Below are 111,609 nucleotides of genomic sequence, written 5' to 3'. Positions count from 1 at the left end.
CGTCCTGGTAGTAGCCGACTGCTGAGTCGCGGCCCTGCCGATGGCGGTGGGCGCGCGGGTGGTGGAACCCGTCCATGGACAGGTGAATCGCAGGTCGGCCGCGACTGGCGACCGCAGATGCCAGCGCACGAGCCAGGGTCGTCTTGCCTGCGGCGGTGATACCGTCCACCGCGACCCGAAGCGGATGCCCGGGGTCCCGGGTCGTAAGGTGCTCTGCGATCCGGCCGATGACCTGGTGGCGGGTGGGCTGGCCCGAGCGATCGTCAGGCTGGGTCGCACGGGTCCTGATCAGTTCTGGCACCCTGCGGATCCTACAATGTGCAGGCGTCAGCAAGCTGATTGGACGGCACCGCTGCGGTTGAGAGGGATCTCGTCCTGGCCGTGATGACCGTGGTTGTCTTTGCCGGACTGAAGAAGGCGCGGTCGTACCGATCTTGGTGATCGTGGGTTCGAGTGTGGCGGCTCGGTCGGGTGATGTCGGGTCCGGGTGCGCACTACGCCTTCGCCCGGCGTTGGCGCATCTCGGGACTGCTGTCCGAGTTGTACGACCGGTTGCGCGGCCTGGTCCGCGAGCCACGCCAGGCGGGATCCGGACCGGTTGCCCGGCTGCCGAGCTCTGATCAGGTAGACGGTTGGCTGGGTGACACCCCGAGGCCGCCTCGCGGGTTTCAGCCCCGTGCCGCGACTGACGTCGAGGCGCGGCCAACCGCCCCCGCTGCGTCCTAGTGCTCCGGCTCCCAGGCGCGGAGCAGGTCGAGCAGCCCTGCGTCTCCGTCCACGTGCAAGGAATTCACCGGGATGCGGTCGTACAGGTAGAGGACCAACTCGCTGGCCGTGCCATGGACGGAGGCGCCGGCTGCGTCCGAGTCCTCGCCGGTCGCGGCAGTGGGCGCGGGGATGCGGGTGGAGCGTGCGCCGTCGCCGTCGACCGTGAGGCGCCACGAGCGGCCCTCGGCGGCGTGGAAGTCGAAGGCCGTGGGCTTGTGCGGCCAGGCGCTGGGTGACGCGACGCAGGTGAACAGGAACTCCTCGACACCGTCGAGTGCGACCTCGGCCGGCAGCGGCTGCGGGGCGCCCGCGGCGAGCTGGGCGTCGTAGGTGTGCACCGCGCTCTCCTGGACCCGGTGCTGGGCGACTCCGCCGGAGGTCCGCGGCGTCTGCAGGCCACTCCACCACGCCCAACAGCCGGTGTCCGGTCCTGCCTCGCGCAGGGCGCTCAGCAGAAGCTGCGTCGACGCGGCCAGCCAGGCCACCAGCGCCTCACGCTCCCGCGGCAGTTCCAGAGCGGCGCGCGCAGCGGCGGCCTCGGCCGGGGGAGCGTCGGCAGGCCCCGCGCCGACGATGGCCGCCCAGAAACGGTCTCCCCCACCCAGGTGCTTCACCAGGTCGAACAGCGTCCACCCGGGGCAGGTCGGCACCTGTGCGTCGAGACTGGGCGCGGCGGCGACCGCGGTGCGGAAGGCGGTCGACCGTTCATCGATCAGTCGCAGCAGCTCAGGGAACTCAAGATTTATTTCCACGCCGGATGTCTATCACCGTGCTCCGGTGATCGAACAGCGATTTTTACAGCAGTTCGCCCTGGCGGACGCCGACTTGCGGTCCTGCTCCGCACCGCGCGGGCGTCGCGCAGCGCGAGCATGGCGACGATGCGACCGAGGATCACCACAACGGCCCGAGCAGCGTCCTGCTGGCCGCCGCCGCGGCCGTCACTGACCCGATGGCCCCTGGAGGACACCGGCGCCAGCCACGCGCGACGAGCCTCACCGAAGGCGTTCCCGCTAAGGGCTCTTCCTCACGATTGTCGCGTAGGTGGGCAGCATGCCCGATTGCTCAGGCGGTGAGGCCTTACGTGCGGGTAAGTACACACAGTGGAACGGTAGTTGAGCGCGACCGTCGTCGATCTTCCTCAATTCTTGCTCAGAAGAAAGCTCGACTTCCCCGTTTTCCCGCGAACGCGGTTACGGTCGTCGCACAAGGCCACCTCGTTGACCTGAGGCGGCCTCAGGAAAGTTTCGCATCTGGGGGAAATATGCGTTTGACGGTACGTAACACCGCCGGCCCGGTCGTCGCTTTGGCGCTGCTGAGCGGATTGGCGGCCCCCGCTTATGCGGCGGAGCCGGTGGCCCCTGCGGTGGAGCTCGTGGAGGAGGCCGCTCCCGAGGACGACTCGCTGGCGCAGCTGCCGGAGACGTCGACCAACGGGGAGGCCGGCACGACGGCGTGCGACAACCCTCGCCGCACCTGGTACGAGATCCCCTCGAAGACCGCCGTCCACATGCCGGCCAAGTTCGGCGGCACGTCCTTCAAGGACGGTCCGGGAGGCACCATGGTGGTCAGGGTGGAGCGGTCGGGGAAGGTCCTCCGGGAGGTCAGCGCGGGCGGTGAGGTCGAGGTGAGCGGCATCGTCGCCAAGGCCAAGGTCTCCATCTCGGCGAAGATCGGCACCGAGGCCGGGATCACGGTGGGTCACGAGTTCCGCAGGAACGTGACCAGCGGAAAGTACGGCCACCTGCAGTACGGCTCCTGGGGCTACTCCGTGAAGTGGGCCAAGTACGAGACCAGCGCGGATCGGTGCGGCAAGAAGCTCATCAAGAGCGGGACGGCGAAGCTGCCCACCTCCGAGGTCGGGTGGAACTACTGGGAGACGAGCTCGTGACAGCTCGGCGCAGGCCGCTGGCCGTAGCCGTTGCCCTCGCTCTCACGTCCCTCCTGGCCGCGGCGTGCAGCAGCGCGAACGCGACACCGTCGGACACGTCGTCGCCCAGGTCGCCTGTGGGGGAGACGGAGGAAGCCCGGGGAAACCGTGCCAAGGGCGCGCTGGAGTCGATCTCTCCCGACGATCCGAAGTTCGTGGAGTCCGGCCTGGAGCGGGTGTCGGACGGCGCACACAGCAGGCCTTCGCTCGAAAAGGGCAAGGCGTACAAGGTTTCCCTGGCCTGTGTCGGCACGGGAACCGTAAAGGTGGTCATCGGCGAAAAGACGCCGCAGTCCCTTCCGTGTGACGGAATATCCATGAGCCACGACGTGCGGAATTCGGCGGAGGAATCGCCGATGGATGTCACGGCGGCTCCCGGAGCCACAGGAATGGTCGCCTGGCAGATCATCGCCGTTTCCTCTTGACGGTGGCGCTCGATGGGTCCTGCTCCCCGCCGGAATAGGCGGGGAGCAGGACCCATTTCTCGTGAGACACGGGAAACAGGCCGTCGGCCTTCCGTTTGGCCCGTGGCCGTCAGTGGTCCAGCTGCCTGCCGGTGTCGGTCGGGCGGCTGCCTCCGTGGGAGGCGATCAGGGCATCGGCGACGGCACTTGCGTCCGCGTCGGCTACATCAGCCGGGTATTCGGGCAGGAGGTCGTCCCAGACGGGCAGCCACGACCCGTACAGCTGCGTCTGCCCCTCGGGCCGGGCGAAGAACCACACGTGCAGGTGCGCGGCCCCGTCCCCGATCCGGTAGACGTGGGCTCGGGAGATGTGCGGCAGTGCCTGCACGTGGCGGACGATGTGAGTGGTGAGCACGCCCAGCTCGGCGGCCAGGTCGTCCGGCAGATCGGCCATGTCGTAGTGGTCGCGGGGGTACAGCATCAGCACCAGCGGCACGCCGACGCCCGGTATCCGGCTCAGCCGCCAGCGGTCGTTGAGCCAGATGCCCTCGTCGCGGGAGGCGCACTCGTCGCAGTCCGCCGGATCTTCGCCGTGCCGCGGCCGCTCGGGCAGAACGGGCGGGCGGAGCGCGGAGACGCGTAGGCCGTCCGCCTCGAAGGGACTGATGTCCCATCCGGTCATCCTTGCCAGCGGAAGCCGAAGCTCGTCATCCGCGGCTGCACGTGCGTGGTCGTAGAACTCATCGGGTCGCAAGGCCATGATCGCAAGACTAAGTGGTGTTGCAACCGGATTGATCTGACCGGCTGTTGGCCGCGCCTGCGGCCCCCTGCCGCCCTCCGGCCCTGGTCGTCGGACCGAGGCCGGAGGGGGACACCGTGACAGCAGGCGCGGCCGCGTCCTAGCGGCGTGCGTCCACCACCGCGAGGAGCTTGCCGCTGGTCGGGCTGCGGTCCAGCGACGCGCCGTCCACCGCCTCGACCACCAGGTCCAGCAGCTGCTCCGCCACCGCCGAGCGGAGCTCCGGGTAGCCGGACAGGAAGACCTCCCGCAGTCGCTCCGCGTCCGTCGTCGGCGCCTGCTCCACCCGTACGGTCAACCGCTCGCGCGCGTCCGTCCCGTCGAGCCGGATCTGCAACTCGCCCCGGTGGCCGCCCTGTTCCCCGGCCAGGGCCACGAAGCGGCGGTAGTTGAGGAAGTACGTCGCCACCCGCATCACGTCACCGGTGCGCCCCCTCAGCTCGAAGCGGGGCGCGTGCCGGCCGCAGGGGCAGCGGCCGGGGATCTCCCGGCCGAGGTCGCCTATCAGGTAACGGCCCAGGTTCTGGCCGCGCCGGGCGTGCGTCGTGAAGACCAGCCGGCCCGTCTCGCCCGGGGCCACCGGCCGGTCCTCGGCCAGGTCCACGATCTCCATCGTGTGGAGATCGGCGTGCAGGTGGTGGACGCCGCCTACGCTCTCCGTGCACTGGTAGCCCAGCGGCCCCAGGTCGGTGCTGCCGTAGGTGATCGAGCGGACGGCCTCGATTCCGAACTCCTCGCTCAGCGTGCGCAGTTGCTCCTGCGTGAAGTGCTCGCCGCCGTAGAAGACCTTCCGCAGGCCTCCGTACGCACGCAGCGCGTCCGCCTCCGCGTGCAGCAGCTGCCAGAGGTACGAGGGCATGCCGAAGAGGGTGTCGGCCCCATGCTCGATGAGGGCCTCGGCCGTGGCCCGGTGGTCCGGTCCCGCGGACAGCGGGAGCTGCACCCCGCCCAGCCGTTCCAGTACGGAGAAGAAGCTGATGAAGCTGCCGTACATGCCGCCGCAGTAGAAGAGGTTGGCGGTGCGGTCCCCGACCGGGTCGTAGCCGGCGGCGAGCAGGCCGCGGGCGGCGGCGTGCATCTGGGTGTCGTAGTCGTCGTAACTGAAGACCGACAGGGCGGGAGCGCCCGTGCTGCCGCCGCTGCGGAAGTAGAGCTCGGCATCGGCCCGGGCGAGCTCCCGGGCCGGTCCCTGCACGTCCCCCTTGCCCAGCAGCGGGCCTGTGGGCAGGGGGAGTTCGACGGGCCGGACCAGGTCGTCGAGGCAGGCGGTGGTGGCGAAGGCGGCCGGGTCGGCCTGGACCGCGACGCGGCGGCTGTAGCGCTGGAGGGCGTAGACGCCGTCGTGCGGCTCGCCCGCGTAGCTCTCCAGCATGGCGCCGACCGGCGTCACGCGGGTGACGCCCGCGGCCAGGGCGGTACGGGAGAGCTCGGCGATGTCGGACGGGCTGCCCGCGAGCCCCGCCGTCTGCAGGTAGCGGCGCATCGGGCGCAGGGTGGCGATCAGCCGCTTGCGGGGCAGCGGCTTGACCCACACGCTGCGGTGCAGCGGCGAGGCCGTGAGCGGCGACCGGGTGTCGGCCATGACCCGCCACGAGCCGTCGGGCGCGGCGAACACCCGGGTCAGGCCGAGGTGTTCCTCCAGCCGGGCCACCAGCTCGGTGGTGGTCAGCTCGGCGGCCTCGGCGGGGTCCGGTCCGCCCGCCGGAGCGGCGCTCGCGGCAGGCGGGCGGGCCGCGAGGACCGCGGCGAAACGCTCGGCGAAGGCGAACACCTCCCCCTCGTCCTCCGTGTCGAGGTAGACGACCTGGGGGCTGGAACACGCCTGCTGTTCATGGAGGCACACGTCGTCCGCGAGGGCGTCGAGCGTCCCGGCGTCCGACCAGGCGTCGCCCGTCAGGTACGCGAAGGAGATCCGGTGCCCCCACTCCACCAGCCGGCAGCCGGCCGGCACATGCGCCGCCACCCCTTCGACGGCGCCTTCCCCGCCCCATACGGCGACGGCGTCCGCGGGCGCGCACATCAGGCGCAGCCACTCCTGCCGGGAGGACGGGAAGCGCAGGACGACGACCCGCGCGGCCAGCGCGCCGCTGGGATCGAGGGCCGCGAGCTCGGCCATCAGGTGCTGGGTGAGGAGCGTGTCGGCGCTGCTGGTCTTGAGGATGTTGACGTTCCCGGCGAGCAGCCCCTCGACGATGCTCAGCGGCGCGACCGTCGAGGCGTTGCCGGGGGCGATGTGGGCGACCAGGCCGACGGGCGCCCACGCCTCGTAGACCGTCTCCCGAGGATCGGCCCGGTTCAGCCGGCCGGGCGTCGCACCGCCGAGTTCCCGGCGCAGCTTGCGGGTCAGCTCCCGCCGACCCAGCAGGGCACCCAGCTCGGCCAGGACGGCCGGGTCCTCTCCCGTGGGCAGGTGCGCGGCGAGCCGGGCGCGTACCGGGTGGGCCGGGTCGCACAGGGCGATGGCGAGGGCGTCGCAGGCGGCCAGCACGGTCTCGGTCTCCAGCACCGTGGCCAGCGCGGCCTCCACGGCGGCCGGCAGGCCGGCGAGCCGGCGACCGGCCTCCTCGTCGCCGATGAAGGCACCCTGCCAGTAGTGGTGCGCGGCGCCGCCGTCGTGCTGCTCGTCCGCGGCACCGGTCATGGTCTTCGTCACGGTCACGCCATGCCCTTCATCAGTTCCGCTGCGGCCACCGCGCAGCTGCGGTTGCGGCTCACCCCGGCACGGCCGTGGACGGTGAACCAGGGGGTCTCCAGCTCGCACCCGCAGGCGTCGCCCGGCTGGAGGGAGGCGAGGTCGCCCATGACCACGCTCTGCGCCGGCACCGAGGTGATGTACGGCGACACGAGGTGCAGGTAGCCCCGCTCCCCGTAGGGCAGGGGCTCCAGCGTGCGCGTGGAGCGGATCGTCACCCGGGACCACACGGGGGCGTGCAGCCGGTGGTGGTCGCACTCGATGTACGGGATGCAGTGCTCCACCGACCCGAAGGTGTCCCGGATGCGCTCGCCCGGGACGCCGAGCTGCTCGGTGACGCGGGCGTACAGCTCCTCCTTGCCGATGCGCCGGTCCGCATGGCCCTTCCAGCCGCCGCCGAGGACGACGAGGGACCCCTCGGGCAGGCGCAGCGGAGGCAGCCCCATGGCCCGCATCCGCTCCAGGGTGAAGAAGAGGAAGGCCGGGAAGCCGAGGATGCGGACCGGGGCGTCCTCCCGCTCGAAGCGGCGCAGGGCGGCGATGCAGCCGAAGGGGTCGAACTCGTGGTCGCCGCCGGTGTTGCGCAGTGCGTACTCGACGCTGCGCGCCGGGGCGAAATCGCACAGGTAGTTGTCGGTGAAGGCGGTCCCCAGGCTGAGCGAGGGAGCCGGCTCGTAGCTGTAGAGGAGGTAGTTGACCTCCTGGTCGGGGGTGATCCAGCCGTTGCGCTCGAAGATCCGGGCGACCATCCGCTGGGCGGAGCGGATGGTCCACTGGTCGAAGAACATCTGTGACTTCTGACCGGTGGTGCCGGAGGAGGTCAGGTGCAGCTCCACGTCCTCGCGCGGGATGGAGAGCACCTCGTGCCGCTTGAAGAAGTTCGCGTGGACGAGCGGCGTCCGGTACGGCGACGCCGGGGGAGTGGCCCCGTACAGGGAGCGGAAGAACGGGGAGCGCTCGACGTGCCAGGCGTTGGTCTCCGCCATGGCGGCGGCGAACAGCTCGTCCTCCGCGGGCCCGCAGGCGTACGGGTCGGTCAGGTCGCACAGCTGCTGTACGTGCGGCAGGAGGGCCGGGTCGGGAACGGAGACCGGCGCGAGATGGGGGTTCATGGGGCGACCTCTGATGATGTGGGCAGGTGCGTCGACGCCCAGGCCGACACGTAGCAGTCCAGATAGGGCTGGAGGGGCGGTTCGACGGCGACGCCGCGGAAGTCGATGCGCTCGCTGGAACGGGACAGGACGGCGTAGTCGTGGAAGCCGTCGTCGTCCGCGCGCATCGCCGGGTAGACGGCCCCGGCGACGAACCCCTCGGCCAGGAACGCCGAGAGGACCTCCTGGTGCGCGAGCGGCACCAGGGCCTCGACGTAGCCCGCGCCCGCGCGGGCCAGGGCCCGGGTGACGGGCTCGAGGCACGCGGCCGCGGCGGCCGGGTCGGGGTGGACGGTCAGCAGGGAGCCGTACCCGCCGGCGCGGTTGAGGTAGGCGTAGACCTCGAAACGCCCGTCTTCGGGAGTGAGCAGCACGTTCGGCGTGTGCAGCGGGTAGAACCAGCCCTCGGCGCTCGGGAACCGCTCGCGGAAGCGGCGCCGTACGAAGGCCGGCGCCTCGATCATCTCCAGCCGGTCGCCGGCACCTTGGGCCGACGGCGGCGCAGGGTGCGGGACGGTGACGGCCCGCACCCCGGGGTAGCCGATGCCCAGCGCGGCCTCGGCGGTGCGCAGCAGCGGCAGGAGCGGGGCGGGCACTTCGGTGACGGGAATCCGGCGATCCAGCACCCCGACCGAGTGACGCGCGTAGAGTGCGAGGCTTTCACGGCTGCGGAGGTCCACCGCGTTGGGCAGGATGCCCAGCGGGCGGAAGCCGTTGCGGGCGACGACGCGTTGCGGACCGGCGCTGACGGTGCGCACGGTCGCGTACACCGAGTCCAGCCGTCCCGTGTCCAGCATGCCCGCGCACAGGGCCTCGGTCAGGGCGGCGGCCAGGCCCGCCGAGCGGTGCTCGGGGTGCACGGCGATGCCCTCCAGGCGGCCGATGCGGCTGCCCGCCTCACCGTGGATGGCGGCGGACGCGGTCAGGGCCCCGGTCTCGGCGCAGCGGCCGACCAGCCACAGGGAGTACGGGTCCTCGATGAGCCGGGCCATCTCGGCCGGATCGGTGCCCAGAGCCACCGGGTAGTGCGGTCCGTAGACGGCGTAGTAGAGCTGGCGCAGTTCGGCGATGTCCGAGCGGGCGGCGGGCGTGATGAGGGGGTTCACCGCTCGCCTCCAGCGGGTTCCGCCGCGGCCGGCGCGGGGGACCGCAGCAGGGCCAGCGCGCAGGCCGCGGGAACCAGCCCGGCGCCCTGCACCAGGCACAGCGTCCGTGGGGAGAGGAAGTCGCCGGCGAAGCCGAACGCCAAGGACGCCACCGGCAGGGAGGCGCCGAGCACGGCCTGCATCACGGCGAAGAAGCCGGGCTTGTCGGCCGGCGGCACCAGGCGCTGGAAGAGCGCCACGAAGCGGACGCTGACGGCCCCGGCACACCAGCCGGCGACGGCCAGGCAGCCCGCGATGACCACACGGTCCGCGAACAGCCCCGGCAGCGCGAGGGCGAGGGCCATCAGGCCCAGGCAGCAGGCGCCGACGGCCGTGGGGCGTCCCGGCACGCGGGTGCCGGTGAAGGCGCCGACCAGCGCGCCGGTGCCCAGGGAGGCCTCCAGCAGGGCCACGGTGCCACCCCCGCCCGCGAGGACCGAGCGGGTGTAGAGGGGGATGACGACGAACACGGCGGTGGTGAAGAGGTTCGCCGCGGTGAAGCAGATCAGGATCCGCCGCACGTAAGGAAGTTCCGCGAGGATGCGGCGCAGCGTACGCCGCTGGGGCGCCCCCGACGCGCCGGCTCCGAGGCCCGGCACGACGGTACGGAAGCGGGCGCTCGCGACGAGGAGGGCGGCGCCGAGGTAGGCGGCCGCGCAGCCGGTAGCCAGCCCCGCCACGCCGGTCCGGTCGACGGTGAGGGCGCCGAGCAGCGCTCCACCGAGGCCGGCCAGGGACTGGGTGGACAGCTCGAAGCCGGTGGCGGTCTCGATGTCGGCGTCGTCGACGAGTTCGGGCACCGAGGTGGTCAGGCAGGGGTCGAAGAACGCCTGGCAGGTCGCCAGGGCGAGACCGGCGGCGTACACGGTGGCGAGCGGCAGGCCACCGCCGTACGCCCACAGCGCGAGGACACCCGAGGCGCCCCCGGCCAGGGCGGCGGCGGTGCGCAGCACCGAACGGTGCGCGAACCGGGCGACCGCTGCGGCCACCACGGGCGCCAGCGCCACGGCGGGCAGCGTGCAGGCCGCCATGAACAGCCCGGAGGCGAGCCCCCGCGTGTCGTGCACGGCGTAGGCGACGATCCACCAGGACACGCCGACCTGGAACATCCGTGCGGCGGCCTGGGTGAGTATCTGGCCGAGCCACACGGCGCCGAAGGCGCGGTTGCGCAGCACAAGCGGAGCGCGCCGCCGGTTGGCCCCGGCCGCCGTGCCGGTCTCGGCCACGGACGAGGCGCTCATGCGGTCGGCCTCTCGTCGAGGACCCGGACGAGCTTGCCCGAGCGCGGGTTGACGGCGAGGTCGCGGTGGCGCACCCACTCCACGGACAGCGGGTGCACGAATCCGGCGCGCACACTGTCCGGATAGAGCGGCCGGACGTTTTCCAGCTTCGCTACGACTGAGTCGGCCAGTTCCTTCCGGCCGTGCTCGCCGGGGGCCGTCGCCAGCCGCAGGACGAGCCCGTCGCGGCCTTCCCAGCGGCGGACGACGAGCTGCATGCCGACCACGTGCCCCGCGGTGTCCGCCGCGGCCACGGCGTCCTGGGCGTCCTGGGTGTAGAGGGAGACGGGACCCACCCGTACGCCCTCCTCGGCGCGGCCGAGTATCCGGAAGTACCCGGGCCCGCCGCCGGTCCACTCGGCGCGGTCGCCCGCGGGGTAGCGGATGATCGGCATGAGGCGGCGGAAGAGGCTGGTGACGACGACCCGGCCGGGCCGGCCCGGTTCCGTGATCGGCTCATCGGTGGAGTCGTCGAGGATCTCGACGACGGAGTACGGCGTGAAGGCGCGGTGCACCCGGGCGTCGGAGCCGGGCACGGGGCGGCCGAGGAGGCCCGCGTCGACGCTGGCGTACCCGACGGAACGTGCCTCGGCGCGGGGGAACGCGGTGGCCAGCAGGCGCCGCTGGTCGTCGAAGAGGGCCTCGCCGCCGAAGAGGAGCAGCTCCACCGAGTCGAGCCGGACACCGGACGACACGGCCTGCTCGGCGAGCCGGCACAGGGTGGTCGGTGTTCCGGCCAGCACCTGCGCGGCGAGATCGCGCAGCGTGGGGAGCGTCGACTCCAGCGGCGCGCCGCCGCCGATGGGCAGGCGGACGTTGTCCACGGGCGCGTGGGTGAGCGAGTCGAGGACGAAGAGGAAGCTGGCGTACAGCTCCCCGGCGTAGAAGAGGTCCGCGACGCGGTGTCCCGGGCGCAGGCCCGTGTCCACTAGTCCCTGGCCGAAGGCGGTGACGAACGTGCGCCACTCGTCACGTGTGTAGACGGAGAACTTGGGGGACCCGGTGGTGCCGCCGGTCTTGTAGACCGTGGCCTCGCTGAGCGGACCGGTCAGCACGCGGCTGTCGTGAAGGGTGTTGGCTGCCCAGAACGCTCGCTGGTCGACCACCGGCAGGTCGGTGAGGTGGTCGGCGTTGGGCGGCAGGGACGCGTAAAGCTCTTGGTAGAAGGGCGAGTTGTGACGGGCGAAACGTATGAGGTCCGAAAGTTGCTGGGCGGACATGAGCCTTTGCCTGGTGACGGAAATGGAACGGGAGTCACGGGCGGGGCGCGTGGAGAGCGCGAACTCTCCTGCCGGCCCGGCCGGTGTGAACGAGGGCCCCCCGGCACCCCGCCTCCTCGATGCGCGCCAAAACATGACGCGCAGTCACAATGATGAAACATCAGTGCCCATGTCACCAAACTGGGCAAGGATTTTCGGCCAGGGCGGCCAAATCCGCCGGAATTTTCCAGAGGTGGCCGAGAGGGTCCACGTGGTCGGGTGTCCGGAACGGCTCACCCGCGTGCTGCACCAGGACGCTGTCCGTGGGAGGAGGGAGGGCCGGCCCGGCGGTGTGGTGGTGCCCGACACGGCCACCCGCCGGCCCCGTTCCGCCTGGCTCGCGGCTGCCGCGACCGCTGCCGAACGGCGCGGCGCCCCGGCTCTCGGCCGCGGCGCTTTGTCTGATCCCGACCTGGACGGCGGCCCCGATCAGCCGAAAAGGCCGGCGTCCCCCCGACTGCCGTATCCGTCGTTGTTCAGCTCTTGCGGGTCAACGGCTGCCCGGCGAAGTGCACCCCTGCCAGGCCGTGGGCCATGAGGTTGCGGATGTTGCCGTGATCAGTGTCGTTCGGCGTCGCGAGCACGCTGCGATAGTGCTCACCGAATGCCAGCAGCGCTTCCTGGTCGCTCAGCCCTTCCAGCAGGGCCAGTCCGAGCGTCTTGCAGGAACCCTCGTTCTCACCCGCGGCATTCTCCAGCTCCCCATTGCGGAAGGCCTGCGGCTGGTACTCGTAATGCGCGGCGATGAAGGCCAAGGTGTCGGCGAACTCGTGCTCACCTGACGCGAGGCTTGCCCGGAACGAGTGCAGGTCGGTCATGTCGTTTCCCTCGGGTTGACAGACGATCCGATTGCCGTCTGTGACCGGACGACATTACCCCCTGGTGCTCGCGACACGATCTTGCTCGACCGGCCATCCGGCGACGGCGGAGCCGGCCGCCGTGCAGCCGCAGCCGCCTCGCCCTCTGGCCCGTACGCGGCGGGGAAAAGGCCACGCGCTGCGTTGCCGCGCCCCTGGAGCGGCTCGGTTGCCGACCCCACACCTTCGCGAACCCCACCGACCTCGCCTGAAGCATGCGCGCCCGCCGGCCTCACGAGTGGCTAGTCACTTTCGTATCGGACCTGCTCCTCCTCAAGTCGCACCGGCGGCGGCCGGGAATCATCTTGCGGGCGCTGTCGGCGGTTGATCGCCCGCCGGGATGATTCAGGCATGGACTGGGCTCAGGAAATCGATTCGCTCACCTTCGCGACCGCCGAGCGGCTCGCCCGACAGCACGTCGGTGTCGTGGTCGCCGCCGTCGCCGACGGGCACGTGGGGTTCGCAGGTGCGGGATCCGCCGGTGGGACCGGCAGCGGGACCCCGGGCGCGGACACGCTGTTCGAGATCGGCTCGGTGACCAAGACCTTCACCGCGCTGACCCTCGCCCGGATGGCGGACACGGGCGCGGTGGAGCTCGACGAGCCGCTGGCCCGGCTCCTCCCCGACGGCACGGCCGTACCATCGCGGGACGGGCAGGAGATCACCCTGCGGCACCTGGCCACCCACACCTCCGGCCTGCCCCGGCTGCCCAAGGGCATGATGCTCCGGGCCCTGCTGCGCCCCCGCACTCCGGACCCGTACGCCGACTGCACCGCCGACGCGTTGCTGTCCGGGCTGGCCCGCACCCGCCTGCGCTCGGCTCCGGGCCGCCGGATGCACTACTCCAACCTCGGAGCCGGACTCCTCGGGCTGGCCCTCGCCCGCCGCGCCGGCACCACGTACGGGGAACTGGTCGGCTCACAGGTGTGTGCCCCGCTCGGCATGTCCGACACCCTGGTGGCGGCCCACGCCACCCGGCCCGGCCGGCTCGCCCAGGGCCACGACAGGAAGAGGCGCCCCACCCCGCCGTGGAACCTGGCGGACCTCGCGGGGGCGGGCGGGCTGTGGTCGTCCGCGACCGACCTGGTGGCCTACGTACGGGCCCAGCTGGACGGCGGCCCCGCCGAGCTCGCGGAGGCGATCCGCCTCTCCCGGCAGGTCGAGCACCGCAGCACCCGCTTCACCTGGATGCACCTCGGTTGGACCGCCCACCGCCTCCACCCCTGCCAGGGCGCCCACCTCCAGATCTGGCACAACGGAGGGACGGGAGGCTTCTCCTCCTTCACCGGCTTCGACCCCGAGACCGGCACGGCCGTCATCGTCCTGAGCAACACCCAGCGCGGCGTCGACGCCGCCGCCTTCGACCTGCTCCGCACCCTCCAGGGCCGGGTCTGCGCGCGCGGCGCCTCATAGCCGTCGACCTTGTCGCCCGACCTCGCAGAGGGCCGCGCGTCCCTCCACCGGGGTCCAGCGCATCGCCACCCCTCCGGCCGACGGCGATGCGGCCGGCTGCGACCGGCCGCGCCGAGGCCCTGAGGCCCGTCAGCGGTGGCCGAGCACGTTGACCACCAGGCCGTTGGGGTCACGGACGAAGAACCGGCGTACCCCCCACTCCTCGTCCTGCAGGGGGTGAACGATCTCCGCGCCGCTCTCCCGCACGGCCGCGTAGGCCGCGTCCACGTCGTCCACTTCGACGCTCATGTCGGGAGCGACGGGTGCGGTCTTGTCGCCGGCCATGAAGCTGATCTGCGCCGTCGGACTGGACGGGGCCGCGAGCGTCATGATCCAGCCGTGGTTCATCACCTCCTCGAATCCGAGCAGGCCGTAGAACTCCCGGCTTTCCCGCGGGGCTTGCGAGTGGACATTGGGTACGACACGGCGAACGGCCATCGGTGACTCCCGGGGACAACAGACCGGCGTTGACGGTTTCCAGGAGTACTGCATCACACCGACCGTCGCACTCCGCGAGGTGGCCGAGCGGGGTGTCTCACCGCCGTGTCGGGCGTCGCGGCCTTCGGCGCCGCTTCTCGTACGCCTCCCGGATCCCGCCGGCCAGCCCCAGCAGCACCGCCGCTCCGACCGTCACCGCGGCCGCGGTGCGCAGGCCCCAGCCATGGGCGTCCCCGGCAGCCCGCGGGGAGACCTTGCCCTGCGGGTCGCGCAGCACCGCCAGCGACTCGCCCTCCTCCGCGAGCCGCGAGGGGATGTCCAGGTGCTCCGGGCCGCCCGCGGGGCAGTCCAGGTGGTGGTCGTACAAGGTGCGGGTCGTGGAGGTCCAGTGCCCTTGGGCGTCCGTGGAGGACTCCGTCCGGGTGTGCTTGCCGACCTCCAGCACGACGCAGCTGATCTCGACGCCCCGGTCCTCCAGCGCACTGTGCCCCACGGACACGAGCGCGAAGAAGGCGCCGAAGCCGGCCGGGAGGGCGGACAGCGAGATGAGCGAGGCCCCGCGCCGCGCGGCGCGGGCGGCGTGCCAGCCGAGCAGGGCCAGCGGGAGCAGCAGCCCGCCGAGGAAGAACTCCCAGGTGCCCAGCGGCCCGTACGCCGACTCCCAGGCCACCCCGAACGCCAGGGCCGCGGCCAGCGGCGGCGCGGCCACCGCCAGCGCAGTCCGCCACAGCCCGCGCCTCCATCCCCCTTGCCAGCCCGCCATGCCCGCCCCCCCGTGGCTCGTACGCGTGCCTTCAGGTAACCGCGACGGCACGGGCACGTAAAGGGAGCGGGACTCCGTGATCAAGGGCTGCCCTTTCCGAACCTGTCGATCCGGGCCGTTTTCCTGAGGGATGCGCACCGTGAGTCGGCGCTCGATGGATTCCCGTCATGAGTGACGACGAGGACTACCTGGACAAGAGCCCAGCGGCCGCACGCATGGGCAAGGCCGCGGAATACCTGGTCGCGGCCTCGTCCATCCTCGCCACGGGCGGCGAGTTGAACGTTTCCACTTCGCTCGTGGACGACGAGGGCGTGGACCTCGTCTTCCATCGCCGCGGGAGCTCCGCGACCCTGGCGGTACAGGTGAAGGCGAGGATGTCCACCGGGACGCAGGTTCAGCAGGGCAGGCTGACGGCCTTCGTACGGTCGCAGACGTTTCAGCCGCGAACCGACCTGGACATGCTGTTCGTCGCCGTGGACGTCGAGCGGGGGGCCATCATGACGGCCTGGCTGATACCGAGCGGGACGTTCGGAGAGATGGTGACGGAGCCCAACAGCAAAGGCCGCTTCCGGTTCTCGGCGTCGATGAAGCCGGATTCCAAGGACCGGTGGAGCCCGTTCCGGCTCACGGCTGCGGAATTGCCGAGGCGCATCCTTGCCCGGCTCGCCGAGCTGGAGAAGACGGGGGCCGAGTAGCGCCGCAGGCACGCGAAGCGGGCGATGCCCGCCGCCCCGCGCCGCTGGGGCGGCCCGCACGCGCGGCAGCTGATGCCCGTCCTGGACCGCACGGACCGACAGGCGGCAGCACCGGCCCGGTACCAGAGCCTTCAGACCCCGCCCCTGCCGACGGCTCGGCCTTCCACGACGCGACCCACCGGAGCCGGCCCGCCGCCGGCACTGGCGTCCGCTGGGAAGAGGCTGCCGGGCTGGTTCTCATGGGCGGGTCAGGCGGTGCGGCCGGGCCGCGGTGAGCCGCCCCCCGAGCACGGCGCCGTGGGGAAGGCCGCGGCGGCTCCGGCGGCGGCCGAGTCACCCATCCGGCCGAAACCCGCGCTCACCAGGGCAGGCCGGTCATAGCCTCGGGTCATGACCATGACCCAGGACACGACGTACCAGTTCCGTACCGCCCGCCCCGAGGACACCGGGGCCATCGAGTCCCTTGACGGATCCTTCACCACCGACACCGTCTTCGAAGTGGCCTTGACCGACGACGGCTTCGCCCTCCGCGAGGTCCCGGTGGATCCGCCGCTGGTCAAGGTGTTCCCCGAGGACGACGGCAGTGCCGAGGACGACGAGGCGGAGGACGAGGATGCCGACAGCCGTACCTTCGTGGCCGTCGCTGCCGACGGCGGTCTCGCCGGCTTCGCCGCCGTGTCCTACTCATCGTGGAACCGGCGCCTGACCGTCGAGGACATCGAGGTCGCCCCGAAGCACCGGGGCCGGGGTGTCGGCCGTGCGCTGATGGACCTCGCGGTGGACTTCGCCCGCGAACGCGGCGCCGGCCACCTCTGGTTGGAAGTGAGCAACGTCAACGCCCCGGCCGTCCACGCCTACCGCCGGATGGGCTTTGCCTTCTGCGGCCTGGACACCACGCTCTACCACGCCACCGAATCCGAGGGTGAGCAGGCGCTCTACATGAGCATGCCCTGCCGCTGAGCCGCCGGCAGACAGCTGCCGACGAGGCCGGAGCCGTCGCCCGGTGTGACCGTAACGGTCAGCAGCCAGGCGGCGGGGCCGGTGCGGGCCCGCCCCCGCCGCCGGCGCGTACGCGCGCGGACGAGCGCGCCCCTCGTGGGCCCGCGGTCCCGTTCGCCCGCACGGCCTCGTGCTCCTGCTGTGGTTCCTCACACGCCATCGCCTGCCGGTGTCCGGCCGGCCGTTGTCAGTGGCGGGCGCGAGGATGCGGGCCTACCGCTGAACCGGCCACCAACCGAAGGGTTCCCCATGTCCGTTTCCGTTTCCGGGCCCGCAACCACCGTCACGGCCGCCCCTTCCGAGGAGGTCCGTGCCGCGGTGGCCTCCTCGCTGATGCGGTGCGCCGACACCTTCGAGGAGTTCGCGTACCGCTTCGTCATGGAGAACGAACTGTGGATGCATGCGAACTCCGCCGACGCCGAGAGCCCGCTCCCTCCCCACCTCCAGGCATACACCGACCACTACGCCTGCGCCGCCTCCTGACCGGGTGCGCCCACCGGCGGCCACCGCTGCTGCGCCGACCCGGCAACGGGGCGCGGACGTTTACCCGTCAACACCGGCGGGAGGGCCGGTGCCGACGTACGGTCGAGCAACGGACCGGCCCCGGCGGCCGGCACCGCACACCCTGCGTCGGCCGCCGGGGCCGGCCCCTCCACGCGTGACCGGAACAGGAGCGGAGCAGTCGATGCTTCTCTACGCCCAGACCCCAGCACGGCGGAACCGCCAGATCCTCGCGGACCTGATCGCCGTGGTCGTGATCGCCGGCGCGGTGTGGTTCGCGTTGGCCGTCCACGACGCGATCATGCAGTTGGCCGAGCCGGGACGGAAGGTGGAGGGCGCCGGCGAAGGCTTCGCCGGCGCCCTCGGCGACGCCGGTGAAAAGGCCTCGGACGTGCCGCTGGTCGGCGGCCTCCTGGAGAAGCCGTTCCAGTCCGCGGCCGACGCCGGCACCGGGCTCGCCGACGCCGGACGGTCCCTGCAGGACGCCGTCAGCCAGTTGGCCACCCTGACCGCAGTCGTCCTGATCGTCCTCCCCGCAGCCTTCGTACTCCTGGTGTGGCTGCCCCTGCGCCTGCGCTGGATCCGTCGCAGCGCCGCCGTCCGCAGCCTGTCCGACGCACCCGGAGGCGCCGACCTCCTCGCGCTGCGCGCCCTCACCGGCCCGCCGGGCGACATCCGTGCGATCCCCGCCCCGCCGGGCGGTCTCGCGGACGCCTGGCGTCGCGGCGACCGGGAAGTCGTCACGGCCCTGTCCGAGATCACACTCAGACGCGCGGGCCTGCGGCCCTGACGGGCATGTCGCAGATGGGCCTGGTGGGGGTGAAAGCCGCTATGTAATGTCACATCGCATGTTGCTCTTACGCCGTGCGGCCTCGGCCGCCGCCCTCCTCGTCACCGTCCTCCCCGTGACCCTCGCCTCGCCCGCGCACGCCGCCGACGCCACCCCCGCCTGCCACCCCCCGGCCTCCGTACCGCTCGACGCCGAACAGGCACGCCTCGCGGACACCCGCACCACCGCCCTGGTCGAGCGAGCCGGGTTCGCGGACTTCGTACGGCGCTTCCCCGCCGCCCTGTGCGCGACACGCACCCCCGCCGATGCCGAACGGCTCCTCGACTCCTGGGGCCAGGCCCTCTGGCAGGCCTCCGTACGGCGCGCCCAAGGGCAGCGGCCCGGCGGCGACCTCGCCCCCGGCGACGACCGCCCCCTGTACTGGGCACGGCTCTCCATGACGGCCGCACTCGCCCGCTGGCAGCCGGCCTTCACCGTCGACCGGGCGGCGCTCCGCGCCCGCTTCGAAGACGCCTCCCGCGGCCTCACCGACAACGCCTTCCGGGCCGCGCCCGGCGTACGACGCGTCTTCATCAGCGGCTTCGACCCCTTCGGGCTCGACGCGGAGATCCGCCGCGCCAACCCCTCGGGATCCGCCGCCCTCCAGCTCAACGGAATGCGCGTGACCCTCGCCGACGGCAGCCAGGCCGAGATCCGCGCCGTCGTCCTGCCCGTGCGGTACGCCGACTTCGACGCCGGCATCGTGGAGCGGGCGTTCGCCCCCCGCCTGGCCGCCGGACCCGCCCCGGCCGACATCATCACCACCGTCAGCCAGGGCTACCCCGGCATCTTCACCCTGGAGGACTGGGCGGGGCGGGCGCGGTCCGCCGACCCGTACCCCGACAACGCCCGCGCCCTCTCCGGCGGCACCCGCGAGCACCCGGTGACGGCCCCCGCCCTCGGCCCGGGCCCGGAGTTCATCCGCACCACGCTGCCCGCCGACACCGTGACCACCGCCGTCCAGACCCCGTACCCGGTCCTCCTCAACCCCGACGTGACCGAGATCCCGGCAGGCGCCACCACCCCCGTCGACCGGACCGACGGCCCGACACCCGGCTCGCGCGCCGTGGCCGGCGGCGGTGGCGGCTACCTCTCCAACGAGGTCGCCTACCGCTCCAACCGGCTGCGCACCGAACTCGCCCCGCACCTGCCCGGTGGCCACCTCCACACCCCCGTACTCACCGGCCTGCCCGCCGACCCCCGACTGCTGACCGGCCCCGAGTTCGAACGCAACGAGCACGCGATCACCGCCGAGGTCCGCACCGTCCTCCAACACGCCGCCGTACCCCGCTAGTCAGTGCCCGACGGATCGTGTGACGCTCCCGCCGACGTCCGGCAGGTGAACGGATCCGGGTGCCGGACCGCGGAGAGGGGATGCCCACCGGCAGCACCCCCGACGGAGTTGCTAAGTTCCGGACCATGGGGCGGAACACCTGGATGACCAGGTACTTCGGTGGGGGCGCACTGCTGTGCGCGGTGTTGGCCGTGTGGAGGCTGCTGCTCGGTGCGGGCATGTCGGTGTACCGGCCGGACGTCGTCGCACTCGGGGCGGTGGCCTTGGCCCTGACCGCCGGGTGGGCGTGGTCGGGTTCCCGGCCGGTCCGGGCCGCTTCGCGGCGGCAGGTCGAGCCGGTGCCGGCGCCGCCCACGCGGCTGCCTTGGGACCGGTTCAGCCGGTTCGAGATCCTTCAGTGGCTGCTGGGCTTGCTGGTGCTCCTGCCCGCCGTGTCCGTGGTGACCGAGCTGGCCACCCGTCCGGATGGCGATGACCTGAGGCGGATCGCGGCGATACAGAAAGCCGGGGCCGAGGTAGCCGAGGGCAGCGTCGTCGCGACTCACCGGCTGGTCAAGGACGATCCCAAGTACCCGATGTACAGCGGTGACGTAACGGTTGAAGTCCCCCTCCGTACCCGGGACGGCGCCGGCAAGCGGCGGGTGGAGGTGGTGAACGGACACTTCGGGCGTCAGGCCTATGGGGTTTCCGGCCAGTCCCACCAGGTGTTGTACGCCCCGACCGCGCCCGAACTCGGTGGCGTGGTGGACTACTCGGGCAACCTCGGCCGTTACGCGAGGACGGACTCTCTGCTCGCGTTCTCCCTGCCGGCCTACGGCACCGTGTTCGCCATCATTCCCGGGGGACTCCTGCTGTTCGTCCTGGCCATGAAGCTGATCCCGCTCCGGCCGGTCGACGCAGCCGCCCGAACCCTTCGTGACGACGCGGCCGGCGGGGCGCCACTGCCCGCCGTCCGCGCACGGATCACCGCGGCCCGGCGAGCCGACCACATCTCGCTCGGCTCCGTGGACGGCACGGTCCGCGTGACGTCGGACCACCAGCTGCGCATCGAGCTGGAGGATGGTTCCGAGGTGCTGGTCGGCAACCAGGACGTCGAGCCCTCCGCCCTTGCCCTCATCGCGGCGCGCATGGGAGCACGGCCGGGCTGGCTGTGCGGTGCCCGGAACTGGCGTCTGATCAGGAGCGATCAGCCCGTCGTCTTCGTCACCGACGAGGGTGAGGTGGCGTGGCTGAAGATGGCCCGCGAGGACTTCCAGCAGGTCCTCGTCCCGGCCGCCCCGGTGCAGCCCGACGCGGAGCGCCGCACGGTACTCTCCCCCGCGCCCAGCGCCGTTGTGGCGGGCGCTCACTGGCCCTGGTTCATCGGCATGCTGCTTTCCTACGGTCTCGTCGTCCTCGTGCTGACGGTGCCGATGTCCTGGGGCGCCGCGTGGGGCGCGGCCGTACTCGCCGCGGTCGTGGCCGTGGCGTCCTGCGTGTTCCTGACACGGCGTCGGGCGGCACTCTCCGACCGGGCGGACGGCTGGGAGATCCACGAAACCCGCGATCCGGAACTGGACCCGGCCTGAGACCGACCGCTCCTCGGGAAGGGTTACGGAACCTTTGACCGATCACCCTGAATGCCGAGCGGGTCCGCGGCCGGTCAGGGGCCCTGAGGTCGGATGAGGGCCGTAGCGAAGGAGGTGCGCCGTTCACCGCCACCTGGCCGGGCCCGCTCGTCCCGTTCGCGGACGAGCTCCCACCACCGCCAACCGCCCCGAGATGAGTTGCCGACCACAGCGGGCGAGGAGTGCGTGCCGCCCATGCGATGGCGGCGGTCTGGTCCCGGCTGACGGGGGCTGCCCCGAGTCGCGCTCTTGGCGTCAGTCGAAGATCTCACTGGACCAGTACTGCCGCACGCACCGCTCCGGGTCGCCCTGCTCGAAGCCCAGACCATAGGCCGTGGTCCGCTCGTACTTGCTCCCGTGCGGGTGCTGGGCGCCACCGACCACGCTGTCTGCGGCCGACACCAGGGCATTGACGGCAGCGTTCAGATCGGCCTTGTCGACATACCCCTGCTGCTCGGCGTGCCTGCTCCAGGCACCGCTGAAGCAGTCCGCGATCAGCTCGGACTCCTTCACCGGGAAGGCATGGCCCTGCTGGTCGAGGACCGGCCGATCGTTGTTCATCAGCACGATGTCCCGCCACCCTCGCTGCTCCATGTAGGCGTGCTGGACTTCGTGGCCGTACTCATGGGCCAGGACGGCGGCCACCGCGAAGTCGCCGTTCTCGGCGCGCAGCTTCGCCGCGGCGCCGAACGGGAAGAAGACCCCGCCGGTGAACACGACCCCTTCCTTGTTGGTGTAGCGGTCCGCCGGGCAGTAGAAGATGTCCTGCGTGTTGGAGGTGACCGGTTCCGCGGAGCAGGCACTGCGGTAGCTCTCGCCGGCCATCGGGACGGTGTAGAAGGCGGAGGGTGCCTTCAGGCCGATCTCCTTGAAGTGCTCCGCCCAGTAGAGGGCGACGTTGCCGAAGGAGAAGTCCAGGTACTCGGCCATCCCCTCGGGCGTACCGGTGGGAATGTCCTGCGCGTGCTCCGCCGGGGCGGTGGGTGTGGGCGGCGGCACCGGCGCAACGCCCGTGACGAGCAGTGCGGTGAGAAGCCCCGAGCACAAGCCGACAAGCCGGATGCGGTGCCGCATGACGATCTCCCGACATTTGACCTCGTCTCCACCGTGCGCCCGGCCCGGGCCGAGGGCAACCCAGGACAGGAGTTGTGCCGTCTCACCAGGCGGTCGCACGCCCGGGACGGTCGGGGGCTTCGTGAGGGGCCGGGCGTTCAGCGCCTCGTCTCGTACCTGGTCAGGATCACGCCGCAGGGAAGCGTCCGGGTCTCCACCAGCTTCAGGTTCACCCAGCTGTCCAGCGCGGTGAAGAACGGCGTGCCGCCGCCCACCAGGACCGGCGCGGTGGCCAGTACGTACTCGTCAATCAGCCCGGCCCGCATGGCCGCTCCGGCGAGCGTCGCGCCGCCGATGTCCATCGGGCCGCCCTCCTCGGCCTTGAGACGGGTGATCTCGGCGACCGCGTCGCCGGTGACCAGGCGGGTGTTCCAGTCGACCTCGTCGATCGTCGAGGAGAACACCACCTTCGACATGTCCCGCCAGCGGCGCGCGAACTCGATCTCCGCCGAGGTGGCGTCGGGCTGCTGGTCGCCGGTCGGCCAGTAGGAGCTCATCGTCTGCCACAGCTTGCGCCCGTACAGCGTCAGGTCGGTCGCCTGCAACTGGTCCGACCAGAACTGGAAGAGCTCGTCGCTCGGCACGCTCCAGCCGATGTCGTCGCCGGGCGCGGCGATGTAGCCGTCCAGGCTCAGGTTCATGCCGTAGATCAGTTTCCGCATGACGCCATCCTTCCGTGAGTCGGTCCCACGCGTACAGCCGACGGACTGCGCCCAGCTCCGCCGTCGGTGACGCGCGCCAGAACACCTTGGCTCTGCTGTGTCTCCCGGCCCCGCAGACACGCTGCTCCATGCCGCCCATGCCGGCCGCCCGTGCCCGGGACTGCACTGCTGTGAGCACCGCTGGTCCGGCTGGGCCGCTGCACGCGGGGCGTGCCCCGGGCAGGGGTGCGATCGCAACGATCGCAGAGGGATGGCGGGTTGCGTAGGGTTGGTGCATGGACGACGTGCTGCCGCTCCTGGCGATCTTCGGTGGGCTGGGCGCCATAGTGCTCGGCCTGACAGCGCTGGCGCGGCGTGTGCGGGCCCGCGGGAGTTCCGGCGCGGCTATCGGCGCGGCGTTGGCCTCGTGGGAGGAGGCGTACCGGGTGACCTCGTACGAGGCCCACCACGAGATCCGGGCACAAGCGGAACGTCAGGCGCCCGCGCTGTCGCCCGACGGCCCGTGGCACCGCCGACAAAGAGAGGACGGGCGCACCCCGGTCGCGCCCCGTTCGCCGAGGAGCCGGCGCCACGCGCGCCTGACCCTCCTGGCCCGGCGCCTGCGCCTGCGTCGAAGCTAGGGGCGTCCCGAAAGGGGAATCCGACGGGGCACGTCTGCGGTACCGGGCGGCACGGCGGGCGCGGGAGCACGCGTCGGCGCTCGGAGCACGGGCCGCCGGCTGTGGGAGCGGCCCCGTCGGCTCCAGGCCGGCGGGGCCGTGTCTCAGACGGGCGCGGTGGCCCGCCGCTTCAGGGTGCTGATGACGACCAGTCGCCGGGCTACTTGTTGTTGAGGCTGGTGTGGTTCCACCAGCCCTGGCGCCCGGCGGTGAAGGTGACCTCGCGGGTCCCGATCAGGCCTTCGTAGGGCTTGCCCGTGACCAGGGGGCTCGTCTTGACGACTCCCTTCGGGTCCTTGACTGCGGGAATGGTGACGGCGGTGGCGTGTTCGAGGTCGCTCTGCTCGAAGCCGGTGGGCTGGGTGGTGGTGATGACCTCGTCCCAGTTCGGGGAGGCGGCGAGCTGGTGGGCGAGGTGGACCTCGGACCCCTCGCCGAAGGCGAGGCAGGTGAGGTGGTCGGGGTAGTCGGTGGCGTCGAGGGGCTTGTAGTGGACGACGTCCTGCTTGCGGCAGGTGGCGGTCGTCTCGTCGAGGATCTTGGTGAAGGTGCGAGCGCCGGTGCTGTCGACGGTCACGCGCTCGAGTACCACGGGCAGCGAGTCACGGCTGCCGTCGACGATCTCCTTGAGGGGCCAGTGGCCCTCGGAGAACAGGGAGTAGTACACGCGCCGGTCCTCGTGGTTCCCGAGGTCGTTGAGGTACTTCTTCCGCAGGCTCCCGTCCAGGCCGAACTTGGTGATCATCTGGAAGGCGTGGACGGCGACGTGGTAGAGCGGGAGGTGGTAGGCGAAGATCGTGCCGGTGCCGATGAGCAGGAACCGGTGGCCGTGGGCGGCGGCGTCGGACGAGGTGGTGGCGTCGGTGGTGGTCATGCGGGCACTCCTCGGGGTGGGATGGGGCGGGGTCGGGTGTTCTGTCGGCCGTCGGCGGGATCCGTCGGGCCGGCGGTGTGGCGGCGGCGCCAGAAGGCGTGCCGGGGCCATCGGTGTTCGAGGCCGTAGTAGGTGCGCCGGTTGCGCAGGTGGGTGGCGGTGATCGTGTCGAGTTCGGCGGCGTAGCGGCTGAGGGCGGTGCGGTCGCCGCCGAGGTGACCGTGGACCGCCTGGCCGGCCCGCATGCCGGTGTACAGGGCGGTGAGGATGCCCTGCGACGACAGCGGGTCGAAGGCGGCGGCGGCGTCGCCGGCGGCGACCCACCCGTCACCGTGAACGGCGTCCAGGCGGACGGTGTGGGCGGGCGCGCGCCGTACGGCGGCGGCCGACCACGGGTGCGCGGCCACCCGGGCGCCGGTGTGGCGGGTACGGGCCACGTCGGCGCGCAGGCCGGCGCCGCCCGTCCGGGGGGCCGGCAGGTCCGCGTCGGTGTACCGGGCGAGCAGCCGGTGGCCGGCGGGCAGCAGCGCCGTGTACCACCAGCCGTCCGGGGCGGCCTCCACGAGGGTGGAGGCGTCCGGCGCCGGTGTGGTGGACGGGGGCAGCGTCAGGCAGAGCGCGACGAGCCGGTCGTGGACCACCCGGCGGGCGCCGGCCGCGGTGGCCAGGGCCGCTCGGCGGCCGGTGGCGTCGACCAGCCAGCGGCAGCGCACGGTGCGGCGCTCGCGGGGGCCGCGCAGCTCCACCGTCCAGGTGCCCTCGCCGGAGCGGCCGGCGGGACGGGCCGTGGTGCGTTCGGCCACGTCGGTGCCGAGGAGGCGGGCGCGCTCGCGCAGCTCCCGGTCGAAGCGGCCGCGGTCCAGGTGCCAGCCGTGACCGTGCGGGTCGAGGACGCTGTCCTGGGCGGCGAGGTCGTCCGAGCCCCAGGCCGACAGGTTCGCGTAGCAGGGCAGGTGGTGGCGCACGTCGAGGACGTCCTGCGTGCCGAGGTCGCGGAGGAGGGCCCGGGCGGCGGCCGGGAGCGCCTCCCCGAGGGGCGGCGGTCCCGTGGCGGCGTCGGCGAGCAGGACGGTGCGGCCGGCGCGGCGCAGGGCCAGGGCGGTGGCGGCGCCGGCCGGGCCGCCGCCGGCGACCACCACGTCGTACGCGGGCGCCGCCGCCCCCCGGTGACCGGTGGGGCCCGCCGTCACGAGGAGCCCTGAGGGCTGCCGGTGCCGTTGGCGGCGTCCTCCCCGAAGGGGTCGAGCTTGTCGACGTAGCCGACGGCGATGTTCTCGGGGGCGATGCCGAGGTCCTCGGCGAGGTCGGTCCGCGCCGTGTCCCGGGTGGTGTCGCTGGCGGTCTGGGCTACGTGAAGGGTGACCAGGTTCCGCTCGTCCGGCACCCCCTCGAGGTTGAAGCCGGGCACGGACTCGACCTGGAAGCGCGGCGGATACCGGTTGTCGCCGACGGTGTAGCGGCGGGTCTCCACGACGCCGAAGCGGTGCCACTCCGCGGCGGCCTGCTTCAACTGCTCCTTGTAGGTGCCGCGCAGGCCCCGCAGCCAGGAGGCCCGGTTGGCGAACGCCGCCGCGCGCTCGTCCTCCGAGGGTGTGAGGCCGCCCTCCTTGTTGACGATCCGGAAGTCGCGCTCGGTCAGCACGTGGTTGGGCACCCGGGCGGGCCAGAAGGTCGGCAGGTGGGGGTCGTACCGGGCGCCCAGGCCGGCGGTGGACTCGTAGCCCGAGCGGCAGCTGGCGGTGTCCGTCTGCCAGGGGATGGCCATCCACCGGGTCAGGCCGCCCGGGCCCTGGGCGCGCAGGGGGCCGTCGGCGGCCAGCGCCTTCTCGGGAGTGAGCTCCTCGCCGTAGTCGGGCTCCGCCTGCCCCTCGGGGCGGTGCAGGATGCGGAACGGTTCGGCGAACATCGTCGCGTGCCGGATCGGCCAGGTCACCTCGCAACCGGGGTGGAAGGCGTCGGCGAGGCAGAAGTCGAGGGCGGCGCGGTCCAGGAGCCCGGGCTGCTCTGCCAGGGGCGCCTCCTCCAAGCGGCGCGGGACGCCGGGCCCGGGGGTGTCGACGAAGTCGCCCCTGGACCACCTGAGCAGCATGTCCATCTGGAGGGACGACAGGGTCATGTACTGCCGTGGTGACTTGGGGCGGCTCGCCATGCCGTCGCCGTAGAACCACGGCCAGGTCATCGGCGCCAGCCCGTCCCGCTCGTAGTCGCGCATGGCGGTGTACACCTGGCGGCGCAGCTCGCGGTAGGTGGTGCCTGGCTCGGAGAGGCGGCGCTGCAGTTCGGTGGTGGTGAAGTCCTGCGGGCCGTCGCAGCCGAAGTGGGTGGCGAAGCCCTTGTTGACCCACTGCAGGTGGCTGAAACGCTCCAGAAGGGGCGCGATGTCACGCTCGAAGGAAACCTCGGCGGGCCGGGGCAGTTGGCCCGTGCCGACGAAGACGTCGAGGAGCAGGTCGTAGACGGTGCGTACGGTCTTGATGTCCGGTGCGTAGTTGGGCGGACCCACCACGACCCAGGCGGGCTTGACCTCGATGGGGCGGCCGCCCAGGGTGACGGTGGCGGTGACCGGGCCGTCCGAGATGTCGTCGTACCAGCCGTCGTTGTTGCCGAACGAGTGCAGTGGCTCGTTGTTCTTCGCGGCGGACCGGCCGGAGCCGCCGAGCACCACGAGCCTGCCGCTCTCGTCGGTGTGCATCCGGCCCAGCGGGACGGCGATGCCCTGGAAGGCGCCGCCGGTGAACTCCACGCTCTGGCCGGTGCCGGCGCGCAGGGTCTTGCGGCCGGGGTCGATGACGAGGCTCCTGCGGTCGATGCCCTTGTTGCGCCTCGGCGTGCTGCGGCCCTGCATGTCGGGGATGTCGAGGGCGAGGCTGAACTCGTACCAGGCGGCCTTCTGGTTCGCGACGTGGACGCCCCACTCGATGGAGGTGTTGTCGTTCGTGAGTTCGCGTACGACCTTGCCGGTGCTGTCGTAGCCGTAGAGGCGGAAGCGGGCGGCCTGGCGCTTGAAGGCGCCGGTTTCGTCCTTGAGGGAGCCGGCCGGCATCGGGTCCGGGTCCGGTGTCTCGGGGCCGTAGTACCAGCCGTCGTCGCGGGTGCTGTTGCCCACCCGGGCCACTCCGATCGCGGGGTGGATCTTCGCGTAGGCGATGTCGTCACTCATGGTGGTTGCGGGTTCCTTCCGAGAGAGCGCAGGCCGCAGGGGCGTGCTGCCGCTCCTGCGGGTCGGCGGATGGTCAGGAAGACGGAGCCGGTCTCCCTCTTCGCGAGGAGCTCGGCAACGAGCTCGTCCGGGCGGTGGTGGGACGGTCGGCCACGAAGCCGGTGCCCGGCGCTCGTGGCGTTGTCCTGGGCGGCGCCCAGGCGGTCTCGATCGGTGACGGGGTCGGTGGGCATGCCCTTTGCGGGGCCTGCTCGTTGACCATGTAGTAGCGGCCCCCCGCCCGCCCCGGTACCGCCACGGGCCCTCCTCTGACCCAGTCGGGTGACCCGTTCACCGGGGAAACGATCAAGCCGCACGGCCATCTGGCCAAGCGCACGATCGGGACGCACGAGAGCGCAACGCACCCGCCCCGCCACTGACCGGTGGACGCCGGTTTGTCGGCAGCGCGTCAGTGCCGTGCCGTGGTCCTGCTCGGGTGAGACCGGCAGCGGCGCACCAGTCCCCGGGGGGGGGCTCGCGTAACCCCGCGCGTCCTTGGGAGGCGAACGGGTGGATTACCCGGCGTCGTCACATGGCGGATCCGGCAGCCGGGCAGGGCTGCGGGTGCCGCCGGCGCCGGCCCAGACCGGCTGCCGGTTGGCGGCCGCCCCGCAGATCCCGCGGGACTCCTTCGCGCCGTCCGTCACCGACCAGGCAGGAGCCACCGCATGAGCGAGGAACCCACCGGGGCCCGCCCGGCACCAGGAGTGCCTGAGGAGGACGGCCTGCTCGCAGAGGCCCGGATCCTGCTGCCCGACGTCATCGGCCTGCGCAGGGCCCTGCACCGCGAACCGGAACGGGGCCGGCACCTGCCGCGCACCCAGGAACGGGTACTCGAGGCACTCCAGGGCCTACCCCTGCACGTCACCACGGGCACACGCCTCAGCTCGGTGACAGCCGTCCTCAAGGGCACACGTCCGGGCCGCACGGTGCTGCTGCGCGCCGACATGGACGCGCTGCCCCTGCACGAGGACACCGGCCTGGACTTCGCCTCCCGCATCCCCGGCGCCATGCATGCGTGCGGTCACGATCTGCACACCGCGATGCTCGTCGGCGCCGCCCACCTCCTCTCGGCGCGACGGGAGGAACTCGCGGGACGGGTGGTGTTCATGTTCCAGCCCGCCGAGGAGAGCGACGGCGGCGCCGCCGACATGATCGAGGAGGGCGTCCTGACCACCCCCGACGGGCAGGGCGTGGACGCAGCCTTCGCCCTGCACGTCACCACCCGCTTCAGAGCCGGCACCCTTCACCTGCGGCCGGGCCCCATGTTCGCGGCGTCCGACCAGATCCACCTCACCGTGCGCGGCCGAGGCGGCCACGCCTCGGCGCCCCATCTGGCACTGGACCCCATCCCGGTGGCCTGCGAGATCGTCCAAGCGCTGCAAAGTTTCGTCACCCGGACGGTGAACGTCTTCGACCCGGCCGTGGTCACCATCGCCCGCATCGAAGCGGGCACCACCACCAACATCATCCCGGCGACCGCCGAACTGCACGGCACCTTCCGGACCTTGACCCCCGACACCCGCCGCCGGGTACGCGCGGGCATCGAACGGGTGGCCCGCCATGTCTGCGCCGCGCACGGCGCCGAGGCCGCCGTCGAGCTGTACGAGGGCTATCCGCCGCTGCACAATGATCCGGTGTTCACCGCCGCCGTGGGTCAGGCCGTTGCCGCACGGCTGGGGCAGGGCGTCGTCCACGCCCTCGCCGAGCCGGTGATGGGGGCCGAGGACTTCGCCTACGTCCTCGAACGCGTCCCCGGCGCCATGGCCTTCCTCGGCGCCGGCCCGCCCTCACCGCCGAGCCGGGACCTCCCGGACATGCACTCCGACCGGGTCGTCTTCGACGAGGACGCCATGATCACCGGCATCGCCGCTCACGCAGCCGTCGCCCTCCACCACACCAGCACACCGGGCGGGTGAAGCCACCAGACGCCCGGCGGAACCATGCCGCCGGAGGAGCTCCCCCGCACCCGCACGACCACCGGAGGACGCCTTGATCACCGCGCACCACTGGATCGACGCCCTCGGCCTGGAAGCCCACGTGGAAGGCGGCTACTTCCGTCGGACCTTCCAGGCAGACCACCGCCCGCGCACCAAGACTCCAGCCGGTGAACGCTACACGCTGACCTCCATCCACTACCTGCTCACCCACTGGTCGCCCGTCGGGCACTGGCACCTGAACCGGTCCGACATCCTGCACTTCCACCACCACGGCGAACCGATCACCTATCACCTGCTCCACCCCGACGGCCGCTACACCAGCGCCGTTCTCGGACAGGACACCGGCCAAGGACAGGCGCTCACCTTGGCCGTGCTCGGAGGGGTCTGGAAGGCCTCCCACCTCACCTCCGGAGACCACGCCCTGATCAGTGAAGCCGTCGCGCCCGGATTCGACCACGCCGACATGACCCTCGGCCGACCCGACGAGCTCGTGACGCGCTTCCCCGCGCACGCCGACCTCATCCACCGCTACTGCCGGCCGACCCACGGGTAGCTTCGGTTTTCCTGTGCGTCTTCCAGCGGGAACGGCGGCTGGGAGCCGGTGTCGTGATGCCTCACCAGGCGGAGCCCCGTTCGCGGGCCGGACTCCGACCGGCGGGGCCATGAGTACACCGGTCGGGTGACCGTCGGTGCGCCGGGGTGTCCACCCCGGGGCGACCGCGCTGCCCGCTCCGGCAGTTCGTCTCCCGCGTAGCGCCACAGCCCCTCCAGCCGGCTTGCGGACGCCGGCCGCGTGCGGGTGGGCTCGCCCCACAGATCAGTGATCGGCGTGTCCGCGCTCGGACTCCCGCCCGGGGTTCGTCACGAACCGGCTCAGCCGGTACGTGGTCGGCAGCCCCAGGCGCCCGCACAGCATGTCGATCCGGATCAACGACCCGTCGACTCCTGCCTCCCGAAGGCGGCGCAACTGCGCACGCACCTCTACCTGGTCCCGCGTCTCGACGACCACTTCCCAGTGTCCCGCGCCCGGCGCGGTGCGAGCGGCAAGCCGCTGACTCTCGGCCTTTTGTCGCCGCCTTCCTTTCCCTTGTCCCGGCACCAACCCAGACTCACTGGCCGACGTCGGGACGGCAAGGCAATTGGACCGACTACGCACGTCCCCCCGCAGTGACCATTTGTCAGACACCATCGTGAGCGTTGAGACGAGGCTGCGCGCTGCGGCGCCATGTCGGCAGCGTGCCTGTTCCGCCTCGGTGCGGGGAGGGTGGCGGACAGTGCCCGATGTGTGCCACGCTGCGTGGACAACCAGCCTGGTCTGGTAGGAGGCCCCGCGCCGCCCTTGAGGGTCATGTCGTGACCGGGGCGCGGTACGGGTTGTCTTGCTCGACTGCACGCGGCCCCATGCCGCCTGCTCGACGCCCCCTTCAGCGGGGGCCTGATGGGCTCGACCCCGATCAAGGGGTGGACCATGAACGACTTCACCGTGGTAACCCGGCAACACCGCTACCACACCTACACCCTGATCACCGTTATTGGCGACATGGATGTCCAGACCCGTCCCGAACTCGAGAAGGCCACCCGCGCGGCAGCCGCGATTCCGCTGGACGGCCAGACGCTGGAGCTGAACCTGTCGGGCGTCTCCTTCATGGATTCCAGCGGCCTCAAACTCCTGCTTGTGCTCCGTCGACGCCTTGAGGCAACCGGCGGACACCTCACCGTCACCGGCCTGCAGCACCAACCCACGGCCCTCCTCTTGCTGACGGGCACCCACGCCCTCCTCACCGACCCCCTCATCAGCGGCGCGTGCAGTACACCCGCCTCAGCCCGTGCGCTCGATCAGCCCTGACACCCCTGCGACGGCTCTGCCCCATTCGCTCAGCCATCCCTCCGAGTGGTACGTCCCCATCGGAACGGGCCCGGACAACGTGCTCGACCCGATCGAGGCGCGGCCGACGTACGGCTGGCACACCGGAACGGCGGGCGGGATTCCGGCAGGGCGTGGGGGAGCGCGGTGTCGATGCCTCCGGGCCGCACCCGGCGTACGACGGGTCTCCACCAGCGGCTTCGACCCCTTCGGGCTCGGTCGCCCGCCACACGATCCACGCGTGAGGCGGTTCACCACCTACCGGTAGCCGGCGGCGCGCCACCACCGCCGGCTCGCACGGCTTACGGCTGCCGGTGCTCCGGCGCTGCGGTCATCCGGTAGCGAGCCAGCTCGCCGCCGTCCTCGGCGTGCGTGGTCTCGAACCTTTCGAAGCCGGCCTTCTCCAGGACGCGGACGGAGGCCGGGTTCGACAGTTCGACGCCGGCGACCACGCTCTTCACACCGGGCGCCGAGAGGGCGAACGCGGCGAGCGCCGTGGCAGCCTCGGTGGCATAGCCGCGGCCTTGGCGGGAGGCGACGACGCCGTACCCCAGCTCGAGCAGTCCCTCGGAGGGCGGCCAGAACAGACCGATCGAACCCACGACGAGGCCGGTGCACCGTTCGATGATCAGCCGGTGCCCGTACGCGCCGAGCCAGTCCGGATTGCCGCCGAGGAGCTGCGCGATGACGCAGTCGCCGTCGGCGGGAAAGTCGGCGGCCCAGTCGGCCGGCCGGTGCTCGGCCTTGCCGCCGGCGTGGGCGTCTGCCGCGGCAAGGACAGCAGTGACGGCCTCGGCCGTCCACGCGGCCAGTACCAGGCGCTCGGTGGTGAGCTCGGTGAGGTCGTTCGAGAGTGCGAAACGCACGGTTGTCTCCAGATCGTTCGGAACGACCGGACCGCGTCGCGTCAGCGCGCGGACCGGAAAAGGGCATGCTGAGGAAGGCCGGTGACGGCCATATTCATCAACCTCCCTGATCCGGACCCGTGTTCGCGTGCAGCAAGCACGCCATCGCGACCGTAGCAGTAGCGCTCGGACGCGACACCGACCGGGGAAGCTGCGCGACCGGCGACCGTCTGAGCATGCGGCGACGTCGCCGTCAGCGATCTCGGCGATCTCGGCCTGCGGGCCGTGCGGAACAGTCGTGTCCGTCGCCGGGCAGGCTCATGACGTTCAGCACGGGTTCCTCGCCCTGGGGGATCTCGAAGGTGAAGTTCGCCCTTGACGGGATCGCCACGAGCGAGCACTGGTCGCCGAAAGTCAACGGTGGATAGGGCTCCCAGGAGCAACCGGCCTTGTCCAAGGCAGAAACGACGTCGGCGTGCCTGAGCCCTGCCGGGAAGGTACCCGTCCGCCCGACGACCGATGGGGGGAGTTCGACGACGTCACGCCAGGTCTGGACGCAGACGAGGGAAACCTTCCGGCAGCGACAGACACTCAGCTCAAGGTCTCCGTAGGCGAAGAGCCGCGGCCACTTTCTGTTCCGGCTCGTTGTTCCGATGTCCCACGGCTCGCCGAGTGCTGCGGTCACATCGTTCCAGTCGGCTCCGCTGAACACCGGGCCCAGCCGACCTGTCTTCGCCATGCTGGTCAGGACATCGAGTATCTCCACGAGGCGGAGCCTGACAGGGGCACTGACCAGCAGTCCAGCGATTTCCGAGGGCAGGTGGCCGCGGCCGCCCACGCCTGTCGAGGTGCGGATGCGGAGCACGGCGGCGGACGCTGTTCTCCGGTGTACTCACCGGGCAGCGGTGACTCCCGTACGCTCGGCACGGCGCTGCCGAGGACCCGACGACCTTCCGCACGATGGTGGGCACCCCAACCGCGAACCTCCGAATGCTGGACCAGCTCGGCGACCTGCCGCTCGCATCGGTCGTGGTGTCCTGCCGGAGCGGCGCCGTGGCGTATCTGGAGGGCTGTCTCGACCTGTACCCGACGCCGCGGGCTGACTGCGCGGGCCGGCCCCCGCGCAGTATCCCTGCGCGTGTTTCCGGTCCGCTTCCAGCGAATCCGCTTGGACGTGACGGTGGACGACGGCGTCATGCGTCCGGGGTCGGCCTGCCCGGTTTCACGGCGCCCTCACCCCGGTTTCACCCCGAGCTCAGCAGGGCGCGCAGGCGGCCCGGAGGGCGGCCGGTCGTGCGGCGCAGGACCCGGGTGAAATGGGACTGGTCGCTGAAGCCCAGCTCGTGCGCGAGCCCGGCGAGGTCACGCTCCCCCTCAGCGAGCCGATCGAGGGTGCGGGCGAGCCGGAGCCGGTCCCGGTAGCCGCTGAGGGACGTGCCGGTCTCCGTACGGAACACCCGGCTGAGGTGGTGCGGTGAGCAGCCGACCGCGGTGGCGAGCGCGTCCAGGCCCTGGTTGACGTCGGCTCCCAGGGCGGCGCGGGCGTCGTCGGCCAAGCGGCGGCGGGCCTGGGCGGTGCGCGGCCGGCCGCTGGCCACCCGGCCCGGCGCCAGGTGGCCGAGCACCCGGGCGGCGACCGAGGCGGTCCGCTCGGCGAGCTCGAAGGCGTCGGCGCCCGCGCGGGCGCGGGTGAGCAACAGGCGGTGGGTCAGGGCGAGTTCTGGCGTGGTGAACACGAGGCCCTCCGGGACCTCCGGGTCACCGCCGAGGAGCGCCGCGACCCCCGGCTCGGACAGGACGATCTCGGTGTAGACGTCGTCACCGCGCGGGTGGGCGAACTGCTGCTCGGCGCCGAGCCGTTCCACGTACACGGTGGCGGGGTCGAGGAGCTGCTCCCGCCCGCGGACCCGCCCTCTGACCAGCCCGCGCCGCACCATGACCAGGCCGAAGACCGTCGCCTCCCGCGCGGGCGTCCAGCCGCGCGGCGGGCAGCCGCACAGTACGTCGGCGAGGAGGACGTCGTCGGTGCGGAGGAGGACGCGGCGCTCCACGGGCATGTCCGGCATCCTCCTGGCTGGTTCTCCGCCTTGCGGCGGAGGCGCGAAGTGAGCATGAACGTACAAGCGGCGCGACGCCACCGCCCGGCAGTCTCTCGTGCGTGCCGGCCTACGGGAAGGCCGGCCGGGAAGGGGACAGCGGATGAGCGGGCTGAGCGGGATGAGCAGGCGGGAGCTGGCGAGGGGCGCCGTGGGGGCCGTCGCCCTGACGGCATGGGGCCCCGCCCTGGCGGGCCGGGCGTACGCCGCGGGGGACGGAACTTCGGGCGACGGCACGGCCGGCGGTACGGCGGACGGGGCTGGACAGCGGCGGGTGGTCGCGCGGCAGGCCGGGCCGTTCGAGGTGCTGGCGCTGCTCGACGCGCACGGCCCGTTCCCCGGGCGGACCCGCGACCACTTCACCGGCGCCGCCGAGCGCGACTGGGAGCGGGCGGAACGGCTCGACCCTGCGGCGTTCGGCCCGGACGGCACGTGGGAGCTGGACTTCCGCTGCTACGCCGTCCGGCGGCCGGGCGGGCGTGTCACGCTGGTCGACACGGGGATCGGGCCCGTCGGCAGCCCCGCCTCGGGATGGGCGCCCGTGCCCGGTCGGCTGCCGAGGGTGCTGACGGAGGCGGGCATCGGCGTCGCGGACGTGGACTCGGTCGTGCTGACGCATCTGCACAGCGACCATTACGGGTGGGTGGTGGGGCCGGACGGGACGCCGATGTTCCCGGGGGCCCGCCACGTCGTCCAGCACGCCGAGGTGGCGTCCCTCGATCCGGGCGACACGTCCCTGTCGTACGTGGTGGAGCCGCTGCGGGCTGCGGGCCTCCTCCAGGAGGTCGACGGACGCACCCAGCTCGTGGGTGACGGGCGCGGGCGGGGCCACGCGGTCACCCTCGTCCCGACGCCGGGCCACACGGCGGGGCACCAGTCGGTCCTCGTCGAGGGCGGCAGCCGGCGGGTCATGGTCACCCGGGACGTCCTCGTGCACGCCGTGCAGTGGGCGAACCCGGCGGTGGCCTACCGCTTCGAGCACGATCCGGCGGCCGCCCGGGACACCCGCGAGCGGCTGCTGGCCGAGGCGCGGCGCCACCGTTCGCTCCTGGCCACCGCCCACCTCAACCGCCCCTTCGTACCGGCCGGTTAGTCCCCTCCCGGGCCCGGGAGGGGGCGGAGCGGGGCCAGCTCGGCCGTCCAGTCGCCCGCCCGCTGCCATGGGCGCAGCCGCCCGAGTAGATAGAGCACGGTTGTGCCACGCACTCGGCATCGGCAAGGTGCTTTTCGGCATACGACCCCGTGCGCGTGCTCCTGGCGCGATCAACGCGGCCGACCGACCGACCCCCTACCGGGGCGCCGCCCGGGCGCCTCGCCGGGCGGGCGGTCGGAGTACGGCCCCGGCGCAGTCGCCGATGGCCGGACCGCGGGCCCGGGCCGCCTGCCCCGGGCCGGACCCGACCGGATAGTCGACATCCATTGAATGTTTGGTTTTTGCGATGCGGAGGCAACCCTTCGGGGCCCGGCGGCAACCCCACATCGATCACTCCCCTCTTCACGGAACGGAACCGCCCATGAGTTCGATCCGCCGCACGGCCCGTCACCGCAGACAGCGAAAGGTCCTGGCCATCGGGGTGCCGCTGACCCTGGCCGTATCCGGAGTGGTGGCCTACGGGTCCGCGTTCGGGCTGGGTGACAAGGCCGCGGCCGCGGAGCCCTCCGCCTGGGCAAGCGCCGCCGCCGACGGGTTCGCCTCGGTCGATGCGCTCGGGCAGAACGGCACGTACGGCGGCCGGGAGGGCAGGACCGTCACCGTAAGGTCGCTAGCCGACCTGGAGAAGTACGCCACGGCCCCCGAGCCCTACGTCATCGTCGTGGCCGGCACGATCGACATCGCGCCCGTCGGCAAGGAGATCAGGGTCGCCTCGCACAAGACGATCATCGGCTCCGGCACCCTGGGGCACATCGTCGGCGGCGGCTTCTTCCTCGGCCAGGGCGTCCACAACGTGATCATCCGGAACCTGACGATCAGGGACTCCTACCAGGGCGTGTGGAACGACAAGGAGCACGACTTCGACGCCATCCAGATGGACGGCGCCCACCACGTGTGGATCGACCACAACGACCTGCGGCACACCGCCGACGGACTGATCGACGTCCGCAAGGACAGCACGTACGTGACGGTGTCCTGGAACAGGCTGAGCAACGCCAACAAGGCCTTCGGCATCGGATGGACCGACAACGTCGTCACCGACATCACGATCCATCACAACTGGATCCGCGAGACGGAGCAGCGCAACCCGTCGACCGACAACGCCGCCCACGCACACCTCTACAACAACTTCATGGAAGACACCCCGGGCACCGCCGTCAAGTCCGCCTACGGCAACTTCGCGCGCGGCAGGACGCGGATGCTGCTGGAGAACTCCTACTTCCAGGGCATGACCAACCCGGTGATCAGGGACTCCACCGCCGCCCTCGTCCAGCGCGGCAACGTCTTCTCCGGCACGAGCGGCCGCAACGAGAGCGGCGGCGGCACGGCCTTCGACGCCAAGGCGTACTACCGCTACACCTTGGACGCCGCCGACAAGGTTCCCGCGCTGGTGAAGTCCGGGTCCGGGCCGAAGAGTTCCCTGGGGACGGCGCCCGCCACCACCGCCGCGCCCGCCGCCGCGGCCGCTACGACGCTCACCGTCGCCCAGGACGGCAGCGGCCGGTACAAGACGGTCCAGGCCGCGGTGGACGCCGTACCCGCCGGCAACGCCTCCCGCGTGGTCATCTCGGTCAAGCCGGGCACGTACCGCGAGACGGTGAACGTGCCGGCGGACAAGCCGCACGTCACCATCCAGGGGTCGGGCCCGAGCCGCAAGGACACGGTGATCGTGTACGGCAACGCGGCCGGCCTGCGCAAGCCCGACGGTTCGGGTACGTACGGCACTCCGGGCAGCGCCACGGTCGCCATCCGGTCCGACGACTCCCAGCTCCGCAACCTCACCGTCTCCAACGACTTCGACGAGGCCGCGAACCAGGCCGTGGACGGCCACCAGGCGGTCGCCCTGCTCACAGCCGCGGACCGGATCGTGCTGGACGGAGTCATCGTCACCGGCGACCAGGACACCCTGGAGCTGGAGACCGCGGCCAAGGACAAGCCCGGCCGCGTCTACGTCACCAACTCATACGTCGTCGGCAACGTCGACTTCATCTTCGGCCGCGCCACCGCGGTGATCGACCAGTCGGTCATCACCCTCAAGAAGCGCTGGAACGGCACCTCGGCCGGGTACATCACCGCCCCGAGCACCCCGGCGGGCCACAAGGGCATCCTCGTGAACCGCTCCACCGTCAACGGTGACGTGGCCGCGTCCTCCTTCCATCTCGGCCGGAACTGGCACCCGGGCGGCGACGCTACCGTCGACCCGCAGGCCACCTTCCGCAACTCCACCCTCAGCGCCGCGATCAAGCGCGCCCCCTGGGCCGACATGGGCGGCTTCTCCTGGAAGGACGACCGCTTCGCCGAGTACATGAACGTCGGCCCGGGTGCCGGACCCAAGAGCGCCGACCGGCCGCACCTGAGCGATGCCCAGGCCGCGTCCCAGGAGGTCTCGGACTGGCTGGGCGGCTGGACCCCGTAGCAGGGGGAGGGGAGGGGGCCCGGAAACGACGCCATCGCGTGGCTCCCGGGCCCCGGGACCCCGTCAGCCCGTCGCGCCCGCCGCCGGGCGGAAGGTGCCGGTGACGGTGTGCCGCTGTCCCGTAGCCGAGGCGGCCGTCGCCGTGTAGGCATCGCCGGCCAGGGGCCGCGCACCCGGGGCGTGGTTGTACTGGACGGCGAAGACGTGCTGCCCCGCGGGGACGGTCCGGCCCGGCTTGAGGGTCCACCGGTAGAGGAGGGCGCCGCCCTCGTCGGTGGTGGTCAGCGCGAAGTCGCCCTCAGGCAGGGTCCGCCAGGCGCCGGTGGACCCCACGCCTCCCGTCTGGGCGACGCGGACCTCCAGCGTCAGTGCCGCCAGGGACGCACCGGTGTGGAGGGTGACGGTGCTCTGGGACCAGTAGGGATTGGGCTGCGGGTCGACGGCACCGTCGGAGCGCAGCGGCCCGTCCTGGGTACCCGGCGATGCGGACGGCGCGGCAGGGGCGGATGGGGCGGGAGGGGGCGCCGGCGCCGGTGCCGTAGGGGTCGTGGCGGCTGCCCGGCCCGTGCCCTCCGTGGGGAAGGCGGGGGCGAGCACGTATCCGCCCACCACGAGCGCCGCCGTCGAGGCAAGGGTGGCGAGGGTGATGCGCGGCCAGGACAGGGGCCGGTCCGCACGCCGGTCGGGCACCGTGCGGGACGTGCCGAGCCGGACCCGCTCCAGCATCCCGTCCCGGTCGGGCGCGTGGTCCGCCGCCGCGTCCCGGAGCCGGCGCTTCAGGTCCTCCATCAGTTCCTCGTTCCGGTCAGTTCCTCGGCGGCCTGCGCACCGAGGAGGCGCTGCAGCTCGGCCATCGCCTTGGAGGTCTGGCTCTTCACCGTACCGACGGACGTCCCGAGCGCGAGGGCGGTGTCCTTCTCCGACAGGTCCAGCGCGTGGCGCAGCACGACGCACGCGCGCTTGCGGAACGGCAGGCGCGCCAGCGCCCGGCGCACGTCCATCACCGCGTCCACATCGGGATGCTGCGCGCGGCCCGGAAGGGCCGACCAGAACAGGTGGACGCGGCGCCGCTCGCGGGTGAGGGCACGGATGCGGGCCCGGGCCATGTTGGTGACCACACCGCGGGCGTACGCCACCGGATGGTCGGCGTGCTGCACCCGGTCCCAGCGGTGCCAGAGCGCGACGAAGGCGTCGGCGGCCAGGTCGTCGGCGGTGTCCGCCTCACCGGTGAGCAGGTAGGCGAGGCGGGCCAGCTCGGCATGGTGCCGCTCGAAGAAGTCGTGGAACTCCGCGTACGCGTCGTCGAAGGCCATTGCGGAGTCTCCGTCAGGTCTGACCGTGCTCCCGCCCGAGTCAGTGCCGGTGTTCGTGCCCGCCGGTCGGAGGGACGGTGAGCATACCAACCGGCCGGTCAGCACGGTCCCGGTGGGGCGGAGCGGTCGCTGCGCCGTCTGCGGATCACCGGGGTGCCCGGGCGGGGCGAGCGCGCCCGCCCGGGCATCTGCGTGCTGGATCACTTCAGGACGCCCGCGCCGGCACTGCGGGCGAGGGACGCGGGCAGTCCCGCGGCGGACGGTTCCAGCCCCTTGGAGAGGGCGGGCTTCCAGCTCGCCGTGGACTTGATCTTCTTCTTGTTCGCGGCGTTGTAGGCGGCGACGAGGTCGGTGACCGAGCCGTTGACCATGTTCCCGCTGCCCGCGAACGCGCCCGTACCGTCACCCGACAGGAGCTGCGAGGCCTTGCGGTCCGAGGACAGCGTCCAGTGGTTGTTCTGCGCCACGATCTGGGCGCCGGCCCGCGCGTTCACGCTGTAACTGTGGGTGTAGCCGTTGCGCGGGGTGGTGTCGAAGTGGTTGTTGTAGAGGTGGATCTGTCCGACCCGGGCGAGCGGTGCGCGCTGCACGATGCCCTGGAAGACGTTGTGGTGGAGCGTGACCCGGAGCTTCGTGTCCTTGTCACTGCTGCCGATGAGCATGGTCTTGTCGTGGTCGGCGAACCGGTTGTACGAGACGGTGACCAGGTCCGATGCGTTGGTGATGTCGAGGGCCCCGTCGTGGACCTGGTACTCGCGGCCGAAGTATCGGGGGTTCGAGGCGTCGTAGCGGGGGCCGTCGGTGAACGAGTTGTGGTCGGCCCACACATGGGTCGCACCCCGAAGGGTGACGGCGTCGTACGCGGAGTTCCAGTTGCCCTCGGAGCCGTCCGTGGGGTCCCACTGGGGGAAGCAGTCGCGGGTGTCGGCGAAGGTCAGGTTGCGGATGATGACGTTGTCCGCCTTCTGCACCAGGAGACTGCCCCCGTTGATGCCCGCGTCGGTGCCGGGCACGCCGATGACGGTGGTGTTCGACGGCACGGCGAGACCCACCCGCTCGGCCTGCTTCGCCTGCGCCGCCGCCCGTGCGGACTCCTGCGCACCGGACGGCACCTTGGACCGCCCCCATACCGCGGGGTCGTAGGCCTTGAGGTAGGCGGCGAGGGTGTACCCGGTTCCCTTCGCGTAGTCGGCGCAGGTCAGCGGACGCCCCTGGTCGTCGGTGTTGGCGTCGATCCGGCCCTTCACCCGGATGATCCTCGGGGCGCCGGACGGGCCCGTGCGGAGCGCCTTGACCAGTTCGGCCCGTGTGGTGACGGTGACGTCGTGCTCGGCGTCGGCGGCCTGCCCGCCGGTGGTGCCGGAGCCGCTCGACGCCCAGCCGTCCTGGGAGGCCAGGCGGTCGTGCGCGAGATCGACGGCGCCGGCGTCGGCGCGCGCGGCGAACGGCAGGACGCCGAGTCCCGCCGCGGTGACGAGTCCCGTGGTGACCAGGACGAGACGGCGGCGGGCGGGGAGACGACGGTGGGAGGAAGTCGGCATCGGTAGGCGGTCCTTGTACGGAGAGGGAGCGAAGTTCTGCTCTTGCACCGCTCAGTTGCCGCCGCCCCCACCGGGGTTGCCGGGAATGGCGAGGAAGTCGTGCGACGTACGTCACAAGTCCGTGGCCGCACAAGGGACCGACGGCCGGGATCCGCAAAAACGATCGGGCCGGGCCGCGCGCTGCGTGGAGGTACGTGGGTCCCGAGGTCTCCGTGACCGACACGGCGCGCCTGGCGGAGCCGTGGGACGCGGGGGCGTCGGCGTGGACGGCGGCGCGACCAGGGCCAGCCGGCGGTGACGGCCCGCTCGAACAGGGCCAAGGCGGACCGTGGTCCGGCGGAGTGGCTGCCGCCGTCGCCGGAGGCACTGTGCCGGTACGGCACGGAGTCGACCGCGACGAAGCTGCGCTGGGGCTGGCTGGGCGGGTCTACCGAAGGGGCCTCGGCGGCCTAGGTGCCGTCGAGCAGGCCCGGGTCGGTGAGCTGCCCTACCCGGGCCGGAGCCCCGTCCTCGCGGGCCGGGGGATCGGCAACGTCACCGATCCGGGCGCCGCCCCCAGCCGGGGCCGCTGCTACGCCTGGTCGGCGGCGCTCGGCCCGCGCCGCTTCCACGCGACCGAAGCCGACGCCATCACCCGCGTGACCGCTGCCTGACCCATCGGACAGCGCCTAGTACCAACGCTGGTTTTCGCTCCAGTGGCAGTCCCACTGGGTGGCCGGCGCACCGTTGTCGGTGCGCCAGCCACCGATCTCCAGGCACTTGCCGCTGTTCACGTTGACCAGGGCCACCGTGTAGTCGCTCGTGGCGCGCAGCTGCCACAGCTGGTTGGCGCCGCCGTGGCAGTCCCACTGGTCGATGGCCGCGCCGTTGGCGGTGGACCAGCCCTTGACTTCGAGGCACTTGCCGCTTTGCGCGTTGTAGATGAGCCTGGCGTTTCCGTGAGGGGCCCCGTACCACTGCTGGTTGGCGCCGCCATGGCAGTCCCACTGGTTGACCCCGGCGCCGTTGGCGGTGGACCAGCCGCTCACTTCCAGGCACAGCCTGCTGTTGAGATTGAGCAACAGGTCCCACTTGGACAGGTCCACGGCGGCGGCCGGGGAGGCAGGCAGGGCGACGGAGATGAGCACGGCGCCGACGGCTGCGCCCAGGGCACGGCGGACGGACTTGATGATGTTCAGGCGCACGAAGAAATCCCCCCATAGGGCCGGTCACGGCCGCACGAAATCGACGCTGACCATACTTGATCTTGACCCTGTCACCAAGGCGTCTCATGCCTCGGTCGTTGCTGACTACGCCGACTCCGAGCGGGAGACGGTGCTGTCGACGAGCACCCCCGGCCTGGCCCCGCTCGCGACCCGCACGGCCGCCGCCGCCCGCGGCCCGGAAGCCGAAGCGGGGCGCGCGGCAGCCGGGCCCGCCCGGAGAACTCGTGCGCTGCATGGTCGGCCAGATCCTGCGCGCCCTGACCACCCAGGTCGGCAGCCCGTTCCCCGACACCCCGCTCTATCTTCTGGCACCCGTGAAGTGGTGCGGGCAGAGTGGGCGGCATGACAGACAGTTCCGGCCCTGTTCCTGCGGACGTAGAAGATCGCCCGGCGGTAGAGCACATCCTCGGCCGTCCCTTGAGCCGGGCATGGCCGACGGGTGCACTGGCGCCAGGCAGCCGGGTCACGGTCCTTCGCGACCAGGACTGGGACGGGCCTTGGCAGGTCGAGTTCGCTGGAACGATCGATGCCATGGGCGCACCCGAACCCAACGAACACGCCCAGTCGCTCAGCGGCGAGCTGCGGTACTGGGTGATCTTCGATGCGCCGCAGTACGACTGCGACGGGGCCGGCCCCTATCGCAAGGCCCAGATCTGGGGTCGGTACCTCCGGGCCGAACCAGAGCCCGAAGAGTAAGAGCCGCGCGGAGGGGGCGGTGAAGGCCCCGTTGGACTTGACGCTGGTGCCCGAGCATCGGCGTGGGCACGGAGCGATGTACGACGGCCTGAACCACGGCGGGATCGACGTCGGCCGCTTGTGGACCGTACTGGCTGGGCTGTCGCTGCCGCGGTTCTACGGCGGGCGCCTGGTGCCGGCGGCCGGTGTGCCGCCGTGGCTCCGCTCGCACGCGCCATGCTCGGCGGACCGTCTGTTCTGCCACGCCTACGGCCGCGCGAACTCCTTCGTGGCGATGAGCACCTCTCAGGTACGGCGGTTCCGTGAGTCCGCCTGGGGGTGATAGATCCCGCGCGCAGCTGCAAATGTGAAGCCCCGGCAGGTACGTTCTGGCGGGGCTTCAGCGCGGTTGATCGAGCCTGACAGGTGCTGCCCCTGATGCTCGTTCCCGGCGTCCGACGCGTTGAGCCGGCCCGACGGCTGCCCGGGCGGCGGCGCGGCCTCTCGGACCTCCCAGGCGCGCTGAAGACGCGGTGCGCTTCTGCTCCATGGCTGGTCAGCAGCCGTGCGGCGCGCGGGGATTCCAAGGCGCCGTCCAACGCCGAGAGCCAACGCGGGTGCTGAACAGCTCGGTGGGCCAGGCGGCTTACGTTCTCACCGTCAACGCCGTTGGACAGCTCTGCCCTGTCCAGAAGAGGAACCGATATCTCGCAGACACCTGCGCGCCGTGAGGTCGCCGCACCCGCCGCCGGCACTCTCGCCGTCCCGCTCGCCCCGCGTTCGCCGACGCGGCCACGATGACGTTCTCCCAGCCCTACGTGCCGACGATCGTGGCGTCCGAAGGGTCAGCGCGGCGAGCAGGGTGAGACGGGCCCGGACGGTGCCCAGGGCGAGCCCGGCGTGGCCGGACCCAAGGCGACCCCGGCCAGAACGGGGCGCCGGGCGGGACCGGCCTCAAGGGAGACACGGCTCCGCCGGTCAGCGAGGCGAACGAGGCGAATGCGGCGAGCCCGGCACGGCCGCCCAGGCCGGACCGCAGGGTCCCAAGGGCGACCGGGGCGAGCCCGGCCCGCGCGGCGAGAAGGGCGACCCGGGCACCTCGTGCGGGAAGTGCGGCCACGGCCACCACCACAAGTCCAAGGCCAAGGTCGTCTCCCACGGCCCGCTGCCCCTCCACAGGGGCCCGCACCGCAACAACAAGACCGTCGGGCACATCAAGCCCGGCAGGTCGTCCCCATCACCTGCAAGGTGAAGGGCGAGCTCGTCGGCGACAACCAGCTCTGGTACCGCCTCGCAGACAGGCGCGGCTGGATCGCCGCCCGCTACGCCAAGAACCTGGGCGACATCCCGTTCTGCGGCTCACCCCCAGAAGCCGCGGCGCGCCCCGGGTCCCGAGCCGGGCGCGGGCCGCTCCATGCCCGGGGTGGCCTTCCCTGCCGGTGCCCCGCCCAGGTGCTCAACACCGCCCCGCCCCCAGCCGTGCGACGTGCGGTAGCCGGTGGCCAGACGGGCAATCAATCCGGACGAGCCCACAGCGGAGCAAGTTCGGAACCGGCGGCGAGGGTGACGTGAGCGGTCCATGTCCAGGGTTCTTGCGGATGCTCCCAGCTCACCTCGACGTCGGTGTCGTGAAAGTCGCGCGCGAGTTCCGTCACCATCCGGGCCGCCGCGGTTCGTGCGTCCTGTGGGTCGGTGTTGATCGGCACGTCCAGACGCCCGCAGAGCATGCCGCCTTCCATGGTGAGGACGCTGTGGCGCCAGCCCTCCGGCGTCGCCAACAGCACGATCCCCTTCGGGATGCCCCAGTCGGGCCGCTTTTTCCTGCGTCTCACCATGGGGCAATCCAACATCGTCGGGGTCGTGGTGACGAGGTCGGGTGGCAGCCCTCCGCCGCGAAGCAAGGCCGGGAGGGTATCCAGGCCGCTCAGGTCCGCCCTGATTAACTTCGCGCCCCGGTCACCGTCGGCTCCGCCGCCCGCGCCCGACCGGAGAGCCTCCAGGCCATCGACGTCGTCGGCATGCAGGGGACGCTCAGCCGCAGCTGGGAGGACAACACCGGTCCGGTCGCCCTGTGGTGCGCCCGGCGTTGGCTCACCGGGCAGGTGCGGGAGGAGGAGCGCATCGGCGTGTTCCTGTGCCTGTGGATGGGCATAGCGCAGTCGTACGGGGGCTGCCGCCCTCGTACGCGCGCGATCTGGCCGCCGCGCTCGCCACCATCGAACTGGACGTCTCCTGCGAGCACCCGCGACACCCTTGGTCGACCGCCGACTCCACCGTCCAGTCCCGGTACCGTGCCGTGGTCCACCTGTACGCGCCGGAAGACCATCCCGACACCCCCGTGCCGGCCGAGTTGTCGGCCCGCGAGCTGTGGGAGTGCCCGGTGCACTACGCCCGGTTGGCGCGGGAGGTGCTGAAGGACCTCGAGGGCTGGCGCACCATGCGCGGCGGCGACGACGAGGACTGGGCGGACTGACCGGCCCCGCGGAACCCCGGCCGACGGCACGACCGCAGGAGCGGCTCACTGCGGGCAGCGCCCGGCTGCGGCCGGGCGTAGGCGCGGGCTCCGGCCGGGGTTGGTCGTAGCCGTGATCACGCAGTGGAGTCCCGTGGCGGGGCCGCTGTGACGTCCGGCGGAACCGCTGTGACGTCCACCTGCCCCGCCGGGCCCGTCCCGGGGACAGCTGCCCCGGCCTCCGACTCGTCGCCCCCGGTCTCGGTCTCGGTGCCGCGATGGCCGATGACCGTATTGGCGACGGCGATCAACGGTACGGCCACCACGGCCCCTCCGATGCCGGCGACCAGCCCACCGGCGGCGACACCCAGAACGACCGCCAAGGGGTGGACCCGGACGGCGCGTCCGAGGATGAACGGCTGAAGGACATGTCCCTCGATCTGCTGCACGAGGAGAACGACGAGGAGGGTCATGAACGCCGTGAAGACGCCTTGGGTGACCAGGCCGACGACCACCGCGAGAGCTCCCGAGACGACGGCCCCGACCAGTGGCACGAACGACGCCAGGAAGATCACCACACCGATGGGCACGGCGAGCGGCACGCCCAGCAGGTAGATGCCGACGCCGATGAAGAGCGCGTCGATCAGGGCCACGACGATCGTTCCCCGCACGTAGGCCGTGAGCGTCCGCCAGGCCCGGGGTCCGGCTTCGGCGACCCCGGGACGGACATCGGCCGGTGCGAGCCTGAGCGTCCATTGCCAGATGCGCCGGCCGTCGTACAGCAGGAACAGGGTGGAGAACATCGCCAGCAGCATTCCGGTGAGCACCTCGGCCAGCACGGTCACCCCCTGCAGACCGGTCGAGGTGATCTGGCTCGTGTTCGTGCCGATCGTGTCACTGAGGTTCTTCGCGACCTCGTTGATCTGATGCTCGGTCACATGCAGCGGACTTTCCAGGAGCCACCGCTTGAGTTCCTCGATGCCTTCTTGAAGGCGCCCTGACAAGGTGTCGAGGTTGTCCAAGACCTGCCACACGACGAACCAACCGACCAAGCCCAGAACGGCGAAGCCGCACAGCGCCGTGACCGCGGTGGCGAGCCCTTGCGCCAGCCCCAGGCGGCGGAGCCGGGAGACAGTGGGCTGGAGCAGCGCCGTGATCAGCAAGGCGACGACGAAGGCGAGAACGACCAGACGCAGCGAGCTGATGACCCGCATGAGCACCCACACGGCGGCGGCGAAGACGAGGAACCGCCAGCCGGCCTCCGCCGCCACCCGCATCCCCCACGGAACGGCCCTGGCCGGATCAAGGGCCCGCCGGTGCGCTGCTCGCGCCAGCCGGGCCCGCTCGAGCTCCGCCTCCATCTCGGCGTCATGCCGCGCCTGGGCCTGCGCCCGGCGCTCGCCGAACGCGATGGCTTCGGCCTTCATACGACGGACCACCCTGTGGATTCCGGGCATCCGGAACCTCCCTCTCTCTCGCCGCCCTTCTGCCCCCTTTCCCAGCGATCAGCCAAGACCAGGCAGCCACCGGCCGCCGCAGGGCGACAACAGGCGGGCCACCACGGTCATCTTCCGGCCGTGGTCGTGCCAGGGAATCCCTTCGCGCAGCGGTGCCTGCACGGACCGCTTGATCAGGTCGCGGTGTTCCAGGCTGTAGGCCCCTACCCACCGTTCCGGGTCTCGGCCTACGCGCGCGGCCGCTTCCAGGCCTGCCGGCCAGGACGCAGTCCACCCTGCACCGGCGTCCGACGGCCGACCGCCGGGCTGAACAGCGTGATGTGGGGCCCCCGGGCCGCGACGACCCAAGACGTGATCCCAAAGTACTGGTCCAGCCGCAGTCGGCGCGGTGAGCGTCGGCCTGCTACCTGCATCAACACCCCGGGGACCCATGCCTGCCCACGCATCCAGACCGACCACCGCCCTGACGGCCAGCGTCCTCGGCATCTGCCCCGTCTCGGAAAGTAGCGCGCCGACGGGACACACCTCCGGCTCGGCCGCCCCCCGGCACCGGCGGGCAGGACGCCGGCGGCGCCCCTGATGGTGGCCCAGCTCAAGGACGAAAAAACGGCCCCTGGTGGACGCCGACGTCCCCCAGGTGAAGACCGGCATGGACATGCAGGGGGCGAGCCAGGAGCCCGGCAAGTACCCTCCGACCACCCGGCCCGCACCGAACGGCGTCGGGTGACTCCGGCCGAGCTGCACGAGACGGCCGGGCCCGCACCGCACACCCAGGAAGACACATCTGCATGAGAGCCGAACACCTGCGCCGCGTACTGGTACCGGTCGCCCTGCTGGGGCTGACCGTGACGGCGTGCGGGGACCAGACGAACGCCGCGCAGCGGGAACGCCGCCACCCGTACGCCGCCGTCGACGAGCTGCCGGAGGCCCTGGCGCCGGACGGGACCACGATCGTCGTGGGGGACCCGCGACGGATGCCGGTGCACCTCTACGAGGACATGCGGTGCACCGTCTGCAAGGAGGTCGAGGTGACAGGTGCAGGCGCCTCGCTCCTGGACATGACGCTGGGCAGGGAGGTGCGGACCGAGTACACCCTGTCCTCCGCACTGGACGGCCCCCTGGGCGGCACCGGCTCGAAGAAGGCCGCCAACGCCCTGCGCGCCGCGCTGGAGCAAGGCAAGTTCGCCGAGTACCGGGCCGTTGTCCTGCGCAACCAACCGCAGGAGAACGGCGACGGCTACACCGACGCGCTCCTGCTGGAGACGGCGTCACGAGTGGAGGGCCTGCGCGGGCCGGCGTTCGACTCCGCGGTCAAGGAGATGAAGTACGCGGACTTCGTGGACGCGTCCCAGCATGCGTACGAGGCCGCCGGTTCACCCGTGCTGCCCGCGGCCGACATCAACGGCAAACGCTTGCCGGACACGCAGTCGGACGTCCTCCTCACCAAGGACTTTCTCCCGGTCTGGATATCCGGCTACCGCTGACCTCCCCCCGCACGGCCGGAGGCAGAACCGCCACGGACGGGGTGATCGGTAGAGCTGGTGGGCGGTCACGGCTGCGGGTGTTCCGAGGGCGTCAAGGTGCGGGCTTCCGGGGGTGTATTCGAGCAGGCCGCCGTCTTCGGGCCTGCCGGGTGCCTCGAGGAAGAGGACGAGGGCGTAGGGGTAGGAGTCGGTGTGGCCGCCGTGGGTGTCGCCCTCCTGGTGCCAGATCGTTGAGGACGTGGCGTTCCACCGGGTCCGGTACGGGAGCCACGGCCTGGCCGGTGAGCCGGCCCAACAGTGAGACGAGTTCCCCGTCGGCGTACAGGCGGGGCAGCAGTTGCGACTCCTCGGCGATCACCTGGCCGCCCAGGGTGGTCATGTGGCGCGGAGAGTCGTCCATGCAGGCCATGGAGAAGTCCCGGCGCAGCGCGACGCTCTCGAGCCGTGCCGCCTCCTGGCGCAGGAGCGCCAGCCCCTCGGCGGTGAGGAGGCCGGCGAGCGGCACATAACCGGTCTGCTCCAACCGAGCAGGCGCCCGGTCCGGCGCGCGGTCCCGAGGAGTGCCAGGGCGTACCGGCCTACGACGGGCCGGCTGCGGGGCCGTGCCGCTGGGCTGGCTGCGTTCGGACGGGTGGCCCTGCTCCCCGTCCGAAGCGGACGGGGAGCAGGGCCACCGGGGATCCTGTGGACCTCCCGCGGAGGGTCGGCTACTTGGGCATGAGGACGCTGTCGATGATGTACACGTTGGCGTTGGCGGTCTTGACGTCGCCGCAGACCACCTTCGCGGTGTCGTTGACCTTGTAGAACTCGCCGGAGCCGCTGGTGGTGATCATGCCCTTCTGCAGGGTCTCGAAGCTGCCGTTCTGCAGCTGCGCGGGGGTGATCTTCTGGCCGACGACGTGGTAGGTGAGGATCTTCGTCAGGGTTGCCTTGTCGGCGAGGACCTTGTCGAGGTCGGCCTTCGGGATCTTCGCGAAGGCCTCGTTGGTCGGGGCGAAGACCGTGATGTCCTTCGCGTTGTTGAGGGTGTCGACGAGGCCGGCCTTCTTGACGGCCGTCACGAGGGTCGACAGGGCGGGGTTGTTGGACGCGGCGGTCGCGACGGGGTCCTTGGCCATGCCGTCGAAGGAGCCGGCGCCCTCCCTGGGCACGCCCGCGCAGGCCGGGCCGAAGGGCTGGTCGCCGGTCACGGAGTCGCCCGCGGGGGTGCTCTCGCCGGTCTTGGCGGCGTCCTCGGGAGCCGCGGCGGAGGCTCCCTCGGTGTCGCTGCCGGAGTCGGAGCACGCGGCCAGGGAGAAGGGCAGCAGGGCTGCGGCGGCGACGGCGATCGCGGTGCGGCGGATCTTCATGCTGTTCATGACGGGTTGCTCCTTGAGGGGCTGTCGGTCTGTTCGTACGGGTGTTGGCGTGGCTTGTCGTGCGGCCCGAGACGTGGCCTGGCGGCCGTTCGGGAGGTTCGGGAGGTCTAGGGGACGGTGACGAAGACGCTGTGCCGGCCGCTCGCTCCGTCGGGGATGGTGCGGGTGCGCTGTTCGGTCTGCACCGCGCCGGTGCCGTCGGTGGCGCGGACGGCGATCGTGTGGCCGCCGGGGGTGGCGCTCCAGCGGTAGGACCACTGGCGCCAGGTGTCGATGCCGGCCTCGGCGGCGAGGTCGGCGTCCTGCCAGGGCCCGTCGTCGACCTGGATCTCGACGCGGGTGATGCCGCGGCGCTGGGCCCAGGCCACTCCGGCGACGGTGACGGGTCCGGCGGTGGGGCGGGCGAAGGGCCGGGGGGTGTCGATGCGGGCCTGCGTCTTGATCGGCGCCAGACGGGCCCACTTCCGCTTCACCCAGTAGGGGTCGTAGGCGTCGAAGGTGGTGAGCTCGATGTCTTCGATCCACTTGCAGGCGGACACGTAGCCGTAGAGGCCGGGGACGAGCATCCGGACCGGGAAGCCGTGCTCGAAGGGCAGGGGCCGGCCGTTCATGCCGACGGCGAGCATCGCGTCGCGGCCGTCCATCAGGTCCTCGACCGGGGAACCGAGCGTCATTCCGTCCACCGAGCGGGCCACGAGCTGGTCCGCCTCGCCCCGCTGGGAGGGCGGCCTGACCCCGGCTTCCCTGAGGAGTTCGGCGAGGGGGACGCCGAGCCAGCGGGCGTTGCCGATGTAGGGGCCGCCGACCTCGTTGGAGACACAGGTGAGAGTGATGTCGCGTTCGATCAGGGGGCGGGCCAGGAGCTGGTCGAGGGTGTAGGCGCGCGGCCGGGTGACCCCACGGCCGTGGATGAGCAGCCGCCAGGCGCCGGCGTCCACCTTGGGAACGGTCAGGGCGGTGTCGACGCGGTAGAAGTCGGGTTGGGGGGTGGTGAAGGCCGTGATGCCGGGCGCTTTGAGCTGGACGCCGGCCGGGACGGCGGGAGCCGGGGAGGCGGGCTCGGGCAGGACCAGGTTGTCGCGGGAGGCAAGCGCGCCCTGGCCTTGCCGGCCGGTGAAGAACCGGCCCAGTGCGCCGGCCGAGGCCGCAGCTACGGCGGTCACACCGGCGGCCGTCAGAAATCCGCGTCGGCTCCACCCGCCGGTGGCTTCCTCGCTGCCCGCGCCGGCCGGGCCGGCCGGCCGAGGAGCGGCCCTGGATGCCAGGACGTACAGGGAGAGGGCTCCCGCGACCGCCCCGGCGATCGAGGGCAGTACGTCGCCGATGCCGGTGGAGTCGGGCCGGCTCAGGGACGCTGCGGCGCCGACGATCCCGAACAGCAACACCCCTGCGGCGCCGGCCCGCCGGTGAGACACCGCGAGGATCCCCAGGGCGGCGGCGACGAGGGCGAGAATCGCCAGGATCCCCAGCTGGAGGACGGTCTTGTCGTCTTCTCCGAAGGTGCGGATCGCGAAGTCCTTCACCGCGGCGGGCGTCCGGTCGATCACCGCGCCGCCGACCACGGTCACGGGCCCGGCCGCGGGCCGCACCAGTCCGGCGACCAGCTCGGCGGCACCCAGGGCCGCGAAGGCGGCCAGGAGCCCGGCCGGGGCGCCCTGTGCGGCGCGGACGGGTTTGCTGCGGAAGCTGCTCACACCCGGCATTCGGCGGCGCCCGTCCGGCGGATTGGTATGAGCCCCGAAAGAGTGAAACCGAATGTCCGTGCGGGTGTCAGGGTGCTGGCGTGCGGGGCGGCGGAGCCAGACGGCGGGCGACTGCCATGGCCCGTGCGGCCTTCGGTTGTCCGGTGAGTTTTCTCGCGGTATCGGGCCGCCGGCAGGAGGGCGTGGCCGGTGCTCGCACCGATGACCAGGACGAACACGGATGCCCTGGCGCTGGCCGTCGAGCGGCAGCCGACCCGAGCGGGTCGGCGCGTACCGGACGGCGCACGCTGCTGCCAGGCCCAGGACGGAGCTCGCGATGGCCAGCAGCGGCATCGGCAGGCTGCCGTAGCCCAGCAGGATCATCAGACGCGGCCCAGGGCGGCGGCGGGCAGCCGCGGGGCCCGCAAGGCTGCCATGCGGGGCGGTGACCTGGCGGCCCGCCCGGGCGGACTCCGTCCCGTCCGGCAGCCGCGCCTCATGGGGTGATTCGGCGCCCGCATCCAGCCGGGACGGGGGCTGCGGCCGTATGTCACCCGGCCGGAGTAATGTGCCGGTTATACCCCTGACGCAACCCATGAGGTGATTCGTCCCGAAACCTTCACGTGAGGCTCCCGACGGGGCCGCACAGCACACCGAATCCACGATCGACCGGATCGAAGGAGGTGAGCGCGATGACCGCATCCATGCGCGCGCGGAGGCTGCTGGCCGCGGCGGCGTCGGCCGGGGTGCTGGCCGGCGGGTCCGTGCTGGGCGCCTCCGCCACGGCGAGCGCGACGCCGACACCGTCAGCGGTTGCCTCGGTGGTAACCGACGACCGGGACCACCGGCGCGACCGCTGGGACCGTCATGAGCGGTGCAACTGGGTGGACGGCCACTGGGCCAAGAAGTGGGTCAAGGGCCACTCGGAATGGAAGTGGCACCAGGGCACCTGGCACAAGGGCTACTGGGACCACCACGGGCAGTGGCACGACGGATGGTGGGAGAAGGGCCACTGGAAGCAGCACTGGGTGCCCGGCCACTACGTCGGCCACTGGGTTCCCGGCCACTGGAACTGCCACCACAAGTGGTGACCGCCGGCAGGTCGCCACGGGGTTCCGGAATCGCCGGAAGAGGACCTCGTGCTCATCGTCCGTGAACTGGTCACCGATGCGGTATGCGGTCTGCACGCGAGGGGACCCCACACCCAGACGGTCGGCACGGCCAGGGACGGCTCCACCGGGATGCTGCGGGTGGCTGTGCCGACAGCCACCCGCAGCCGGCCTGCCCGGTACGGCTTGGGACACAGCGCGTCCCCAGACCGGGGCGTGCGCCCCGTGCCGGGGCAGGTCACCGGTTCGCGCCTCCCCGTTGTGACGGCGTCGGACCGGGGCTCTTTCCTCGTGCGGGTCAGGCGTTGATGCAGGTGTTGCCGAAGGACGGGCTCAGCAGCCCGATGATGCTCAGGGTGTTGCCGCAGGCGTTGATCGGGATGTGGATGGGCACCTGGATGAGGTTGCCCGAGCCGACACCCGGCGAGTACGCGGCCACCCCCTGGGCGCCCGCGTCGGCGGAAGCCACCGAGGCGCCTCCCGCGACCAGCGCGCCGGCCGCCAGAGCCACGGCGAGACCTCGTCGTACACGAACCATGTCTTGAACCTCCACTGCGGATGTCCGGCCACGCGTAAGTCCCGCGTGGCCGATGGGAAAGCCTCGCGAATGTCTTTGGCTCCCTCACACCCCGTCTTCGCCGCCGTCCAACCCCCGGCTTGCCCCTAGCCCCCGACTTTCCTCCAATGGGTCAACCGAAGGTGATGCGGGTGACGAAGCCCCATCTCGTCCGCCGGCCGTCCGCTACGAAGACCAGGCGACACCCGCACACACCGCCAAGGCGGACCGCCCCTCGGAAACGGTCCGGCCCCGCCCGAGCGACGACACGAGGACCGGCAGTCGTACGCGACCGGGCGCAGCCGACGCTCCGGAGGGGAGGCCAGGAGCGCCAAGCCGGCCCCTCCACACCGGCTCGACGACCGCGCGGAGCATCAGAAGCGGGGGTGCCGCTTCGACCCGGAGCACGTCTCGTTCCTGAGGGGTGGTCGAGGGAGGCGAAGGCGGCCGCCGCCACACCACCGACCGCTCTCGCCACCCGGCCTGCACCGCGCCCCGCCCCGTCGGTGTCCCGCCCCGCCCTCAGACGGTGATCGCGATCTTCCCCCGCGCCCCGCCCTCCGTCAGCAGGGCCAAGGCCTGCGGGACCTGGTCCAGGGGGAACACCGATCCCACACTCGGCGAGACGCGCCCGGCGTCGACGAGGGAGGCGAGTTCGTCCAGGTCGGCCCGGTTCTGGCGGCTCGCGAGCATGGTCAGCCGCTGCCGTGTGAAGGGTGACAGCGCGAGCGACCGGAACTGCCGGCCCATGCCGGTCCAGGCCCCGCAGCCCTCGCCGCCCGCGATGACCAGAGTGCCGCGCGGGGTCAGGATGCGGCGCAGCCGTGCCACCGGATTGGCGCCCGCGAGGTCCACCACCAGGTCGTAGCGGTGATCGTCGGCGGTGACGTCCTCGCGGGTGTAATCGCGTACGTGGTCCGCGCCCAGCGAGCGCACCAGGTCCGCCTTGGCCGGTCCGCACACCGCGGTGACCTCGGCCCCGAACGCCTTGGCCAGCTGCACCGCGTACGTTCCCACGCCGCCCGAGGCCCCGGTGACCAGCACCCGCTGCCCGGCCCGGACCCGCCCCGCGTCGCGCAGCGCCTGGAGCGCGGTCAACCCCGACACCGCGAGCACGGCCGCCTCCTCGAACCCCAGCCGGGCCGGCTTGGGCGCGATCCGGTCGGCGCGGGCCACCGCGTACTCGGCGAAGGACCCGTGCGCCGTGCCGAACACCGGGTCGCCGACGGCCCACCCCGTCACCCCGGGTCCGAGCGCGGCCACGGTGCCCGCCACGTCCAGGCCCGCTGCCGGATCCCGCGGCCGCCGCAGGCCCAGAGCCGCCCGCACCGCGTACGGGTAGCCCGCCGTCAGGTGCCAGGTACCCCGGTCGACCCCAGCCGCCCGCACCCGCAACAGCACCCGGCCGGCCCCTGGCACCGGCCGGAGCACCCGCTCGGTCCTCAGCATCTCGGGGCCTCCGTACCCCCGCTGAAGGACCGCCTCCATCGCCGCCGCACCATCCACCGCCGCCCACCGCCTTCCTCGCCGACGAGTGCCGTACAAAGTACGACTTACTTAGTACGGTACAGTGGCCCCTGCGGCCAAGGACGTCAAGGCGGGAGGCGCAGGTGCCCCAGCAGGTTCCCCTCAGCCGGGCCCGGGTTCTGGCGGAAGCGGTCGCTCTCGCCGACGAGGAGGGCGTGGCCGGGCTGACGATCAGGGCGCTCGCCCAGCGGCTCGGCGTGAAGCCGATGTCGCTCTACCACCACGTCCGGCACAAGGAGGCGATCCTCGACGGCATCGTCGACGCCGTCTTCGCCGAGATCGAGCTGCCCGCCGACGGCCCGGACTGGCGCTCGGTCCTGAGCCGGCGCGCGCACAGCGCCCGCGAGGTCCTGGGCCGCCACCCGTGGGCCACCGCGGTGATGGAGTCACGTGCCCACCCCGGTCCGGCGACACTGCGTCACCACGACGCCGTCCTGGGCGTCCTGCGGCGGGCCGGCTTCCCGTACGCGCTCGCCGCGCACGCGTACTCGCTGCTGGACAGCTACGTCTACGGCTTCGCCCTGACCGAGGCGGCGCTGCCGTTCGCCCCGCAGGACGTGGAGATCGCCGTCGGTGACTTCCTCGCAGCCTTTCCGGCCGGCGAGTACCCGAACCTCGCCGATTTCGCCCAGCACCACGTCCTCCAGCCCGGGTACGAGTACGGCGCCGAGTTCGGCTACGGCCTGGACCTCATTCTGGACGGCCTCGCGGCCCGCCTTGCTGCTGCCACGGAAGCGCAGGCGTAGACGGCGGCCGGCCGAGCGGGTGACCCGCTCGCGCGCGCTCCTCCAGGGCCGGCGCCAGGCGGCGGTTGTCGGTCTTGGAGCACAGGACCACGCCGAGCGGGGGAGGCACGCGTTCCTGCGGGGGAGTGGCGGTCCCAAGGGGGCGGCGGGCGCGACTCCACAGCCTCGCCGGAGCGGTTGGAAGCAGGCATCGTACAGCGCGCGGAGGAGCCCGGCCCGGCCGCCGAAGGCACGGAAGAGGGTGCCCGTGCCGCCGCGGCCGCCGCGATGTCGGTCGTCGTCAGCTCCTCACGGCTCTCGGAACGGGCGAAGAGGGCGTCGGCCGCCTCCAGTACGGCCTGCCCGTCGGGGGCCGCGTCCCTGCGGGGACAATCCGACGGCGCGCAAACGGCGGGGACAACCCCACTTTCCGGCTGACGAAGTGTTCCACAAGGCGGTGTTGCTTCCCGCGCAACGTGCTGCCACGACTGCGCACCACCCGCTCGGTCCGGCCGCTCGCGACCCCCATAGGGTGCACTCGACCGACAGGGCGTGTGGGGCGAGAGCTCCCGAAGAAAGGGTGAGGCCGTGGGCGGCGTGGCATCGAACGGTGGGTCCTGGCAGCTCGGCGACCGGGAGGGCGGCATACTGGCCGCCCGTTGGTGGCAATGGGCCCTCTCCGCCCCCGACGACCGGAGTCCGGTCGCCGACACGACCGGCGAGTACGCCGGCTGGCAGCAGCCCGACGACCTGTGGTTCCTCGCCGGCACCTACGGCGGCCAGGTGGTCCGCCGCTGCGAGGTGCCCGCCGGCCGACCGCTGTTCTTCCCGGTGATCAACATCCACCACACGAAGCAGCACTCCCGCAAGCCACTGAAGCTCGACGTGGCCCATGCGAAGGCCTTCCTCAACGGCGTCCCCCTCGACCTGCGCGAATTCACCGCGCCGCCCTTCCCCGTGGGGCTGCGCATGCACCTCGCGTGGGGCATCTGGGCCGGTCTGGCACCACTGCTGCCCGGCCAGTACGTCCTGGAGATCAAGGGCAGCACGACGGGCGGCTTCTGGGTCGACACGACGTACCACCTCACGGCCGTCCGCGCGTGACCACCCGGACGCCGGCACTCGGTCGACGGCTCGGCAGGCCGGACGACGGCACCGTATGAGGGTCCAGAGGATCCCCCCGGGGCGCACCGAATAGCAAGGACCCCACCTGTCGATTTCTCGCGAACCACACGGATCCGACTCCGGTGCGACTACCGGACCCGATCACCAGGCGTTCGTCGCCCTCGGCGATCTGCTGCGGCAATTCCGGACCCCTCCGGCGGCACCGCTACCCGATGAGGACGACTCGTGCGCAGGCCGACGGGACGTCGGGGGTGGAGTCCGGTTCGTCGGCGTCGCGGGCGACGATCGCCTCAGGCGTCTCGCCGGCCTCGTACTCGTCGACCGCTCCCTCACCCCGGCGCGGCCCACAGGGTGGGCGTTGGCGACCTGGTGGGTGTAGCCGTCCTTGTTGAGCCGTAGGGCTCGGTCGGTGTTCTGGACGATCTCGACCCGGGAGCCGCGCATGGTCGCGTCGGGTGGCGGCCGGGTTCCATTGCTGCGCTGTATGGACGGCTCAGGGGGACAGGGCGTCGTCGCTGGTCGGCCTGCCCCCTCCCGCCTGGTGTGGGTGTGGTGCCCGTGGGCGCGGCGCACGCGTTGCCCTGGGGTGGCTGCCGCATCGGCTACCTGCTCCGCCGCCGGGCATCGTCGTATCTGATGAAGCGTCAAGTAAGGGGCCTGGGGGACGAAGTCAGCGGCGTTCGAGCAGGGACTGGCCCAATGCGGTGATCGTGTAGTGGACCTCGCGGCCGTAGCGGTGGCCGACGACCAGTCCCGCGTCCCGCAGGACGGACAGGTGCTGGGAGACCGCCCCCGGAGTCAGCCCGGTACGGGCCGCCAGCCCGGTGGTGGTCGAGGGGGTGCAGGTCTGGGCGAGCAGCCCGGCCCGGCTGCGGCCGAGGAGCCGGGACAGGCCCGTCCCCGGGTCCGTGCGGACCTCCCACAGGGTGCCGGTTCCCCGGGCCGGGTAGACCAGCGCGGTGGGTACGCCGGGGCGGCCGGGCAGCAGGCGGCACCGGGTGGCGAAGGCGCTGGGGGTGAGAGTGAGCCCGTCCGCCTTTGGCTCGCACGGGCCGTCGGCGAGGATCCACGAGACCAGCCGGTCCCCTTCCCAGGTGAGGTCGGGGTGGAGACGGGCGAGCACCTCGTGGATGCCGTCCTCGGTGAGTTGCCGGCCGCGGTAGGCGAGATCGGCCTCCAGCAGGGCCCGGACGCGCGGCCAGTACGGCTGGACGGCGGCCTCCCACCAGGCCAGGGCAGCCGCGGCCACGTCGGACGGCAGGGCGTCCGCCTCCTCCTGGAACTCGGCCAGCGGGCAGCGCGGCGCGGGGACGGCGAGCACGGGCGAACCGGCCCGGGCCGCCGGCCCGAAGGCGGCGAGGGCCGCCGTCCGGCGGCGCAGGCCGGGTTCCCGTTCGAGCGCCGACGCTCGCTTGATCCACGGGAGATGGACCACATGGCCACCCGGGTCCGCCAGCGCGGCCCGGCTCGCCACGGTCTCCCACAGCGGCGAGAGGGCGAACCGCAGGTTTGCCAGGTCCGCCATCCCGAACCGCAGTGCACCCATGCCCGCCCCCCTCAGCTTTTAGCCCAGGCTAAAACAATCGCCGGGCCCGCGATCCGCTGGTGAGCTCGCGCCCATGACGCTTTCTCCCACCGGGCAGGCGCCCGGCCCCTCACCCTCACCCGCACCCGCGCCAGCGTCGGCGTCGGCGTCGGGACCCGCACCTTCGCCCACCCCCGCGCCGCCCCCCGGCGGGCTGCTCCGTGACGCGGACTTCCGCCGCTTCTGGGCCGCCGACGCGGTGAGCCAGGCGGGCACCGCAGTGACCCTGCTTGCGCTGCCGCTGACGGCCATCGGCACGCTCGGCGCCACCCCGTTCGAGGCCGGCCTGCTCGTCGCCTGCGAATACCTCGGCTTCCTGCTGGTCGGCCTGCCCGCCGGCGCGTGGGTGGACCGGATGCGGCACCGGCCCGTCCTGATCTCCGGAGACCTGCTGCGGGCGGCCCTGCTGGCCTCGGTACCCGCGGCGGCCCTGCTCGACCGGCTCAGCCTGCCGCAGCTGTACGCGGTGGCGCTCGGGATGTCGGTGTGCACCGTCTTCTTCGACGTCGCCCACCAGAGCCACCTGCCCCAACTGGTTCCTCCGGACCGGCTGGTGGGGGCCAACGTCACTCTGGAGGCGACCCGCAACACGGTGCAGGCGGGCGGTCCCGGGGTCGGCGGGGCGGTGGTCGCCGCGCTCACCGCGCCGGTCGCGCTGGCCGTCGACGCCCTGAGCTACTTGTTCTCGGCCCTTTTCCTGGCCCGCATCCGCCGGCCCGAGGCGCGGCGGCCGGAGCCTGCCGGATCCGGGTCCGGGTCCGCCACGGGCATGCGGCGCGAGATCGGCGAAGGGCTCCGCTTCGTCCTGGGCGACCGGGACCTGCGTGCGATCACCCTCACCGCCGCCCTCTCCAACCTGTGGGGCACCGTCGGCGCCGCCCTGCTGCTGGTGCTACTGGCCGGCGAGCTGCATCTGTCCCCGCTGGTCTGCTCCCTGGTCTTCGTCGCCGAGGCGGTCGGCGGCCTCCTCGGTGCGCTGCTGGTGCCCCGGGTCGCGGCACTGCTCGGCGAGGGCCGGGCCATGGCCGCTTCGGTGGTCGTCAGCGGCGTGCTGTGGCTGGCGGCGGTGGGCTGCTTCCGGCCCGACGCGCGCCTCGTCGTGGCCGTCCTCCTGCAGGGTGCCGGCTGGACCGCGTACATGACGTTCAAGGTCACCGCGGTCGCCGTGCGCCAACGGCGGTGCCCCCGGGCGCTGCTGGGCCGGGTCAACGCCACCCACCGCTTCGTGGTGTGGGGCGTGATGCCGCTCGGCGCGCTGCTCGGGGGCGCACTGGGGCAGTGGTGGGGAGCGCGCCCGGCGCTGTGGACCGGCGCGCTGGGCGAACTGACCGCCGTCCTGCCGCTGCTGTTCGCCCTCCGGCTGCGGGAGCGGCCGTGACGGGCGGGCTGCGACTGCACCACGTGGACGTCTTCGCCGCCGCACCGTACGGTGGGAACGGCCTCACCGTGTTCCATGACGCCGGGGGTCTCGATGGAGCCCTCATGCAGCGGATCACCCGCGAGTTCCGGCAGTTCGAATCCGCCTTCCTCAGCCGGGAGCCCGTGGCAGGTGGCGCTGCGGGCCACCGGTGGCGGGCCCGGGTCTTCGACCTCGCCGAGGAGCTGGACTTCGCCGGCCATCCGCTGCTCGGCGCGGCGGGCGTCCTGCACCACCTGTTCGGGGCCGGCCGCTCGGAACGCTGGGAGCTGCGGGTGGGCTCCCGTACGGTCCCCGTCGACACCGAGCGCACAGCGGCCGGCCGGTACTCGGCCGTACTCGATCAGGGTGCTCCGATGTTCCTCGGACGGTCGCCCGTGCTGGGGCTCGCGGGACTGGCGGGGCTCGCGGGGCTGTTCGGGCTGGACGTGGGGGACCTCGACCCCGACCTCCCCCCGGAGGTCGTCGACACCGGGCTGCGCTACCTGGTAGTGCCGGTGCGGAACGGGGCGCTGGCGCGGGCCCGTCCGTCCGGCCCCCTCGCCGGGCCGCTGGCGGAGCTCGGCGCCCGGTACGCGTACCTCCTCGACGCCGCGGTGCCCGAGGGACGGCACTGGCACGACGACGGCCTCCTGGAGGACGTGGCCACCGGCAGCGGCGCCGGCTGCGCGGCCGGCTACCTCCGCCGGCACAGCCGGATCGCCGACGGCGTCCCGACCACCCTCCACCAGGGCCGATTCACCGGCCGCCCCAGCCGCCTCACGGTCACCGCGCACGGCACACCGGCCGCGGTCCGCTCGGTACGGGTCGGCGGCCCGGTCACCCTGGTCGCCGAGGGACGGCTGTACGGGACACCACTCCAACGGCGCGAAGGCCCTCACGGCTGAGGTGTGGGCCGTCGGACTCATACTCACGCTCGTCAGCGGGCTGGTGCGTCGCTGCATACGTGCAGTGGAAGCAACCGTCGAAGGAGCCGGGCGCGTCGAGTGGGCGGAGGAGGTACGAGCGCTGTGCTTTTCGGTGGGAGGGCGTCCATGGCGGTGGCGGCGTGGGCGATGCTCGCCCGTACGCTCGCCGGGAGCGGGTGAGGAGGAGGGAGCGGAACACCTGGAGCCGCCCCCAGGACATCGCGTAGTCCCAGGTCTTGCTCGTACGATCCGGCCGTGTCGAAGATGTGCCGGCCGCGCTCGTCGAGGGTCAGGGCGGTGGTCCGGGCGCCGCGTACAGCGGCGGCGTGGGGCTTGCCGTGGACGGCGTTCAGCAGCCCGAGCGAGGGCCGGTCGGTGCAGAGGGCCAGTGCCTGGTCCGCGAGGACGTCCGCGACGCCGAGGGAGGCACCCTCGTATCCGCGTGCGATGACGGCCCGTCCCCGCACCCACACGCGCGCCGCAGGATCGGCGGACTGGTCGCCGGCGGTCGCGGCCATCCGGTACCGGAACCTCTGCTGCGCGTCGTGGAACGCGCTCGAGAGACCGTAGACCGGTACGCGCTGGTGATGGTCACGCTGCGGCAGGTGAAGGACCGCCTCGCCGCCGAGGGCGTGCTGCCTCGCGGGTGCCGCCGCTGAGGTACACACTGTCGATGCCCGCCCGTCCCGGGTGCGGACAGCCGCCTCGGGCGGTGCACGCCTCCTGCCGCCAGCCATTCCCGCGGACCGAACCCACGCCCTAGACTGCGACCGCTCCAAGACCTGGCGATCATCGGGAGGGCACGCGAGATGAACCGAGCACTGATCAGCGCATTCGGGGCCGTGGCGTTAGTCGTGGCCGGGGGGACTGTCGCCACCGCTTCCGACGGAGCTCCCCCGCGCACCACACACGGCCCTTGCCACTACACCCAGACCCCGGACGAGCCGCCGGCGCGCTCTGTCCCGCTGCCGCCTGACCCGCGGCGCACCCCCAGCCGCGGCACGGTCGATATGACGGTTCCGACCAGCCAGGGCCCGCTCCCGCTGCACTTGGACCGGGCCAAGGCGCCGTGCACGGTCCAGAGTTTCCTGCACCTGGCCCGGCACGGGTTCTACGACCGCACGGTGTGCCACCGTCTGACGGCGTATCCGACACTGAAGGTTCTGCAGTGCGGCGACCCGACCGGTACCGGCGAGGGTGGGCCCGGGTACAAGTACAAGGACGAGCTGCCGGTGGACCTGCCTCCGGCACCGACCGATCCGTCCGGCGCGCGCCGTCTCTACGGGCGCGGCCTGCTGGCGATGGCCAATGCCGGCCCGGACACGAACGGTTCTCAGTTCTTCGTCGTGTACGGCGACTCCGCGCTGCGACCGAACTACACGGTGTTCGGCACGGTCGGCGCCGACGGCCTGACGACACTCGACAAGGTCGCCGCCGGAGGCATCGAGCCGACCGCGGAGACCCCGGCACCGGTCGACGGCACACCCGTGTTGCGGACCGAGCTGTTCCGCGTCCGGCCGTCCTGACGGCATTGACGCACCGCGGAGTGGCCACGCCTTCGAGGAGCATGCCGTGCGCCTGTGGCCACCCCAGGCGGACTACGCCGCCCGGATGAAGCGTCTGGGTGCGGAAGCGCAGGACTCCGGACCTTGTGCCCGGACTGCGCCGAAGCACCCCAGGCCCAACCAGTGGACTCGCTACGGCCCCACCCATGGGCATGCGACCGGTACGGGGTGGGGTGCGAGCATGCCGCATGAGCAGCTTCCTCCCCACCCTCACCGAACGCCGATCGCCGTGGGTCACCTTCATCTCCGCTGCGGACCGCTGGGTGGCCGGTGCGAGGCCGAGCTGCGGGCCCAGGGCGGGATCGTTCGGCGGCTGGATGGTGCGGCGGCCCCGTCTGGCCGTCGGCTGGATACGGCTCCCGGACGCCCCGAGCGGATGCAGTGAAGTGCGCTGGCCAAGACCGGCGCGAGGGCCGGCACCGGGTGTCTTGTGCGCCGTCCACGCAGCCCCACCTCCCGCTGACGGTGCGGCTCGCGGACACCGGACGGATCGCCGACACCCGCGCATGCGAACGCCAGGTGATCGACGTCTCTCAGACAAACGGCACTCCTGGGGGTTGCGCAGCTGGGCGTCGAAGGGCAGCTGGTCGAGGTAAAACCTCACAGCCGACAGCCGACAGCCGACAGCCGTCGGACGGCACGCACGGCACGATCTGCGGCATCGCCGTCGGGAAGGCCGCCGAGCGACGGGAGAAGGCCGGCCGTCCGCCTCGGTCACGGACAGCGAGACCGGCGAGTTGCAGGCTCCTGAGCGGGGACGGGAACGGTGAGGAGCGACCCCACTGAGCGGCGCGGGCGTAGCCGCAGACGGCTGGCACACCGCGGTGAGGTCGGCCTGTGTGGCCCCGACGCCGCGTTCGGCCGCCGGAGGCCGTCAGCCGGCCGAGGGCGGGGTGGTGACGCGGCGCGGTCACATATTTTGCGGACGATGCGCAACCGATCCGCCATCCTGCATGTCACATCATGCAGGAGCGACCAACTCCAATGAGCCGCAGCCGCAGGGGGAAACACATGCGATTCACCCGTTCCGTCCTCACGACCTCCGCATGCGCCGCCCTGGCCCTGGGGGCCAGCACCGCCCTGGCGGCGCCCGCCACCGCCGCGCCCAACACCACGCCGCAGAAGGTATGCGGAAGCGCCTACAAGACAGTGAACTCGGCCGCCATCGGCTCGCTGGGCACCGTCTACCTGACCTACAACGCCTCGAACGGCAAGAACTGCGTCGCGACGATCCGCAACAACCCGGGCGCGGCCGTGGACATGGCCCTGTGGATCGAAGTCCCCGAGACCTGGGAGCGGGGCGAGGACTACGGTCGGTACACGTCGTACGCGGGCCCGGCCTACGTGTACGGCAAGGGCCACTGCGTCGACTGGGGCGGAGGCATCAGCAACGTGCACGTGCAGGTGTACAACTCCAACTGCGGCGCGCGCAAGGAGCACCGGGTCACCGAGGTCCGCTGACCCGACCCCCTGCTGACCGCCACGCTCCGTGTCATTGCGCGGTCGTCGGGGGGCAGGACCTACGACGCGACCACCACACGGAACCGCCGTGGTCCGGCTCGCCCTGGCAGACTTGCCCAGTTCTGCCGGGGCGAGGGCGGCCGGCCCCCGGTGGCCGGCCGCCCCGGGAGCCGAGCTTGCGGCGGTCGCGCCCGCTGGCCCTGCTGGTCCTCCCGGGCCAGTGGGGCAATGCACCACAGTCCACCGAAGCCCTCGCCCGGATCCGCGCCGCCGGCCCGGCGGACGCCCCGCACCAGGCCGGACCACGTCAGCGGCGACACCGCACAGGCTGGCCGCCTTGCCCTTGCCGGTCCGGCACGGGGAGCCCGCAGGGGCGGCGCAGGTGGATAGGGGGCATTCGTGCAGCCCTCCTTAGGATCGGGGCATGGCGATTGAAGAGCGCATACGGTGGGACGGCGTCACCAGCCGCGACGTGTACCCCGAGGACGTCCTGACCCGGCGGGACCTACTGGCCGACGCAGCCCGTGACGGCGACTGGCCGCAGGTGTTCGAGCAGTTGGCGCAGAATCCCGACTGGGTCAACGCGACCAGGGTGGGCGGCCCCAGCTGGTTCACCCCGCTGCACCAGGCGGCCTGGCACGGGGCAGAGGCCGCTGCCGCCGTGCTCGTCGGCTGCGGGGCCTGGCGTACTCTGCCGACCGCGGCGGGGGAGCGAGCCCTGGACATCGCCCTGGCCCGCGGCCACAAGAAGGTGGCGGGCCTGCTCCAGCCCGTGGTGCACCACCCCGTGCCGTCCGCGACGCTGAGCGTGCTGGAAGGCCGGCTGCACGCGCTCATCCGCGCGGACAGTCACGGCCTCGCGGACCAGTACCGCCTGAGGTTGCCGACGCTGGCCGTCCTGACCGAACTCGCCGAGCCGCAGATGTACTTCCCCGTTCCCGGCATGTACGGCGGCTTCCGCTACCGGCTGGACGGCGACAGCCTCGTCACCGAGAGTTCCAGCCGCGTCGCCGGCGGCTCGGGCCGACATCACCGCATCACCGTCCGGTCGACCGAGCTGGTCGCCGAGGGGGTCGACTGACCCGACCGGTCCGTGCCCGCCCGTACCCACACGCCGGCGAGTCGGTGGCCCGACTCGGGGGCGCCACTCTATGAGCTCCGCCTGGTGGACATCACGTCCGCTGCACGTGCCCGACGGGTGAAAGTGAGACGTATCGGGCGCACGCGAAACTCACATCGTCGCCGGCACCCGGCCCGCACAAGCCCTCCGGACTCCGCATGCCTCGGCCGCTCAGCTCATTCGACCGGCCCCGGACCCTCACCGCGATGGCCCGCTCGGACGGCCGGCTGTGGGCACCTCCTACAACCGTGGACGGAGCGGCGGTCGCGGGTCCGTGGCCGGTTTGTGCTGCTGCCGTGGTTGTACGGACCGGCGGGGCGGCCTCATGCCTCGGTTGCACGGTCCGGCGGACCGGGGCGAAAGGTGGAGGCGGGGGATCAACCCGTCGGGCGACGAGCGGACGCCGGAACGACACGTAGCGTTCCTGCCTGTCGCCCCCGGCGCCCGGGACGGGAGCGGCACCTTCCTGCAAGGGAGGGACCCGCTCTGTCGTTGAGCGGGTCCCGGTCGATGTGCGTTGAAGGGGAGAATCATGATCAACACCAGGAAGTCCGCTGTGCTGCTGTCCGGTGGTGCTCTGGCCGCCGCCGTCCTGATGGGTACGGCCGGTGTCGCCTCGGCGGCCCCGGCGGGAGCCGGGGCGCCCGTGACGGCGGCCGCGACGGACTCCGGCTGGTACTGCGGCTGGGAGGAGGGCACGCCGTACACCGACCGGGGCGACCGCGGTGACAAGGTGCGCGAGGTGCAGTGCCTCCTGAGGGACGTCTGGCACTTCGACATCGGCAAGTACGGGGTCGACGGCGACTTCGGCAAGGCCACCGAGGACGCGGTAAAGGCGTTCCAGCGCAGCCGGGGGCTCGCCGCCGACGGCAAGGTCGGCCCCAACACCTGGCGCAAGCTCCGAGGTCAGTGACAGCGGCCTGTCGGTCGGTGAGCTGATACGACGGGGGATCACCGATCGGTGCCGGCCCGCCCAGGCGGGCCGGCACCACCGACGGCGGTGCCCGCCGGGCGGACGTCGCGCAGCGCGGCGGACGTCCCGGCCACGGCGCTAGGACGAGGACCGTTCCGTCTGCTCCCGGCCGGGGGACAGCAGGCCGCTCTCGTAGGCGACGACCACGGCCTGTGCGCGGCTCTGCAGGCCGACCGGGCTCGCGCCGCACACGCCGGAGTTTCGGGGCAGGTGGGCCTGCCTCCGAGGCCCGGACTGTCGACCCCAGGGGGGTGGCGGCGGTGCCGCCGGGCCCGATGAGCGCGGTGCCCCGCGCGGTGCAGGCGGCGCCGAGGACGCGACCGCCGCGATGACCGACCCGGTGCCGAACCGGCATCACCGCCGCGCGGGACATCACCTCTGACGCCGTCCGCCCCCGGCCTGCGGGCCCGGCCGTGATCCGCCGGGTACCCCTAGAGCCAGCCGCGCTTCGTGGCGTTCACGCCGGCCTGGAATCTGCTGGCGGCGTCCAGTCTCTCCATCAGGCTCGACATCATGCGGCTGACGGTGCGGGCCGAGATGCCGAGGTTGCGGGCCGCGGCCTCGTCGGTGTCGCCTGCGGCGACCATGGCCAGCAGGGCCTGTTCGATCGGGGTGCAGCCGTTGTCGTTGGCGGGGGGCTGTTCGCCGAAGGAGGTGCCCGCCGACCAGCACAGCTCGAACAGGGCGCACAGGGCGGTGATGACGCCGGTGCTGCGTACCTCGATGGCGCCCTTGCGGGGGTCCTGCGGGTCCAGGGGCAGGATCGCGGCCCGCCGGTCGACGATGATCATCTGGATGGGCACGGTGGGTACGGTGCGCATCTGGCCGCCGTGCTCGATGAGCCAGCGGGCGTAGGCGAGGGTGTCTGGGTCGTTGCGGAAGCTGTCGCGGCATACGGCCCGGATGCTCACGCCGCGTTGCAGGGCCGCTTCGTTGAGGGGGGTGGCGGCGTTGCGGGCGTCGGGGCGGTGGGCTCCGCCGGGGTTGAGGGACAGGCATTCGGTCTCGGTGGTCCGCTGGAGTTCCTCCAGCCGGATGCGGACGGCGTCGAGGCCTTCGAGTCGTGTGGCGCTGTCGGACGTGCGCGTGTCGAGGTGTTCGGCGGTGATCGCCGCGATCTCGGCGCGGGCGGTCTCCACTTGGGCCAGGCGGGTGGCGATGTCGGCTTCGGCGGAGGCCAGCAGGGTGGTGAGCCCGACTTCCGGGCTGACGGGGCGCAGTCTTCCTCCGCGCTGGTCGGAGGGCTTGAGCAGGGCGAGGGCGGCCAGTTCGTCGAAGGCGGCGCGGATCACCTTCTCCTGGAGTCCGGTGTCCGCCATCAGGTCGGTGATGCCGTGGTCGGGGTGGAGCAGGGTGGCCCTGTAGACGGTCTCGGCGTGGGGTGAGAGTCCGAGTAATTGCAGCATGCGGTCTGCCTTCGGTCAGTTCCTGGTCTGGGTGGGGGCGGAATCGGTCATGAGTGCAACCTCCCCCATGACCGGTCGGTGTTCAAGGCCGCGGGGGTGGAGGTGGCGTCTCCCCGCCTGGCGTATTGGCGCCCGTCTGCGGCTAGTGACACCGCCACGGTTGTGGGACAGGCTTATGCCATCGAACGCAACACCCCACAGAACGGGGTGATCGCGACAAGCAAGGCAGAGAAGCTGATTCTGAAGGGTGGAGCCTCCATGTCCCGGGTCGCCGCAGTCCTGCTCGCATCCGCCGCTCTCGTCGTGGCCGTCGGAACCTCCGCAGCCGTCTCCCAGGAGGCCCCGGCCGCCGGGCGGACCTCCGCCAGTGACGGGTTCGGCTGGGGCAAGGGGCGGCAGGTCGTGGCCGACGACGGGTTCGGCTGGGGCGGTCCGCGCAGCAGCGCCGGCCTGCCGGTCATCTGACACGGACCCCTACCGGAGGCCGACGGTGCCGGTTCACACGAGGGCTCCATGTACATGATCACCATGCGGCTGGTCGCTTCCCACGGGACGTGTGCGGCGCCCGGCGACCTCAGGGAGCTCCTCACCGCCCACTTCGATCCCGCGGACCGGATCGAGCACCTGTGGACACGCGCCGACGGGGACCGGATCGACCTGGTCCTGTTCGTCCTGGCCGCGTGCGAAGCCGAGGCCCTGCTCACCGCCCGCGCCGCGTGCCTGCGGGCCGTCGCCCACACGCCGCGGCTGGTGGCCTGGCGGCTGTCGGACACCGCGGACGCCGGTGACGCCGGTGGCGGCCGCGAGTACCGCTGACGGCACCGGACACCCGCCCGTCCGACGACCCGTCAGTGCGAGGGCCCGTCCGTGAGCGGCCCGCCCGCCGCTCTCCTCACACCCCGGCCCGCGCGTCGGCCACCACCACGAAGGCAAGAGAGAGGAATCCACCATGCTCGAAACCGCTGACGCAGGGCCGCGTACGGCGCTCGACCGCACCACCGAACGCCGCCACATCGGTACCTTCCAGGTGCCCGACGACGTCACCTCGATGGAGTTCTGCCTGCCGGGAGCGCGGCTGGAGACCACGAACGTGACCGAGAGCGACGGCACGAACGGTGTCGTGCGGGTGACCCGCATCTCCAACGGGCCGGGCATCACCGACTACGTCACCCACGAGAAGGACTTCGCCTACTCCGCCTACGGCATACACGTCGGCCAGGACGACCGGCTCACCTTCTTCGGCGAGGGCCAGCGCATCACCGTGCACCTGATCGACTGCCGTGAGGACTCGCCCCAACTCGGCGACGAGATCACCATCGAGATGGCCGTCTCGCCCTACCGGGTCCTGATCATCCCCAAGGGCGTCGCCCACACCCTCGACGGCCTGGGCGGAGTGGTGACCCGCGACGAGCCGGTCTGGTACGCAGACCAGAACCCCGACTGGGAACCGGACAACGACCTGGTCTCCTTCCTGCGCTCCTCGCAACAGGCTCCCGTGGTGCGCACCAACCGCCACGAACTGCCGGTCGCCGCGCACCTGCTGCTCTCCCGGATGTCGCAGCAGACCAACGCCCAGGACCACGGCGCCTACGCCGCCCGGTACCGCGTCTCCATCGGCGGCAGCACCACCTACGCGACGCTCAGGCCGGCGTGGCGGGCCACGGAGACCGGCGCGGACGCCCACCCGTGGTCCTCCCGCAACAACTTCGTGCTGACGGGCCCGGAGTCCTTCACCGTCGTGCCCTCCACCGACAGCTGCACCTCCGACGTCCTCGAAGTGGACCTCGACGGCAGCCGCGCGGAAGAACCCGACGGGGCCGACAGCGGCACCGGCCGGTTCGTCCGCCACGAATACTCCCGCCGCCGCCTGACGTGGCTGGCGGGCAGCACGGACGCGCAGATCGAGGTGGTGACCGCGGACGGCGAGCACTGCGTGATCCGCCTCGGTGACCCCACGATCGGGGTCCGCGTCCCCCCTGGTACCTGGTACCGGCTCACCGGAAGCGGCCGTGTCTGGCTCCGCTCCGAGATGGAACTCCTGGACCTCGAACCCTGGGCCCTGGACCACCCTCTCGGCCGCGACGTCACCACCTCCGCCCTCTCCGGGGCCGTCACCAGCAGGCCCGAGCAGGACGGCGACCGCTACCTGCCCGGACCGGCTCTCCACGCGCTGGCGCGCATGGAGGCCAAGGCAATATCGCTCACCCGCTGAATCCGACCGCAGAACCCACCGAAGGGAACTCATCATGTCGATCACCAGTGCCGAGACCGCCGCCTGGAAGACCGAGCTCGCCGCCATGTCCGGCGACGTCACCGACCCCGCCGCCCGCGCCGCCCTGGAGAGCCTGAGCTCCGCGCTGGAGCCGTACTTCGAGACCCCGGAGTACTTCCGCAGCATCCTCGGCAAGATCGCCTCGCGGATGATCGACGCCGACACCGAGGAGCAGATCACCTCGCGTTCCTTCGGTGACCTGGCGGAGTTCAAGGCGGCCCTGCCCGAGGGCGTCGTGGTCACCACCGTCTGATCGGCCGGCAGTCGTTGGGGGCGGGTGCACCGGTCCGGTGCACCCGCCCCAGGCACGTGCGACTGCTTCCCAACCCCGCTCCGCAGAGAGGAACGCCGTCCATGTCCGCCCTCCCCAAGCCGCACCTGATCATGACCAAGACCCGTACGACGGGTGAGGAATCCGGTCTCCCGGGAGCGCGGCACATCCGGTCCTCCCGCAACGACCGGCCGTACCACTACATGGTGCACAGCCCGCACTTCGCGTACGAGGAGTACGCGGTGCACCTCGGGCAGTACGACCGGCTGTCCTTCTACGGGCCGGCGGGCACCGGGCCCGTCACCGTCCACATGTACGACTGCCGGGAGGACTCGCCGGAGTACGACCGCAAACTGGTGATCGACGTCCCGGCGGACGGGTCGTGCGTGCTGGCCGTCCCGCCCGGCTACGCGCACTGGTTCGAACGGCTGGAGAACGTGACCACCCGCAACGACTACTCCCTGCACGCCCCGCAGGACCCCGCCTCGCAGTGGTCCCCGTTCGACGACAACGCCACGTACTCCGTCGCCGACATGGACCGTGCCCGGCCGCGGGCCGTCGCCAACACCGTCGAGCTGCCGACGGCCGCCCAGTTCCTGATCTCCAAGGTGGTCTCCCGCAGCTGGCTCGGCGGCGCGACCGAGCAGGGCGTCGTGGCCTCCGCGGAGATCGGCGGCGAGCTGCACCGCTACTTCATCGACCGGGACCTCGCCGGGCAGCAGCCCGCCCTGCCCGTGTCCGAACTCGCCACCGTCACCGCCGGGGTCGGCTCCTACCAGTCCATCCGCGACGACTCGTACGGCATCGGCTCCAACGTCGAGAACGGGCTCGCCGACACCATGGTCCACGACCTTTCGGACTCCTGGCCGGGGTATTTCAGCGCACATCCGCACCTGACGCTGAAGCTGTCCCCGCTGCTGTACGACAATCCCGACATGGAACTGCAACTCATCGACCGCCGCACGGACTCACCCACCTTCGGGGCCTGCCAGGTCCTCCCCTTCCCGCGGGACCCGCGGGTCGTCCTGACGATCGAGCCGGGTGTGCTCATGCGGGCCCGGGGCAGCGGGACCCTCCACTACCGGGTGGAGTACGAGGTCCACGACTCGCGCGGCGCGGACCTGCCCGAGCTGTTCGTGCCCGTGCCCGCCGACGGGTTACCGCCGGCCTTCGACGCACCCGGTTCCGCTCTCGCGGGCGATGTCGTGCGAGAGCTGGCATACCGGTGAGCGCGACCGAGGAGAAGCCGAGGACGGGCCGCGCCGTGCTGAACTCCGCGCCGCGGTGGCTGACGCTGCTCCTGGTGGTCTTCGCTGCGCTGGTGCTGTCGCGTTCCCTGAGCGAGGGCATCTACGACATCGCGTTCGCCAACCTTGCCCTGGACCTCTCCGGGCTGGTCAGCACGGTCGGCCTGGTCTACTGCGTGGGATACGGGGTGGAGGTTGTCGCCTCGATCGCGGCCGGACCGCTGCTGGACCGGGGCAACCCGAGGGCCGTCCTGGTCGCGGCGTACCTGGTCAAGATCGGTGTGTTCGTCCTCATCGGCATCGGCTCCTCGTTCCTGTCGTCGCACCTGTGGGCGATCGTCGTCGCGGCGGCCACGGTGGACCTCGTCCACCACATCGGGGAGATGGCGCTGTTCGTGCTCCTGCCGCGGATCCTCGACGCCCAGACCCTCGTACGGGTCCAGGGCATCGGCGGGACCATCCGCTCGGCCTGCGAGCTGCTCTCGCCCGTCGTCGCGGGCCTGGTCATCGCACTGATGCCCGGGTCCCGGGCCCTTCTGGTCGCCGCGGGGCTGCAGGTGATCGCCCTCGCCGTGTTCGCCGCGTTCGTCGCCGTCGTGGCCCGTCGGCCACGGTCCGCGGACCCGGCGTCCGCCCCGGACCGGGGCCCGGGTGAGGAGGCTTCCCGGGCCGCGGCGCCGGAGGAGCCGGCCGTCCTGCCGTCGCGTCGCGTGGTGGCCAGGACGCTGGCCACCAGTCCGGCCTGGCGCCGCTTCCTGATCTTCCACGCCCTGACCGTGCTCGCCCTCTCCACCGTCATCCTCTCCCTGCTGTCCCTGATGAGGGAGACCTTCGAGATGTCGCCGGCCCGCGCCGGCTCCTTCCTGGCCTTCTCCACCATCGGAGCCGTCATCGGCGGCCTGGTCGTAGCCAAAGCCGGCCCGGAGGGCATCTACTCCAGCCTGCGCTGGGCCACCGCCCTCGCGGGCGCCGGCACGCTGGCGGCGGCGCTGCTCGGCGGGACGCAGTGGATCCTCGCGGCCGCGCTGATCCTCTTCGGCCTGGGCTTCACCGTGTACCTCAGGTCCGCGGGCCTCCTGGTCCAGCTCCGGGCCCCCGCCGCGCTGCTCGGCACCTGGCACGGGCTCCTCGACGCCGTCATCCGCATCGTCAGCGCCGGGGCCATCCTCGCCACCGGGTTCCTCTTCGACCGCTTCGGGGGGAGGCCGGTCTACCTCTTCTTCGGTGCGCTCCTGCTGCTGACGGCGGCCCTGTGGTCCACCTTCGGCGCCCAGGACCGCCAGGCCCTCGGCAACACTGCCCTGCACCCCGCACCGGCCACCACGGCCCCCTGACAACCGCCGGGCCCGGCCCCGGGACGGGGCGCGGGCCCGGCGGTCCTCACGCGTCCGGTGCCGGGGCTTTCCCGCGCGCGGCGGCCAGGGCGAGGTCTCCCGGCTGATCGCGCCCGCTACCGCGGCATCCCTCTGCCGTGCCAATGCCCCGTGCGAGCCGCTCGCAGCGCAGGCGGCCGCCGCCGAGGCGGGGGTGAAGATCCCCTCCGGGCGGGTCGTGGTCGACCTGCCGCCCACCGAACTGCGCTCGGCGAGCAGGTCCTGGTATCCGAGAGGGATCTCACTCCTCGGCTACCCGGCCGGGTCTCACGAGCCCGGCGGGACCGCCACGTGCGCCGCGGTGACCGCAGCTTCGACGGCGGGGTTCCCGGCGGCTCCCTGGCGGTAAGCGACGATGGTGCGCCGCTCGGTGGGAAGCCGCGTCAGCGCCACGTTCGGCGGTGGGTCGACGATCCCCGGATGCGGCACGATCGCCACGCCCTGGCCGGCTGCCGCCAGGAGCAGCACGGTGGCGAACTCGTCGACGTGGTGGCGGATGCGGGGAGTGAATGCGGCGGCCTGGCACGCCCGGATGGTCATCGCGTAGCAAAGCGTCTCGGAGGTCGCGGTGATCCAGGAGGCGTGCCTCCAGCAGCTGATCGCGGGAGGGGCGTCCGGCGCCTCCCCCGGGTGACGGGGGAGGCCGGGTACATGGGCTCGGTGAGCAGGGGCTCGGAGCTCAGACCGGGCACTCGTGGAGCAGCGCGACATCCAGATCTCCTGCCCGCATGGCGTGGGCGACTCCGGCCGGGTCGATCTCGGAGATCAAGGGCTCCAGACCCGGGTGGTTGTCCGCGAGAGCGGTCAGGGCGGGGGGCAGCAGGGCTCTGACCGCGGTGGGGGCTCTGAGGATGTGGGGCCGGGAGCCGCGGACGCGGGAACCGGTGCGGCTCTCGGACGGCGGGCGAGGCTGTTCCCCCAGGGGGAGTGGTGCCCGCCCGCCCGGTGTAGCCGGCTGCTGTCAGCTGCTGGCCATGACGAAGTCGGCGAGCCGGCGGGTTTTTCCTCGGGACGTGAAACGCGGCCTTGAAAGTGGCGGTTCCCAGGGTCAGCCTGTGGCGCGGCGCAGGAGTGCTTCGGAGGCGTCCAGATAGCGGTCGCTGTAGGCCGTGTCGAGTCCGGCGCTTGGCCGGATGACCTGGGCTCTGTTGTTGAACATCAGGGCAGTGCGACCATTGAGGCCGTCGGTGAACAGCAGGGGGACGATCCTTGCCGCGTAGGTCTCCGGGGAGGGACCGGCCAGCCCGACCACGGCTTCGGCCAGACGGTGCAGGAGGCTGCCCTCCCCCAGGTAGTTGGAGCGGATGTCGGTCTTGATCAATCCAGGGTTCAGGCCGAAGTACGCCGGCCCGGGGAGTCTGCGGTCGCCCGCGAGTACGAGGACCTCGTTGCCGGCGACGGTGTTCATGTGCGCGGCCATCGGTTTGTAGCCGTGCTCGGAGTTCAGGTCCTCGAGCCGGCCGGTGTTGCCGGCCCCCGGTGCTCCCATGATGAACACGCGGGGCTGGGGCGCGCTGTCCGGGCGGCCGGTTCCCAGCCTGGGGCTGAGGCCCTGCAGGATCGCGAGGCGGCTGAGGTAGCTGACGGCCAGGTCCCGCTCGATGCCTTCGGCGGTTGCCTCGCGCGTCTTGGCGGCCATGATGCCCAGCGAGAAGAAGGCGACATCGTAGGTTTCAGCGGGAAGCTCCCTTCCCAGCCGGACCGCTTCGCGCATCGAGGACAGGTCCGCCTGGACGAAGGTGAGCCGGTCCGTGGCGTGGTCGCGGAAGGTCCGTCCCACCACGGTCACCTCGGCGCCGAGGGCCAGGGCCTGCTGGGCCACGGCCCGGCCCAGGCCGCCTGTCCCGCCGACGACGAGCACCCGCTTGGACGTGAGATCCAGCTGCTCGAGGGAGGGGGCGCCGATGGTGGTCGTGCGGTCGACGGTGCCGTTCAGCCGCGCTTTGGGCTTCTTCGGGGCTGCCGAACTGTTGGGGCCAGCGTTCATTGCGGGTGCCTTCGTTCGTTGTGCCGGTTGAGTGTGTCGGGTCAGGGCAGGGCGGGGTAGTCGGTGTAGCCGCGCTCGTCGCCGCCGTAGGTGGTAGCCCGGTCGGGGGTGTTGAAGGGGCCGCCGCGTTCGAGGCGCTCGGGCAGGTCGGGGTTGGCCAGGAACAGGGATCCGTACGCGATCAGGTCGGCGGTGCCGTCCTCGATCAGGTCCAGCTCCTGGGGGCCGGTGGGCTCGGCGCCGGTGAACGGGTTCAGGATGAAGGTGCCCGGCCACTGCCGACGCAGCCGGACCGTCAGCTCGCGGGCCCCGGCGGACTCCATCTGGTGCAGGTAGGCCAGGTTCAACGGGACCAGGGCCTCCACCAGGGCGGAGTAGGTGGCCTCCAGATCGTCCTGGTCGGTCTCGGCGATGTCGTTGAAGGGGTTGCCGGGCGACATGCGGAAGCCGACCTTCTCCGGACCGATCGCCTCGACGACTGCCTTCGCCGTTTCCACCGCGAACCGGATGCGGCGTTCCGGGGAGCCGCCCCACGCATCGGTGCGTGTATTGGAGTTCGGGGCGAGGAACTGGTGGATCAGGTAACCGTTGGCGCCGTGCAGCTCCACGCCGTCGAAGCCGGCCGCGACCGCGTTGCGCGCGGCGGCGGCGTAGTCGGCGATGGTCCGGGCGATCTCCGCCTCGGTCAGCTCGCGAGGAGTGACGAAGTCCTGCGGGCCCTGGTGGGTGTAGACCTGGCCGGCGGCCTTGACCGCAGAGGGTCCGACCGGTGTCAGGCCCATCAGGCTCGGGTGGCCGACCCGCCCGGTGTGCATCAGCTGCAGGAAGATCACCCCGCCGCGCTCGTGGACCGCGCCGGTGACCTTCTTCCACGCCTCGATCTGCTCGTCGGAGTGGATGCCGGGGGTGTCCGGGTAGCCCTGACCGACCGCCGACGGCTGGGTGCCCTCGGTGACGATCAGGCCCGCACCGGCGCGCTGACCGTAGTAGGCGGCCATGAGCTCCGTGGCGGACAGGCCGGGTCCGTAGGCCCGGCTGCGGGTCATCGGCGCCATCACGACGCGGTTGGCCAGGCGTGTGCCGGACAGGTCGTAGGAGGCGAAAGCCTTGTTCATGTGGTCGTTCCTCGTTCGTACGGGGCCCCTCGCAGGACCGCTGCAATTCTCACATTACCTGCTCGAACAAGTAAAGTCGCCTGGACATTCCGCCTCGCGTCACTCGAGGCAAGAATGGGTGGGTTTCGTCCTGAAACTCGCTCGATCTTGGCCGGTCTGGAGCGATAGACTCGGGATATAGGTGTTCGAGCAGTTACATGAAGGAGCGCAGCATCACATGATCGGCCCAGACCCCGAGGCTTCCACGCCTGACGCTGCCGAGGCGGCCGGCATGCCGATGCCACCCTCGGTCCAGGCCGGGCCGATGGCCCATGCGATCTTCCGGGTGGCCCGGCTGCATCGCATGCTCGCCGGGCAGCTCCTTCGCCGGGTCGGCCTTCACCCTGGCCAGGAACTGGTGATGATGCAGTTGTGGGACCTCGGGCCGCAGCGCCAGATCGACCTGGTCCGGCTGCTCGGTTCCGACGCGGCCACCATGACCCGCACCGTCAAGCGGCTCGAACACGCGGGCTTCGTTCGCCGCCGGCCCAGCCCCACCGACAAGCGGGCGACCATCATCGAGCCCACCGAGGCCAGCCTCGCCCTGCGCCACCAGGTCGACGAGGTCTGGGCGGAGCTGGAGGAATGTACCGCCGGGCAACTGTCCGAGGAGCGGCAGGCCGAGGCTGTCCAGATCCTGGAGCAGATCGAGTCGAGCCTGGCCGTCGCCGCGACCCGGCATGCGCAACAGGAGACCGGCGGCCAGGCGGCCTCACCGACGGGGGAGGCCGGTCAGGTGTAGCCGACGCTCGGGTGCAGGGGCGAGCGGTGCCTCGGCCCGCGTTCCGACAGCCCGTGCCCCTGTCGCGTCGCCGACGTCGTACCGGGGCCGGCCGCACGCGGCCGGGCCTACGGTCTCGCTGAGCCCGCAGACGGCCCGGCGGCGACACCTGGCGGCCGTCGGCCTCGGGGCTTCCCGGCCGGGAGTGCGGCTCGCTCCGGCGTAGGGGAGCGGTGACGTCTTGGACGTGGTGACCGGCGTCTCAGGTGGCGGGGTGGGTGAGGCGGCGGTCGATGTGTCGCCAGTGGTGGTCGAGGTGGTGGAGGGCTCGTGTGCGGTCGCCGGTGGCGCAGGCGGTCAGGAACGGGCCCCAGTCGGCGTCCCCGACATCTGATGGGGACAGGTGGACGCGGTGGGCTCGTTGCCATACGGGCTTGAGGTGGCTGACGGCGTCATGCAGGGGCGGGTTGGCGCAGGTATGGAGGACGGTGTCCCACAGCGCCAGTGCGCAGGCGAGGGCTTCGGCGCCATCGCCTGCGGAAGCGGCGCGGGTGTGCGCTGCGGCGCAGTTGCGCACGGCTTGGACGCGGTCGCCGGTGAGGGGCCAGGGGGCCGTGAGGAGGGCGGTGCGATAGAGGCCGTGCAGGACGGTCGCGGTGTGCCGGGCCTCGGCGGTGCTGGTGTGGGTGACGTGTGCACGGTCGGGGCCGCTGTACTCGATCAACCTCTGTGAGGCCAGAGTCAGCAGGGCTTCCCGCACGCGAACCTGGGGGACGTCCAGCCGCCGGGCGGTGTCCCCTTCGCCGAGCGGTGTGCCCGGCGGCAGCTCACCGCTGGTGATCTCCAGGAGCAGGGTCTCGTGAATGCGTTCGCGCAGTGCGTGGGGATCGTCGGTGCCGTAGTGGGCGTCGAGCGGTGTGCGGGCGTCTCGGGGCACGGCGTCCTCGCTGGTGGTGTCGGTCCGTTCGTTTCGGCAGCAGCCGCGGTTCCTCGGGGCGGCTGCCCTGGGCAGGGCGGGCGACGCCCCGCCCCCACCGGTGTCATGCGCTGCTCCTCTCCGTATGCATGGCGTCGTCGCGGTGGGCGGCGAGGCGCTCACCGAGCGGGATGTGCGCGCTGACGCGGTAGCCGCCGGTGCCATCGGGCCCGGCGGTGAGGTGGCCGCCGAGCATGGTGCTGCGCTCGCGCATGCCCAGGAGTCCGTGTCCGGAGCCGGGGGAGGGCGGAGCGGGTGTGGTGGGGGCGGTGTTGGTGATGGCGAGTTCGAGGGCGTCGTCGGTGTGGGCGAGGCGCAGGTGGACGTGGGCGCCCGGGGCGTGGCGCAGACAGTTGCTGAGGGCCTCTTGCGTGATGCGGTAGAGGGCCAGCTGCGCGCCGGGGTCGAGGAGTCGGACAGGACGGCCCGTGATCTCGGTGGTCACGTTCAAGCCGGCGCCGCGCACGTTGGCCACCAGCGCATCGAGGTCCTCGAGGGTGGGCTGAGGGCCGTGGGGGCTTTCGGCGTCGTCGGAGCGCAGGACTCCGAGCATGCGACGCAGTTCGGTCAGGGCGTCCAGTGCGTTCTGCCGGATGCCCGCCAGGTTCTCGGCCAGCTCGGTCGGATTTTCGGTGAGGTGGGGTGCGACCTGGGCCTGGATGGAGATCACCGACATGTGGTGGGCGACGACATCGTGCAGCTCGCGGGCGATTCGCCCGCGTTCCTCCAGCAGCGTGCGCTGTGCCCGTTCCACGGTGGCCAGCGCCGCCTGCTCGGCCAGCTGCGCCCGGGCTGCGCGCCGGCCGCGCAGGGTGGCACCGAGAGCGACAGCGAGCGAGAACAGCACCATCGTTAGGAAGGTGGTGCGCTGGTACCGGCCGGCGTCCGCAGCGAGTTCGATCAGGAAGGGCAGGAGGACGGAGGCGGCCAGGGTCGCGCACGCGGCGGGGGCGCGGACACGCAAGGACAGCAGCAGCAGGACCGCGGCATGTGCGCACAAGCCCGGGATGGTCCACGGCCAGGGCGTGTTTTCCAGGAGATGAGGGGTGCTGGCCGCGGCGGCGATGCCGGCCCCCGTCAGGGACAGCCACCAGGCGGGGGCGGGATGGGCGAGAGCGAGCAGGAGCGCGCCGCCCTGGAGCAGCGCGAGGAGGATGCCGTGGCCCAGGCCGAGCTGGTTGCGGTGGCCGAGCTGATCGCTGGTGGCGATCACCACGACGACAGCGGCCGCGGCAACGCATGCGTGGGGCAGCCGGCCGAGCCGACGGGGCCGACGCAGGGGCGGCAGCGGGTCGGACCTGAGCGTCAGCAGATCCTGCACCATGGAGCGCGCACCCGTTCGGAGGGCGTTCACTTCTCGGAGCCGGTCTGCGGGTGGCTCGTCGTTCACGTTCACCTCTATCGAGTGAGGCCGGCCGTCACCGGGGACGGCGGTGCCAGGCCGGGAGTGGCGTCCATGGTCTGAGTGGTCGGGAGGGAGACTCAACCGACGTTAGGGATGAGGGGCCGTGGTCGGCGTCACCCTGCAGAGCTGCTCTGCTGCGTAGCTCTGAAGTATGACGAGAACAGGGCCGCCCCCGCGCGTGCGCCGGGGCGGCTCTTCAGCCTCCCCGCGCGGATGCCGCCGGCGGGTACGACGGCTGGTCTCACGGGTCGGGCGTTGCCGTGGGACCGGCGGTGGGGGGCAGAGCGCCGGGGTTGAGATGGGTGACCAGACGGTGGAGGAGGTGATGCACCGAGGCCTGCTCCTGGGGCTCCAGAACCGCCAGTGCCTCTTCATTGACCCGGCGGACCACATCTCGTGCCTGCTCCAGGAGGCGGGAGCCGTCGGGAGTGCTGTGCAGGCACAGGATGCGGCGGTTGGTGGGGTGGGGTGAGCGCGTGAGCAGGCCGCGGTCGGTGAGGCTGGCCACGGCAGAGCCCATGGACTGGGCGGTGATGCCGGCGTGACGGGCGGCGTCGGCGCTGGAGATCCCCGGCTGGCGCTCGGCCCGCTGGAGGGCGTTGTACTGCGCGAGGTTCAGGTCGAGAGCGCGCAGTTCTCTCTCCAGGCGGGTGGCCATGGCCTGGGCGAAGTGCCAGGCCAGATAGCCGGTGTGGACGGGCTGCTCGCTCACAGGGACCCCACTTGTAAGGCAACTTATGTTTTACTGCTTCGGTTATCAGGCACCTTACAACTCGTGGACGGTTCTCTTCATGCCAGCCCCCACCTCCCTCCATCTCGCCGACGTCCTGCCGGCCACGCACGGGGACATACCCGACCCCGCCCCCGAACCGCATCCCCGCTCCGGCCTCAAGGGCGTCCTGCTGCCCGTCGCCGTGGTGCTCGCCATCGGGACGATCTTCGTGAGCGTCTACCTCGCCGCCTTCCACGCTCCCCGCCCGCATGACCTCCCCGTCGCAGCCGTCGGCACCGCCGCCGAGGTGCACCGCCTGGAAGCCGACCTGGAGCGGGCCCTGCCCGGCGGCTTCGACGTCCGGACCTACGGCGACGAAGCCGCGGCCCGCGAGGCGGTCGAGCACCGCGAGGTCTACGCCGCCCACCTCCCCGCCCACGGCCAGGGCAGCGGCAAGCTGCTCTACGCCGGCGCCAACGGCCCCTCCGTGACCGGCACCCTGACCGCCGCCTTCGCCCAAGCCGCAGCGCAGCACGGCCCGCCCCCGGCCGGCGAGGACATCCTGCCGGTGTCCGCCGGCGACACCCGAGGCCTGTCGGTCTTCTACGCCGCCTTCGGCCTGGTCCTGGCCGGCTACCTCTTCGGGATGATGACCTACCAGGCCGCGCCCGCTCTGCGCTTTCGCCAGCGCATCGCCAGCCTGACCCTCTTCGGCGCTCTCGGCGGCATCATCGTCGCCCTCCTCGCCGGCGACACCGGTTTCGGCGCCCTCCCCGGCTCCTTCGCCGGCACGGCCGCGGTCACCGCCCTGATGGCCATGGCAGCGGGAGGCGCGACCATGGCCATCGTGAAATGGACCGGATCCGCGGGCGCCGCCATCGCCTCGGTGATCCTGCTGATCTTCGGCAACGCCACCAGCGGCGGCGTCATGCCCCCCTTCTACCTGCCCGACTGGCTGCATCCGCTGTCCGGCGTGCTGCCCGTCGGCGCGGGGGTGCGCGCCCTCCAGGGGATGTCCTACTTCCACGATGACGGCCTGTGGTCCGGCCTCGCCGTGCTGACCGCGTGGATCACCGCCTGCGTGGCCCTGCTCTACCTGCGCGACACCCGCAGCACCCGCAAGGCCCGGCTGCGCACCGCCTGAGGGACGCCTGCCGTCTGACCTCGCCGGCCCCGCGATCTGCCGAAGCTCGCGGGGCTTGCGGGATCGTCCTCTAGACCGCAGGCAGAGCGAACTGCCTGCCCGGCAAGAAGAACACAACGCCTCCCACCGCAAGGTCCGTGCCGGCTCGACTGCGTGAGCCAGCCCTGTCCCGACCGCGCAGGCCGGGACAGGGCCCGCACAACCGGGCGACCGCAGTGCCGCCAAAGGGCGGCCGCCGGCTCCCGCGCACGGTCGGGCCGGCGGGTGACGCGGGCCCGGCGTGACCCCAGCGATCGGCATGAACGGTTCGAGACGCCGAACAGCGGGGCGAGCTGGCGCAGTGTCAGGTCGGTACGCCAGCACGCCACCAGGAGCAGCCGGGGCACCGCCGGGAGCAGTGGGACACCGCCGGGCCACTCCGCGCGTTCGCCATCCGGATGAGCGCCGACGGGGGGGGCTCGCGGACACGAGCGACTTGCGGTTCGCAGGAGAAGGTGGGTTCCCCCCGACAGTGCAGGGTCGCGCCGGGAATCGGGCGGGGTCCGTCTCCACGAGGCCGTCCTCAGCTCGCCTTCTCCACCGATCCAATCCAACCGATCTCCCTAGCAAGCAGTTCGCGCCGAGCCGCACGTCAGAGGACCTTTGCTTCCTCTCGGGGCACTGGTCTCCATCTGCTAGGGCGTGTATCGAAAGTGGATCTGGAGCGTGAGATGATCTTGGTTCGTGGCACGTGGAGATCTGACAGACGCGCAATGGGCGGTGCTGGAGCCGCTGTTGCCGAAGGGCAAGAAGCCCGGACGGCCGTCAACGTGGGCCAGGCGGCAGCTGATCAACGGCATACGGTTCCGGGTCCGCACCGGGACTCCGTGGCGGGACCTGCCCGCCGAGTACGGGCCGTGGGGCCGAGCGTACGACCTGTTCCGCCGCTGGCAGCGGGACGGCACCTGGCATCGGATTTTCACCGAACTCCAGGCCCGGGCTGACGCGAGAAAGCTGATCACCTGGGACATCAACGTCGACTCCACGGTGTGCCGGGCCCACCAGCACGCCGCCGGGGCGAGGAAAAAGGGGAGCTGCAGAAGGAGCCGCCCGGCGGCGTCTGCGTCGAGCCGGACGACCACTGGCTCGGGCGCTCGCGTGGCGGTCTGACCACCAAGTTGCACCTGGCCGTCGAACAGGGCCAGAAGCCCATGTCCATCGTGATCACGGCCGGGCAGCGGGGCGATTCCCCGCAGTTCGAGCCGGTCCTGAACAAGGTCCATGTCCCGCGTCTTGGGCCGGGCAGGCCGCGCACCCGACCCGATCGCGTACGTGCCGATAGGGCATACGCCTCCCGCAAGAACCGCGCTTACCTGCGGCGTCGCGGGATCCACTGCACCATCCCGGACAAGGCCGACCAGGCCCGCAACCGCAAGAAACGCGGCTCGCGCGGCGGCAGGCCGCCGAAGTTCGACCCGCAGGACTACAAGGCTCGGCACGCGGTCGAGTGCGGCATCAATCGCCTCAAGAGGCACCGGGCCGTGGCCACGCGATACGACAAACTTGCCGTCCGCTACGAAGCCACTGTCCTCATCACCGCAATCAACGAATGGCTGTGAACGCCCGTGTTGTGGAGGCGCATGGGCTACGTCGACGCGAAGCGTTCTGCTGTCAGCCAAGACTGTCGCGCCTCCGAAAGCATGGGCGACAGGATCGTCACATGCAGCCGATCTTCGTTCTCGTGCACAGTCCGTCCGTAGGCCCCTCGACCTGGCACCCTGTGGCCGAACACCTGACGGCGGCGGGATACCAGGTGCGGGTGCCGTCCCTGCTGCACATAGGCGCCGGTGCTCCGCCCTTCTGGCCCCACATCGTCGACGCCGTCCGCGACGATCTGCGGCAGGTCCCGGCCGGAAGCCCCGTCACATTGGTGGCACACAGCAACGCAGGATTGTTTCTCCCGACGATCCGCTCGGGCCTCGACCATCCGGTGGCCAGCTCGATCTTCGTCGATGCCGCGCTGCCGGCCCGGCCCGGACCGACCCCCGTCGCCACACCCGAACTGCTCGGGTTCCTACGCCCCATGGCTGTGAACGGCAGGCTGCCGCGCTGGACCGACTGGTGGGACGAGGCAGACGTCGCACCCATGTTCTCCGATCCGCTGGTGCGGCAGACAGTCGTTGAGGAGCAGCCCACCCTGCCGCTGTCCTACTACGAGCAGCACATCCCGGTCCCCGACGGCTGGGACGACCATCCCTGCTCCTACTTGCTGTTCGGTCCTCCGTATGACGACCTTGCCGCCGAGGCGCGCCAACGCAGCTGGGCCGTGGCACACCTGCCCGGCGCACACCTCCATCAGATCATCGATCCTGCTGGCACCGCCCAGCTCCTCGTCGAACTCGCCACTACGACTTGATCCACTTCCGATACACGCCCTAGAGATGCGTCGGAATCCAACCGGTGGGATTCTGCTTAGGCAAGTAGCTCCACTCAGTGGCACTGCAGCCTCTCCAGTGCGCATCGAGCTCTACCCTGATTCCGAAGAGGTGCGCGATGAAGCTTGGGCGTTGCTTGGTGGCTGCCACTCTCCTGGCTCCCTTTGCCCTTATGGGAACGACGGAGTCGGCCGAGGCGGCAACGATCCACCGCGTCACAGTCAAGGGATTTCTGCGCGTGCACGACGACTCTGCCGTCCTGGCGGCAGGCGAAACCAAGATCCGCAACTTCAGTAAAACATTCGAGCTCAAGCATTCCGCCCCTGCGACCTCATGGTTGATCCCTGTGTGCGCCGATGGAGAGACCCTGGGCGAACTGCGCATCCGGCTCCGACTCGAAGACGAACTGGTGACGTCCACCGTGAAGCTCTCCCTGTACGAGTGGGAGGAATGTGATCACACCGATCTCGAAGATGTAGCCACTCCCAACATCCGACAGCTCGGTAACGGGGGAGAAGTGCGATACGTTCTGACGGCGAAAAACAGGGAACCCAGTGACGACAACGCCCATGCGAATTTCTCCGTGACTCACACCTTCGGAGCGCCTACGGAGCCCACGAACGTGACTGTTACCAGGCAGGTGGACCGACTGAGCGGCCTGCGTAAGGTTCACATAACGTGGGGTGATACGAGTGCAGACGAAAAGGGGTACGAGATTCAGAACATCGCCACTCCCGAGCAGACCCGTCGTGTGGGACCGAACAGGGAATTCTACGACTGGGCCCTGCCGCCCCGCGAACTCCAATGCTTCCGAGTCCGTGCGCTCGCCGACCCGACGCCGTCGGACTGGTCGGCGCTGGTGTGCGCGTGAGCTGGTGATGACTCACCCCTGAGGGAACGTTCGCGAATGGGCTGGGCGCCGAGGTCCAAGATGCCCACCCCTCAACCGCCACCGGCAGAAGCCGGGCGGACTCTGAGCAGGCCCGGGAGGCGTGCGCGGGTGGGGACCTACTCGTGCGGAGCGACTGCCTTCAGCCGAGGGAAAGGACATCTCATGCGAAGGAAGACCCTCTCCACCGTGGTCGTGGCCGCTGTGGCGTTCAGCGGGTGGACCGGCGTCACCGCGATGACGGCCGACGCAGCGGTACACGCCGCACCCAGCGCCACCTGCTCCCTCTCGGAAGGCCCCAACAGCACGTTCGGCGTGTCGGGCGAAGGGTTCAGATCCGGCGAACGTGTCACCGTGAAGAACTCGCAGGGCACCACGGTGCGCACGACCACAGCCATCACAGGAGGCTTCTTCGAAGTCACCGGGCTGCCGAACGACACCTACAGCGCCGTGGGACGCCGGGCCAAGGCGATCTGCCCGAAGTGGGTGTCGGACGAGGAGGCCGCGATCAAGTGCACCGTGACCAAGGGCCCTGGAACGACCTACGGCGTGTCCGGCAGGGGATTCCCGGAGGCGGAGACGGTCACGTTGAAGAACTCCTCCGGCGCCGTCGTGAACACCACCCAAACCATCCAGGACGGATTCTTCGAGTTCACCGGCGTCCCCAATGACACATACACCGTCACATCGAAGTTCGCGAAGGTGACCTGTGTCAAGGCCGCCGAGTAGCGGCACCCGCCCGCTCGCGGTCGGCCGACCAGGGCTTGAGAGGGGCACCCCCGCCGAGACGGTCCTCGACGGGTGCCCCCGCGGACTCCTCCGTCGCCATCCCCGGCGACCCTCGTCGGGCAGGGTCGCCTCCTGCCAGGTGCCGCCTTTCCCTTCCGGCCCCGGCTTCTGCTGGGGCGGATCGGGCGGCGTGCGCGTTCATCGTGGTGCCGGATGGCGACGTGAGGTTCGTGTGGCGATGACGGTGGCGGCGGTCGGCGTGGCGCTGGCCGGGATGGTGTCGGCGGGTCCGGCGCAGGCAGCGGACGTGCCGGTCTACCGGGGGCAGGGCGCGAGTGCCTGCACGCCGGGCTACCTGTGCCTGTACGGGAACCGGGACTTCAACGCCCCCGGCCCGGCGCCGATCCTGCGCCTGGACGAGCTGCTGCGGGCGGCCGCGGACGGCTCCCAGGACCTTACAGGCCAGCCGCGGCCTTCTCCCGCAGTGACGCCCAGGCCCGCGCGCTCACCTCGGGGCGCAGCAGTACGTCCGCCGCTGTGCAGGCGAGCGCTTCCGCTGCCGCGAGCAGGACGTGGCGCCCGCGCGGCGACGCGGCCGCGGCGGCGAAGAGAGGCGTGTGGTCGGAGCCGTCGGTGGCGTCCATGATGGCGATGAACGGGTGGATGGCCGGTACGCGCGTGCTCACGTTGCCGATGTCGGACGACCCCAGGTACACGCCGGGCTCCGGTTCGGTCAGCTGGATCCCGACCCGCGCCAGGTGCCCGGCGAACCGGCCGGAGAGCTCGGGGTTGTCGCGGAAGTGCTCGTAGCGACCGCCCACCCGCTCCACGGTGACCTTGGCCCCGGTGGCCGTGGCCGTCCCCGCGGCGCACCGCTCCAGCTCGCCCGCGAGCTCCTCCAGTGCGGCCGTGGTCGCGCCGCGGAGCCCGAATAGCCCCTCGGCGTAGTCGGGCACGATGTTGGTGGCCCGTCCGCCGTCGGTGATGATGCCCTGGATGTGTGACCCGGACGGGAGCCGGCGGTGCAGCACACCGAGGGTGTTGAACAGCTGGATCAGGGCGCCCAGCGCGTCGATGCCCTCGGTCGGGTTGCCCGTGGGGTGCGCGGCGCGACCGTGGAAGCCCGCGCGCACCTGCGCGCTGGCCGTCAGCGGCGCCGAGGACCAGCTGTATACGCCGGGATGCACCATCAAGGCCGCGTCCACGCCGTCGAACACCCCGGCTTCCACCAGCGTGACCTTGCCGCCGCCCCGCTCCTCCGCCGGGGTGCCGACGGCCAGCAGGGAGCCCTGCGGCTCGCCGACAGCGGCCCGCAGGGCGAGGGCCGCCCCCAGGCCGGCGGCGGCGATCAGGTTGTGCCCGCAGGCGTGCCCGAGCCCCGGCAGCGCGTCGTACTCCATGAGCAGCGCCACCCGGGGTCCCGAGCCGCTGCCGGCGGACGCGGTGAAGGCGGTGGGCAGGCCGGCCGTCCCGCGGTCGACGCGGAAGCCCTCCCGTGCCAGCTCCGACGTGAGCAGCCCGGCCGCCCGGTGTTCCTCGTACGCCGGCTCGGGGTCGCGGTGGAGGGCCAGGGCGGTGTCCCACAGGCGGTCGGCACGGGCCGCGACCTCCTGGTGGATCCGGTCGTACACCGCGCCCAGGCCGTCGTCCTCCTGGTGGGCGACGGAGGACACCGGGCCGGGGTGGCCGGGGACGGAACGGTCGAGGTGGTCGGGCACGGAATGCCTCCCTGGGGGGTGCCGGTCGTTCTCCGTACGTGTTCCACGGCGGCGGCCCCCGATGCGCCGTTCCCCGGCTTCGTATCACTGCCGGTCGGCGCGGGGACTCAAAGCGCCCGGACAGAGTCCGTGTCGGCAAGACGTGCGGCTCCCCGAAGAACCGCGCCCTCAATCGCCTCAAGCACCACCGAGCCGTGGCCACGAGATACGACAAGCTCGCCGTCCGCTATGGAGCAACAGCGCTGGTCGCGGCCACCAACGAGTGGCTGTGGTCTAGCTACCCGGACCGTGAGCGTGTCAGCTTCGAGAAGACATCGCTGCGCGGTCGGCCTCGCTGCGGAGAACACAGAATTCATTGCCTTCAGGGTCCGCAAGGACGGCCCAGCCGGCACCATCGGGTTCCCGGCGATCGGCGACGAGGGTGGCCCCGAGGTCCAGCAGCCGCTCGACCTCCTCCTCGCGCGAGGTCTCGGGGCGCAGGCACAGGTGGATCCGGTTCTTGACCGTCTTCGGTTCTGGCACCTGATTGAAGTACAGCAGCGGGCCCTCCGGCAGCATCACCTCAGTCTCCAGGTCACCCGGTTTGCTCTCCGGATGCAGCGGACAGCCGAGCGCCTCGCTCCAGAACCGAGCCAGCTCATAGGCATCCACACAGTCAACCGCCACGTTCTGCACTACCGAAACCATGCACGAGATCCTGCCTGGAGCTCCGCCCGGTCAGCAAACTGCGGCCAGACCACACCAGCACTTTCGCAACAGGCCCTCAACTTGCCGTTTAACGTCTGAATGCGGGGCCGACATGTCAGGGGCTCGCGTTACCTTGCTCGGCTTGAGCCCTGTGGACGTCGTCGAGGTGCCTTGCTTGCCGCCTCACAAGCAACTCGTCGATAGGTTCGAGAACTCGATCCCATGCGGGCTCAGCGTTCCGTGACTGGTTGGGAGTCCGGGCATAGCCCTGAGCTGCGGTGATCGCCTTGTCGTAGAGGTCGTGATCCGTTGGGAGGGCGGTCGCCCGCTCACGTCGCAACCGCGCGATCAGCCACGGCATGTCACGGGACCAGCTCGGGTTCGCCAAGGAGCGCACGCGCAGATATCCCAGTTGATCCCACCATCGGCGGCTGTGCCACTTGCGTGAGTCTGCGGGCGGCAGACCGGGGGGTAGGTCCTTCATTGAACCCATGTTGCCTCGTGGCGGCACTTGTGACTACGGGGTTGCCGTTCAAGCAGTTCGTCTGGGTTTGGTGCCGGTCTTGTGGTGTGCGGGTCGGGTGTATGCCTCGCCGGTGGCGAGGACGCGTCCGACCTCGTAGCGGGCGGTGGGCAGCCGGTTCTTCGAGCCGAGCGGGCGGCCGGGGCCGGGGCGGGTGGGTTTCGGTGCACCGACTGGCGTGCCGGTCTTCGCCCGCAGGTTCCTGAACCCGCGACGGACCCGGGCAGGGGTGAGCCTGTTCGGTTCCGCTGGCCTCTCCCACGGCCTGCGGAGATCGCGCGCTAGGGGGCGGGCGAGTCGGAGCTGAGCGTGCGCGGCCAGGACAAGCCATGTCCAGCGGTCGGCGGCCTGCGAGTCCCGCAGCTTGGGCCGCTGGTGTTTGCCCAGGCACCGGCCGAAGGTATAGCAAAAGGAGCGGTTCGAGGAGGTGTCGGCGTCCGGCCGCAACCACGGCGAGACGTCCACCGCCAGCACCAGCCGACCATCGCCGGCTCGGGGGAGAGGGACACTGGTCAGTGCCCGCCTCAGCCTGGCGACGTCAATTCGACCGCGGTTGATCCCGGAGTACAAGGCCCCGTGCCCGCGCCGATGCTCGGGAGCGAGCGCCAGCGCCAGGTCCACGAGGGTGCGGACCGGACCGTCAGTGCACAGCAACGCGTCGCACAGCTCGAACAGGGCATCGCTCCGCGCGGTCAGGCACGCGTACAACTCCGACCGGAACTCCGCCACCACCGTCAACGCGTCTCGTTGAACCTCATGCTCGACCAGTCCCACGATCCCGGCCTCCGTACTGCGCTGTCGCTCAGCACAGAATCGGCCCGCGGAATCTCACACCGCTGGTGAACTGGGAAAACACAGAACAAGTTCGACCCTCGTTCGACACCGGACCATAAACGTCAAGCTCAAGGGTGTTGCAGAAGGCTCATCTCCGGGCATTTTTCCGATGGCGACGGTGCCCGGCCCGGGCTGGCTGCCAGGCTGGCTCCGTCTGACCTGTGGGTTGAAAAAGCCGCCCACCACACCGGCCGCTTCACCAAGGTGCCCTGGCTCGCGAAGCACCTGCGCGTGCCGACTCCGGCCGACCGGGGGCCGCGGGACAGCCGTCGCGGCCGGAACGCCGGCGCCCGTGCCCAGCGACCGGAGGCTGTCGAGCAGGCGCCCGCCGGCTTTGCCGCCCTCCAGAGCGCCAGGAGCATGCCGGGCCAGAGGGCGCAGATCATCAGTACATGATCTACGCAGCCCACAAAGCGGCGTCCGGCAGCACGAAGGCCCCGACCGCTCGGGGAGATCGGGACCTTCGCATGCCTCGGAGGAAGCTGACGCGGCCCCGACGCCAGAGCGCGGAATCGGGGGCCGCGGACTGCACCGGCCCGGCGTGGGGGTCCAAACCAGTGCACGCGTCGCAGGGCACAACGCACCGCCCACCCGCAAGGAAACGTTCCGCGTCAACGCAAAGCGCTTCCCGCCTCCTGGGAGGTGCTCCCACCGCCGTAGCAGTAGGCCGCGGGGTCCGAGGAGTTGAGGAATACCGCGGCCGGGTCGACGTCGATGCCCTGGTACGGCGCGCCGGAGAAGGCCTGCGCTCCGACGTTCAGGCTGTCGTAGGGGCAGCCGGCCGGGGTGCTGTAGCACGGTGCATCGGTGCCGTGGGGTTCGCCCCAGCGTGTGCCGTGTTGTACGCCACCGTCCAGATGACCCTCTCGGGCAGGGTGGTGCCGACCGGGAAGTCGAACTTCAGCCGGAACGCGAAACCGTTGTGGCAGGTGCCGGTGGCGGTGTTGAACCACCTGCCGCCCGTGCAGTTGGTGTTGTCAGCCGACGGGCGGAACGGGATGACGCTGTTCTCGGTCCTGGAGGCCAGCAGGGCACCCGGCACCGGAGTGGTGCCGGATTCGTCCACCGCATAGATGTTCGTCGTGACGGGGTGGGTGAACGTGGCACCCGGCGTGGTCGTGCAGGTGGTCATGCTGCCGCTCTCGCACGCCCAGCTCGACATCACGACCGCCCGGTCTGCACTGACCTCCGCCCCCCGTGGACCTCTGGAGCCATGAAACAGCGGCTCCCTGGTCCGTGCTGGCAAGAGGGATGAGGCCGTCACAGGAACCGAAGGTGATCTGCGGACGGTTGCAGATCACTCGGGGATCGGCATCGGTTCCAGGTTGTCGGACTCCCATGCCTGCCACTCACTGTTCTCGTCGAGCGCTCTCGTCCGGCCGACGAGTACAGCCGCGACGGGTGTCCTCTCCGCGGGCGGGCTCGGTGTTCGGCTCATGGGCCGCGGACTACACAGCCGGACGCCGGCCCGGCCCGCCCCGCCCGGGGGGATTCCCTGGTTCCGGGGTAGGGCTGGCCGCACCCCCGGCCGGGGGGCCGTCGGATGCCCCTGTGATCAACAGCTACGTAGCGTCGTCGTCATGACCCACACCACGACCCGCGCCCCCTTCCGACAGGCCGTGCATCGCAGGCGAGTGCGCCGGTCCCTGGCCGCCGCGACCGCCGTCGTCCTCACCGCCCTGGCAGCCACCCCGGCGGTCGCGGCGTCCGAACCCCGCCCAGCCCAGCAGAGCACCGGGCGCGGGGCCCTTCTCCGAGTCACTCCCGTCGCCGACCTGAGCCGGGCCGAGGTGGCCGCGTTCCTCAAGGGCGCCGACATCGACCCGGCGACTGTCCGCCACGGTGTGCGCGGATACCGGCTCAGCTACCGGACCCTGACACCTGGGGGCGAACCGACCACCGCCACCGGCCTGTTGGTGCTCCCCAAGGGCGGCGAGCACCGGCTCGACCTGGTGGCCGACACGCACGGCACCATGGTCCACCGCGACTACGCGCCGTCCGTCGCCGAGGACTTCGGTCTCTACGCGCCCTATCTGCACGCCGCCGCGGGACGCGCCGTCGCCGCCCCGGACTACCTCGGGCTCGGCAAGGGCCCCGGCCTGCACCCGTACATGGACACCGCCTCCTCCGTCTCCGCCTCGCTCGACATGCTGCGGGCCTCCCGCACCGCCACGCGTGCGCTCGGCAGGCCGCTCACCGGAGACGTGTACGGCACCGGGTTCTCACAGGGAGGCCAGGTCGCCATGGCGCTGGGCCGCGAGCTGGCGCGGGGAGCGGACGGGCACTTCCGGCTGCGGGCACTGGCGCCGGTCGCCGGACCGTACGACCTGCAGGGCACCGAGATCCCCGCCCTGCTCGACGGCCGTGTCAACGACATCAGCGGCGTCTTCTACATGTCGTACTTCCTCACCGCGCAGAACCGGCTACACCCCGTCTACGGCAACCCGGCCGACGTCTTCCGGCAGCCGTACGCGGGATACGTGGAGGAACTCTTCGACACCCGGCACACCGAGGAGGACATCGTGACGAAGCTGCCCGGGTCGGTGAAGGAACTGCTGACGGACGGCTTCCACGAGCGGCTGCGGCGCCCGGACGGCGGCCTGCTGACCGCGCTCAAGATGCAGGACGGGACCTGTGACTGGAAGCCCGACGTTCCCGTACGGCTGCACAGCGCGGCCGGTGACACGGACGTGCCGATCGCCAACTCCCTCTCCTGCGCGGCCGATCTGGCACGCAACGGTGTGACAGCCCCCGTGGTCGACCACGGGAAGGCCGACCACAACGGGTCCTTCAAGCTGGCAGGGCCGCAGATCGTGCACTGGTTCGACACGCTCGCGCGCGGCTAGGCTCGTCCGGTCGATCACGTCCAAAGCCGGATGATGAGGGTTGCGGCGGTGGCCGGCGCCGAGGTAGACGTAGCTGCGCCTCTTCGCCGGCTCCCGGCTAAGAACTCCTAACGAAATGGTCCTTGAGGTGGTTAGATCGCTCGGGGACTAATTGTTCTGGGGGTGCGGGGTGGCGCGGCCGAAGCCGTGGGAAGTGGATGACGAGTTGTGGGCGGTGGTCGAGCCGCTGGTCCCAAGGGTCGAGCGTCGGTACCGACATCCGGGACGCAAACGGCATCCGGACCGACTGGTGTTCCAGGGCATCCTGTTCGTGCTGCACACCGGGATCGCCTGGGAGTACCTGCCATAGGAACTCGGCTTCGGGTCGGGCATGACCTGCTGGCGTCGTCTGGCGGAGTGGACCGAGGCCGGGGTATGGCACCGTCTGCATGAATTACTGCTCGCCAGGCTGCGCAGCGCGAACGCCTTGGACTTCTCCCGAGCGGTCGTCGACGGCTCCCACGTCAGGGCGTTGCAGGGGGAGCCAAGACAGGACGAAGCCCTGTTGACCGGGGCAGAACCGGCAGCAAACACCACCTGATCACCGATGCCACCGGCATCCCGCTCGCCGCTACCCTCACCGGTGGTAACCGCAACGACGTCACCCAGTTGATCCCACTGCTCCAAGCGGTGCCTCCCGTGCGCGGGAAGCACGGCCGGCCCCGGCGCCGTCCGGACGCAGTGCTAGGCGACCGCGGTTACGGCCACGACAAGTACCGTCGGCTGGTCTGGGGCCTCGGAGTGAAGCCACTGATCGCCCGCCGCGGCACTGAGCACGGCTCCGGCCTGGGCACCCAGCGCTGGGTCGTAGAGCGCGCGTTCGCCCACCTGCACTGGTTCCGCCGCCTGCGGATCCGTTGGGAGATCCGCGACGACATCCACGAAGCCTTCCTCGCCCTCGGGTGCGCACTCATCTGCTGGCGGCGGCTGAACTCGTCCCGTTAGGAGTCCTTACTACGTCACGACCGGGGGCAGCGGTTCACAGGCCGCGTGCCATGCGGGAGGGAGGGCGGCAACGCCGGTGCGGGCGGCGATGACCCCGCCCGCGATGGCGCAGGTGGTATCGATGTCGCCGCGCCCGGCGACCGTGACCCACAGGCCCTCGTGAAGGTCGTCGAGATGCCCCGCCGCACACCACAGGGCGTACGGGACGGTGTCGGGCCCTGACATCCGGTAGCCGGAGCCCAGGACCTCCGCGGCATGCCGAACAGAGGTGTGTTCCGGCATCCGGGCCGCGATCCGCACTCCCGACCGGACATCGCTGTCGGTAAGTCGTTCGGCGACTGCCTGAAGGAAGTCCGATCTGGCCGGGGCAGCCCCACCCCGGCTTCGGGTCGCCAGCGCCGTGGCCAGGGCAACTGCCACCGCTCCGGCGACCGCCTCCGGGTGGTGGTGCGAGACCGAACTCTGACGGGCGGCCTGCTCAGCGGCCACATCGAGATCGGCGCTGTGCCAGGCGCCGAGCGGGGCGGCTCGCATGGCCGCGCCGTTGCCCCAGGAGCCCTGGCCGCCGAACTGTCCGGCGACCACTTCCCGCCAGGGCTCGCCCGCGTCGATCCGGCGCAGCACGTCATGCATCGAGGCTCCATAGCCGCGGTGCGTGTCCTCGGTGTAGGCCGCCGCGAGGCGCAGGGCCAAGCGGTCCTGGTCGACGATGCCCCCGCCCTCGACGAGCTCCCGGACGAGAACCAGCGCTTGAGCGGTGTCGTCACTCCACTGCCACAGCGGTTCCGGGGGCAGCGTCCGCGCCTCCAGGGCTGCCGGACCATGCCTGCGCAGGATGCCGAACCAGCGGTCGCCGAAGGCGTCGCCGAACGCGAGGCCCTGCAACGAGTCCAGTACAGCGGTAGGCATGTTGATCATCAGCGCAGTATCGCAGCGCAGTGGCTCTCCCGCACTCCGATTCCGGAGCCGCCAGGCTTCTGCCTGCGGATCTGTTGGAGATCCACGAATCCTACCTCGCCCTCCGCTGCGCACTCGTCTGCTGGCCTTTCCGTTAGGAGCTCTAAGAGGCGCAGCGGGCACGGGGGTGCTGGGCCTTCTCCGCTGACGGCTGCCTGCCCTGTCCGTGACCACGCCCCCGCCGCGGCTGCGGTCGCGGCTCGAGGGCCTCCCAGGGTCGGGGCTCCAGCGCGCGGTGGGATTCCGGGCTCGGCACGCTGTCCTTGCACTGGCGCTGCATGAGCGTTGAAGGAGCGCTGAAAGGTAGCGGTCGGACGCCCGGGGCGTCCACGCCCTTCGCGATCCCATCTCGCCGGCCAGGCGGGGCTTGGTGGCGAAGGCCACCTCGTCGGGTATTCCGGCGCCCGGCGACGCTCGAGGTCGGTGCACCAGGAGTGCTCGGGCAGGTAGAGCCGACGGTCGATCAACGCCCTCCCCGCCGGGTGGCATAGGCGAGGCGTATTTCCGCTGCGCGCCCGCCGAGGCAGAACCCCAGGTACCTCCGGAGACGGGGTAGCGGGCGGCCAGGCGCGCCGAGGACATGGCATTGCAGCAGGCCACCACCGCTGCCGATGCCAGGCCGAGCAGCAGCCCCGACCCGGCCGCACCGGCCGCTGGAGGCAGGGCGGCGAAGATCCCCGCTCCGATCATCGACCCCAGGCCGATCACCACGGCATCGAACACACCCAGGTGCCGCTGCAACTCACTCGTGCTCGAAGGCCCCGACGCCGCGCCCATCACTCGCTCCCCAACCACACTCCGGCAGATGTACCGGCGCACCGTATGCGAACAAAGTGACGGAACAGGGACCACACCCGGATGAGCCAGAGACGGCAACGTGCTACCCAACCCTGCAGGAATAGCGCGGCCCACGAATCGATCAGCGGTTCGGCCTACCGGGCTGGGGCTGCCCGGCGGGTGGGGACGCTCGCACGGGCGAGGACGGACAACTCGAACGGGCGGAGCGCGTCGGTACGTTCCCACTCCGCAGGGGTGATCGTCTCGCGCTGCCGGGCGTACTCGATCGGCTGGAGCCGGTGCTCAAGCAGGAGGGCGTTCATCTGCTCGATGCTGAGGAACGTTTGCCAGGGCTCGCCCTGCTCGGCCGCCGCTGCCATGACCAGCTCTGCATAGGACTGGCCTGCCTCGTCGCGGAGTTCGGCCGGGAGGAGGTGCTCCACGATGAGCTCTGTGCCGGGTGCGAAGCCGCTGATGACGGCCAGGGTCTGCCTGATCGCCTCCGAGGTCAGGTACATCGTGACCCCCAGCCAGCTGACCAGCGCGGGTCGGCCCCGGTCAAAGCCGGCCCGCACGAGGTGATCGGTGAGTGACCGGGCCGACTCCTTCTCGAAGTCGACCGGGACGAGGAAGGCGGACGGTGGCACCGGTGTCCCCGTCTCAACCAGCAGCGCCCGCTTCCAGTGCTGGGTCGCCGGCTTGTCCACTTCGAACACCCGTACGCCGTCGGCAAGTTCCGACCGGTAAGCGAAGGAGTCCAGCCCCGCACCGAGGATCACGTACTGGTCGACGCCCCGGCCGGCCAGCTCGGCCAGTCGGTCCTCGGTGAAGCGGCTGCGGGTAACGGCCGTCGTCCGCGCGCCGGACAGGACCGGGTGCCCAGGATAGGACCGGTGGTAGCCGAGGAGTTCTTCAGCACGCTCACCCAGGAAGGTCTGTGCCAGGGTGTCGGCGAAGATCGAGGGAGTCTCGTCGACGAGGAGGTGTGCCGCGCGTGCTGCGGCCGACATGAGAGCTGTCTGGCTGGGCTGTCCCTTGTTCATCATGATGCCGGACACTAGTCCAGAAATCCCGTAGGATATCAAAAAAATAAAACTTTTGGAAGCGCTTCCGGGTTCTGTTTTGGTAACGAACGCGCTCCTTGTGATCCCCGGAACAACCTGCGGGTCAGCTCCGAGAAGTGACGACACCCTGCGTGTTTCATCCCTCGCGAGAACGGCCGACGGCCAATCGGTGCCGGCGTGGCCGCCGCACGGTCAACGGCAAGCCCAGATTCTGATCAAGAAGCTTGTAGGGCCGAACGGACCACGGCTAGCTTCTGGACATCGCTCCGCCACTGAGGGTGGTCGGGGTAGAGCTCTCGCAGACGGGGCGGTAGCAGCCAGGGCACGGCAGGCAGTCATCGACTTCGTCCGCCGGCGGCGCGTCCGGGCCGAGCAGCGGCACGATGCGCAGGAGAGCCGAAGCGGGAGAAGCGAAAAGGGCTGCACTGGTCGGCCGTCTTGCCCGGTGCCATGGTGGGAGGAGCCGCTGTGACCCGGCGCCGCCTCCAGCCCCGAGGGGGGCACCCTGGTGCGGTGTGTGCCGATCCAGGGGCGCATGTCGCAGGCCGTGATGAGAACCCCTTCCGAGCGGGCACTGACTACCGCGCCGTGTCGACCTCGGTAGCGCACAGGGAGGTGTCAGGTATGGCGCTCGACAACGGTGGCGCCCAGGCCAAGACCCTGGGACAGCGCGTGGCCGACAGCCATGCCATGGAGGTCGCATCCAGGGTCGGGCTCTGCGCCCGGGGAGTGATCTACGTCTTGGTAGGGCTCCTCGCCGTACGGATCGGATTCGGCGGTGACAGTGGGGGCAAGGAAGCTGACCGGTCCGGGGCCGTGCGGACCATCGGTGAGCAGTCGTACGGTCAGGTGCTGCTGTGGGCGCTGGTGGTGGGGCTGGCGGCGATGGCGTTGTGGCGCCTTTCCGAGGCCGCATTCGGGCAGGCGACGGAAGGCGGTGACAAGTGGACCCGGCGCCTGGGCTCCCTGGGGCTGGCCGTCTTCTACCTGGTGATCTGTATCGGCGTGGTGCAGACCGCGCTGGTCGGCGGGTCCGGCGGGCCCCGCGGCGGTGACGAGTCGTCGAAGGACTACACCGCCCGAGTGCTGGAACTGCCCTATGGCCGGGTCCTCGTCGGCGTGTTCGGTGCCGTGCTGGCCATCGTGGGCGTGGTGATCCTGGTGCGCAGCCTGCTGCGGAAGTTCGAGAAGAACCTCCGCACGGAGCGGATGAGCCAGCCGACGCGGCGTATCGTCGCGGCCCTGGGCATCATCGGCGGCGTGGCGTGCGGGGTGGTCGCGGTGGCGACCGGCCTGTTCAGCCTCCTGGCCGCGGTGCGCTTCGACGCCGGCCAGGCAAAGGGCCTGGACGAGACGCTGCGCTCGTTCGCTGACACGCCGGCCGGGCCCGTGCTGCTGATCGCCGCCGCGGTGGGCCTTCTGTTGTTCGGCCTCTACTCCTTCTGCGAAGCCCGCTGGCGCATAGCCCCGGAACACGACGCCCCGGCGGAGCAGCAGGTCAGGAGCCGCGGTGCAGGCTGACAGACCGGTGCGTGGCCATGGCGACGCTACGCGCATCGCCCTCGACGGAAGTGGCGCTCAGCTCGTGAACGCCGCCTCCCCCTGGCTGCGCCGGATGCGCAACGGCGCGGTCACCGCAGCCACCCCCAACCGCCGGTTCCGTCCGTGTGAGGCTGCCGGGGGGTGGGGGCTGGTGTCCGTGACACAGATTTCGAGGTGATGCCCGTGCAGTTCCAGGTGCAGGGTGCAGGGTCCGTCGGTATGCCGCATCGCGTTGGTGACGAGTTGGCCCCGACCAGGAGGACGCCGTCGGCTCGGGCTGAGTAGGAGGCCTCCTGGGTGGCGTGGTGGAGGAAGTCGCGGGTGGCGTCGCGTACTGCTGTTGCGGAGTGGCCGGTGCGGGGCACAGGCTGGTTGAGGACGGTTGTGACCATTGCGCCTCCTTGCGCCGGTGGACCCGCAAGGCTCCTGCCCTTTCATGGCCTGCTTGCCTTCTCTACGGCTGAAAGCCGCGTTCTGCCCCCAACCAGGGTTTTTGTATGCGAGCGTGCTGGGCCGACGATGACGGCGGCCGTTCGGCGCAGCCGGGATGGCGGAGCGTCCCGAGGAGGGCCAGGGTGGCTGCTGTGCCGGCACTGGCGCCTGCGCATTTCCTCGTTCTCCTCAGGAGCCCCCATGCCCGAGCGCAACACCGTCCTCCGCAGCATGCACGATGTGGGCCTGGCCGCGTGGTTCGGCGGGTCGCTGATGGGCGCGGTCGGCCTCAACGGCGCGGCCAAAGGCCACAGTGACAGCTGGCGTGACAACGCCCGGATCGCCAGCGTCGGCTGGGCGAAGTGGACGCCCGTCAACGCCGCGGCGATCGGCGCCCATCTCGTCGGCACCAGCGGACTGCTCGCCGCGAACGCTTCCCGGGTGGCGACCCAGCAGGGGGTGGCCGCCTCCACTCTGGCCAAGACCGTCCTGACCGGCGCCGCCCTGGCCGCCACGGCCTATGCCCGGATGCTGGGCAAGAAGATCGAGCTCGCCTCGTCGATGGACCCGCAGGACGCCGAGGAGGCGGCCGGCTCCTTCGACACCGGCAAGGCGGAACGGCGCCTGTCCTACGCGCAGTGGCTGGTACCGGCGGTGACCGGCGGCCTGCTGATCCTGGGCGCCCTGCACGGAGAGCAGCAGCGCCCGGCCGAACAGGCGCGGGGCATGTGGCAGCGTGCGCGCGACCTGTCGCCGCACATGCCGTCCGGCGACCACTGGTACTGGTACCACCCAGGCGCCTGAGGGCAGCTCCGCTGCGTCGCCGGCCTCCACGCTGTAGTTCAATCGTCCGGGAGCAGGCGGTGTTGTCCTTGACGGCTGTGAGGCGTCGGTGAGATCGGCGCCGTGGGCGGCGTCGCGCTCGGAGTTGGCGACGCCGTGCCAGTCCAGGCACATGACGGTCGCGTCGTCGTCGAGGTGGCCGTGGCCGGCGTCGACGGTCGCTTTGATGAGGGTGCGGGCGGCTTCGCGGGGGTGCAGTGCGCGGGTGCGGATGATCAAGTCCGAGAGGGCGAGGTTCTCGGCGTTGCGCTCGGGCATGCCGTCGGTCAGCATGACCAGCCGGTCACCCGGGCGGAGGTCCAGCGTCTGCACCCGGTAGGTGTTGGCCTGCGATGTCTGGGCACTGAGGCCGAAGGGGAGATCGGCTTTCGGGAGGATCTCCTGGACTGCCCCGTCGCGCATCCGCAGCGGCCAGGGATGCCCCGCGTCGACGAACTCCGTCTCGCCGTCGATCAGGCTGATGCGCAGCAGCTGGCCGGTGACGTAGCCACTGCGGCCGTGATCGCGTACGGCCAGGTCGGCCTGGCGGGCCTGTTCCGCGAGGTCGGCACCCGCCCGCCGCGCCCGCCGTAGGGCGCCCACCGCTGGCGTGGCCAGCAGCGCGGCGTCGACGTCGTGACCCATGGCGTCGGTCACGGAGAGCTGGACCGTATCCCGGTCGATCACGTAGTCGAAGGTGTCGCCCCCCACGTGGTCGGCGGGTTCCAGGGCCCCGGCGACCGCGAACTGTGCCGCCTCGCACGCCAGCGACGCCGGGAGCAGCCGGTGCTGGATCTCCGCGGCCAGACTCACCGGCTTGGTACGCCGGCCCCACTGGTACACATCGGTGTGGGACCGGTTCGCGATGACGATGTACGCCGACGCGTGCTCGGTCTCGCCGATCTCCCGCATGACCTGCGCGCTCGGTGCCGCGGGCAGGAACAGTTCGAGGAGCCCGACGGCATCCCCACGGTTGGTCACCGGGGCGACGACACGCACCAGCCCACTGCCGTCCACCCTCGGCCGCTGGCTGCGGATCACGTCGTCGTACAAGGTGCCCCGCAGCCGAATGCGCCGAGCCGGCTCGCCAGTCTCGACGCTGCCCGAAGCCCCCAGCCGCACGACCGAACTGTCGGAGAAGTCAGTGATCAGAAACGACACCGACGCGGCCCCGAGGTGCTCCTTGAGCAGGCGCGCGACCACGTCGGGTGACTCCACAGGTGCCGCGGCCTCGGCCGCTTCCAACGTCCCCGCCAAAGTCATTGCCCTGCCCCGCTGACTTCCCCCACGGGAGGGCGAGAGGCTTGCCCGTCGTCAGGCTCTCCTGCGGTCACAGCGACCCCTGGCTGCTTGCTGCCGGCCGGGACTCCGTCCCGGATAACGCGAAAATCCGCGCCGAGGCGGCACCGGACAGGTCGTATCGCACCACGAGCCCCCGGAGACCCAGCCTGCACAGCATCAGCCCAGGACAGGAGCCCGGTCAGGGGCGCGCGGGTTCGACGTGTACCGCGGGCGCGGCTCCGCACCACGACGGCGGGGGACTGCCGGCGCCGCATCAAGAGCCCGGGCCCGGCCAGGACCCCGTCAGCGCTGCGCGATCGGCACGCACTGGCCGGCGCCGGCGGACTGCTCGGCGCAACGCTGCCGGTGTCATCACCCAGCAAGGTGGCGCCGCCTCCACCCGGTCAAGACCGTCCTCACCGCAGCCGCTCTCGCCGTCACCGCGCCGGCCCGCTGGGCAAGAAGCTCGAGCTGGCCTCCGTCGGCCTTCCCCGAGCGCAGAAGAAGCCGAACGCCAGCTTTCCCACGCTCAGGGTGCGGCCCCGCTCCCAGGGCAGTCTGCTGGTCCTCATGGCAGAGGACGGTGGCGTCGTCTTTGGGCGGTCGGCTGTCGTAGGCGCGGTGACCGCGCCGACCAGGGTGCGTACGACCTCGCGCGGATGCTCGGCTGCGGTCTTGCGGAGCGGAGCGGGCAGGTCGACTATTTCAGCGTCGCGTCTTGCATGCCGTCGGTGCGGAGCAGGAGACGGTCACCGGGGCGCAAGTCGAGTTGTTGCATCCGGTACCCACCCTGCATGGCGACGCCGAAGGGCAGGTCCACGGCCAAGCGCAGAACGTCGACCCCCACGCCGTCGCGCAGCCGCAGCGGCCAGGGGTGGCCTGCGTTGACGAGCTGGGCGCCGGTCCCGTCCAAGGCGATGCGCAACAGCTGGCCGGTGGCGAAGGTCGGTCGACCTTGGGCGACGAGGGCCTGGTGGATCCGGCGGGCCTGTTCGACAAGGTCTGCCCCGGCGCGGCGGGTGCCGCGCGGGGCGTTGACCAGCAGGGTGGCCATGAGCCGGGCATCGACGTCGTGGCCCATGGCGTCGGTGACGGACAGGTGCAGGGTGCCGTTGTCGAGGCTGTGGTCGTAGGTGTCACCGGCGATCGCAGGCCGGGACCAGAGCGCCGGCGAGGGTCAGCCGGGCCGATCAAGTCTGCCGAACCGGGTCGGTCCTACGGGCGCGGGCGCTCAGACCGCCGGCGTAGGCGTCTACGGCTTCATACGGGTGGGAGTGGGGGTGAGACCGACTTGGGCGACCGCTGCAGCCTGCTCGCAGTGGCTTCGCCTCAGCGGCAACGCCGTGTCGGCCATGCCGCCGCCCGGTCGCCGGGGGAAACGGAACGGAAAGGGCGGACCGAGGCGTACGTCGATCCCGTTATCCCGGGTATGCGGTATGGGGAGCGCCACGCAGGTGTCAGGTGGAGCCTCGCGGATGGGACGGGCTCCGCCCGTGCCCTGGGCTGCTCCCCCTCAGACGGAACGGATAGTGACTTCTGATCATGAATTCCTCCCAGTCGGTGCGGCCTCCCATACGGGCGGATTCGGGGAGCGACTTCGCCCGGCTCTCCCGGAAGATCCAGGAGGCCGGACTCATGGCCAGGCGCCCCGGATACTACGCACTGCGCATTGCGGCCGTGACGGCCCTGTACGCCGCCGGGTGGACGGCGTTCGTCTTGATCGGCGACAGCTGGTGGACGCTGTGGGTGGCCGGTTTTCTGGCCTTTGTGTTCGGGCAGGTGGCGCTGCTCGCGCACGACGTCGCCCACCGGCAGGTCTTCCGGCTGCGCAAGGGCAGCGAGGTGTCCGGGCGCGTCGCCGGCAACCTCGGTATCGGCATGGGGTACGGCTGGTGGCAGGACAAGCACACCCGCCACCACGCCAATCCCAACCACGAGGACCTCGATCCCGACCTTGACCCGGACATCCTCGTCTGGACGCAGGACCAGGCCCGCGCGGCCAGGGGACTGCCGCGGCTGCTCGGCCGCTCGCAGGCGTTCCTCTTCTTCCCGCTGCTCACGCTGGAGGGGTTCAACCTGCACGTGGCCGGGATGCGGTCGCTGTTCGACCGCTCGCTCAAGCACCGCATGTGGGAAGGGGCCCTGCTCACTGCGCACCTCGCCGCCTACCTCGGCACGCTGTTCCTGGTGCTACCGCCCGGCATGGCAGTCGTCTTCCTCCTTGTCCACCAGTGCCTCTTCGGCATCTACCTCGGCTCGATCTTCGCCCCGAACCACAAGGGCATGCCGATCCTGCGAGGCGCCGACCGTCCCGACTTCCTGAGGCGCCAGGTCCTCACCTCCCGCAACGTGCGCGGAGGCCGGTTGACCGACATCGTCCTCGGCGGTCTCAACTACCAGATCGAGCACCACCTCTTCCCGAGCATGCCCAGCCCGCACCTGCGCAGGGCCCGCACCATCGTCCGCGGGTATTGCCAGGAGCTCGGGGTCAGCTACGCGGAGACCAGCCTGATCGACTCCTACCGGCAGACCCTCGCCAGCCTCCACGCGGCTGGAGCCCCGCTGAGAAGGCCGCGGACCACCTGACGCCGGCGCATCCAGCCGGCACGCGGGAGGCCAGCCGGTACGCGGGACACCGCCGGAGTCAGGGGTGCGGCCGAATCGCCCATGCCGACGCTGGAGCGCGCAAGAGGGCCGCGCATGGGCGGCAGCGTCATTGCCCACCTGTGTCCGCTGCGCCCGGTCCGACCGCTGAGTACCGCAGCGGGCCGGCCTGGCCTGGTTTGCTCTCTGGGCACCAGCATGGCGTGGGCAACGGGCCGATCCGAGTCCTCTTCGGCCGACTGGGCGTTCACTGTTCTTTCGGTCCTGGAGACCGACGCGAAGCCGCGGCCCGCCATCCGCTACGACGTCGGCCGAGTCCTGTCTGGCGGCGAGTCATCAACGGGGTTTGTGATGAGGCCCGTCACCGCGTTCGCGCGTTCTGGTGCGGTGCACGGTGGTGCGCATCGTGGTGCGGTTGCGATGCCGGCGGTGGTGCCCATCCGACGGGCGCGGTGCGCACCACCGCCGTCCACGATGCGCACTACACGATGAGAGGCGCACCGGGTGCGCACCGGACGGTGCGGGGTGGGCAGCGAGGGCCTGGCCCACTGCGACGGCCTCCAGCTGGCGCAGGCTTCGCGAGGGTGGCCGGGTCGGGCTGCTCGGCCGGCAGGTCGACTTCGTCTCGGAGGGGTGACGTGGAGGCTGGCGGATCGTTTCAGCGAATGTGAATGACAGATTCCGTTTGGTGGAGGGCTCCCGTGGTCCGGCCCGCGTCGGCCTGCTCGGCCCTGGCCTGCCGCCCCCGGCCCTCGCCTGGGTCCCGAGTCGGCGTGAGTGGGTGCTGTGATGGGCCGGTCCTTCTACTGGTGTCGCTCCTGCCTCCAGCCGCTCTACGCCACCAGTTCTCTCGCGATTCCGGCCGGGTGGGACTGGGAGATCGACCATCAGCAGCCGGGCGATTGCGCCAACGGGCACCTGATGCCCCTGGCCGGCACTGCCGCTGTCCCTGAAGACCTGCCCGACGCTCCGCGGGTGCTGCGCGTCTTCGGATCCTGAGCACTGGCCGATGCCGCCCGGGGGAGGCGCAGTCGCCGCTGGTTACGGCCCGCCACCGCGTCCGGTGTGGGGTCGTACCAGAGAAACGTTCCGGCGCTGAGAGGTTTCGCCGATACGGGGGCGGGCGCCGGTTGGGTTTCGGATTCGCCGATCTACGACGCCCTTGAGCGGCAGTGGCTACAGCAGGGCCGGGCGGTGGCAGGCATCGGGCGGGGGGTGGAGACCTGTTCCGTCGCGGCTGACCAAACGAGCGTCGAGATTCACCGCCGGCTTCGGAACGAACTCCCCCGCAGGACTGCCGGCAGAGGGCCTGCATCGTCCGGCCGCGCGTCCGGTCTCCAGCGCATGACGTCGAAAGCGCCGGAGCTCTGCGCACCCCAGGCGTGCCCTTACAGGTCGTCCGATCCGGACACAGGCGTCTTCCGCGCGTGACGGTGGCTTCCTGTCGTGGGGTCGCCGTTTTGCATGACCCATCAACGCGAGCTTGGGGCCCGCCCCAGGACCCGGCATCGTCGGTGGCAGCCGGCCCGGCCGGCCGCCTGTATCAGAGCGGGCGCCCCCGACGTCGGCCTAGAGCCATACGGCGTTCCGCTTCTGTAACTCCTTGTCGGCGCGGGGGCAGTCCCAGCGTGCGTACGACTCCAGGTCCCGCAGGACGTTCTCGGAGCGGTTCGGGTGGGCCACCGCGGTCACGTCGATACCTCTCTCACCCGTACCACTTCGCTGCGGCTGCTCTCCCTGGTGCGGTCGGCGCCGTCGACATCCGGAGGGGAAGCGGCCCGGGCGGTGGGGGCGGGCAAGGCGCCCACCGCCGGGGATCCGCCTCCGCCCCGGGGCCGCGCCCACCGGCGCCCCAGCGCGACCTTCGCCTCCGCGCTGGCCGCGGGCGGGCACCTGCACGGAGGCCCCGCCGGCGAGAACCTCACGCCCCGCGGAGTGGCGGAACTCCAGGCGGCCCTGAGGCCACCGCCGGCACCCGGGGACGGGCGTCGGCGCAGCAGTCCTGCGGGTTCACGACGTGTACGTCCTGCTGGACGGCCTGCTGAGCCTGGAGGGCAAGCTCGCCAAGGGCTCGCACACGAAGGTCGGGAACACCGCGCGGTCCAGGTCACCGCCGGCGGGGGCAGGGCGGCAAGCTCGCCGTTTCCCTGGAGGGCACCCCGTACCCGCTGCTCCTGGAGCGCGCCGGGGGCGCCGGCCGGGTCGAGCTGGCGGAGTGGGGCCAGGCCTTCGCGCTCGATCCGCGCGCCCAGGACCAGACCGTGGACTGCGGCTCCCAGCTGCCGGCGACGAGAGACAGCGAGACCAAGGGCGTCGGGCAGGGCTCGAACCCCGCCAAGCCGTAGCCCGGCCCGCCCGTCGCGCCTCGTCGGCGGCGACGCTCGCGCCTGGTCTGCTGGAGACCCCGGTCCGGCGAGCCGGCTTCCGCATACCGGCGGTGGGCAGGGGCAGGCGTTGACCGATTGGTGAACAGCACGACGAGGCGATGGGCTGCTGCATGCGAAGCGTGGGTGTGGAGGAAGAACTGCTGCTGGTGGACGCGGAGACGGGGGAGCCGCGAGCCGTGGCTGGAGCCGTTCTCGCCGCGGCCGACCGGGCCGGAGTCGGCCCGGACCGGGCCGCCGAGGAGGAGGAGCCGAGCCACACCTTCGAGGCGGAGCTCCAGGAAGAGCAGGTGGAGTTCGCCACGAAGCCGGTGGCGGAGATGGGCGAGCTCCACGAGGAGATCGTCCGGTGGCGCGCGGAGGCCGCCAGGCACGCGGCGACGGCCGGCGCGGTCGTGGCGGCGCTCGGCACCTCCCCGCTGGCCGTCCGGCCGTCGCTCTCCCCGGGCCACCGCTACGAATGGGTGTCGCGGCAGTTCGGCATGACCGCCCAGGAGCAGCTGACCTGCGGCTGCCACGTCCACGTGTCGGTGGAGTCGGACGAGGAGGGCGTCGCCGTACTGGACCGCATCCGCCCCTGGCTCGCCGTACTGACGGCGATGAGCGCGAATTCTCCCTTCTGGCAGGGCGAGGACACCCGCTACGGGAGCTACCGCAGCCGCGTGTGGAACAGGCTCCCCGCCGCCGGCCCCGTGGACGTCTTCGGTTCTGCGGACCGCTACCACGCGGAGGTGCAGGCCATGGTGGACTCCGGTGTCCTGCGCGACAAGGGCATGATCTGGTTCGACGCACGGCTCTCCGCCTCCTACCCCACGGTGGAGGTCAGGGTGGCGGACGTCTGCCTCGACGCGTCCACGCCGGTCCTGCTGGCGGCCCTCGTACGGGGCCTGGTGGAGACCGCGGCGAGGTCCTGGAAGGCAGGCGAGCCCGCGCCGCGGGTGAGTACGGGAATGCTTCGGCTCGCCTCCTGGCAGGCCGGCCGCTCGGGCCTCGACGGCCCGCTGCTGCACCCCGAGACCATGCGGGAGACCGCGCCCGCGACGGCCGTCGAGGCGCTGTACCGGCACGTCGCCGACGCGCTGGCCGACGCCGGCGACGAGGAGTTCGTACGGGCCGGCATCGCGGGCCTCCTGGAGCGCGGCAACGGAGCGCGCGTCCAGCGGGCCCTGCTCGCCTCGGAGGGGGACCTGGCCTCGGTCGTCCGGCACTGCGCAGGGCGGACCACGGAGGGGTGACCTGGGTCGGGCAGGATCGGAAGAAGACGCCCTGGCTGTGTTGTCCGGAGAGGCTGGTGCCGCGGCCGGCGGGTGTCTGGCCGCCGATGCCGGTGTGTGGTCGGTGGTAGTCGTACCAGTGGAGCCAGTCGGCAAACGCTTCACGACGCCACACACCCGCCCACCGCCGCTGCGCCTCGACCGCCCCCGGGCTGTCGCGCAGGTCGAGGTCCTCCATCCCGTGGTCGGCGCCCGCGTCCAGTTGCCACTGGTGGTGCCGTTCGCACACCCGCTTCCAAGGTTCGGCGTAGCGAACCGCACCCCCGGCTTGTCCGGCACGCCGTGCCGCGCACAGCCGGCAGCCGGACGCCACCGGGCCGACGAACGTGCTCGCGACGCGCCAGAGCACCGAGGGGGTCTCTGGCAGCTGCTCGCTGGCGAGCTGCTCAGGCCTGGAGATCCACATGCCTGCATCAGGCGAGATGCTCATAGGTGACACCCCAGCCCAGACCCTCCGTTTGGACGGGAACGGGGCGCGTCTTAGGCACCGCGATCGGTAACGCCACGACCATGGTCATCCCCCTCGGCCCCAAACACCCGCTGACTCTCGGGCGCGAAGAGGGCAGAGACGTTGTGAACAGGCTGCAGATCCTGGCCGCCACACGGGCATGTGTACTACCGCCTTCGTAGCGGGCCAGAACGCACTGTCCTCAATGCATTGGTCGACAGGGAAGTCATAAGGCGGAAGTGATCAGGAGGAACGGTCGGCTGTCGGGGCCGTCCAGCCCGAACCACGGCAAGCATATAACTGCGTAAGTCGGTTGAGATTGCTGCGCAGTTCCACTGATCTACGATCCGCGCCTCATTTCGAACCACCGACGTCACGAGGCGCGCGCGCCTGGTTGTTGTCGGCCGCACCAGCCGGGGGAGTGGAGTGGCTGGCCTGCGCGTCCGGGATGCCTGGTACGAGTTCATTATGAAGAATTGGGGGCAGTCGGATGACACTGGAGTATCCCCCTATGTGAGGAGTTGCCGTGACCAGCTTCGTCATCACGGTCCCCGGTACGTTCGTGTCAGACGTTGCCCATTCCGTTCCCCTTGCCGTCGAACGGAAGTTGGCCCCGCGGCACACGGAGGTCAGTGAGAACGAGGGACTGCGCCTCCTCACGCTGAACGAGGACGCCACCTTCTCCATCCGACTCGAGGTCGAGGCCCCGGACAAGTACGAGGCGGAGCTCGCCGCCATGCGGATCGTCACGGCGGCCCTGAAGGAGGCAGGCATCTCAGAGTCTGATGCCCCGCTCGGCCCGCCGGCAGTGACTGGTATCGACAGCGGCTTGTGATCTCTCTGTGGAGCGAAGCGAACTCCCGCCGAACCGTCCGGAGCGGGGCGCAGGACGTGGGCCGAAGGGCCGGAGAAGAGTGGATGGCTTGTAGCGTCGGGCGGGACGTAAGCGGTTGCCGTCCTTGAGGGGCTGACGGCGGTGGAGAGTGTGTGGCCGGAGCTGGTACGTGCCGCCGATGGTGCCGCGGGCGCCTTCCCAGACGCGGTGTCCGGCGTAGCGCTCGTAGTCCCAGACCTCCTTGGCGAGGCGGGCCTGGGGCGTGGTGCCGTTGTCGAGTTCGAAGAGGCGGACCTCGCTGGTGTTGGTGGGCACGGCGAGGACGGCGTCGGTGTTGGAGGACAGGCCGGTCTCCTTGATGGCGTGGTTGACTTGCACCTGCCAGTCGGTCAGGTACTCCCGGCGCCCACCGAGGACGGTGTCGGTGTAGGCGAGGATCGTGTCGGTGACCGCGACGGCGTGCGGGCCGAACCCGGCGTGTACGGCCTTCGCTCCGGTGTCGGCCTTCGGTCGTGGATACCGCATCATCGACGGTGACCCCTTCTACGTGAAGATCACCCCCTGACTTCCAACGGAGACTGCTGATGTCTCTCCATGCCGACTACAGCACCACCGCCAGGCCAGACCGCGGAATCGTTGAGGTGTACGACTCCGACGCCTACATCGGCGACGAGGAAGCCCTGAAGGAGTCGAGGACCCAGGTAGTCGCCGGAAACGGCTACCACCTGTACCTCCACAGTCTCCAGCCCGACATCCCGGTAGAGATCGTCATCAGGATCTGGGACACCCCACAGGAGCCATCCGCAGACGCCGAAGGCACGACCGCCGTCACCCTGGAAGCCGAGACAGGCCTGCTCGTCGTCAACCAGCTCACCTACGGGCCGGCCGGTGAACTGAGCCTGCCCCGCCCTGGGGTCTACGAGGGCCATGCCACATGGAACGGCCGGCACGAAACCGCCGCCTACCACGCATCAACGATCCGGCGTGGCGCCGAAGAACGATGGAGCCCAGAGCGGATCGGCCTGTCCTGGGAAGAATGTCCGGCTGCTGAGCGGTACACCCTCGACCTCTGGTTCGTCAGGGAATCCGAACCCGACGACGAGGATGACGAATAGCAGCTCCGGACTCTGCGCAGCATGAACTGCCCAGAAGGCCGAACCTGATAGCCGCCGTACGGTCCACGGCTGAGCGGGGCGTCCACGACAGCTTGGACGCCCCACCTCGCGACTCATGCTGTTGCCCCAGTGACGGAACGCGGGACGGCCAGCCGTGCGTCAGGGCAGCTGGTCGTCGAGGCATGTAGCGGCAGAAGCGATGCGTGTGGCGGACGCGGTGTTATGAGACCAACAGAGCCAGCGCTTCCTTCGCGTTGTGACCGGCGATTTCCTGCATCACTGTGCGGTGTGGGAAGTCGCCATCGAGCAGGCGAAGGGGGCCGGCCACCAGTGAGAGACGCATCGCAAGCATGTAGAGGTCGAGCCGTGCCGGATCGAGTCCGGGGCGGGACAAGGCTGCGTACTGGTCACCGAAACGAAGCTGCAGGAACACGTGCTCCCACTCGACATCGAAGAACATAAGGCCCTCGATGTCGATGAGGACGGGGTGTCCGGCGGCATCGACCAGGACATGGTCGGGCCCTAGTTCTCCGTGGATCAGTCCGTGTTGCGTGCGTGGAGCCACTCGTGTGGCCAGCTCCTGCAAGCGATCGTGCAAAGACGCTGCGGCTGATCCGATGCTGGGGTCGCGTTCGGCCGCCTCAGCGAGGTCCTCGATGGCACGTTCGAGCACCAGTTGCTCGCATGAATCGCCACTCGCTTTGTCGCCCCGTTCGAGCACATCCACTCTGCCGTAGTGCTGACTGTGCTGCTGGTGCATCACGTCGAGCATGGCGGCCAGCTCGCTCAAGGCATGTGATGCGCGTGCGGGATCTGTCTTCAGGAGCGCTTCCAGAGTGCCGCCGGCAACGTCCTCGACGACTGCCACGTCCGCCGGGTAGCCGCGTCGGCTGTCATCAGTGAGAAGCACCCCTGGAACCCGGACTCCAAGGCCGTCCAGTCTCCGCTGGGCCGCTAGGAAGGGGACCAGCCCGGAGGCAGGAGCGAAGGGGTGGGCTGGGTCGATGGCTATCGCAGCCGGCCAGAAGTTCTCGGCCTCCGCCCAGCTATAGACGATCACACTTGCTGCACGTGATCCGCTCGTGTGAACCCGGTAGACCCCCTTCTTGCTCCCGCCGCGCAACCGGTCAACTCCGACCACGCGGGCCTCCGCCCCCAGTGCCTCATGCACGATCTCTGACAAGGCTTCGCTATCCGTGAACCGACCCATCCGCCGACCCTATCCCCGGGCCGTTGGCCGAGTCGGCTTCCGGTGAATCAGCCGGCCTTGGCCGGTTCTTCGGCTCGGGCTCGGGAGAATGCACACACGCGTGGCCTACCGTCTCTGGCTGCCGGGACGGCCCGCCTGGCGGGCGCTGCGACAAAAACCTGCTGATGGCCTCCCGCCCGGCGGGAAAGGCCCCGGTTCACGCTTCTGCGCAGGTCATGGGCGGTTTCCATGACTTGGTGATCAGCAAAGAGGACTTCCGTCCGGGAGACGGGTGGCGCTATCTCTTCCGTGGCGTGATGGTCGGCGACGCCCGGCGCCCTGCGGGCAAGCCGCTGCGCGCCGCCCAGGAGGAGGCCGGTGTTCCGCCCGGTGTGTGGAAGGGCCGGGGACTGGCCGCGGTCGGCCTGGCGGCCGGGGACGTGGTGACCGAGCGGCAGGCCGAACTCCTTCTCGGCGAGGGCCGGCACCCGGACGCAGACCGGATCGAGCGGGCCCTCCTGGCGGAGGGCAAGAGCCCGGCGCAGGCCCGGCGGGCGACCGTGCTGGGCAGACCCATCAAGCACAACCAGTCGCCCGAGACTGAGCAGGCCAAGGAGCACACGCCCTGGCTGGGGAGGGGCCTGGCGGCCCGGGCTCAGTCGACGGCGCACATCGCGTGGGCGCTCATGGATGACGAGACCCGGCTGGCGCTGGAGCTGTGCCAGGACATCGCCCGGGACAAGACGCTGGCCTGGCTCGAGGACGCGTTCGCGGAGGTCCGCTGGAAGAGCGGCGGCAAGAACCGCGCCCGGAACCGCGACGGGTCTGATTGCCGCGGTGTTCCGGCACTACGAGTCCCGCGCCGTCGATTCGAGGCCGCTGCTCCACGATCACGCCTCGGGATGCCGATGGCCATGCCGACGGCCTCACTGGGCATAGTCGGCGCCGGGGGCAGTACGTCCCGGTTCAGGCTCGACGGTCCGTGGTTGGATCTGCCGACGATGCCGACGGGCAGGACGAGTTGTCGGGCTGGTCCACCGATGCGGACGCCGACGAGCTGGCCGCCCTGACGGCGGGGCGTTCGGGGCGTCGGTGGGCCGGCTGACGGCACCGGGAACGGTGCCGTTGGCGGTGCCGGGGGAGGTGCGGGTGGTCGAGCGGTTCCGGTCGGGATCGGGTGGCCTGCGGGTGACCCTGGGGTGGCCGACTGTCCTGCGCGGTTCTGCCGCGGAGGGGGAGGTGGGCGAGGTGGTCCGGCACAGGGTGCCGACGGCCGGCTCGGGGGAGGGGTGCGCGTGCCGCCGGTACGACTGCGGGGGGCTGGTCCCGGCGTCGTGGTGCGCCGAACAGGGGACGCAGCCGACCCGGTGATGGAGTGGCAACCCGGCGGCGGGATCCGGCTTGCTGACCGTTCCAGCGGCGGAGGCCTGGCCCGGCTCCCGCCTCGGATACCGTGTTGCTCTACGGGGCGCCATAACGGATGTGACGCCCCCCACCGGAGGTAGTCAGCGTATGAGTTCAAAGCGCAGCAAGAATCCCGCCCTGCCCGTACTTGACGACGCATTCCGACTCACGTCGGTCAAGGAAGCCGAAGAGTCCACCCGTGACTTGGCAGCGCGGCTGGCCACCACCGAGCTGCGCCGCGTTTCCCACCCGGGCCGGGTCACCTGGGAACCCACCGATCAGGCCGAGCCCGTACCGGTCCCGCCGACTGTGGTCGACGGTGACGGGGACCTGTGGCTGCGGGACCGGGGCACTGGCACCTGGACCATGCCCGAGTTCAACCCGAAGGAGTTCCCGGCCCGCTGTGGCGAGGTTCTGACGTGGAACCAGCTTGCCCGCGAGTTCGGCCCGCTGACCGCACTGGCCGACGACCGCCGCATCGGCGGCGGCCGGCGTCGCTGACCGCGCAGCCTTCTGGGATGACCGCTCCCCGAAGCGCCCGTTACGGGTAGCTGGGAGCTCCAGCTCACCGCCGAGCTCGACGATGGCGGCGAGCAGGTGAGCGTGGTGGTGGCGTGCGACAGCCTCGAGCAGCGCGGTGCGGGCCTGGCGCCACCCGATGTCCTCGGTGCTGCCGGCGTCGGTGGACCAGCCGGGTAGCACAGGGGGCCATCGGCGGCGCTGGCCAGCGTCCGCAGGCCAGCCGGGGAGGTGTGGGGGCCGCACCTGGTGGAGGCACCGATGCGCTGCAGCCATTTCGTCAAGGCCACGCTGGGCACCATGCTCGGCGAGATCAGGAACGCCCGGCACAAGTTCAGCAGCGTGAGGTCCACGCCCGCCGGCGGCGACCCCGTCGCGCCGATTGAGTCGATGATGCGGGCCTTGTGGGAGGGGCAGACCTCGCGGAACGGCGGTCAGGCGCCCACCCGGCCGGAGACCCTGGATGCCGCCCGCGCTGCCGCCCACCTCGCTGCCGCGGTCGTGCAGTGGTTCGTCTCCGGGGCCGTGACCCGCACCCGCTGACCTGCCGGATGGACCTTTAGCCGCCGGCTCTGCACGTGGCCGCCGCCCGGGGGTGACCTCGCCCGGGGCCCGGACATCGGGATCGTGCCCCGCCCGGACGGCACGGGGCTGGTTGGCATGCCGGTGTGGATGTGGAACAAGCCGGGCCCCACCCGCGCCGGGCCAGCGACCGCCTCGGCGTCGGCGGGGTCGGTGACCGTCACCGCGACCGCGACGGTCCGCTAGGGCCCTTCTTTCGGATCAGCGGGCGGACCGCCTACGCCCCGCCCTGCCCCTCGGCGGGTGCGCCCGGACCCCGGTCCGGGCGCACCCGCCCATGCATGTACCGGCCCGTGTCGCCCGACTATGCCGAAGCTTCGGTCCCGGCGCTGGGGGCGAACCCGCTCCCCTGCTCGGCGAACACCTTGATCGCGGCGCCCAGGAACTCCACCATCCCGGGGTGGTAGGAATCGTGGAACGCCCTCATGGCCTCGTCCTCGGCGTAGAAGAGGGACATGCCAACGTAAGCCTCCCTGGAGGGGGTGTAGAACCGGCAGACGATGTCGAAGTGCCTGCGGACGAGCTCCTGGATCTTCTGGTCTCCGGGCAGGGCGCCGCCGTCCAGGAGAGGCGTCATCTCCCGGTACAGGACGTCCCAGTCCTGGTGGACCCGCTCCCTGTCCACATGTTCCCAGTCGTTGGTCCCGGCAAGGCTCTTCGCCTGCTCCCGGGCCAACGACCGGCGACACTCGTCCTCGTAACTGTTTCCCACGGCACCGGTTCCCAACGTTTCGTCACCTCTCTGGTGGATCCCGAGAGGTCGCCGACATGTCGACATTGACCGGCCATCGATGATCAACTGCCGGTCCAGGCCGAACGGTGACACACAGCCACCGGGTCGGCAAACCATTTCTTGGACCCTCCGGCGATCCGTCCCGGTCTGCCGACGGCGGAAAGGCGCAGCTCGAACGGCGAGCCGTCGGAGCGGGGCGTCCAGCCGCTCGAGGCGAGAGGAACCGCTGGGAGTGGTCCGGCGACACCACTTGACCTCTAGGGCCTGTGAGATGTCGTGATCAGCCGGCGGTCTTCAGGAGGACGTCGATCCAGATCATTGTGGCGCGGAAGTCGAGGCCGACGGGCAGACAGGCCCGCACCGTTTTCTAGCCCCGCGGCCCCCGGGTCGCTTCAGCACGGCGGAAGGCCTCGTCACAGGTCCGGCCGGAGCGGGT

At 71.3% G+C, this 111,609-nt stretch carries 100 protein-coding genes and 10 pseudogenes (2 of these 110 running past the window's edge); 54 read left to right on the top strand and 56 right to left on the bottom strand.

Going from position 1 to position 111,609, the window contains the following annotated elements:
* A protein-coding gene (locus ACZ501_RS11005; RefSeq protein ID WP_361609937.1) for a nucleoside/nucleotide kinase family protein crosses the window boundary here: on the bottom strand, positions 1-301 show its 5' portion. Its footprint begins 437 nt before the window's first position; only the first 301 of its 738 coding nucleotides appear in the window; the start codon lies at positions 299-301; the stop codon falls past the left edge of the window.
* Positions 302-722: 421 nt separating this feature from the next.
* On the bottom strand, positions 723-1,520 hold the full coding sequence (locus ACZ501_RS11000; protein WP_361609938.1) for a maleylpyruvate isomerase family mycothiol-dependent enzyme: 798 nt from the start codon (positions 1,518-1,520) through the stop codon (positions 723-725).
* Positions 1,521-2,035: 515 nt separating this feature from the next.
* On the opposite strand from ACZ501_RS11000, the gene ACZ501_RS10995 reads away from it, so the two are divergent.
* Positions 2,036-2,656 carry a hypothetical protein gene (locus tag ACZ501_RS10995; protein WP_361609939.1) on the top strand — a complete coding sequence of 207 codons (621 nt, stop codon included), beginning with the start codon at positions 2,036-2,038 and terminating at the stop codon, positions 2,654-2,656.
* 116 nt (positions 2,657-2,772) lie between these two features.
* On the top strand, positions 2,773-3,120 hold the full coding sequence (locus tag ACZ501_RS10990) for a hypothetical protein (protein ID WP_361609940.1): 348 nt from the start codon (positions 2,773-2,775) through the stop codon (positions 3,118-3,120).
* Positions 3,121-3,229: 109 nt separating this feature from the next.
* On the opposite strand, the gene ACZ501_RS10985 is transcribed toward ACZ501_RS10990, so the two are convergent.
* The 7 genes from ACZ501_RS10985 to ACZ501_RS10955 form a co-directional block, all read right to left on the bottom strand.
* Positions 3,230-3,781: a hypothetical protein gene (locus ACZ501_RS10985; RefSeq protein WP_468794180.1), complete on the bottom strand. Its 552-nt coding sequence runs from the start codon at positions 3,779-3,781 to the stop codon at positions 3,230-3,232.
* Positions 3,782-3,998: 217 nt separating this feature from the next.
* Entirely contained in the window at positions 3,999-6,557 is a 2,559-nt protein-coding gene (locus ACZ501_RS10980; protein WP_468794177.1) for an acyl-CoA reductase, read from the bottom strand.
* Positions 6,554-7,702, bottom strand: coding sequence for a LuxE/PaaK family acyltransferase (locus ACZ501_RS10975; protein WP_468794174.1), 1,149 nt, complete (start codon positions 7,700-7,702; stop codon positions 6,554-6,556). The genes ACZ501_RS10980 and ACZ501_RS10975 overlap by 4 nt, the downstream gene beginning before the upstream one ends.
* Positions 7,699-8,847, bottom strand: a complete 1,149-nt coding sequence (locus ACZ501_RS10970; RefSeq protein WP_468794171.1) for a GNAT family N-acetyltransferase — start codon at positions 8,845-8,847, stop codon at positions 7,699-7,701. Before ACZ501_RS10970 ends, ACZ501_RS10975 begins: the two co-directional genes overlap by 4 nt.
* Complete coding sequence (locus ACZ501_RS10965) at positions 8,844-10,127, bottom strand: MFS transporter (protein ID WP_468794168.1); 1,284 nt, start codon at positions 10,125-10,127, stop codon at positions 8,844-8,846. Before ACZ501_RS10965 ends, ACZ501_RS10970 begins: the two co-directional genes overlap by 4 nt.
* The gene (locus tag ACZ501_RS10960) at positions 10,124-11,386 is read right to left on the bottom strand and encodes a phenylacetate--CoA ligase family protein (RefSeq protein ID WP_361607509.1); all 1,263 of its coding nucleotides are present in this window, start codon (positions 11,384-11,386) and stop codon (positions 10,124-10,126) included. Before ACZ501_RS10960 ends, ACZ501_RS10965 begins: the two co-directional genes overlap by 4 nt.
* Positions 11,387-11,901: 515 nt before the next feature.
* Positions 11,902-12,243 (bottom strand): HopJ type III effector protein, encoded by a 342-nt coding sequence (locus ACZ501_RS10955; protein WP_468794165.1) that lies wholly within the window; start codon positions 12,241-12,243, stop codon positions 11,902-11,904.
* Positions 12,244-12,633: 390 nt separating this feature from the next.
* On the opposite strand from ACZ501_RS10955, the gene ACZ501_RS10950 reads away from it, so the two are divergent.
* Complete coding sequence (locus tag ACZ501_RS10950; RefSeq protein ID WP_468794162.1) at positions 12,634-13,695, top strand: serine hydrolase domain-containing protein; 1,062 nt, start codon at positions 12,634-12,636, stop codon at positions 13,693-13,695.
* A 129-nt stretch (positions 13,696-13,824) separates the two neighbouring features.
* Here the strand turns inward: ACZ501_RS10950 and ACZ501_RS10945 are convergent, their stop codons facing one another.
* Together ACZ501_RS10945 and ACZ501_RS10940 are read right to left on the bottom strand one after the other, a co-directional pair.
* Positions 13,825-14,172, bottom strand: coding sequence for a VOC family protein (locus ACZ501_RS10945; RefSeq protein WP_361607518.1), 348 nt, complete (start codon positions 14,170-14,172; stop codon positions 13,825-13,827).
* A gap of 97 nt (positions 14,173-14,269) precedes the next feature.
* Entirely contained in the window at positions 14,270-14,935 is a 666-nt protein-coding gene (locus tag ACZ501_RS10940; protein WP_468794159.1) for a hypothetical protein, read from the bottom strand.
* Positions 14,936-15,102: 167 nt separating this feature from the next.
* On the opposite strand from ACZ501_RS10940, the gene ACZ501_RS10935 reads away from it, so the two are divergent.
* From ACZ501_RS10935 to ACZ501_RS10910, 6 genes are all read left to right on the top strand, one after another.
* A complete protein-coding gene (locus tag ACZ501_RS10935; RefSeq protein ID WP_468794156.1) occupies positions 15,103-15,630 on the top strand; it encodes a hypothetical protein in 528 nt (175 codons plus the stop codon).
* A gap of 390 nt (positions 15,631-16,020) precedes the next feature.
* Positions 16,021-16,590: a GNAT family N-acetyltransferase gene (locus ACZ501_RS10930; protein WP_468794153.1), complete on the top strand. Its 570-nt coding sequence runs from the start codon at positions 16,021-16,023 to the stop codon at positions 16,588-16,590.
* Between the two features lie 288 nt (positions 16,591-16,878).
* The gene (locus ACZ501_RS10925; RefSeq protein WP_468794150.1) at positions 16,879-17,112 is read left to right on the top strand and encodes a hypothetical protein; all 234 of its coding nucleotides are present in this window, start codon (positions 16,879-16,881) and stop codon (positions 17,110-17,112) included.
* 175 nt (positions 17,113-17,287) lie between these two features.
* On the top strand, positions 17,288-17,920 hold the full coding sequence (locus tag ACZ501_RS10920) for a hypothetical protein (RefSeq protein ID WP_468794147.1): 633 nt from the start codon (positions 17,288-17,290) through the stop codon (positions 17,918-17,920).
* A 58-nt stretch (positions 17,921-17,978) separates the two neighbouring features.
* Complete coding sequence (locus ACZ501_RS10915) at positions 17,979-19,253, top strand: pyroglutamyl peptidase (protein ID WP_468794144.1); 1,275 nt, start codon at positions 17,979-17,981, stop codon at positions 19,251-19,253.
* 80 nt (positions 19,254-19,333) lie between these two features.
* On the top strand, positions 19,334-20,821 hold the full coding sequence (locus tag ACZ501_RS10910; RefSeq protein WP_468794141.1) for a hypothetical protein: 1,488 nt from the start codon (positions 19,334-19,336) through the stop codon (positions 20,819-20,821).
* Between the two features lie 294 nt (positions 20,822-21,115).
* Here the strand turns inward: ACZ501_RS10910 and ACZ501_RS10905 are convergent, their stop codons facing one another.
* Both ACZ501_RS10905 and ACZ501_RS10900 read right to left on the bottom strand, forming a co-directional pair.
* Entirely contained in the window at positions 21,116-21,934 is an 819-nt protein-coding gene (locus ACZ501_RS10905) for a neutral zinc metallopeptidase (RefSeq protein WP_361610042.1), read from the bottom strand.
* Positions 21,935-22,071: 137 nt separating this feature from the next.
* Positions 22,072-22,635 (bottom strand): dihydrofolate reductase family protein, encoded by a 564-nt coding sequence (locus ACZ501_RS10900; RefSeq protein WP_361610043.1) that lies wholly within the window; start codon positions 22,633-22,635, stop codon positions 22,072-22,074.
* 275 nt (positions 22,636-22,910) lie between these two features.
* Here ACZ501_RS10900 and ACZ501_RS10895 point away from each other — a divergent pair, with 275 nt between their 5' ends.
* On the top strand, positions 22,911-23,255 hold the full coding sequence (locus ACZ501_RS10895) for a hypothetical protein (protein ID WP_361610044.1): 345 nt from the start codon (positions 22,911-22,913) through the stop codon (positions 23,253-23,255).
* Positions 23,256-23,454: 199 nt separating this feature from the next.
* Here ACZ501_RS10895 and ACZ501_RS10890 read toward each other — a convergent pair whose 3' ends face one another.
* Genes ACZ501_RS10890 through ACZ501_RS10880 form a run of 3 tightly spaced genes read right to left on the bottom strand, consistent with a single transcriptional unit; the run spans position 23,455 to position 27,328 of the window.
* Positions 23,455-24,168, bottom strand: a complete 714-nt coding sequence (locus tag ACZ501_RS10890) for a hypothetical protein (RefSeq protein WP_361610045.1) — start codon at positions 24,166-24,168, stop codon at positions 23,455-23,457.
* Positions 24,165-25,358 (bottom strand): tryptophan 7-halogenase, encoded by a 1,194-nt coding sequence (locus tag ACZ501_RS10885; RefSeq protein WP_468794138.1) that lies wholly within the window; start codon positions 25,356-25,358, stop codon positions 24,165-24,167. Before ACZ501_RS10885 ends, ACZ501_RS10890 begins: the two co-directional genes overlap by 4 nt.
* Positions 25,355-27,328, bottom strand: coding sequence for a LodA/GoxA family CTQ-dependent oxidase (locus ACZ501_RS10880; protein ID WP_468794136.1), 1,974 nt, complete (start codon positions 27,326-27,328; stop codon positions 25,355-25,357). Before ACZ501_RS10880 ends, ACZ501_RS10885 begins: the two co-directional genes overlap by 4 nt.
* 707 nt (positions 27,329-28,035) lie before the next feature.
* Here ACZ501_RS10880 and ACZ501_RS10875 point away from each other — a divergent pair.
* The 3 genes from ACZ501_RS10875 (at position 28,036) to ACZ501_RS10865 (ending at position 31,153) form a co-directional block, all read left to right on the top strand.
* Positions 28,036-29,286 (top strand): M20 metallopeptidase family protein, encoded by a 1,251-nt coding sequence (locus ACZ501_RS10875; protein WP_468794133.1) that lies wholly within the window; start codon positions 28,036-28,038, stop codon positions 29,284-29,286.
* A 73-nt stretch (positions 29,287-29,359) separates the two neighbouring features.
* Complete coding sequence (locus ACZ501_RS10870) at positions 29,360-29,860, top strand: cupin domain-containing protein (protein ID WP_468794130.1); 501 nt, start codon at positions 29,360-29,362, stop codon at positions 29,858-29,860.
* A 915-nt stretch (positions 29,861-30,775) separates the two neighbouring features.
* The gene (locus ACZ501_RS10865) at positions 30,776-31,153 is read left to right on the top strand and encodes an STAS domain-containing protein (protein WP_468794128.1); all 378 of its coding nucleotides are present in this window, start codon (positions 30,776-30,778) and stop codon (positions 31,151-31,153) included.
* Positions 31,154-31,473: 320 nt separating this feature from the next.
* On the opposite strand, the gene ACZ501_RS10860 is transcribed toward ACZ501_RS10865, so the two are convergent.
* The 3 genes from ACZ501_RS10860 to ACZ501_RS10850 all read right to left on the bottom strand — a co-directional run bounded on the left by ACZ501_RS10860 (position 31,474) and on the right by ACZ501_RS10850 (position 34,073).
* Entirely contained in the window at positions 31,474-32,037 is a 564-nt protein-coding gene (locus tag ACZ501_RS10860; RefSeq protein WP_468794125.1) for a GNAT family N-acetyltransferase, read from the bottom strand.
* Between the two features lie 232 nt (positions 32,038-32,269).
* Positions 32,270-32,782 carry a hypothetical protein gene (locus ACZ501_RS10855; RefSeq protein WP_468794122.1) on the bottom strand — a complete coding sequence of 171 codons (513 nt, stop codon included), beginning with the start codon at positions 32,780-32,782 and terminating at the stop codon, positions 32,270-32,272.
* Positions 32,783-33,260: 478 nt separating this feature from the next.
* Complete coding sequence (locus ACZ501_RS10850) at positions 33,261-34,073, bottom strand: helix-turn-helix domain-containing protein (RefSeq protein ID WP_468794119.1); 813 nt, start codon at positions 34,071-34,073, stop codon at positions 33,261-33,263.
* A gap of 142 nt (positions 34,074-34,215) precedes the next feature.
* Here ACZ501_RS10850 and ACZ501_RS10845 point away from each other — a divergent pair, with 142 nt between their 5' ends.
* Positions 34,216-35,205 (top strand): MBL fold metallo-hydrolase, encoded by a 990-nt coding sequence (locus ACZ501_RS10845; RefSeq protein ID WP_468794116.1) that lies wholly within the window; start codon positions 34,216-34,218, stop codon positions 35,203-35,205.
* Between the two features lie 421 nt (positions 35,206-35,626).
* On the top strand, positions 35,627-37,681 hold the full coding sequence (locus ACZ501_RS10840; RefSeq protein ID WP_468794114.1) for a pectinesterase family protein: 2,055 nt from the start codon (positions 35,627-35,629) through the stop codon (positions 37,679-37,681).
* 63 nt (positions 37,682-37,744) lie between these two features.
* Here the strand turns inward: ACZ501_RS10840 and ACZ501_RS10835 are convergent, their stop codons facing one another.
* The 3 genes from ACZ501_RS10835 to ACZ501_RS10825 form a co-directional block, all read right to left on the bottom strand.
* The gene (locus tag ACZ501_RS10835) at positions 37,745-38,470 is read right to left on the bottom strand and encodes a hypothetical protein (RefSeq protein ID WP_468794111.1); all 726 of its coding nucleotides are present in this window, start codon (positions 38,468-38,470) and stop codon (positions 37,745-37,747) included.
* Complete coding sequence (locus ACZ501_RS10830) at positions 38,470-38,994, bottom strand: SigE family RNA polymerase sigma factor (RefSeq protein ID WP_361600517.1); 525 nt, start codon at positions 38,992-38,994, stop codon at positions 38,470-38,472. The genes ACZ501_RS10835 and ACZ501_RS10830 overlap by 1 nt, the downstream gene beginning before the upstream one ends.
* Positions 38,995-39,194: 200 nt before the next feature.
* Positions 39,195-40,535 (bottom strand): pectate lyase family protein, encoded by a 1,341-nt coding sequence (locus ACZ501_RS10825; RefSeq protein ID WP_468794108.1) that lies wholly within the window; start codon positions 40,533-40,535, stop codon positions 39,195-39,197.
* Between the two features lie 368 nt (positions 40,536-40,903).
* Between ACZ501_RS10825 and ACZ501_RS10820 the strand changes: the two genes are divergently transcribed.
* A complete protein-coding gene (locus ACZ501_RS10820) occupies positions 40,904-41,188 on the top strand; it encodes a hypothetical protein (RefSeq protein ID WP_468794105.1) in 285 nt (94 codons plus the stop codon).
* A gap of 15 nt (positions 41,189-41,203) precedes the next feature.
* On the opposite strand, the gene ACZ501_RS10815 is transcribed toward ACZ501_RS10820, so the two are convergent.
* Complete coding sequence (locus tag ACZ501_RS10815; protein ID WP_361600511.1) at positions 41,204-41,719, bottom strand: RICIN domain-containing protein; 516 nt, start codon at positions 41,717-41,719, stop codon at positions 41,204-41,206.
* 363 nt (positions 41,720-42,082) lie between these two features.
* Here ACZ501_RS10815 and ACZ501_RS10810 point away from each other — a divergent pair, with 363 nt between their 5' ends.
* Together ACZ501_RS10810 and ACZ501_RS10805 are read left to right on the top strand one after the other, a co-directional pair.
* Positions 42,083-42,436 carry a ferrous iron transport protein A gene (locus ACZ501_RS10810; protein ID WP_468794102.1) on the top strand — a complete coding sequence of 118 codons (354 nt, stop codon included), beginning with the start codon at positions 42,083-42,085 and terminating at the stop codon, positions 42,434-42,436.
* Positions 42,437-42,446: 10 nt separating this feature from the next.
* Positions 42,447-42,758 (top strand): annotated as a pseudogene (locus ACZ501_RS10805) (transposase); the annotation flags it as partial.
* 1,171 nt (positions 42,759-43,929) lie between these two features.
* Here ACZ501_RS10805 and ACZ501_RS10800 read toward each other — a convergent pair.
* Positions 43,930-44,250 (bottom strand): hypothetical protein, encoded by a 321-nt coding sequence (locus ACZ501_RS10800; RefSeq protein ID WP_468794100.1) that lies wholly within the window; start codon positions 44,248-44,250, stop codon positions 43,930-43,932.
* A 305-nt stretch (positions 44,251-44,555) separates the two neighbouring features.
* Here ACZ501_RS10800 and ACZ501_RS10795 point away from each other — a divergent pair, with 305 nt between their 5' ends.
* The gene (locus tag ACZ501_RS10795; protein WP_468794098.1) at positions 44,556-44,888 is read left to right on the top strand and encodes a hypothetical protein; all 333 of its coding nucleotides are present in this window, start codon (positions 44,556-44,558) and stop codon (positions 44,886-44,888) included.
* A 116-nt stretch (positions 44,889-45,004) separates the two neighbouring features.
* Here the strand turns inward: ACZ501_RS10795 and ACZ501_RS10790 are convergent, their stop codons facing one another.
* A complete protein-coding gene (locus tag ACZ501_RS10790; RefSeq protein WP_468794096.1) occupies positions 45,005-46,294 on the bottom strand; it encodes an AI-2E family transporter in 1,290 nt (429 codons plus the stop codon).
* Between the two features lie 818 nt (positions 46,295-47,112).
* Here ACZ501_RS10790 and ACZ501_RS10785 point away from each other — a divergent pair.
* Positions 47,113-47,808 carry a DsbA family protein gene (locus ACZ501_RS10785; RefSeq protein ID WP_468794093.1) on the top strand — a complete coding sequence of 232 codons (696 nt, stop codon included), beginning with the start codon at positions 47,113-47,115 and terminating at the stop codon, positions 47,806-47,808.
* Here the strand turns inward: ACZ501_RS10785 and ACZ501_RS10780 are convergent.
* From ACZ501_RS10780 to ACZ501_RS10765, 4 genes and pseudogenes are all read right to left on the bottom strand, one after another.
* Positions 47,698-48,036: a HalD/BesD family halogenase gene (locus tag ACZ501_RS10780; protein ID WP_468795463.1), complete on the bottom strand. Its 339-nt coding sequence runs from the start codon at positions 48,034-48,036 to the stop codon at positions 47,698-47,700. The genes ACZ501_RS10785 and ACZ501_RS10780 overlap by 111 nt on opposite strands.
* Positions 48,037-48,046: 10 nt before the next feature.
* Positions 48,047-48,331: pseudogene (locus tag ACZ501_RS10775) on the bottom strand (HalD/BesD family halogenase); the annotation flags it as partial.
* Positions 48,332-48,515: 184 nt separating this feature from the next.
* Complete coding sequence (locus ACZ501_RS10770; RefSeq protein ID WP_468794090.1) at positions 48,516-49,166, bottom strand: fasciclin domain-containing protein; 651 nt, start codon at positions 49,164-49,166, stop codon at positions 48,516-48,518.
* 107 nt (positions 49,167-49,273) lie between these two features.
* Positions 49,274-50,869: a molybdopterin-dependent oxidoreductase gene (locus ACZ501_RS10765; protein ID WP_468794087.1), complete on the bottom strand. Its 1,596-nt coding sequence runs from the start codon at positions 50,867-50,869 to the stop codon at positions 49,274-49,276.
* A gap of 671 nt (positions 50,870-51,540) precedes the next feature.
* On the opposite strand from ACZ501_RS10765, the gene ACZ501_RS10760 reads away from it, so the two are divergent.
* On the top strand, positions 51,541-51,939 hold the full coding sequence (locus ACZ501_RS10760; RefSeq protein ID WP_468794084.1) for a hypothetical protein: 399 nt from the start codon (positions 51,541-51,543) through the stop codon (positions 51,937-51,939).
* Positions 51,940-52,255: 316 nt separating this feature from the next.
* Here the strand turns inward: ACZ501_RS10760 and ACZ501_RS10755 are convergent, their stop codons facing one another.
* Together ACZ501_RS10755 and ACZ501_RS10750 are read right to left on the bottom strand one after the other, a co-directional pair.
* The gene (locus ACZ501_RS10755) at positions 52,256-52,495 is read right to left on the bottom strand and encodes a chaplin (RefSeq protein ID WP_361600477.1); all 240 of its coding nucleotides are present in this window, start codon (positions 52,493-52,495) and stop codon (positions 52,256-52,258) included.
* Between the two features lie 540 nt (positions 52,496-53,035).
* On the bottom strand, positions 53,036-53,962 hold the full coding sequence (locus ACZ501_RS10750) for an NAD(P)-dependent alcohol dehydrogenase (RefSeq protein WP_468794081.1): 927 nt from the start codon (positions 53,960-53,962) through the stop codon (positions 53,036-53,038).
* Between the two features lie 161 nt (positions 53,963-54,123).
* Here ACZ501_RS10750 and ACZ501_RS10745 point away from each other — a divergent pair, with 161 nt between their 5' ends.
* Positions 54,124-54,786: a TetR/AcrR family transcriptional regulator C-terminal domain-containing protein gene (locus ACZ501_RS10745; protein WP_468794078.1), complete on the top strand. Its 663-nt coding sequence runs from the start codon at positions 54,124-54,126 to the stop codon at positions 54,784-54,786.
* Between the two features lie 576 nt (positions 54,787-55,362).
* The gene (locus tag ACZ501_RS10740) at positions 55,363-55,869 is read left to right on the top strand and encodes a hypothetical protein (RefSeq protein ID WP_468794075.1); all 507 of its coding nucleotides are present in this window, start codon (positions 55,363-55,365) and stop codon (positions 55,867-55,869) included.
* 691 nt (positions 55,870-56,560) lie between these two features.
* Here the strand turns inward: ACZ501_RS10740 and ACZ501_RS10735 are convergent.
* Complete coding sequence (locus ACZ501_RS10735) at positions 56,561-57,436, bottom strand: ArsR/SmtB family transcription factor (RefSeq protein ID WP_468794072.1); 876 nt, start codon at positions 57,434-57,436, stop codon at positions 56,561-56,563.
* 193 nt (positions 57,437-57,629) lie between these two features.
* On the opposite strand from ACZ501_RS10735, the gene ACZ501_RS10730 reads away from it, so the two are divergent.
* Positions 57,630-58,853 (top strand): MFS transporter, encoded by a 1,224-nt coding sequence (locus tag ACZ501_RS10730; protein ID WP_468795460.1) that lies wholly within the window; start codon positions 57,630-57,632, stop codon positions 58,851-58,853.
* On the top strand, positions 58,850-59,779 hold the full coding sequence (locus ACZ501_RS10725) for a PhzF family phenazine biosynthesis protein (RefSeq protein ID WP_468794068.1): 930 nt from the start codon (positions 58,850-58,852) through the stop codon (positions 59,777-59,779). The genes ACZ501_RS10730 and ACZ501_RS10725 overlap by 4 nt, the downstream gene beginning before the upstream one ends.
* A 32-nt stretch (positions 59,780-59,811) precedes the next feature.
* Here ACZ501_RS10725 and ACZ501_RS10720 read toward each other — a convergent pair whose 3' ends face one another.
* On the bottom strand, positions 59,812-60,318 hold the full coding sequence (locus tag ACZ501_RS10720) for a hypothetical protein (RefSeq protein WP_468794065.1): 507 nt from the start codon (positions 60,316-60,318) through the stop codon (positions 59,812-59,814).
* Positions 60,319-60,609: 291 nt separating this feature from the next.
* On the opposite strand from ACZ501_RS10720, the gene ACZ501_RS10715 reads away from it, so the two are divergent.
* The 5 genes and pseudogenes from ACZ501_RS10715 to ACZ501_RS10695 all read left to right on the top strand — a co-directional run bounded on the left by ACZ501_RS10715 (position 60,610) and on the right by ACZ501_RS10695 (position 64,859).
* Positions 60,610-61,326 (top strand): peptidylprolyl isomerase, encoded by a 717-nt coding sequence (locus ACZ501_RS10715; RefSeq protein ID WP_468794062.1) that lies wholly within the window; start codon positions 60,610-60,612, stop codon positions 61,324-61,326.
* Positions 61,327-62,376: 1,050 nt separating this feature from the next.
* Positions 62,377-62,826 (top strand): spore-associated protein, encoded by a 450-nt coding sequence (locus ACZ501_RS10710; protein WP_361600450.1) that lies wholly within the window; start codon positions 62,377-62,379, stop codon positions 62,824-62,826.
* Positions 62,827-63,014: 188 nt separating this feature from the next.
* Positions 63,015-63,162, top strand: a pseudogene (locus ACZ501_RS10705) (IS5/IS1182 family transposase); the annotation flags it as partial.
* Between the two features lie 88 nt (positions 63,163-63,250).
* Complete coding sequence (locus tag ACZ501_RS10700; protein ID WP_361600447.1) at positions 63,251-63,907, top strand: ankyrin repeat domain-containing protein; 657 nt, start codon at positions 63,251-63,253, stop codon at positions 63,905-63,907.
* Between the two features lie 571 nt (positions 63,908-64,478).
* Entirely contained in the window at positions 64,479-64,859 is a 381-nt protein-coding gene (locus tag ACZ501_RS10695; protein WP_361600444.1) for a peptidoglycan-binding domain-containing protein, read from the top strand.
* Positions 64,860-65,350: 491 nt separating this feature from the next.
* On the opposite strand, the gene ACZ501_RS10690 is transcribed toward ACZ501_RS10695, so the two are convergent.
* Entirely contained in the window at positions 65,351-66,325 is a 975-nt protein-coding gene (locus ACZ501_RS10690) for a helix-turn-helix transcriptional regulator (protein ID WP_361600432.1), read from the bottom strand.
* A 258-nt stretch (positions 66,326-66,583) separates the two neighbouring features.
* Between ACZ501_RS10690 and ACZ501_RS10685 the strand changes: the two genes are divergently transcribed.
* The 6 genes from ACZ501_RS10685 to ACZ501_RS10660 all read left to right on the top strand — a co-directional run bounded on the left by ACZ501_RS10685 (position 66,584) and on the right by ACZ501_RS10660 (position 71,449).
* The gene (locus tag ACZ501_RS10685; RefSeq protein ID WP_361600429.1) at positions 66,584-66,790 is read left to right on the top strand and encodes a hypothetical protein; all 207 of its coding nucleotides are present in this window, start codon (positions 66,584-66,586) and stop codon (positions 66,788-66,790) included.
* A gap of 48 nt (positions 66,791-66,838) precedes the next feature.
* Positions 66,839-67,141 carry a hypothetical protein gene (locus tag ACZ501_RS10680; protein ID WP_468794059.1) on the top strand — a complete coding sequence of 101 codons (303 nt, stop codon included), beginning with the start codon at positions 66,839-66,841 and terminating at the stop codon, positions 67,139-67,141.
* 133 nt (positions 67,142-67,274) lie between these two features.
* A complete protein-coding gene (locus ACZ501_RS10675) occupies positions 67,275-68,537 on the top strand; it encodes a hypothetical protein (RefSeq protein WP_468794056.1) in 1,263 nt (420 codons plus the stop codon).
* Between the two features lie 34 nt (positions 68,538-68,571).
* Positions 68,572-68,850 carry a hypothetical protein gene (locus ACZ501_RS10670; protein ID WP_361600420.1) on the top strand — a complete coding sequence of 93 codons (279 nt, stop codon included), beginning with the start codon at positions 68,572-68,574 and terminating at the stop codon, positions 68,848-68,850.
* Between the two features lie 101 nt (positions 68,851-68,951).
* Entirely contained in the window at positions 68,952-70,097 is a 1,146-nt protein-coding gene (locus ACZ501_RS10665; protein WP_361600417.1) for a hypothetical protein, read from the top strand.
* Entirely contained in the window at positions 70,094-71,449 is a 1,356-nt protein-coding gene (locus ACZ501_RS10660; RefSeq protein WP_468794053.1) for an MFS transporter, read from the top strand. Before ACZ501_RS10665 ends, ACZ501_RS10660 begins: the two co-directional genes overlap by 4 nt.
* 306 nt (positions 71,450-71,755) lie before the next feature.
* On the opposite strand, the gene ACZ501_RS10655 is transcribed toward ACZ501_RS10660, so the two are convergent.
* The 3 genes from ACZ501_RS10655 to ACZ501_RS10645 form a co-directional block, all read right to left on the bottom strand.
* A complete protein-coding gene (locus ACZ501_RS10655; protein WP_468794050.1) occupies positions 71,756-72,199 on the bottom strand; it encodes a LysR substrate-binding domain-containing protein in 444 nt (147 codons plus the stop codon).
* 337 nt (positions 72,200-72,536) lie between these two features.
* Entirely contained in the window at positions 72,537-73,475 is a 939-nt protein-coding gene (locus tag ACZ501_RS10650) for an NAD-dependent epimerase/dehydratase family protein (RefSeq protein ID WP_361606664.1), read from the bottom strand.
* A gap of 41 nt (positions 73,476-73,516) precedes the next feature.
* Complete coding sequence (locus ACZ501_RS10645) at positions 73,517-74,590, bottom strand: alkene reductase (RefSeq protein WP_468794046.1); 1,074 nt, start codon at positions 74,588-74,590, stop codon at positions 73,517-73,519.
* A 277-nt stretch (positions 74,591-74,867) separates the two neighbouring features.
* Here ACZ501_RS10645 and ACZ501_RS10640 point away from each other — a divergent pair, with 277 nt between their 5' ends.
* Entirely contained in the window at positions 74,868-75,371 is a 504-nt protein-coding gene (locus tag ACZ501_RS10640; protein ID WP_362457052.1) for a MarR family winged helix-turn-helix transcriptional regulator, read from the top strand.
* 241 nt (positions 75,372-75,612) lie between these two features.
* Here ACZ501_RS10640 and ACZ501_RS10635 read toward each other — a convergent pair whose 3' ends face one another.
* From ACZ501_RS10635 to ACZ501_RS10625, 3 genes are all read right to left on the bottom strand, one after another.
* Positions 75,613-76,287: a GntR family transcriptional regulator gene (locus ACZ501_RS10635; protein ID WP_468794043.1), complete on the bottom strand. Its 675-nt coding sequence runs from the start codon at positions 76,285-76,287 to the stop codon at positions 75,613-75,615.
* A 103-nt stretch (positions 76,288-76,390) separates the two neighbouring features.
* Positions 76,391-77,650 carry a sensor histidine kinase gene (locus ACZ501_RS10630; RefSeq protein WP_468794040.1) on the bottom strand — a complete coding sequence of 420 codons (1,260 nt, stop codon included), beginning with the start codon at positions 77,648-77,650 and terminating at the stop codon, positions 76,391-76,393.
* Between the two features lie 322 nt (positions 77,651-77,972).
* The gene (locus tag ACZ501_RS10625; protein WP_361606652.1) at positions 77,973-78,443 is read right to left on the bottom strand and encodes a MarR family winged helix-turn-helix transcriptional regulator; all 471 of its coding nucleotides are present in this window, start codon (positions 78,441-78,443) and stop codon (positions 77,973-77,975) included.
* Between the two features lie 79 nt (positions 78,444-78,522).
* Here ACZ501_RS10625 and ACZ501_RS10620 point away from each other — a divergent pair, with 79 nt between their 5' ends.
* The gene (locus ACZ501_RS10620; protein WP_468794037.1) at positions 78,523-79,587 is read left to right on the top strand and encodes an ABC-2 transporter permease; all 1,065 of its coding nucleotides are present in this window, start codon (positions 78,523-78,525) and stop codon (positions 79,585-79,587) included.
* Positions 79,588-79,895: 308 nt separating this feature from the next.
* Here ACZ501_RS10620 and ACZ501_RS10615 read toward each other — a convergent pair.
* Positions 79,896-79,982 (bottom strand): annotated as a pseudogene (locus ACZ501_RS10615) (IS5/IS1182 family transposase); the annotation flags it as partial.
* A gap of 328 nt (positions 79,983-80,310) precedes the next feature.
* On the opposite strand from ACZ501_RS10615, the gene ACZ501_RS10610 reads away from it, so the two are divergent.
* The 4 genes from ACZ501_RS10610 (at position 80,311) to ACZ501_RS10595 (ending at position 83,619) form a co-directional block, all read left to right on the top strand.
* Positions 80,311-81,185 (top strand): IS5 family transposase gene (locus ACZ501_RS10610; RefSeq protein ID WP_468794034.1). Its coding sequence is split into 2 segments (ribosomal slippage): positions 80,311-80,701 and positions 80,701-81,185, totalling 876 coding nucleotides; the frame shifts between segments, so codons are not numbered across the junction.
* 101 nt (positions 81,186-81,286) lie between these two features.
* Positions 81,287-81,982, top strand: a complete 696-nt coding sequence (locus ACZ501_RS10605) for an alpha/beta fold hydrolase (RefSeq protein ID WP_361606643.1) — start codon at positions 81,287-81,289, stop codon at positions 81,980-81,982.
* Between the two features lie 191 nt (positions 81,983-82,173).
* Positions 82,174-82,872, top strand: coding sequence for a hypothetical protein (locus ACZ501_RS10600; RefSeq protein ID WP_468794031.1), 699 nt, complete (start codon positions 82,174-82,176; stop codon positions 82,870-82,872).
* A gap of 183 nt (positions 82,873-83,055) precedes the next feature.
* Positions 83,056-83,619 (top strand): hypothetical protein, encoded by a 564-nt coding sequence (locus ACZ501_RS10595; RefSeq protein ID WP_361606637.1) that lies wholly within the window; start codon positions 83,056-83,058, stop codon positions 83,617-83,619.
* Positions 83,620-84,074: 455 nt separating this feature from the next.
* Here the strand turns inward: ACZ501_RS10595 and ACZ501_RS10590 are convergent, their stop codons facing one another.
* The 4 genes from ACZ501_RS10590 to ACZ501_RS10575 form a co-directional block, all read right to left on the bottom strand.
* Positions 84,075-85,292 (bottom strand): amidohydrolase, encoded by a 1,218-nt coding sequence (locus ACZ501_RS10590; protein WP_468795457.1) that lies wholly within the window; start codon positions 85,290-85,292, stop codon positions 84,075-84,077.
* A 342-nt stretch (positions 85,293-85,634) separates the two neighbouring features.
* Positions 85,635-86,024, bottom strand: coding sequence for a VOC family protein (locus ACZ501_RS10585; protein WP_468794028.1), 390 nt, complete (start codon positions 86,022-86,024; stop codon positions 85,635-85,637).
* A gap of 532 nt (positions 86,025-86,556) precedes the next feature.
* A complete protein-coding gene (locus ACZ501_RS10580) occupies positions 86,557-87,321 on the bottom strand; it encodes a transposase (RefSeq protein ID WP_468794025.1) in 765 nt (254 codons plus the stop codon).
* Between the two features lie 817 nt (positions 87,322-88,138).
* On the bottom strand, positions 88,139-88,513 hold the full coding sequence (locus ACZ501_RS10575) for a hypothetical protein (RefSeq protein ID WP_468794023.1): 375 nt from the start codon (positions 88,511-88,513) through the stop codon (positions 88,139-88,141).
* A 448-nt stretch (positions 88,514-88,961) separates the two neighbouring features.
* Here ACZ501_RS10575 and ACZ501_RS10570 point away from each other — a divergent pair, with 448 nt between their 5' ends.
* Both ACZ501_RS10570 and ACZ501_RS10565 read left to right on the top strand, forming a co-directional pair.
* Positions 88,962-90,227, top strand: coding sequence for an alpha/beta hydrolase (locus tag ACZ501_RS10570; RefSeq protein ID WP_468794020.1), 1,266 nt, complete (start codon positions 88,962-88,964; stop codon positions 90,225-90,227).
* 169 nt (positions 90,228-90,396) lie between these two features.
* Positions 90,397-91,211: pseudogene (locus tag ACZ501_RS10565) on the top strand (IS5 family transposase).
* Positions 91,212-91,220: 9 nt separating this feature from the next.
* On the opposite strand, the gene ACZ501_RS10560 reads toward ACZ501_RS10565, so the two are convergent.
* From ACZ501_RS10560 to ACZ501_RS10550, 3 genes and pseudogenes are all read right to left on the bottom strand, one after another.
* Positions 91,221-92,129, bottom strand: a complete 909-nt coding sequence (locus tag ACZ501_RS10560; protein WP_468795454.1) for an ADP-ribosylglycohydrolase family protein — start codon at positions 92,127-92,129, stop codon at positions 91,221-91,223.
* A 384-nt stretch (positions 92,130-92,513) separates the two neighbouring features.
* Positions 92,514-92,644, bottom strand: a pseudogene (locus ACZ501_RS10555) (transposase); the annotation flags it as partial.
* Between the two features lie 456 nt (positions 92,645-93,100).
* Positions 93,101-93,955, bottom strand: coding sequence for a class I SAM-dependent methyltransferase (locus ACZ501_RS10550; RefSeq protein WP_468794018.1), 855 nt, complete (start codon positions 93,953-93,955; stop codon positions 93,101-93,103).
* 678 nt (positions 93,956-94,633) lie between these two features.
* Here ACZ501_RS10550 and ACZ501_RS10545 point away from each other — a divergent pair.
* Positions 94,634-95,530, top strand: coding sequence for a DUF1206 domain-containing protein (locus ACZ501_RS10545; RefSeq protein WP_468794014.1), 897 nt, complete (start codon positions 94,634-94,636; stop codon positions 95,528-95,530).
* 654 nt (positions 95,531-96,184) lie between these two features.
* Positions 96,185-96,787 carry a hypothetical protein gene (locus ACZ501_RS10540; protein WP_468795451.1) on the top strand — a complete coding sequence of 201 codons (603 nt, stop codon included), beginning with the start codon at positions 96,185-96,187 and terminating at the stop codon, positions 96,785-96,787.
* Between the two features lie 42 nt (positions 96,788-96,829).
* On the opposite strand, the pseudogene ACZ501_RS10535 reads toward ACZ501_RS10540, so the two are convergent.
* Positions 96,830-98,068: pseudogene (locus ACZ501_RS10535) on the bottom strand (PP2C family protein-serine/threonine phosphatase); the annotation flags it as partial.
* A gap of 591 nt (positions 98,069-98,659) precedes the next feature.
* Positions 98,660-99,276 (bottom strand): annotated as a pseudogene (locus ACZ501_RS10530) (PP2C family protein-serine/threonine phosphatase); the annotation flags it as partial.
* Between the two features lie 352 nt (positions 99,277-99,628).
* On the opposite strand from ACZ501_RS10530, the gene ACZ501_RS10525 reads away from it, so the two are divergent.
* Positions 99,629-100,672, top strand: a complete 1,044-nt coding sequence (locus ACZ501_RS10525) for a fatty acid desaturase family protein (RefSeq protein WP_361608009.1) — start codon at positions 99,629-99,631, stop codon at positions 100,670-100,672.
* A 1,587-nt stretch (positions 100,673-102,259) separates the two neighbouring features.
* On the opposite strand, the gene ACZ501_RS10520 is transcribed toward ACZ501_RS10525, so the two are convergent.
* On the bottom strand, positions 102,260-102,382 hold the full coding sequence (locus ACZ501_RS10520) for a hypothetical protein (RefSeq protein ID WP_361608006.1): 123 nt from the start codon (positions 102,380-102,382) through the stop codon (positions 102,260-102,262).
* Between the two features lie 805 nt (positions 102,383-103,187).
* Between ACZ501_RS10520 and ACZ501_RS10515 the strand changes: the two genes are divergently transcribed.
* A complete protein-coding gene (locus tag ACZ501_RS10515; protein WP_468794011.1) occupies positions 103,188-104,309 on the top strand; it encodes a glutamate--cysteine ligase in 1,122 nt (373 codons plus the stop codon).
* A gap of 34 nt (positions 104,310-104,343) precedes the next feature.
* Here ACZ501_RS10515 and ACZ501_RS10510 read toward each other — a convergent pair.
* Positions 104,344-104,457, bottom strand: a pseudogene (locus ACZ501_RS10510) (integrase core domain-containing protein); the annotation flags it as partial.
* Between the two features lie 865 nt (positions 104,458-105,322).
* On the opposite strand from ACZ501_RS10510, the gene ACZ501_RS10505 reads away from it, so the two are divergent.
* Complete coding sequence (locus ACZ501_RS10505; protein WP_361608003.1) at positions 105,323-105,631, top strand: hypothetical protein; 309 nt, start codon at positions 105,323-105,325, stop codon at positions 105,629-105,631.
* On the opposite strand, the gene ACZ501_RS10500 is transcribed toward ACZ501_RS10505, so the two are convergent.
* The gene (locus tag ACZ501_RS10500) at positions 105,572-106,156 is read right to left on the bottom strand and encodes a replication-relaxation family protein (RefSeq protein ID WP_468794009.1); all 585 of its coding nucleotides are present in this window, start codon (positions 106,154-106,156) and stop codon (positions 105,572-105,574) included. The genes ACZ501_RS10505 and ACZ501_RS10500 overlap by 60 nt on opposite strands.
* Before the next feature lie 59 nt (positions 106,157-106,215).
* Between ACZ501_RS10500 and ACZ501_RS10495 the strand changes: the two genes are divergently transcribed.
* Positions 106,216-106,746, top strand: coding sequence for a hypothetical protein (locus ACZ501_RS10495; RefSeq protein ID WP_468794006.1), 531 nt, complete (start codon positions 106,216-106,218; stop codon positions 106,744-106,746).
* A gap of 220 nt (positions 106,747-106,966) precedes the next feature.
* Here the strand turns inward: ACZ501_RS10495 and ACZ501_RS10490 are convergent, their stop codons facing one another.
* Positions 106,967-107,956: a phosphotransferase family protein gene (locus ACZ501_RS10490; protein WP_468794003.1), complete on the bottom strand. Its 990-nt coding sequence runs from the start codon at positions 107,954-107,956 to the stop codon at positions 106,967-106,969.
* 296 nt (positions 107,957-108,252) lie between these two features.
* Here ACZ501_RS10490 and ACZ501_RS10485 point away from each other — a divergent pair.
* The 4 genes and pseudogenes from ACZ501_RS10485 to ACZ501_RS10470 form a co-directional block, all read left to right on the top strand.
* Positions 108,253-108,832: pseudogene (locus tag ACZ501_RS10485) on the top strand (relaxase domain-containing protein); the annotation flags it as partial.
* 85 nt (positions 108,833-108,917) lie between these two features.
* Positions 108,918-109,040, top strand: coding sequence for a hypothetical protein (locus ACZ501_RS10480; RefSeq protein ID WP_468794000.1), 123 nt, complete (start codon positions 108,918-108,920; stop codon positions 109,038-109,040).
* Between the two features lie 407 nt (positions 109,041-109,447).
* Complete coding sequence (locus tag ACZ501_RS10475) at positions 109,448-109,840, top strand: hypothetical protein (RefSeq protein WP_468793997.1); 393 nt, start codon at positions 109,448-109,450, stop codon at positions 109,838-109,840.
* A 279-nt stretch (positions 109,841-110,119) separates the two neighbouring features.
* Positions 110,120-110,401 carry a hypothetical protein gene (locus ACZ501_RS10470; protein WP_468793994.1) on the top strand — a complete coding sequence of 94 codons (282 nt, stop codon included), beginning with the start codon at positions 110,120-110,122 and terminating at the stop codon, positions 110,399-110,401.
* A 343-nt stretch (positions 110,402-110,744) separates the two neighbouring features.
* Here ACZ501_RS10470 and ACZ501_RS10465 read toward each other — a convergent pair whose 3' ends face one another.
* Together ACZ501_RS10465 and ACZ501_RS10460 are read right to left on the bottom strand one after the other, a co-directional pair.
* Positions 110,745-111,152 (bottom strand): TipAS antibiotic-recognition domain-containing protein, encoded by a 408-nt coding sequence (locus tag ACZ501_RS10465; protein ID WP_468793991.1) that lies wholly within the window; start codon positions 111,150-111,152, stop codon positions 110,745-110,747.
* Between the two features lie 388 nt (positions 111,153-111,540).
* Positions 111,541-111,609, bottom strand: partial view of a hypothetical protein gene (locus tag ACZ501_RS10460; protein WP_468793988.1) — the 3' portion only. The gene runs 468 nt beyond the window's last position; the window shows 69 of its 537 coding nt (coding positions 469-537); its start codon lies off the right edge, out of view; its stop codon occupies positions 111,541-111,543.

The sequence above is a fragment of the Streptomyces sp. NPDC034085 genome (assembly GCF_055575555.1).
Note: the sequence above shows the minus strand (reverse complement) of the source record. Positions and strands in the feature narration are given on the sequence as shown.

Excerpts from the sequence above, each read along its gene's own strand:
- ACZ501_RS10985 (WP_468794180.1), bottom strand. The coding sequence starts at position 3,781 with ATGACCGGATGGGACATCAGTCCCTTCGAGGCGGACGGCCTACGCGTC.
- ACZ501_RS10975 (WP_468794174.1), bottom strand. The coding sequence starts at position 7,702 with ATGAACCCCCATCTCGCGCCGGTCTCCGTTCCCGACCCGGCCCTCCTG.
- ACZ501_RS10965 (WP_468794168.1), bottom strand. The coding sequence starts at position 10,127 with ATGAGCGCCTCGTCCGTGGCCGAGACCGGCACGGCGGCCGGGGCCAAC.
- ACZ501_RS10960 (WP_361607509.1), bottom strand. The coding sequence starts at position 11,386 with ATGTCCGCCCAGCAACTTTCGGACCTCATACGTTTCGCCCGTCACAAC.
- ACZ501_RS10955 (WP_468794165.1), bottom strand. The coding sequence starts at position 12,243 with ATGACCGACCTGCACTCGTTCCGGGCAAGCCTCGCGTCAGGTGAGCAC.
- ACZ501_RS10950 (WP_468794162.1), top strand. The coding sequence starts at position 12,634 with ATGGACTGGGCTCAGGAAATCGATTCGCTCACCTTCGCGACCGCCGAG.
- ACZ501_RS10945 (WP_361607518.1), bottom strand. The coding sequence starts at position 14,172 with ATGGCCGTTCGCCGTGTCGTACCCAATGTCCACTCGCAAGCCCCGCGG.
- ACZ501_RS10940 (WP_468794159.1), bottom strand. The coding sequence starts at position 14,935 with ATGGCGGGCTGGCAAGGGGGATGGAGGCGCGGGCTGTGGCGGACTGCG.
- ACZ501_RS10935 (WP_468794156.1), top strand. The coding sequence starts at position 15,103 with ATGAGTGACGACGAGGACTACCTGGACAAGAGCCCAGCGGCCGCACGC.
- ACZ501_RS10930 (WP_468794153.1), top strand. The coding sequence starts at position 16,021 with ATGACCATGACCCAGGACACGACGTACCAGTTCCGTACCGCCCGCCCC.
- ACZ501_RS10925 (WP_468794150.1), top strand. The coding sequence starts at position 16,879 with ATGTCCGTTTCCGTTTCCGGGCCCGCAACCACCGTCACGGCCGCCCCT.
- ACZ501_RS10915 (WP_468794144.1), top strand. The coding sequence starts at position 17,979 with ATGTTGCTCTTACGCCGTGCGGCCTCGGCCGCCGCCCTCCTCGTCACC.
- ACZ501_RS10910 (WP_468794141.1), top strand. The coding sequence starts at position 19,334 with ATGCCCACCGGCAGCACCCCCGACGGAGTTGCTAAGTTCCGGACCATG.
- ACZ501_RS10905 (WP_361610042.1), bottom strand. The coding sequence starts at position 21,934 with ATGCGGCACCGCATCCGGCTTGTCGGCTTGTGCTCGGGGCTTCTCACC.
- ACZ501_RS10900 (WP_361610043.1), bottom strand. The coding sequence starts at position 22,635 with ATGCGGAAACTGATCTACGGCATGAACCTGAGCCTGGACGGCTACATC.
- ACZ501_RS10895 (WP_361610044.1), top strand. The coding sequence starts at position 22,911 with ATGGACGACGTGCTGCCGCTCCTGGCGATCTTCGGTGGGCTGGGCGCC.
- ACZ501_RS10890 (WP_361610045.1), bottom strand. The coding sequence starts at position 24,168 with ATGACCACCACCGACGCCACCACCTCGTCCGACGCCGCCGCCCACGGC.
- ACZ501_RS10880 (WP_468794136.1), bottom strand. The coding sequence starts at position 27,328 with ATGAGTGACGACATCGCCTACGCGAAGATCCACCCCGCGATCGGAGTG.
- ACZ501_RS10875 (WP_468794133.1), top strand. The coding sequence starts at position 28,036 with ATGAGCGAGGAACCCACCGGGGCCCGCCCGGCACCAGGAGTGCCTGAG.
- ACZ501_RS10865 (WP_468794128.1), top strand. The coding sequence starts at position 30,776 with ATGAACGACTTCACCGTGGTAACCCGGCAACACCGCTACCACACCTAC.
- ACZ501_RS10850 (WP_468794119.1), bottom strand. The coding sequence starts at position 34,073 with ATGCCCGTGGAGCGCCGCGTCCTCCTCCGCACCGACGACGTCCTCCTC.
- ACZ501_RS10845 (WP_468794116.1), top strand. The coding sequence starts at position 34,216 with ATGAGCGGGCTGAGCGGGATGAGCAGGCGGGAGCTGGCGAGGGGCGCC.
- ACZ501_RS10840 (WP_468794114.1), top strand. The coding sequence starts at position 35,627 with ATGAGTTCGATCCGCCGCACGGCCCGTCACCGCAGACAGCGAAAGGTC.
- ACZ501_RS10835 (WP_468794111.1), bottom strand. The coding sequence starts at position 38,470 with ATGGAGGACCTGAAGCGCCGGCTCCGGGACGCGGCGGCGGACCACGCG.
- ACZ501_RS10830 (WP_361600517.1), bottom strand. The coding sequence starts at position 38,994 with ATGGCCTTCGACGACGCGTACGCGGAGTTCCACGACTTCTTCGAGCGG.
- ACZ501_RS10825 (WP_468794108.1), bottom strand. The coding sequence starts at position 40,535 with ATGCCGACTTCCTCCCACCGTCGTCTCCCCGCCCGCCGCCGTCTCGTC.
- ACZ501_RS10810 (WP_468794102.1), top strand. The coding sequence starts at position 42,083 with ATGACAGACAGTTCCGGCCCTGTTCCTGCGGACGTAGAAGATCGCCCG.
- ACZ501_RS10800 (WP_468794100.1), bottom strand. The coding sequence starts at position 44,250 with ATGGTGAGACGCAGGAAAAAGCGGCCCGACTGGGGCATCCCGAAGGGG.
- ACZ501_RS10790 (WP_468794096.1), bottom strand. The coding sequence starts at position 46,294 with ATGAAGGCCGAAGCCATCGCGTTCGGCGAGCGCCGGGCGCAGGCCCAG.
- ACZ501_RS10785 (WP_468794093.1), top strand. The coding sequence starts at position 47,113 with ATGAGAGCCGAACACCTGCGCCGCGTACTGGTACCGGTCGCCCTGCTG.
- ACZ501_RS10770 (WP_468794090.1), bottom strand. The coding sequence starts at position 49,166 with ATGAACAGCATGAAGATCCGCCGCACCGCGATCGCCGTCGCCGCCGCA.
- ACZ501_RS10765 (WP_468794087.1), bottom strand. The coding sequence starts at position 50,869 with ATGCCGGGTGTGAGCAGCTTCCGCAGCAAACCCGTCCGCGCCGCACAG.
- ACZ501_RS10760 (WP_468794084.1), top strand. The coding sequence starts at position 51,541 with ATGACCGCATCCATGCGCGCGCGGAGGCTGCTGGCCGCGGCGGCGTCG.
- ACZ501_RS10755 (WP_361600477.1), bottom strand. The coding sequence starts at position 52,495 with ATGGTTCGTGTACGACGAGGTCTCGCCGTGGCTCTGGCGGCCGGCGCG.
- ACZ501_RS10750 (WP_468794081.1), bottom strand. The coding sequence starts at position 53,962 with ATGCTGAGGACCGAGCGGGTGCTCCGGCCGGTGCCAGGGGCCGGCCGG.
- ACZ501_RS10735 (WP_468794072.1), bottom strand. The coding sequence starts at position 57,436 with ATGGGTGCACTGCGGTTCGGGATGGCGGACCTGGCAAACCTGCGGTTC.
- ACZ501_RS10720 (WP_468794065.1), bottom strand. The coding sequence starts at position 60,318 with ATGGCCGCGACCGCCGGCGACCAGTCCGCCGATCCTGCGGCGCGCGTG.
- ACZ501_RS10715 (WP_468794062.1), top strand. The coding sequence starts at position 60,610 with ATGAACCGAGCACTGATCAGCGCATTCGGGGCCGTGGCGTTAGTCGTG.
- ACZ501_RS10710 (WP_361600450.1), top strand. The coding sequence starts at position 62,377 with ATGCGATTCACCCGTTCCGTCCTCACGACCTCCGCATGCGCCGCCCTG.
- ACZ501_RS10700 (WP_361600447.1), top strand. The coding sequence starts at position 63,251 with ATGGCGATTGAAGAGCGCATACGGTGGGACGGCGTCACCAGCCGCGAC.
- ACZ501_RS10695 (WP_361600444.1), top strand. The coding sequence starts at position 64,479 with ATGATCAACACCAGGAAGTCCGCTGTGCTGCTGTCCGGTGGTGCTCTG.
- ACZ501_RS10690 (WP_361600432.1), bottom strand. The coding sequence starts at position 66,325 with ATGCTGCAATTACTCGGACTCTCACCCCACGCCGAGACCGTCTACAGG.
- ACZ501_RS10685 (WP_361600429.1), top strand. The coding sequence starts at position 66,584 with ATGTCCCGGGTCGCCGCAGTCCTGCTCGCATCCGCCGCTCTCGTCGTG.
- ACZ501_RS10680 (WP_468794059.1), top strand. The coding sequence starts at position 66,839 with ATGTACATGATCACCATGCGGCTGGTCGCTTCCCACGGGACGTGTGCG.
- ACZ501_RS10675 (WP_468794056.1), top strand. The coding sequence starts at position 67,275 with ATGCTCGAAACCGCTGACGCAGGGCCGCGTACGGCGCTCGACCGCACC.
- ACZ501_RS10670 (WP_361600420.1), top strand. The coding sequence starts at position 68,572 with ATGTCGATCACCAGTGCCGAGACCGCCGCCTGGAAGACCGAGCTCGCC.
- ACZ501_RS10665 (WP_361600417.1), top strand. The coding sequence starts at position 68,952 with ATGTCCGCCCTCCCCAAGCCGCACCTGATCATGACCAAGACCCGTACG.
- ACZ501_RS10655 (WP_468794050.1), bottom strand. The coding sequence starts at position 72,199 with ATGTCGCGCTGCTCCACGAGTGCCCGGTCTGAGCTCCGAGCCCCTGCT.
- ACZ501_RS10650 (WP_361606664.1), bottom strand. The coding sequence starts at position 73,475 with ATGAACGCTGGCCCCAACAGTTCGGCAGCCCCGAAGAAGCCCAAAGCG.
- ACZ501_RS10645 (WP_468794046.1), bottom strand. The coding sequence starts at position 74,590 with ATGAACAAGGCTTTCGCCTCCTACGACCTGTCCGGCACACGCCTGGCC.
- ACZ501_RS10640 (WP_362457052.1), top strand. The coding sequence starts at position 74,868 with ATGCCACCCTCGGTCCAGGCCGGGCCGATGGCCCATGCGATCTTCCGG.
- ACZ501_RS10630 (WP_468794040.1), bottom strand. The coding sequence starts at position 77,650 with ATGGTGCAGGATCTGCTGACGCTCAGGTCCGACCCGCTGCCGCCCCTG.
- ACZ501_RS10620 (WP_468794037.1), top strand. The coding sequence starts at position 78,523 with ATGCCAGCCCCCACCTCCCTCCATCTCGCCGACGTCCTGCCGGCCACG.
- ACZ501_RS10605 (WP_361606643.1), top strand. The coding sequence starts at position 81,287 with ATGCAGCCGATCTTCGTTCTCGTGCACAGTCCGTCCGTAGGCCCCTCG.
- ACZ501_RS10600 (WP_468794031.1), top strand. The coding sequence starts at position 82,174 with ATGGGAACGACGGAGTCGGCCGAGGCGGCAACGATCCACCGCGTCACA.
- ACZ501_RS10595 (WP_361606637.1), top strand. The coding sequence starts at position 83,056 with ATGCGAAGGAAGACCCTCTCCACCGTGGTCGTGGCCGCTGTGGCGTTC.
- ACZ501_RS10585 (WP_468794028.1), bottom strand. The coding sequence starts at position 86,024 with ATGGTTTCGGTAGTGCAGAACGTGGCGGTTGACTGTGTGGATGCCTAT.
- ACZ501_RS10575 (WP_468794023.1), bottom strand. The coding sequence starts at position 88,513 with ATGACCACCTGCACGACCACGCCGGGTGCCACGTTCACCCACCCCGTC.
- ACZ501_RS10570 (WP_468794020.1), top strand. The coding sequence starts at position 88,962 with ATGACCCACACCACGACCCGCGCCCCCTTCCGACAGGCCGTGCATCGC.
- ACZ501_RS10560 (WP_468795454.1), bottom strand. The coding sequence starts at position 92,129 with ATGATCAACATGCCTACCGCTGTACTGGACTCGTTGCAGGGCCTCGCG.
- ACZ501_RS10550 (WP_468794018.1), bottom strand. The coding sequence starts at position 93,955 with ATGTCGGCCGCAGCACGCGCGGCACACCTCCTCGTCGACGAGACTCCC.
- ACZ501_RS10545 (WP_468794014.1), top strand. The coding sequence starts at position 94,634 with ATGGCGCTCGACAACGGTGGCGCCCAGGCCAAGACCCTGGGACAGCGC.
- ACZ501_RS10540 (WP_468795451.1), top strand. The coding sequence starts at position 96,185 with ATGCCCGAGCGCAACACCGTCCTCCGCAGCATGCACGATGTGGGCCTG.
- ACZ501_RS10525 (WP_361608009.1), top strand. The coding sequence starts at position 99,629 with ATGAATTCCTCCCAGTCGGTGCGGCCTCCCATACGGGCGGATTCGGGG.
- ACZ501_RS10515 (WP_468794011.1), top strand. The coding sequence starts at position 103,188 with ATGCGAAGCGTGGGTGTGGAGGAAGAACTGCTGCTGGTGGACGCGGAG.
- ACZ501_RS10500 (WP_468794009.1), bottom strand. The coding sequence starts at position 106,156 with ATGCGGTATCCACGACCGAAGGCCGACACCGGAGCGAAGGCCGTACAC.
- ACZ501_RS10495 (WP_468794006.1), top strand. The coding sequence starts at position 106,216 with ATGTCTCTCCATGCCGACTACAGCACCACCGCCAGGCCAGACCGCGGA.
- ACZ501_RS10490 (WP_468794003.1), bottom strand. The coding sequence starts at position 107,956 with ATGGGTCGGTTCACGGATAGCGAAGCCTTGTCAGAGATCGTGCATGAG.
- ACZ501_RS10475 (WP_468793997.1), top strand. The coding sequence starts at position 109,448 with ATGAGTTCAAAGCGCAGCAAGAATCCCGCCCTGCCCGTACTTGACGAC.
- ACZ501_RS10470 (WP_468793994.1), top strand. The coding sequence starts at position 110,120 with ATGCGCTGCAGCCATTTCGTCAAGGCCACGCTGGGCACCATGCTCGGC.